At 62.2% G+C, this 113,815-nt stretch carries 106 protein-coding genes, 2 tRNA genes, 2 pseudogenes and 2 CRISPR repeat arrays (2 of these 112 only partly in view); of the genes and pseudogenes, 55 read left to right on the top strand and 55 right to left on the bottom strand.

Annotated features, from left to right (window positions below; translation table 11 throughout):
- The 4 genes from ilvC to B9N93_RS10165 all read right to left on the bottom strand — a co-directional run.
- Positions 1–807, bottom strand: the 5' portion of a protein-coding gene (gene ilvC / locus B9N93_RS10150) for a ketol-acid reductoisomerase (RefSeq protein ID WP_085213282.1). The gene continues 210 nt to the left of window position 1, outside the view; only the first 807 of its 1,017 coding nucleotides appear in the window; the start codon lies at positions 805–807; its stop codon lies off the left edge, out of view.
- Between the two features lie 70 nt (positions 808–877).
- Entirely contained in the window at positions 878–1,360 is a 483-nt protein-coding gene (locus tag B9N93_RS10155; protein ID WP_085213284.1) for a Uma2 family endonuclease, read from the bottom strand.
- A gap of 4 nt (positions 1,361–1,364) precedes the next feature.
- On the bottom strand, positions 1,365–1,862 hold the full coding sequence (gene ilvN / locus B9N93_RS10160; protein ID WP_085213286.1) for an acetolactate synthase small subunit: 498 nt from the start codon (positions 1,860–1,862) through the stop codon (positions 1,365–1,367).
- Positions 1,862–3,583 carry an acetolactate synthase 3 large subunit gene (locus tag B9N93_RS10165; RefSeq protein ID WP_085213288.1) on the bottom strand — a complete coding sequence of 574 codons (1,722 nt, stop codon included), beginning with the start codon at positions 3,581–3,583 and terminating at the stop codon, positions 1,862–1,864. The genes ilvN and B9N93_RS10165 overlap by 1 nt, the downstream gene beginning before the upstream one ends.
- 369 nt (positions 3,584–3,952) lie before the next feature.
- Between B9N93_RS10165 and B9N93_RS10170 the strand changes: the two genes are divergently transcribed.
- Complete coding sequence (locus B9N93_RS10170) at positions 3,953–4,741, top strand: glycoside hydrolase family 19 protein (RefSeq protein ID WP_085213290.1); 789 nt, start codon at positions 3,953–3,955, stop codon at positions 4,739–4,741.
- Positions 4,742–5,061: 320 nt separating this feature from the next.
- Positions 5,062–5,304, top strand: coding sequence for a hypothetical protein (locus B9N93_RS10175; RefSeq protein WP_085213292.1), 243 nt, complete (start codon positions 5,062–5,064; stop codon positions 5,302–5,304).
- A 38-nt stretch (positions 5,305–5,342) separates the two neighbouring features.
- On the opposite strand, the gene B9N93_RS10180 is transcribed toward B9N93_RS10175, so the two are convergent.
- The gene (locus B9N93_RS10180) at positions 5,343–6,269 is read right to left on the bottom strand and encodes a transposase (RefSeq protein WP_085213294.1); all 927 of its coding nucleotides are present in this window, start codon (positions 6,267–6,269) and stop codon (positions 5,343–5,345) included.
- Between the two features lie 531 nt (positions 6,270–6,800).
- On the opposite strand from B9N93_RS10180, the gene B9N93_RS10185 reads away from it, so the two are divergent.
- The 13 genes from B9N93_RS10185 (at position 6,801) to B9N93_RS26835 (ending at position 21,344) form a co-directional block, all read left to right on the top strand.
- Positions 6,801–7,433 carry a hypothetical protein gene (locus tag B9N93_RS10185; RefSeq protein WP_085213296.1) on the top strand — a complete coding sequence of 211 codons (633 nt, stop codon included), beginning with the start codon at positions 6,801–6,803 and terminating at the stop codon, positions 7,431–7,433.
- Between the two features lie 585 nt (positions 7,434–8,018).
- Positions 8,019–9,164 carry a CRISPR-associated ring nuclease Csm6 gene (gene csm6, locus B9N93_RS10190; RefSeq protein ID WP_085213298.1) on the top strand — a complete coding sequence of 382 codons (1,146 nt, stop codon included), beginning with the start codon at positions 8,019–8,021 and terminating at the stop codon, positions 9,162–9,164.
- A complete protein-coding gene (gene cmr1, locus B9N93_RS10195) occupies positions 9,165–10,373 on the top strand; it encodes a type III-B CRISPR module RAMP protein Cmr1 (protein WP_085213300.1) in 1,209 nt (402 codons plus the stop codon).
- A complete protein-coding gene (cas10, locus tag B9N93_RS10200) occupies positions 10,370–12,496 on the top strand; it encodes a type III-B CRISPR-associated protein Cas10/Cmr2 (RefSeq protein WP_176225213.1) in 2,127 nt (708 codons plus the stop codon). Before cmr1 ends, cas10 begins: the two co-directional genes overlap by 4 nt.
- Positions 12,493–13,812, top strand: a complete 1,320-nt coding sequence (locus tag B9N93_RS10205; protein WP_176225214.1) for a type III-B CRISPR module-associated Cmr3 family protein — start codon at positions 12,493–12,495, stop codon at positions 13,810–13,812. Before cas10 ends, B9N93_RS10205 begins: the two co-directional genes overlap by 4 nt.
- Before the next feature lie 2 nt (positions 13,813–13,814).
- Positions 13,815–14,747 (top strand): type III-B CRISPR module RAMP protein Cmr4, encoded by a 933-nt coding sequence (gene cmr4 / locus B9N93_RS10210; protein WP_085213305.1) that lies wholly within the window; start codon positions 13,815–13,817, stop codon positions 14,745–14,747.
- Between the two features lie 2 nt (positions 14,748–14,749).
- Positions 14,750–15,187, top strand: coding sequence for a type III-B CRISPR module-associated protein Cmr5 (gene cmr5 / locus B9N93_RS10215; RefSeq protein ID WP_085213307.1), 438 nt, complete (start codon positions 14,750–14,752; stop codon positions 15,185–15,187).
- Positions 15,169–16,077: a type III-B CRISPR module RAMP protein Cmr6 gene (cmr6, locus tag B9N93_RS10220; RefSeq protein ID WP_085213309.1), complete on the top strand. Its 909-nt coding sequence runs from the start codon at positions 15,169–15,171 to the stop codon at positions 16,075–16,077. Before cmr5 ends, cmr6 begins: the two co-directional genes overlap by 19 nt.
- A gap of 118 nt (positions 16,078–16,195) precedes the next feature.
- Positions 16,196–16,993: direct repeats of the CRISPR family, unit length 36 nt; unit sequence GTTGACGGATTCGCCCTTTGTCGAAGGGTTTGAAAC.
- 138 nt (positions 16,994–17,131) lie between these two features.
- A complete protein-coding gene (locus tag B9N93_RS10225; RefSeq protein WP_085213311.1) occupies positions 17,132–17,671 on the top strand; it encodes a hypothetical protein in 540 nt (179 codons plus the stop codon).
- Positions 17,672–17,726: 55 nt separating this feature from the next.
- Positions 17,727–18,455, top strand: a complete 729-nt coding sequence (locus tag B9N93_RS10230) for a DUF6602 domain-containing protein (protein ID WP_085213313.1) — start codon at positions 17,727–17,729, stop codon at positions 18,453–18,455.
- 178 nt (positions 18,456–18,633) lie between these two features.
- Positions 18,634–19,152: a CRISPR direct-repeat array (repeat unit 36 nt; unit sequence GTTTCCGAATTGACCCTTTGTCGAAGGGTTTGAAAC).
- Positions 19,153–19,326: 174 nt separating this feature from the next.
- A complete protein-coding gene (locus B9N93_RS10235; RefSeq protein ID WP_085213315.1) occupies positions 19,327–20,208 on the top strand; it encodes a hypothetical protein in 882 nt (293 codons plus the stop codon).
- A gap of 42 nt (positions 20,209–20,250) precedes the next feature.
- Positions 20,251–20,574 carry an STIV orfB116 family protein gene (locus B9N93_RS10240; protein WP_085213317.1) on the top strand — a complete coding sequence of 108 codons (324 nt, stop codon included), beginning with the start codon at positions 20,251–20,253 and terminating at the stop codon, positions 20,572–20,574.
- A 335-nt stretch (positions 20,575–20,909) separates the two neighbouring features.
- Positions 20,910–21,344, top strand: coding sequence for a transposase (locus tag B9N93_RS26835; RefSeq protein WP_368655812.1), 435 nt, complete (start codon positions 20,910–20,912; stop codon positions 21,342–21,344).
- Positions 21,345–21,469: 125 nt separating this feature from the next.
- Here the strand turns inward: B9N93_RS26835 and B9N93_RS10245 are convergent.
- Positions 21,470–21,556, bottom strand: a tRNA-Leu gene (locus B9N93_RS10245).
- Positions 21,557–21,685: 129 nt separating this feature from the next.
- Between B9N93_RS10245 and B9N93_RS10250 the strand changes: the two genes are divergently transcribed.
- Complete coding sequence (locus tag B9N93_RS10250) at positions 21,686–23,884, top strand: hypothetical protein (protein WP_085213319.1); 2,199 nt, start codon at positions 21,686–21,688, stop codon at positions 23,882–23,884.
- Positions 23,885–23,985: 101 nt separating this feature from the next.
- On the opposite strand, the gene B9N93_RS10255 is transcribed toward B9N93_RS10250, so the two are convergent.
- Complete coding sequence (locus tag B9N93_RS10255) at positions 23,986–24,354, bottom strand: YccF domain-containing protein (protein WP_085213321.1); 369 nt, start codon at positions 24,352–24,354, stop codon at positions 23,986–23,988.
- Positions 24,351–25,763: a diguanylate cyclase domain-containing protein gene (locus B9N93_RS10260; RefSeq protein WP_085213323.1), complete on the bottom strand. Its 1,413-nt coding sequence runs from the start codon at positions 25,761–25,763 to the stop codon at positions 24,351–24,353. The genes B9N93_RS10255 and B9N93_RS10260 overlap by 4 nt, the downstream gene beginning before the upstream one ends.
- A 106-nt stretch (positions 25,764–25,869) precedes the next feature.
- Between B9N93_RS10260 and glpK the strand changes: the two genes are divergently transcribed.
- Together glpK and B9N93_RS10270 are read left to right on the top strand one after the other, a co-directional pair.
- Positions 25,870–27,366 (top strand): glycerol kinase GlpK, encoded by a 1,497-nt coding sequence (glpK, locus tag B9N93_RS10265; RefSeq protein ID WP_085216232.1) that lies wholly within the window; start codon positions 25,870–25,872, stop codon positions 27,364–27,366.
- 89 nt (positions 27,367–27,455) lie between these two features.
- A complete protein-coding gene (locus B9N93_RS10270; protein WP_125468925.1) occupies positions 27,456–27,767 on the top strand; it encodes a glycine zipper domain-containing protein in 312 nt (103 codons plus the stop codon).
- 67 nt (positions 27,768–27,834) lie between these two features.
- Here B9N93_RS10270 and B9N93_RS10275 read toward each other — a convergent pair whose 3' ends face one another.
- On the bottom strand, positions 27,835–28,518 hold the full coding sequence (locus tag B9N93_RS10275) for a thermonuclease family protein (RefSeq protein WP_085213325.1): 684 nt from the start codon (positions 28,516–28,518) through the stop codon (positions 27,835–27,837).
- A 28-nt stretch (positions 28,519–28,546) separates the two neighbouring features.
- On the opposite strand from B9N93_RS10275, the gene B9N93_RS10280 reads away from it, so the two are divergent.
- Positions 28,547–30,673 (top strand): polysaccharide deacetylase family protein, encoded by a 2,127-nt coding sequence (locus B9N93_RS10280; protein WP_085213328.1) that lies wholly within the window; start codon positions 28,547–28,549, stop codon positions 30,671–30,673.
- Between the two features lie 153 nt (positions 30,674–30,826).
- Here B9N93_RS10280 and aspS read toward each other — a convergent pair whose 3' ends face one another.
- Positions 30,827–32,617, bottom strand: coding sequence for an aspartate--tRNA ligase (gene aspS, locus B9N93_RS10285; RefSeq protein ID WP_085213330.1), 1,791 nt, complete (start codon positions 32,615–32,617; stop codon positions 30,827–30,829).
- Positions 32,618–32,680: 63 nt separating this feature from the next.
- Complete coding sequence (locus B9N93_RS10290) at positions 32,681–32,941, bottom strand: FmdB family zinc ribbon protein (protein WP_085213332.1); 261 nt, start codon at positions 32,939–32,941, stop codon at positions 32,681–32,683.
- Between the two features lie 119 nt (positions 32,942–33,060).
- On the opposite strand from B9N93_RS10290, the gene B9N93_RS10295 reads away from it, so the two are divergent.
- Entirely contained in the window at positions 33,061–33,528 is a 468-nt protein-coding gene (locus B9N93_RS10295) for an NUDIX hydrolase (protein ID WP_085213333.1), read from the top strand.
- A gap of 106 nt (positions 33,529–33,634) precedes the next feature.
- Here B9N93_RS10295 and lptG read toward each other — a convergent pair whose 3' ends face one another.
- Positions 33,635–34,708 carry an LPS export ABC transporter permease LptG gene (gene lptG / locus B9N93_RS10300; protein WP_085213334.1) on the bottom strand — a complete coding sequence of 358 codons (1,074 nt, stop codon included), beginning with the start codon at positions 34,706–34,708 and terminating at the stop codon, positions 33,635–33,637.
- Positions 34,709–35,848 carry an LPS export ABC transporter permease LptF gene (gene lptF, locus B9N93_RS10305; RefSeq protein WP_085213335.1) on the bottom strand — a complete coding sequence of 380 codons (1,140 nt, stop codon included), beginning with the start codon at positions 35,846–35,848 and terminating at the stop codon, positions 34,709–34,711. It lies immediately after the preceding gene.
- A 236-nt stretch (positions 35,849–36,084) separates the two neighbouring features.
- On the opposite strand from lptF, the pseudogene B9N93_RS10310 reads away from it, so the two are divergent.
- Positions 36,085–36,396: pseudogene (locus tag B9N93_RS10310) on the top strand (ISAzo13-like element transposase-related protein); the annotation flags it as partial.
- Positions 36,397–36,412: 16 nt separating this feature from the next.
- Here B9N93_RS10310 and cysE read toward each other — a convergent pair.
- The 7 genes from cysE to tusD form a co-directional block, all read right to left on the bottom strand.
- Positions 36,413–37,192, bottom strand: coding sequence for a serine O-acetyltransferase (gene cysE, locus B9N93_RS10315; protein WP_085213336.1), 780 nt, complete (start codon positions 37,190–37,192; stop codon positions 36,413–36,415).
- A complete protein-coding gene (locus B9N93_RS25475; RefSeq protein ID WP_176225215.1) occupies positions 37,177–37,341 on the bottom strand; it encodes a hypothetical protein in 165 nt (54 codons plus the stop codon). Before B9N93_RS25475 ends, cysE begins: the two co-directional genes overlap by 16 nt.
- A 246-nt stretch (positions 37,342–37,587) precedes the next feature.
- Complete coding sequence (locus B9N93_RS10325) at positions 37,588–38,022, bottom strand: NUDIX domain-containing protein (RefSeq protein WP_085213338.1); 435 nt, start codon at positions 38,020–38,022, stop codon at positions 37,588–37,590.
- Positions 38,023–38,056: 34 nt separating this feature from the next.
- Entirely contained in the window at positions 38,057–38,392 is a 336-nt protein-coding gene (locus B9N93_RS10330) for a TusE/DsrC/DsvC family sulfur relay protein (RefSeq protein WP_125468926.1), read from the bottom strand.
- On the bottom strand, positions 38,392–38,697 hold the full coding sequence (gene tusB, locus B9N93_RS10335) for a sulfurtransferase complex subunit TusB (RefSeq protein WP_085213339.1): 306 nt from the start codon (positions 38,695–38,697) through the stop codon (positions 38,392–38,394). The genes B9N93_RS10330 and tusB overlap by 1 nt, the downstream gene beginning before the upstream one ends.
- Complete coding sequence (tusC, locus tag B9N93_RS10340; RefSeq protein ID WP_085213340.1) at positions 38,697–39,056, bottom strand: sulfurtransferase complex subunit TusC; 360 nt, start codon at positions 39,054–39,056, stop codon at positions 38,697–38,699. The genes tusB and tusC overlap by 1 nt, the downstream gene beginning before the upstream one ends.
- A gap of 1 nt (position 39,057) precedes the next feature.
- Entirely contained in the window at positions 39,058–39,438 is a 381-nt protein-coding gene (gene tusD, locus B9N93_RS10345; protein ID WP_085213341.1) for a sulfurtransferase complex subunit TusD, read from the bottom strand.
- 52 nt (positions 39,439–39,490) lie between these two features.
- Here tusD and B9N93_RS10350 point away from each other — a divergent pair, with 52 nt between their 5' ends.
- Positions 39,491–40,963: a beta-barrel assembly-enhancing protease gene (locus tag B9N93_RS10350; protein ID WP_085213342.1), complete on the top strand. Its 1,473-nt coding sequence runs from the start codon at positions 39,491–39,493 to the stop codon at positions 40,961–40,963.
- A 66-nt stretch (positions 40,964–41,029) separates the two neighbouring features.
- Here B9N93_RS10350 and B9N93_RS10355 read toward each other — a convergent pair.
- Positions 41,030–41,105 (bottom strand) — tRNA-Gly (locus B9N93_RS10355).
- Between the two features lie 268 nt (positions 41,106–41,373).
- Positions 41,374–41,475: a helix-turn-helix domain-containing protein gene (locus B9N93_RS26840; RefSeq protein ID WP_125468927.1), complete on the bottom strand. Its 102-nt coding sequence runs from the start codon at positions 41,473–41,475 to the stop codon at positions 41,374–41,376.
- Between the two features lie 868 nt (positions 41,476–42,343).
- Between B9N93_RS26840 and B9N93_RS10360 the strand changes: the two genes are divergently transcribed.
- The 7 genes and pseudogenes from B9N93_RS10360 (at position 42,344) to B9N93_RS10390 (ending at position 52,771) form a co-directional block, all read left to right on the top strand.
- Entirely contained in the window at positions 42,344–42,619 is a 276-nt protein-coding gene (locus B9N93_RS10360) for an acyl carrier protein (RefSeq protein WP_085213343.1), read from the top strand.
- Entirely contained in the window at positions 42,616–43,857 is a 1,242-nt protein-coding gene (gene fabF / locus B9N93_RS10365) for a beta-ketoacyl-ACP synthase II (protein WP_085213345.1), read from the top strand. The genes B9N93_RS10360 and fabF overlap by 4 nt, the downstream gene beginning before the upstream one ends.
- Before the next feature lie 83 nt (positions 43,858–43,940).
- Positions 43,941–45,005 (top strand): TauD/TfdA dioxygenase family protein, encoded by a 1,065-nt coding sequence (locus B9N93_RS10370; RefSeq protein WP_085213347.1) that lies wholly within the window; start codon positions 43,941–43,943, stop codon positions 45,003–45,005.
- A gap of 77 nt (positions 45,006–45,082) precedes the next feature.
- On the top strand, positions 45,083–46,150 hold the full coding sequence (locus B9N93_RS10375; protein WP_085213349.1) for a radical SAM protein: 1,068 nt from the start codon (positions 45,083–45,085) through the stop codon (positions 46,148–46,150).
- 116 nt (positions 46,151–46,266) lie between these two features.
- Positions 46,267–52,218, top strand: coding sequence for a non-ribosomal peptide synthetase (locus B9N93_RS10380; protein WP_176225216.1), 5,952 nt, complete (start codon positions 46,267–46,269; stop codon positions 52,216–52,218).
- Between the two features lie 36 nt (positions 52,219–52,254).
- Positions 52,255–52,497, top strand: a pseudogene (locus B9N93_RS26845) (IS66 family transposase); the annotation flags it as partial.
- Positions 52,498–52,519: 22 nt separating this feature from the next.
- On the top strand, positions 52,520–52,771 hold the full coding sequence (locus tag B9N93_RS10390; RefSeq protein ID WP_085213353.1) for a transposase domain-containing protein: 252 nt from the start codon (positions 52,520–52,522) through the stop codon (positions 52,769–52,771).
- Between the two features lie 83 nt (positions 52,772–52,854).
- Here B9N93_RS10390 and B9N93_RS10395 read toward each other — a convergent pair whose 3' ends face one another.
- Positions 52,855–53,496, bottom strand: coding sequence for a hypothetical protein (locus B9N93_RS10395; protein ID WP_125468929.1), 642 nt, complete (start codon positions 53,494–53,496; stop codon positions 52,855–52,857).
- Between the two features lie 248 nt (positions 53,497–53,744).
- On the bottom strand, positions 53,745–55,463 hold the full coding sequence (locus tag B9N93_RS10400) for a hypothetical protein (RefSeq protein ID WP_085213356.1): 1,719 nt from the start codon (positions 55,461–55,463) through the stop codon (positions 53,745–53,747).
- Between the two features lie 306 nt (positions 55,464–55,769).
- On the opposite strand from B9N93_RS10400, the gene carA reads away from it, so the two are divergent.
- The 12 genes from carA to B9N93_RS10460 all read left to right on the top strand — a co-directional run bounded on the left by carA (position 55,770) and on the right by B9N93_RS10460 (position 70,986).
- A complete protein-coding gene (gene carA, locus B9N93_RS10405; protein ID WP_085213358.1) occupies positions 55,770–56,888 on the top strand; it encodes a glutamine-hydrolyzing carbamoyl-phosphate synthase small subunit in 1,119 nt (372 codons plus the stop codon).
- Positions 56,889–56,932: 44 nt separating this feature from the next.
- The gene (locus tag B9N93_RS10410) at positions 56,933–57,256 is read left to right on the top strand and encodes a hypothetical protein (protein WP_085213360.1); all 324 of its coding nucleotides are present in this window, start codon (positions 56,933–56,935) and stop codon (positions 57,254–57,256) included.
- On the top strand, positions 57,249–57,677 hold the full coding sequence (locus B9N93_RS10415; protein ID WP_085213362.1) for a PIN domain-containing protein: 429 nt from the start codon (positions 57,249–57,251) through the stop codon (positions 57,675–57,677). Before B9N93_RS10410 ends, B9N93_RS10415 begins: the two co-directional genes overlap by 8 nt.
- Before the next feature lie 125 nt (positions 57,678–57,802).
- Entirely contained in the window at positions 57,803–58,246 is a 444-nt protein-coding gene (locus tag B9N93_RS10420) for a hypothetical protein (RefSeq protein WP_085213365.1), read from the top strand.
- 120 nt (positions 58,247–58,366) lie between these two features.
- Positions 58,367–58,600 carry a hypothetical protein gene (locus tag B9N93_RS10425; protein WP_085213367.1) on the top strand — a complete coding sequence of 78 codons (234 nt, stop codon included), beginning with the start codon at positions 58,367–58,369 and terminating at the stop codon, positions 58,598–58,600.
- A 96-nt stretch (positions 58,601–58,696) separates the two neighbouring features.
- Positions 58,697–61,918, top strand: coding sequence for a carbamoyl-phosphate synthase large subunit (gene carB, locus B9N93_RS10430; protein ID WP_085213369.1), 3,222 nt, complete (start codon positions 58,697–58,699; stop codon positions 61,916–61,918).
- Between the two features lie 7 nt (positions 61,919–61,925).
- Positions 61,926–62,585 (top strand): PIN domain-containing protein, encoded by a 660-nt coding sequence (locus tag B9N93_RS10435; protein WP_085213370.1) that lies wholly within the window; start codon positions 61,926–61,928, stop codon positions 62,583–62,585.
- Positions 62,586–62,614: 29 nt separating this feature from the next.
- Positions 62,615–63,091 (top strand): transcription elongation factor GreA, encoded by a 477-nt coding sequence (gene greA / locus B9N93_RS10440; protein ID WP_085213372.1) that lies wholly within the window; start codon positions 62,615–62,617, stop codon positions 63,089–63,091.
- 154 nt (positions 63,092–63,245) lie between these two features.
- On the top strand, positions 63,246–65,252 hold the full coding sequence (locus B9N93_RS10445) for a TonB-dependent receptor plug domain-containing protein (protein ID WP_176225217.1): 2,007 nt from the start codon (positions 63,246–63,248) through the stop codon (positions 65,250–65,252).
- On the top strand, positions 65,252–65,779 hold the full coding sequence (locus tag B9N93_RS10450; RefSeq protein ID WP_085213376.1) for a YfiR family protein: 528 nt from the start codon (positions 65,252–65,254) through the stop codon (positions 65,777–65,779). Before B9N93_RS10445 ends, B9N93_RS10450 begins: the two co-directional genes overlap by 1 nt.
- A 160-nt stretch (positions 65,780–65,939) precedes the next feature.
- Entirely contained in the window at positions 65,940–67,967 is a 2,028-nt protein-coding gene (locus B9N93_RS10455; RefSeq protein ID WP_176225218.1) for a TOL_0244 family TonB-dependent receptor, read from the top strand.
- Between the two features lie 160 nt (positions 67,968–68,127).
- Positions 68,128–70,986, top strand: coding sequence for a response regulator (locus B9N93_RS10460; protein ID WP_176225219.1), 2,859 nt, complete (start codon positions 68,128–68,130; stop codon positions 70,984–70,986).
- Positions 70,987–71,004: 18 nt separating this feature from the next.
- On the opposite strand, the gene yhbY is transcribed toward B9N93_RS10460, so the two are convergent.
- Complete coding sequence (gene yhbY, locus B9N93_RS10465; protein WP_125468931.1) at positions 71,005–71,277, bottom strand: ribosome assembly RNA-binding protein YhbY; 273 nt, start codon at positions 71,275–71,277, stop codon at positions 71,005–71,007.
- 44 nt (positions 71,278–71,321) lie between these two features.
- Between yhbY and rlmE the strand changes: the two genes are divergently transcribed.
- Positions 71,322–71,942, top strand: coding sequence for a 23S rRNA (uridine(2552)-2'-O)-methyltransferase RlmE (gene rlmE / locus B9N93_RS10470; protein ID WP_085216235.1), 621 nt, complete (start codon positions 71,322–71,324; stop codon positions 71,940–71,942).
- A 238-nt stretch (positions 71,943–72,180) separates the two neighbouring features.
- On the opposite strand, the gene B9N93_RS10475 is transcribed toward rlmE, so the two are convergent.
- Positions 72,181–73,320 carry an AI-2E family transporter gene (locus B9N93_RS10475; protein WP_085213384.1) on the bottom strand — a complete coding sequence of 380 codons (1,140 nt, stop codon included), beginning with the start codon at positions 73,318–73,320 and terminating at the stop codon, positions 72,181–72,183.
- A gap of 308 nt (positions 73,321–73,628) precedes the next feature.
- Here B9N93_RS10475 and B9N93_RS10480 point away from each other — a divergent pair, with 308 nt between their 5' ends.
- From B9N93_RS10480 to B9N93_RS24650, 3 genes are all read left to right on the top strand, one after another.
- Positions 73,629–74,153 carry an OmpA/MotB family protein gene (locus tag B9N93_RS10480; protein ID WP_085213386.1) on the top strand — a complete coding sequence of 175 codons (525 nt, stop codon included), beginning with the start codon at positions 73,629–73,631 and terminating at the stop codon, positions 74,151–74,153.
- Positions 74,154–74,339: 186 nt separating this feature from the next.
- Complete coding sequence (locus B9N93_RS10485; RefSeq protein WP_085213388.1) at positions 74,340–77,225, top strand: ribonucleoside-diphosphate reductase subunit alpha; 2,886 nt, start codon at positions 74,340–74,342, stop codon at positions 77,223–77,225.
- A 146-nt stretch (positions 77,226–77,371) separates the two neighbouring features.
- The gene (locus B9N93_RS24650; protein ID WP_254899374.1) at positions 77,372–78,091 is read left to right on the top strand and encodes a hypothetical protein; all 720 of its coding nucleotides are present in this window, start codon (positions 77,372–77,374) and stop codon (positions 78,089–78,091) included.
- Positions 78,092–78,229: 138 nt separating this feature from the next.
- Here the strand turns inward: B9N93_RS24650 and B9N93_RS10495 are convergent, their stop codons facing one another.
- The gene (locus tag B9N93_RS10495; protein ID WP_085213392.1) at positions 78,230–78,568 is read right to left on the bottom strand and encodes a small metal-binding protein SmbP; all 339 of its coding nucleotides are present in this window, start codon (positions 78,566–78,568) and stop codon (positions 78,230–78,232) included.
- Between the two features lie 287 nt (positions 78,569–78,855).
- On the opposite strand from B9N93_RS10495, the gene B9N93_RS10500 reads away from it, so the two are divergent.
- From B9N93_RS10500 to B9N93_RS10510, 3 genes are all read left to right on the top strand, one after another.
- Positions 78,856–80,184, top strand: coding sequence for a transposase (locus tag B9N93_RS10500; protein WP_085213393.1), 1,329 nt, complete (start codon positions 78,856–78,858; stop codon positions 80,182–80,184).
- A gap of 127 nt (positions 80,185–80,311) precedes the next feature.
- Positions 80,312–80,740: a hypothetical protein gene (locus tag B9N93_RS10505; protein WP_125468933.1), complete on the top strand. Its 429-nt coding sequence runs from the start codon at positions 80,312–80,314 to the stop codon at positions 80,738–80,740.
- A gap of 131 nt (positions 80,741–80,871) precedes the next feature.
- Entirely contained in the window at positions 80,872–81,600 is a 729-nt protein-coding gene (locus tag B9N93_RS10510) for a phosphoadenylyl-sulfate reductase (RefSeq protein WP_217807351.1), read from the top strand.
- 34 nt (positions 81,601–81,634) lie between these two features.
- On the opposite strand, the gene B9N93_RS10515 is transcribed toward B9N93_RS10510, so the two are convergent.
- From B9N93_RS10515 to B9N93_RS10590, 16 genes are all read right to left on the bottom strand, one after another.
- Positions 81,635–82,327 carry a hypothetical protein gene (locus B9N93_RS10515; protein WP_085213399.1) on the bottom strand — a complete coding sequence of 231 codons (693 nt, stop codon included), beginning with the start codon at positions 82,325–82,327 and terminating at the stop codon, positions 81,635–81,637.
- Positions 82,324–82,728, bottom strand: a complete 405-nt coding sequence (locus tag B9N93_RS10520) for a RusA family crossover junction endodeoxyribonuclease (protein ID WP_085213401.1) — start codon at positions 82,726–82,728, stop codon at positions 82,324–82,326. The genes B9N93_RS10515 and B9N93_RS10520 overlap by 4 nt, the downstream gene beginning before the upstream one ends.
- A gap of 12 nt (positions 82,729–82,740) precedes the next feature.
- Entirely contained in the window at positions 82,741–84,816 is a 2,076-nt protein-coding gene (gene glyS / locus B9N93_RS10525; protein ID WP_085213403.1) for a glycine--tRNA ligase subunit beta, read from the bottom strand.
- Positions 84,809–85,732: a glycine--tRNA ligase subunit alpha gene (gene glyQ / locus B9N93_RS10530; protein ID WP_085213404.1), complete on the bottom strand. Its 924-nt coding sequence runs from the start codon at positions 85,730–85,732 to the stop codon at positions 84,809–84,811. The genes glyS and glyQ overlap by 8 nt, the downstream gene beginning before the upstream one ends.
- A 91-nt stretch (positions 85,733–85,823) precedes the next feature.
- Positions 85,824–86,828: a type II secretion system F family protein gene (locus B9N93_RS10535; RefSeq protein WP_085213406.1), complete on the bottom strand. Its 1,005-nt coding sequence runs from the start codon at positions 86,826–86,828 to the stop codon at positions 85,824–85,826.
- A 15-nt stretch (positions 86,829–86,843) separates the two neighbouring features.
- A complete protein-coding gene (dgcA, locus tag B9N93_RS10540) occupies positions 86,844–87,824 on the bottom strand; it encodes an N-acetyl-D-Glu racemase DgcA (RefSeq protein ID WP_085213408.1) in 981 nt (326 codons plus the stop codon).
- Between the two features lie 3 nt (positions 87,825–87,827).
- On the bottom strand, positions 87,828–88,835 hold the full coding sequence (dgcN, locus tag B9N93_RS10545; protein ID WP_085213410.1) for an N-acetyltransferase DgcN: 1,008 nt from the start codon (positions 88,833–88,835) through the stop codon (positions 87,828–87,830).
- Between the two features lie 183 nt (positions 88,836–89,018).
- Positions 89,019–89,801 (bottom strand): FkbM family methyltransferase, encoded by a 783-nt coding sequence (locus B9N93_RS10550; protein WP_085213411.1) that lies wholly within the window; start codon positions 89,799–89,801, stop codon positions 89,019–89,021.
- 360 nt (positions 89,802–90,161) lie between these two features.
- Entirely contained in the window at positions 90,162–91,202 is a 1,041-nt protein-coding gene (locus B9N93_RS10555; protein ID WP_085213413.1) for a DUF2333 family protein, read from the bottom strand.
- Between the two features lie 63 nt (positions 91,203–91,265).
- On the bottom strand, positions 91,266–92,192 hold the full coding sequence (gene xerC / locus B9N93_RS10560; protein WP_085213415.1) for a tyrosine recombinase XerC: 927 nt from the start codon (positions 92,190–92,192) through the stop codon (positions 91,266–91,268).
- Between the two features lie 7 nt (positions 92,193–92,199).
- Entirely contained in the window at positions 92,200–92,889 is a 690-nt protein-coding gene (locus B9N93_RS10565; RefSeq protein WP_085213417.1) for a DUF484 family protein, read from the bottom strand.
- Positions 92,886–93,710, bottom strand: a complete 825-nt coding sequence (gene dapF, locus B9N93_RS10570) for a diaminopimelate epimerase (protein ID WP_085213418.1) — start codon at positions 93,708–93,710, stop codon at positions 92,886–92,888. The genes B9N93_RS10565 and dapF overlap by 4 nt, the downstream gene beginning before the upstream one ends.
- 10 nt (positions 93,711–93,720) lie before the next feature.
- Positions 93,721–94,968, bottom strand: coding sequence for a diaminopimelate decarboxylase (lysA, locus tag B9N93_RS10575; protein WP_085213419.1), 1,248 nt, complete (start codon positions 94,966–94,968; stop codon positions 93,721–93,723).
- Positions 94,968–95,198: an LPS translocon maturation chaperone LptM gene (lptM, locus tag B9N93_RS10580; RefSeq protein WP_085213421.1), complete on the bottom strand. Its 231-nt coding sequence runs from the start codon at positions 95,196–95,198 to the stop codon at positions 94,968–94,970. The genes lysA and lptM overlap by 1 nt, the downstream gene beginning before the upstream one ends.
- 121 nt (positions 95,199–95,319) lie before the next feature.
- Positions 95,320–96,165: a transglutaminase-like domain-containing protein gene (locus B9N93_RS10585; RefSeq protein ID WP_085213423.1), complete on the bottom strand. Its 846-nt coding sequence runs from the start codon at positions 96,163–96,165 to the stop codon at positions 95,320–95,322.
- Positions 96,166–96,410: 245 nt separating this feature from the next.
- On the bottom strand, positions 96,411–97,094 hold the full coding sequence (locus tag B9N93_RS10590) for a peptide deformylase (protein ID WP_176225220.1): 684 nt from the start codon (positions 97,092–97,094) through the stop codon (positions 96,411–96,413).
- A 138-nt stretch (positions 97,095–97,232) separates the two neighbouring features.
- On the opposite strand from B9N93_RS10590, the gene B9N93_RS10595 reads away from it, so the two are divergent.
- Entirely contained in the window at positions 97,233–97,982 is a 750-nt protein-coding gene (locus B9N93_RS10595) for a hypothetical protein (protein ID WP_085213427.1), read from the top strand.
- 7 nt (positions 97,983–97,989) lie between these two features.
- Here B9N93_RS10595 and B9N93_RS10600 read toward each other — a convergent pair whose 3' ends face one another.
- Positions 97,990–98,823: an SDR family oxidoreductase gene (locus tag B9N93_RS10600; protein ID WP_176225221.1), complete on the bottom strand. Its 834-nt coding sequence runs from the start codon at positions 98,821–98,823 to the stop codon at positions 97,990–97,992.
- A 95-nt stretch (positions 98,824–98,918) separates the two neighbouring features.
- Between B9N93_RS10600 and B9N93_RS10605 the strand changes: the two genes are divergently transcribed.
- Positions 98,919–99,323 carry a DUF3574 domain-containing protein gene (locus tag B9N93_RS10605; protein ID WP_176225222.1) on the top strand — a complete coding sequence of 135 codons (405 nt, stop codon included), beginning with the start codon at positions 98,919–98,921 and terminating at the stop codon, positions 99,321–99,323.
- 241 nt (positions 99,324–99,564) lie between these two features.
- Entirely contained in the window at positions 99,565–100,062 is a 498-nt protein-coding gene (locus B9N93_RS10610; protein WP_254899375.1) for a hypothetical protein, read from the top strand.
- A gap of 53 nt (positions 100,063–100,115) precedes the next feature.
- Here B9N93_RS10610 and B9N93_RS10615 read toward each other — a convergent pair whose 3' ends face one another.
- Positions 100,116–102,611 carry an ABC transporter permease gene (locus B9N93_RS10615; RefSeq protein WP_085213431.1) on the bottom strand — a complete coding sequence of 832 codons (2,496 nt, stop codon included), beginning with the start codon at positions 102,609–102,611 and terminating at the stop codon, positions 100,116–100,118.
- 15 nt (positions 102,612–102,626) lie between these two features.
- The gene (locus tag B9N93_RS10620; protein ID WP_085213434.1) at positions 102,627–103,337 is read right to left on the bottom strand and encodes an ABC transporter ATP-binding protein; all 711 of its coding nucleotides are present in this window, start codon (positions 103,335–103,337) and stop codon (positions 102,627–102,629) included.
- Here B9N93_RS10620 and B9N93_RS10625 point away from each other — a divergent pair.
- From B9N93_RS10625 to B9N93_RS10635, 3 genes are all read left to right on the top strand, one after another.
- Complete coding sequence (locus tag B9N93_RS10625) at positions 103,336–103,947, top strand: arylesterase (RefSeq protein WP_085213436.1); 612 nt, start codon at positions 103,336–103,338, stop codon at positions 103,945–103,947. The two genes, B9N93_RS10620 and B9N93_RS10625, sit on opposite strands and share 2 nt — an antisense overlap.
- 141 nt (positions 103,948–104,088) lie before the next feature.
- Entirely contained in the window at positions 104,089–104,949 is an 861-nt protein-coding gene (locus tag B9N93_RS10630) for a LabA-like NYN domain-containing protein (protein WP_085213438.1), read from the top strand.
- Positions 104,950–105,032: 83 nt separating this feature from the next.
- Positions 105,033–105,596: an isochorismatase family protein gene (locus tag B9N93_RS10635; RefSeq protein WP_085213440.1), complete on the top strand. Its 564-nt coding sequence runs from the start codon at positions 105,033–105,035 to the stop codon at positions 105,594–105,596.
- Between the two features lie 16 nt (positions 105,597–105,612).
- Here the strand turns inward: B9N93_RS10635 and cysB are convergent, their stop codons facing one another.
- From cysB to B9N93_RS10655, 4 genes are all read right to left on the bottom strand, one after another.
- Positions 105,613–106,587: an HTH-type transcriptional regulator CysB gene (gene cysB, locus B9N93_RS10640; protein ID WP_085213442.1), complete on the bottom strand. Its 975-nt coding sequence runs from the start codon at positions 106,585–106,587 to the stop codon at positions 105,613–105,615.
- A 239-nt stretch (positions 106,588–106,826) separates the two neighbouring features.
- The gene (fdxA, locus tag B9N93_RS10645) at positions 106,827–107,150 is read right to left on the bottom strand and encodes a ferredoxin FdxA (protein ID WP_085213444.1); all 324 of its coding nucleotides are present in this window, start codon (positions 107,148–107,150) and stop codon (positions 106,827–106,829) included.
- A 109-nt stretch (positions 107,151–107,259) separates the two neighbouring features.
- Complete coding sequence (locus tag B9N93_RS10650; RefSeq protein WP_176225223.1) at positions 107,260–108,171, bottom strand: HDOD domain-containing protein; 912 nt, start codon at positions 108,169–108,171, stop codon at positions 107,260–107,262.
- Between the two features lie 5 nt (positions 108,172–108,176).
- Complete coding sequence (locus tag B9N93_RS10655; RefSeq protein WP_085213449.1) at positions 108,177–108,677, bottom strand: cytochrome P460 family protein; 501 nt, start codon at positions 108,675–108,677, stop codon at positions 108,177–108,179.
- Between the two features lie 348 nt (positions 108,678–109,025).
- Here B9N93_RS10655 and B9N93_RS10660 point away from each other — a divergent pair, with 348 nt between their 5' ends.
- Complete coding sequence (locus tag B9N93_RS10660; protein WP_085213451.1) at positions 109,026–110,729, top strand: hypothetical protein; 1,704 nt, start codon at positions 109,026–109,028, stop codon at positions 110,727–110,729.
- 6 nt (positions 110,730–110,735) lie between these two features.
- Here the strand turns inward: B9N93_RS10660 and B9N93_RS26850 are convergent, their stop codons facing one another.
- The 5 genes from B9N93_RS26850 to B9N93_RS10685 all read right to left on the bottom strand — a co-directional run.
- Entirely contained in the window at positions 110,736–110,852 is a 117-nt protein-coding gene (locus B9N93_RS26850) for a DUF2905 domain-containing protein (protein WP_368655826.1), read from the bottom strand.
- A gap of 77 nt (positions 110,853–110,929) precedes the next feature.
- Positions 110,930–111,880 carry a vWA domain-containing protein gene (locus B9N93_RS10670; protein ID WP_085213453.1) on the bottom strand — a complete coding sequence of 317 codons (951 nt, stop codon included), beginning with the start codon at positions 111,878–111,880 and terminating at the stop codon, positions 110,930–110,932.
- The gene (locus B9N93_RS10675; RefSeq protein WP_085213455.1) at positions 111,877–112,419 is read right to left on the bottom strand and encodes an MxaK protein; all 543 of its coding nucleotides are present in this window, start codon (positions 112,417–112,419) and stop codon (positions 111,877–111,879) included. The genes B9N93_RS10670 and B9N93_RS10675 overlap by 4 nt, the downstream gene beginning before the upstream one ends.
- Complete coding sequence (locus B9N93_RS10680) at positions 112,407–113,387, bottom strand: vWA domain-containing protein (protein WP_085213457.1); 981 nt, start codon at positions 113,385–113,387, stop codon at positions 112,407–112,409. Before B9N93_RS10680 ends, B9N93_RS10675 begins: the two co-directional genes overlap by 13 nt.
- On the bottom strand, positions 113,384–113,815 hold the end of the coding sequence (locus B9N93_RS10685; RefSeq protein WP_085213459.1) for a hypothetical protein. Its footprint extends 474 nt past the window's final position; the window shows 432 of its 906 coding nt (coding positions 475–906); its start codon lies off the right edge, out of view — the gene reads right to left on this strand; its stop codon occupies positions 113,384–113,386. Before B9N93_RS10685 ends, B9N93_RS10680 begins: the two co-directional genes overlap by 4 nt.

A 113,815-nucleotide genomic window follows, 5' to 3' on the forward strand; every position in this document is an offset into this window, starting at 1 on the left:
GGCCTCGGTGACGACGCGGGGGCCGCGGGTCAGGTCGCCGTATTCCGCCGTGTTAGAGATGGAGTAGCGCATGTTGGCGATGCCGCCCTCGTACATCAGGTCCACGATCAGCTTGAGTTCGTGCAGGCACTCGAAGTAGGCCATTTCCGGGGCGTAGCCGGCTTCGACCAGGGTTTCGAAACCCGCCTGCACCAGGGCGGTCGCGCCGCCGCACAAGACGGCCTGCTCGCCGAACAAATCGGTTTCGGTTTCTTCGCGGAAGCTGGTCTCGATGATGCCGGCCCGGCCACCGCCATTGGCGGAGGCGTAGGACAGGGCGATTTCCTTGGCCATGCCGGAAGCGTCCTGGAACACTGCGATCAAGGAGGGCACGCCGCCGCCCTGGGTGTAGGTGGAGCGCACCAGATGGCCCGGACCCTTGGGGGCGACCATGATCACGTCGAGGTCGGCGCGGGGCTGGATTTGCTCAAAGTGGATGTTGAAGCCGTGGGCGAAGGCCAGGGCCGCGCCCTGCTTGATGTTCGGCTCGATCTTGTCGCTGTAGAGCCTGGCCTGATGTTCGTCCGGGGCCAGGATCATGACCACGTCGGCGGCCTTGACCGCGTCGGCGATGTCCATGACTTCCAGCCCGGCGTTCTGGGCCTTGAGGGCGGAGGCGGAACCCGGACGCAGCGCGACGACCACGGAGACGCCGGACTCCTTGAGATTGTTGGCATGGGCGTGGCCCTGGGAGCCGTAGCCGACGATGGCGACCTTCTTGCCTTGGATGATGGAAAGGTCGGCGTCTTTATCGTAATAGACCTGCATTTAGGTTCCTCTATTTTCTTGGCGCAATATCGATTCAAAAGTGGGACGGGGCTGGCCGTCCCGTACGTACTCAATCCGGCTCGACCCGGTGCGGAAACGCCGGTATCAAGCGCGAATATTCCAATACATCGAGATCATCGTAGAAGCTCAGCTTGCCGGTGTCGTCGCACAGCCAGAATTCGACCGCGCCGCCCCTGAGATATAAATCCTTCTTATGGAGCAGGCGTTCGACGTTTTCGCCCGGTGCCAGTACTTCCACACAGACTTCCGGCATGATGGGGCTGATTTCGCTGTGCATCATCTGTTCGTAGCGCTCGGGGGAGAACCAGACCACATCGGGCATCTTGACGTTCTCCGGGGTCATGACCGGCAGGCATTGCAAGGTCTTGCCGTAGCCCGCGATGACTTGCTTGAGTTGGTCGGAGATGATGTTGCGCATCAGCACATGGCGCACTTTCATCGGGTTCATGACGATTTGCCCCCATTGATCGAGTTCGACTTTGAAAGGCAGGTCGGAGAGTAGGGCGTCGGTCCAGACATGGTCCCAATCCATCGTGTTAAACCGCCAAACCCCGTTCGCCACGCAGGATGCCGGTGGTGCCGGAACGCACCACTTCGATGATGTGTTCCGCGCCCACCGTTTGCAGGAAGGCGTCCAGCTTGGACTTTTCTCCGGTGATTTCGATGACGTAGGTGGTGGCGGTCACGTCGAGGATGTTGCCGCGGAAGATATCGGTCAGGCGTTTGATTTCATCGCGCATTCCGTCCACGGCGCGGGTTTTGACCATCATCAACTCGCGCTCGATGTGGGTGGAGCCGGAGCCGGAGATATCGATTAGCTTCACCACGTCGATCAGCTTGTTAAGCTGCTTGGTGATCTGCTCGATGATCTCGTCGCTGCCGGAAGTGACCAAGGTCATGCGCGACAGCGAGGCGTCTTCGGTCGGGGCGACGGTGAGGGATTCGATGTTATAGCCACGGGCGGAAAACAAACCGGCCACGCGGGACAAAGCGCCTGATTCGTTCTCGATCAGGATGGAGATGATGTGACGCATCAGGCCAACTCCCGCTCGGTGGGAGTGCCGGGGGCGAGGCGCATGTCGTGATGGGCTTTGCCGGCCTCGATCATGGGGTAAACGTTCTCAGTGGGGTCGGTCAGGAAATCCATGAACACGGTACGATCTTTGAGTTTCAGGGCTTCTTCCAGGGCCGGGCGCACATCGGCGGGTTTGTCGATCCTCATGCCGACATGGCCGTAGGCTTCGGCCAGTTTGACGAAATCCGGGATGGTTTCGAGGTAGGAATGGGAATAGCGGCTTTCGTAGGTGAATTCCTGCCACTGCCGGACCATGCCCATATAGCCGTTGTTGAGGTTCACGATCTTGATGGGGGTGCGGTATTGCAGGGCGGTGGCCAGTTCCTGGATGCACATCTGGATGCTGGCTTCGCCGGTGATGCAGGCGACATCGGCATCGGGATGGGCCAGTTTCACGCCGATGGCGGCGGGCATCCCGAACCCCATGGTGCCGAGTCCGCCCGAGTTGATCCAGCGCCGGGGCTGGTCGAACTTATAGAACTGCGCCGCCCACATCTGGTGCTGGCCCACGTCGGAGGTGACGAAAGCCTCGCCACGGGTGGCTTCCCAAAGTTGTTCGATGACGTATTGCGGCTTGATGACCTGGGCGGCGCGGTCGTAGCGCATGGAATCCAGCGAGCGCCAGCCGGAGATTTTTTCCCACCACGCCGCAATATCGGGGCGCTGACCGCTCGCGGCCAGGATGTCGATCATATCGGTCAAAACCCCCGCGACTTCGCCGACGATGGGGATATCGACGCGGACGGTCTTGGAAATCGAGGCCGGGTCGATATCGATATGGACGATCTTGGCGTGCGGGCAGAATTCGGCCAGTTTGCCGGTGACGCGGTCGTCGAAGCGGGCACCCACGGCCAGCAGCACATCGCATTCGTGCATCGCCATGTTGGCTTCGTAAGTGCCGTGCATCCCCAACATGCCGACGAATTGCGGGTCGGTGGCGGGATAAGCCCCCAGGCCCATCAGGGTGTTGGTGATGGGGAAACCGAGCATCCGGGTCAATTCGGTCAATTGCGCCGAAGCTTCGCCCAGCACGACGCCGCCGCCCGAGTAGATCATGGGGCGCTTGGCGGTCAGCAGCAGATCGACCGCTTTCTTGATCTGCCAGCGGTGGCCTTTGATATGCGGGTTATAGGAGCGGATCGACACCGAATCCGGGTATTCGTAGGGCACTTTGACCCTGGGGTCGGTGACATCCTTGGGGATATCGACGACCACCGGGCCGGGCCTGCCGGTGGTGGCGATGTAGAAGGCTTTCTTGAGGGTTTCCGCCAGCTTGCGCGGGTCTTTGACCAGGAAATTATGCTTCACGCAGGGGCGGGTGATACCGATGGTGTCGCATTCCTGGAAAGCGTCGCTGCCGATCACGGGCAGGGGCACCTGTCCGGTGATGATGACCATGGGGATGGAATCCATGTAGGCGGTGGCGATGCCGGTGACGGCATTGGTGGCACCGGGGCCGGAAGTGACCAGGACCACGCCGGGTTTGCCGGTGGCGCGGGCGTAGCCGTCGGCGGCGTGGGTCGCCCCTTGCTCGTGACGTACCAGGATGTGCTTGACAGCGTCCTGCTTGAACAGGGCGTCGTAGATATGCAGGACCGACCCGCCGGGATAGCCGAAAATATACTCGACCCCTTCGTCCTTCAGGCACCGGACGATGATTTCAGCGCCGCTAAGCTCCACGGTTTACCCACCTCAGAAAAAGAATCAGGGCGTTGGACGCCCCGCGAAAAAACAAGATAAATGGTTGATAAATTTACTGGGAATCCCAAGATGAGTCAAGCGCGAACCGAACCCTACACCGGGTTTTGTCTGTTCGGGCGGGAGCGGGGGAGGAGTGTCCAGCCCGGTGGCGGGACGTGATGCGCGGTGGGCTGACTGCACAATGCTGCAACTGCCCGCCCGCCCGGTAGGCTAAAAAAACCAACGGCTTTGTCTGCCCATGATTGGACGCGCTGCCCTATGTAAAAGACAATGTGGCCGCCATTAGGACGATGCGGATACGCCTCAAGGAGGATTTTATCCAATTTCCTTGTTCCAGGAGTTCCGGCCATGTGTATTAAAAAATCCGTCGGCAACGGCGGCGCCAATGAATCCAGCGATGTCAAAACCATCCAGCTTTTGCTCAATATCAATATCGCCAAGCTCGCGCCCATAACGCGGCTGGTGGTGGACGGGGGGATCGGCCAGAAGACCATCGCGGCCATCGAGGCTTTCCAAAGCCAGGTCATGGGCCTGACCAGGCCGGATGGTCGCGTCGATCCCGATGGCGGCACCCTCGCCGGGTTGCGGGCGGGCCTTACCGGCGGGCTGTCGGCGGATGCGCTGCAAGGCATCATGATCCACGCGGCGGCGGCGCACATCGACAAATATGCCCAGCCCCTGGCCGATGAAATGGCCCGGAACCGGATCGATACCCCCTTGCGCCAAGCCCATTTCCTGGCCCAGGTCGGCCATGAGAGCGGGGAATTGCGCTATTCGGAGGAGATCGCCAGCGGCGAGGCCTACGAGGGCCGCAAAGACTTGGGCAACACCCAGCCCGGCGACGGCAAGCGCTTCAAGGGCCGTGGACTCATCCAATTGACCGGGCGGACCAACTACACCCACTATGGCGAGGCGCGGGGCAAGGATTACACCACCGACGCCACCGCCAAACTGTTGGCCACCGATCCCGTTGTGGCTGTGGATGTGTCCTGCTGGTTCTGGACCACCCGCGACCTCAACGGATTCGCCGATAAGGACGACATCCTCACCATCACCAAGCGGATCAATGGCGGCACCAACGGGCTCGACGACCGCAAGGAAAAGCTGGTCCGGGCCAAGTTTTTCCTGAAGGTTTGAGGCGCGAGCGGGTCGGCCTTCCGCCCCGCCCCGGTGCGCCCACCGGAAGCCGGCCCGTTCGTTCTGGGGCGGCGCTGTCGGTTTTCCGACCCGGCGGGTCCGGATTGGCCGGAGGGTGACAAGGGCGGCGGGATGGATAAACAGGGGCGGAGGCCGGAGCGGCTAATGCCGCCGCGGGTTGCCGCGTCGCGATGGCGCGCGGGGCGGTTGGCATGGTTCGCGCTTGGTGAAGGAAGTTATCCCACCGGAGCCAGCCTTATACCCATGCCTACGGCCCACAGGGCCGCTTCCCTCCCATCATAGTCCGCGAGGTTATTGCCATGCTCACACCATCGATAGACACCTGGATCAGGCGCAGCCTGAAAGCCCTCACTCTTTGGGGATATGGTTGGAAGCGCAGGAAGCAGCGCGATAGCGTTTCCTACCGTATCGAATGGCAAGACCCCTGCACCGGCCAGTGGCATGGCGAGAAGAACGCGGTGCGGCTGCTGAAATCCCACGTCCTGGCCGATTACAACCAAGCGGCCCGCCGCCGGTCCCGCGATTACCACAGCTATTTCTAGGAGTGTGTCGGACTTGAACGCTTGGTGTGATTTCAATTTCACCAACTGATCAATTTGACGAACGCCAAAGAAGGCCTTCCAAGTTTCCGGTTCAGCCAGATGCAGAAATTATGGAGCGCCATCTTGGCGGTAACCCTGGCGGCGAACCCGCCGAGTTCGTGGGGCCGTTCCCGGTCCAGGCGGAACATGTGATGCAAACTGCCATTCACGGTCTCGACCACCTGGCGAATCCCGGCCAACCAACGGCGCCAAGCGCGGGGCCAGGGTTTGCGGCTGTTCCGCTTGGGCGGGGTGATTACCTCCGCCCCATAGTCCTCCCGCCAGTGCGCGTGCCAATCCTCGCCCTCGAACCCCTTGTCGGTCACGTAGGGGATGTCGGCGGACAGGCCCACCGTCGGCAGGCGGGCGTCGGCCCGGTGGCGCGCCGCGAAGAAGGTTTCCGCCATGGGCTGGTCCTTGGCGCTGGCCGGGGCGAATCCGAAACCGGTGACGACGCCGGCCGGGCCGACCGCCAGCAGCAGGTGGAACCCCTCGAACCACCCCAGGCGGTTGCTCCAGCCGATGTCCGCCAGGCCGGGAAGCCATCCCAACCCCCGGCGCTTGGCGTCGCGGGTCGGTGCCGCCGTGCCGTCCAGGGCCTCGAACAGGTCGGCGGGTTCGCGCAAAACCTCCGCCAGGCAGCGGAAACTGGCGGCGATGTCGTCCTGGGCCAGGCGGATCAGCCGGTTGAACTGGCTGCGGTCGGGCAAGCCGGGAAAAGCCCCTCGCAGGTGCCGCTGCGCGTAGCGGTAGAAGCCGCGTTCGCTCCCAAAGCATTCCCACTGACCCGCGATGGCCAGGGTCACCACCTCGCTGCGCGTCAACCCCGCCGGTGCGCCCCGCGATCTTTCCGGTGCCCACCGGCTTTTGCAGAAGTCTTCGACGAAGACGTACAGGGCGGTCAGGAAGGTCTTGAAATCGATCATCGCCGTGCTCCGAATCCAGATGGGATTCAGAGTCTTCCGCGCCCCCGTACTCTCCGTCCGGGCGTTGGATTCGGCCAAATCAATTCACACCAAGCGTTTCATCCGCGTGAAAGCGGCTTATGACCGATTGGACGGGGGCGGGGCATGATCCGGCACCAACGGCCCGCGCTACGGAATCACCATCCGCGCCTACCCTGCGCTGCGGGCGGATAGGCTTGTGGATTCAAGCGGTTGCGCGAAAGTAAACGCGGCACTGAACGGCAAACTAAACGGGTTTACCGCCGAAAAACTGGCCTCCCGCCCCGATGGCCGACGTAATCTCCAGCCCGTCGCCGGGAACGTGGACCGATAAGACAGACGGAGTGGAACCTTCATGAACTACACGACAGCGAACCCCACATGAAAAACGGCGCGAAACCCAGTGAAACCAAGAGTTCCACGGAAAGGAACCCCACGACACCACAGCATCCTTGGGAGCGTCGGCCGGGCGAGTCGGAGAGAGCCTTTGCTGCATTCTGCCGGTATCGGGACATGCAGGTGGGGGAAAGGAGCATCGCCAAGTCGGCGGGGGAGGAGGCAAGTACCCAGAAAGTACGCCGCCACAAGGTTTGGAGCGCGGAATTCTCATGGGTGGAACGCGCCGCCACCTATGCTGACCACCTGGACCGGATCGCCCGCCAGGAAAGGGAACGGGCCATCCGGGCCATGGAACGCCGCCACGCCCACAGCGCCCAGGCCATGCACGCCGTCGTGAACGCCAAGCTGCAAGCCTGGACCAGTACCCCCGAAGCATTGCGGGAAGCCGCCGAGGCGTTGACGCCCTACCAACTCGCGAGGCTGCTGGACACGGCCACGCGGGTGGAGCGTGCCGCCCTGGGGCATGTGCCCGACCCGCCCCCGAAGAAGCCCGACCGGAGTGCCATGCTGGCCGAACTGGCCGAGGTCAAGGCGAAGGCGCGGGAAGGCGGGGATTGGAACCTGTACTTCCGGGCGATGCAGGAGGAACGCCTCCTCACGGGCGAGGGGACACCCATCGCGGTCAAGGTCGAGGGCGGCGGCGATTGGAAGGCCGACCTGCAAGCCGTGGGCATGGACCCCGACGCCGTGTTCGAGGAGGCCGTGCGGCTCGCCATGGCGAAGCTGGAAGCACCCACCCAACTATAAGCCGTGAATCCGGCTTGCCCAGCACTAACACTCCGCGTGGGCAAAGAGGCGCGGCAGGGAGTGGGAGGCGTAGGTTCTCAGGGCGGAACCCCGGAATATGGGTGGTTCGGCCTCCGTCGTCCGTGAAAATTCCGGTTCCCGATTTTTCATTTCGTTTCGCTTGAGGCCATGGGAGACAGACGGAAAACCTCTACCCGGTGGACGTGTTCGCCAAACTGTTCGACCTGACCCCCAGGCGCATCAGCAGTTGGCGAACGATGGGCACTTCCCCAAGGGCGCGAACGGCAAATACGCCCTGGTGCCCACCATCAAGGGCTACATCCGCTTCCTCAAAACACGGCACGGCGAAGGGAACGACTGGTGTTTCGCTACGCCGGGAGAAAGCCTTGCTCGTCCGCGAGCAACGACTGTCCGCCCAACGGGCAAACCAGACGAGGATGGGAATCAAAGACAAGGCGGGGGGAAACCGGTCCACCCGGTTCGGTCCAGTCCTTGTAACCCGTCGGGTCCACAAGCTTGTGGACCTGCATCCGCGTCTCGTTTGTGGTCATAATACGGCAACTTGAAAACGAAGGATGCCATGTTATGAACGCAACCGAGGCGACCCCCACGCAGCCGGAAACCTATCCCCGCCGCATCCTGTTGGCGGTCACCGGCCTGACGCCACAGGTGGTGACCGAAACCCTCTACTATCTGGCCCGTCTGCGTGCCGTGCCGTACATCCCGACCGAAGTGCATTTGTTGACGACAGGGGAAGGCGCGTCGCGGGCGGAACTGACCTTGCTGGACGCGGACAAGGGATATTTCCACCGGTTCTGCGATGACTATGGGTTGACCGGCCAAATCCATTTCGGGCGGGAACATATCCATGTCATCACGGACGGCGACAACCGGCCATTGCCGGATATTTCCACTGAGGAGGACAGCCACGGGGCCGGGGATTTCATCGCCAACCGGATACGGCAGATGGCGGAATTCGCGGACAGCTCGCTCCATGTGTCGATTGCCGGGGGGCGCAAGACCATGGGGTTCTATGCGGGCTACGCGCTGTCGCTGTTCGGGCGGCCACAGGATCGCCTGTCGCATGTCATCGTGTCCGATCCTTTCGAGTCCACCCAGGAATTCTATTACCCCCCGCCCAAACCACGGGTGATCTTCACCCGCGACCAGCGCCCGGTCCGCACCGACGAGGCCCGCATCATGCTGGCCGAAATCCCCTTCGTGCGCCTGCGGGACGGGGTTCCCAAGATGCTGCGCCAAGGCCGGGCCAGTTTCGGCGAGGTGGTGGAGGCCACCCAGCGCAACCTGCTACCCACCTTGGTGACGCTCCTGCCCGTCCGTTGTTCGGTCCGGGTCGGGGAGGTGGAAGTCCGCCTGGAACCCCGCCAATTCGCGTTCTATGGCTGGCTGGCCGAGCGGCAGGCGGCGGGCGAGCCTCCCCTGCGGGCCGTCGAGGCCGACGCCGGGGCGTTCCTCGACATCTATTCGCGGGTGTTGCGCGCGCTGGGCCGGGACGAGTTCGCCATCGACGATGTCCTGGACCGCTTCGAGGGCCGGACCCGGCTCGACCGGAAATTCATCCATGAAACCTGTAGCCGGATCAACGGCAAGCTTGAGGATGCCCTGGGACCGCTGGCCCGTCAGGTCCACGGCATCCTGGCGACCGGCGAGCGCGGCGAGTCCGAATACGCGCTGGCGGTGCCCATGGACCGTATCAATTGGGAGGAATAGATGTTCGAGGTCAAGAAGAAAACCATCGAAGCCGAATTCGAGCTGGTGACGCCCGCCTTTATCGGCGGTGCCGACCAGGACCGGGCCGAATTGCGCCCGCCTTCGATCAAAGGGGCGCTGCGGTTCTGGTGGCGGGCTTTGCGGTGGGGAGAGTTCTACCGGAACAGCGAGAGGAACGAAGCTCAAGCTTTGCGTGAATTGCACCAAACCGAAGCGGCGTTGTTTGGCGCAGCGATGGATTCCGAACAAAATCACGGCCAAGGATTGTTTTTAATAAAAGTCACCCAACGGCCAAAATCGTTGAAGTTTACAGAAAATGAAAATATATCACCGGGCTATCAATATCTGCTTGGGATGGGTCTATTCCAAAAAGAGGGGATACGGAGGGGCGTGGTACTTGGTAATTTTTATGTCCATTTGCTGTTCAAGAAAGGTTCAGATAAATATCAGATGGAAATCGCAGACTCCCTATGTGCGCTCGGAATGTTCGGAGGGTTGGGCAGTCGGTCCCGTCGTGGGATAGGTTCAGTCAATCTCCGCAAGCTGGCAATTAACGGTGAATTACAGCCACAAATGGTGCCTGCGGATGAGGATGGCTATATGAAACAAGTTGAACGCCTATTTGGAAAAGCATACGGTGAATCTCCACCATTTACGGCGTTTAGCCCGGAGAGCCGGGTTGATATATCGATACACGCTGGGAGCTATAAGGGATGTGCCAGGAGTTGGCAGGATGCTCTAAGCCGCATTGGCGATGATTTCCAATTATACAGAAGCTATAGGATAGAAAAAGCGAAGCGCAATTTTGAAGATGACCATAACCTGGTTTTAAAAGTCGCAAATCTCAACAAAGTATATCGAGCGCCTAGGCGTATGGTATTTGGGTTGCCGCACAATTATTTTTATAGCAGCGTAAACGCCAACGTTGAATTGAATCCAGTACACTCCAAAAAGAACCATATTATGGTCCTGACTAAGGAGGGCCGTTCGCGGAGGTCATCGCCGTTTTTTATCCATATTCATAAGTTCGGCGCTGGAAAATTCTGCGCGGTACAAATGGTTATACCTGCTTGTTTTTTGCCTGCGGGGGACCGCTTGGAATATTCCGTCAAGAAAAGGGCGGTTTGCAATGTGACACCTACGCCGGATTGGAAATGCATTACAGACTATCTCGATAGGTTCGGCACACCGTGGAGATTTCCCAAGTGATAGACGCTCAATATTTCCATTTCACCCTAGGCCCGGTGCAATCCTTCGTCGCCCAGGCGCGGCGGACGCGGGACTTCTGGGCCGGGTCGTTCCTCTTGTCCTGGCTGTCCGCCGTGGCGATGCGCGAGGTCGAGGCGCAGGGCGGGAAGATTGTCTTTCCGGGGTTGGACTTGGCGTTCCGGGATGCCTTGACGGGTGGAGCGAAGCAACGGGGGCCGCAGCAGGGCAGTGTGCCCAACCGCTTCAAGGCCCAGGTCGGCCCCGGATTCGCGCCGGAGCAGGTTGACGTGGCGGTGTGGATGGCTTGGAAAGCGCTCGCGGAACTCGTGTGGCGGGAAGACTTGGCGGAATTGGTGGGGAAAATCGACGACGGCTCGAAATCGAAAACCGGCCGGCCCAAGATCGAACGGCTCTGGCGCAACCAGATCGGGGGATTCTGGGAGATGACTTGGTGCCTGACCGGCGATCCCCTGGAAAGCGACCTCCTGGACCGGCGCAAGAATTGGCGGACCTACCTGCCGCCGCCGCAAAGCGGGGCCAAATGCGCCGTGATGGAGGGGTGGCAGGAGCTTTCCGGGGCCAAACCGCCGCCCAAATCCAAGGACGGTTTGGAACAGGCGGCAGCGGAGCGGGAAAGGCCGGATTTTTGGGCCAGGGTCCGCGCCCACCTCCGCACCAGCGACTTGCGGGACGACGAGCGGCTCTGTGCCATCGCCTTCGTCAAGCGGCGCTTCCACCGCCATTTCCATCGGCTGCAAGGTGTCACCATGCCCGGTGGCTGGACCCTGTACGGCTGGCGTATCGAAACCGGCGTGCCTTCGGTGGGCTTCATGGCCGCCGTCCCTTGGCTCGCCGACCTGATCGCCGATCACGACAAGGTGGCGGACGGGGTGTTGGAAGCGCTTTATGAAAATGGCTTGGCGCTGGCCGGCGACCACGACGAATGGCGCACCCGCATCCGTTGCGTCGAATCGGCCCTGGACTCCCGCCCTGGGTCCAAGGCGTGGGAACTGGCCCGCCTGGATGGCTCGGTGTTCTTCCCCGACCTGTACGGTTCCCAGTTCAAGGGCAAGGGGGACGCCGAGAAGAACGCGATGCGCGAAGCCCTGGCCCGCCTGGGCCGGGGTACGCCGCCGCCGTTCTACGCCCTGCTGCTGATGGACGGCGACAACCTGGGCAAGTCTCTTTCCAACGGCGTGCCCGAGACTGGCGATCCCAAAACGAGGAGGCAAGCCGCCGAGAAGCGCGAGCGCCTAATCGCCTTGGCGCTGGAGAAGTTCACTGCTAGGGTCTCTGGCTCCAACAAGCCCGTGGACACTGTGGCCCTGCCCGATAAAGGCACGGTGGATTTGCATGATGGCTTCCTCGTCTACGCCGGCGGCGACGATGTGCTGGCGCTCCTGCCGGTGCGCAGCGCCCTGGAATGCGCCCGCAAGCTTCGGCAGGACTACCTGGAATGTTTCGGCGAAGCCCATCGGGTGCTTGGGATCGATCCGGCAAAGCGCATTCCCTGTTCGATTTCGGCGGCGATCCAATTCGTCCACGTCCATTGTCCCCTGACCCGCGTCTTGCGCGATGCCCATCATTTGCTTGATGAAATCGCCAAGGACGGTTGCGGGCGCGATGCCCTGGCGGTGCGGGTGGTCAAGCCGGGCGGCGCGACCTTGGAATGGGCCATGCCCTGGGAAACGGCCCTGACACGGGACGAACAAGGGGAAGAAAGCTTGGTGGTCGGCCACATGGCGCGGCGCTTCGCCCAGGAACAGGCGCAGGCAACCGGCCTTAGCAGCAAGTTCCTGTTCGGGATGCGGGATATTTTCGACCTCCTGACCGAACCCCCGGACCCGGACGGTCCCGATTGCCCCAAGCGGGCCGACCTCGGCCTCGACGACAGGGCCATCGTCGATTTGCTCATGGCGGACTATCTGGCTTCGGGCGGCAATACCGCCCTGCGCGGGGACGGCGAAGCCCGGCCCGCGATCCGTGCCGCCATCGAAGCCCTGTTCCGGCAATGCCAGCCGCAAACCCGCGGCCCGGAGGGAGGTTTGATCGACATTGGAAGCCCCCGCGCCGACGCCGCGCTGCTGGTGCGCTTCCTCGCCAGCCAGGGAGCCGCCGCATGACCGCCACGACCTATCTCATCGAGCCGGTGGACACCTGGTTTTTCCGCGACGCCCTGCCGTTCGACGCGGTGGGCGGGACCGACCTGCGTAGCCTGTTCCCGCCCCCGGCCCGCACCGTGGCCGGTGCCTTGTGGCAGGCCCGGAACGGGGACGTGCCCAATCTGCAAACAGAAAAACGCCGGTTCCTGCCGCGGCATCCAGAAGCTGCCAAGGCGGGCAGCCCGGACAGGGAGAACGATCCCTTCATGGCGGCGCTGTGCCGGGGGCCATATCTCGCCTACCGGGCGGCGGCGCAAGACGGGGAACCGGAACAGGCTTATCAGAAGCTTTATCCGATGCCGCTGGACCTGTTGTGGCATAAGGAAGCAAGCCGCTTCGTGCGCCTTAGCCTACCTTTGCGGCCCGTGCATTGCGACCTGGGCCAAGTATTCCTGCCCAAACTCGCCCGCGAAGACCGGGAGGCGAAGGTGTTGGAACAGGCTTGGATGACCGGGGAACAACTGGCGGCCTACCTCGCCGGGACCGGGTTGCCGACGGGCGAACCCCTCCAGGCCGGGACGCTGTTCACCCCGGAACCCCGGATCGGATTGGCCCGCCACAACGCCCGGCGCACCGCCGCCGACGGTCTTCTGTACAACAGCACCCATGTCCGGTTGCACGCCGACCCGGACCCCCGGCACGCCGGGGCCGGTTTATTCATGGAGGTGGCTTGGCCGGACCCGGACCGCGACCCGCCTTGGCCGGGCGGATTGGTGCGCCTGGGCGGCGAGGGTCGGCTGGCCGAGGTCCGGGAATGGACGGCACCCACCCCGCTGGGTCCGGTCGCCATCGCGGCGGGCGAGGCCGTGTCGCCCGAGTTGGAAGCGGACGGACCCGCCGGGCAAATCCTGGGCCTGATCCTGCTGTTACTGACCCCCGGCCAATTCGGACCCACCCCGGTGCCGCCGGGTTTGAAGCTCGCGACCCGCGAGGGCCGCGACGTGGCCGCCGGGACGCTGCGTTATTGGAAGCACGGCAAGCCGGGCCGCATGGAGGTGATCGTCCATGCCGGGGTGGTCGGCAAGGTCCAGCGCGAAGGCGGCTGGAACCCGGCCAAGCACCGCCCGCGCCGGGTGCGCGGCCTGCTGCCCGCCGGGAGCCTGTGGTATTGCACCTTGCCCGGTTCCCAGAATATTGATTCGCTCAATGCCGCCATCTCCGCCCTGCACGGTGCCCAGCTTGGCGAAGACATCCATCTCGGACGCGGCGAACTGGCGGTCGGCCTCTGGCGTCGGTCCCCATTGCCTGTGTCCCATCCCACCGCCCAGGAGAACTAACCATGCCCCAGACCACGGCCCTGCTTGGGCTACTCGCCGAGACCCCGTTGCACGCCGGGACCGGCCAGACCTTCGGCCTCATCGACCTCCCCATCCAGCGCGAGGCCCATACCGATTGGCCCTGCGTGTATGGTTCGGCGATGAAGGGCGCGTTGCGTGCCCGCGCCGAGGATTTGTACCCGGATCAACGCCGGACCGGCTGGATCGTCGATGTGTTCGGTCCCGAAGCCACGCCCGAGAAGGGGGACGGGGCACCGCAACCGTCCGATCATGGCGGTGCCCTGGCCGTCACCGACGCCCGTTTGCTGCTGTTGCCGGTGCGCTCGCTCACCGGCTTCTACAAGTGGGTGACTTGCCCGGCCCTGTTGCGCCGTTTCGGGCAGGACCGGCGGCGGCTGTTGGGCGAAGAACCGTTCGCGCTGGCGGAGGCAGCGCTGCCCAAGGACGATGGGAAGCGGCTGGAAGCCGTGGTGTGCCAGGACGGCGGCGACTTGTTCCTGGAGGAATTCCGCTTCGTGGCCCGGACGGAATCCAAGACGTTGGAGCCGGTGGTCGGGGCCATCGCGCCCTTGCTGGGGGGCAACCCGGCCAAGCCGGATTTAAGGCAACGGCTGGCCGTGGTCGGCGACGACCTGTTCACCCATCTGGCGCGGTTCGCCACCGCCGTGGCCGCGCATATCAGGATCGAGGGCGAACGCAAGACCGTCCGCGACGGTGCCCTGTGGTACGAGGAAACCCTGCCGCCCGATACCGTGCTGTACACGGGTTTGCTGGCGGCGGCTTCGCGCCGGGAGGGGGCCACCTTGACGGCGGCGGATATCCTCGCCCACGCCACCCGTAGCCTGTTTCCCGCGGGCGACGAATACCTCCAGGTCGGCGGCAACGAGACCGTGGGCATGGGCTGGTGCCGGGTCGTCACCATCGGGCGGGGTTGACCATGCAAACCATGCAACAGCAACGCGCCCGCCACGCCCTGGCCCAGGTCCGGGCCGCGCAGGCAAAACTCGGCGCCAAGGAGCGCAAGGAGTTCCGCGCCCATACCCAGGGCTTGCCGTACATGATCCACGTCAACGGGTTGGGGCAGGCTTACGCCTTCTACCTGAGCAAGCGCGAGAAACCCAGCTACCGGGCCCTCTGCGGCACGCTGGCGGTTTGGCTGTTGGCGGAGGGCAATCCCTGCCACGACGGCCAGGGCGACGGGAACAACGCCCCGGAACGGCTGCTGGCGGCGCTGGTCGATGGCGACCAGCAGCGCTACCTGTCGGCCCAGGCCGAGGCCATCGCCTATATGGGCTGGGTCAAGCGCTTCGCCGACGCCTTCCTGGTCGAGGACAAACCACGGGAGGAGGAACCGCCATGCCCGCCCCAAGAATAAGCCTGATCGGTGGCCTGCCGCTGTACCGGGAGGCGGCGGAAGCGAGGCCGGGATTACGGCCCGACGGCCACGCCGGGTTGTGGTTCGACCGCTTTTTCAACGCCTATCACTGGGATGCCGGGGAAGGCGTCCTCGCCATCGACAAGAACGGCGGCAAAAAAGGGGAGAAATCACGGCAGGATCAATGGTTGGACGCCTTGGTCCGGGCTTCCGCCCGCGATCCGGCACCCTTGGCCCGGAGGTTGGCGGCGTATCGCGCCCGTGTGGAGCGCTTGGTCAAGGCTCGGGGCGGACGGACCCAGGCGTTCCGGTCCGACTGGAATTTCGTGACCGGGATGGGCCTGCCGCATCCCCTGGAAAATGGGTTGGCGTGGCATCCGACGCTGGGCGTGCCGTATCTGGCCGGGGCCGGGGTCAAGGGCTTGCTGCGGGGGTTTTTCACGCACTGGACGGACTTGGACGGCGGTTTGATCGAACGCTGGTTCGGACCGGAGTTGGACGGCCCGGAAGACGAGGCGGCGGCGGGCGAATTCGTGTTTTTCGACGCGGTGCCGGTGGTGCCGCCCGCGCTGATGGTGGATGTGATGACCCCGCACATGGGCAAGTGGTATGAGGAAGGCGGGGAGATCGAACTGGACGAAAAAGGCCGCTTGCCGCCGGAGCGGGTGCCCGCCGACTGGCACGACCCGGTGCCGGTGAAGTTCCTGGCGGTGCGGGATATCCGGTTGCTGTTCGCCATCGCGCCGCGCCGCCGGGGGGCGGGGGACGTCCCGGAGGCCGAGGCCTTGAAAGCGCTGTTCGATGGGTTGCGCGGGGCGTTGGAATGGGTCGGCGCGGGGGCGAAAACCGCCGTGGGCTATGGCCGATTTGAAGAGAGCGCAGAAGCTTGATTCCATTGGGAAAAATGGCTATTTTGACCCTCCGGCGCGGGTCCGGGGCTGGAAATGCCCGGCTCGCGCCGCAAACGGCCCCTGGAAGCCACGCCCGGCGCGGTTTCCAGGGGCGGCAGTTGACGGATTCGCCCTTTGTCGAAGGGTTTGAAACACGATTACCGCCACAGAAGCGGGATCGTTGATAAGTTGACGGATTCGCCCTTTGTCGAAGGGTTTGAAACTTTGAACCATCTTCGGTAGGAAAAAAATCATCTTGTTGACGGATTCGCCCTTTGTCGAAGGGTTTGAAACTTCCTTATTGATTTGCGCCGCCCGTCGCCTCCGCGTTGACGGATTCGCCCTTTGTCGAAGGGTTTGAAACACTTCCTGCGTGATTTGGTCAGCAAGCTTCTGACGAGTTGACGGATTCGCCCTTTGTCGAAGGGTTTGAAACCTCCGAGCACATCGCAACGCGATGCGCGAAACTGTTGACGGATTCGCCCTTTGTCGAAGGGTTTGAAACTACGCAACGCGGCTTGTTGATTGGCAACCTCCGTTGACGGATTCGCCCTTTGTCGAAGGGTTTGAAACTTGGTTAATCCATTGAATAATGACTCCAAGGGGTTGACGGATTCGCCCTTTGTCGAAGGGTTTGAAACTCCGCAGGGGACTTGTTCGGCAATAACCCCAGGTTGACGGATTCGCCCTTTGTCGAAGGGTTTGAAACACGGACCGATGATCTTGCCGTCCGTAGTCAAAAGTTGACGGATTCGCCCTTTGTCGAAGGGTTTGAAACACGGACCGATGATCTTGCCGTCCGTAGTCAAAAGTTGACGGATTCGCCCTTTGTCGAAGGGTTTGAAACCAGAGGCGAACACGAGGGATTCGGTCAGGATGAGTTGACGGATTCGCCCTTTGTTGAAGGGTTTGAAACCCTAACCTTTTCAAGCTCCCATCCCCTCCCGCCGCGTCCGGGAGGGGAAATTTCCCCACCACAAGCTTGTGAACCCGCAAACGCCACCGGCGTTGGGATAGGCTGGTTCCGTCCTTTCCCAACGACGGAGAACCCCCCATGGCCGTTCTGAGCGCCCTCGAAAAAATCGCGTCCTACTTCCGCCCGCCCACCCATACCCCCGAACCCGAAGCGACGACCGGGCCGGACTCCACCGCCAACCCGCCGACCGAACCCCGGACCACGCCCTTCGAGGCGCTGGCCGGGCGGCTCGGTGACTATGGGGTCGTGCTGGAAGCGCGGGGTTCCGACAGCGCCCGGCTGCTGGCCACCACCGGCTTCATGCTGGGCGAACACCACGATGCCATCGCGCCCTTGCTCGATGCGGTCCTGGCCAGCCCGCCCGGCGCGGCGATCCGGCTGGACCTCGGGCAACACCCGGCGGCGGACATCGGCATCCTCTGCCAGTTCGGCCAAACCCTGGACCGGCTGGGCCTGCTGGCCGGTTACGAATACCGGCGGGCACCCCACTACCTGCTCACGGCCACGGCGCGGGACTGCCCGGAGGGGCGGCGCTTCCTGGCCGAGGGCTGGTTTCCACACTATGGGCGGGTGGCGGTGTTGCGGCGGCTGGGCCAGCCCAGTACAGTGGGCCGGTAGGCATACCCGCCTAATCCAGCCATCCCATAAGGCTTTATAAAAACCGGAGTAAAAAATGAGCCATTGGTCCCTACCCGCACTGTTATCCAACCTACATCGAGATATACAAAACCGTCTTGCCATATCCCGAGATTCGCTAGCCCATCCAGTCGCCAAAGGGGATGCGAGCGAAAGTATCTGGCTGGAGCTATTCCAAACCTATTTGCCACAGCGCTATCAAGCCGCTAGCGCCCATGTCGTCGATAGTCAAGGGAAATTCAGCGAACAAATAGACGTGGTGGTTTTCGATAGGCAATATTCGCCGTTCATCTTCAATTATCAAGGACAGAAAATCATCCCGGCGGAAAGCGTTTATGGGGTATTTGAAGCCAAACAAATTCTCAAGGCCGAAACCGTCGAATATGCCCAAGCCAAAGTCGCTAGCGTCCGCCGCCTGCATCGGACCAGCCTGCCCATACCCCATGCGGGCGGCACTTATCCGCCCAAGCCGTTGGTGCCGATCCTGGGGGGTATCTTGGCGTTTGAAAGCGATTGGAAACCCGCCTTGGACCAACCGCTGCTCGCCGCGCTGGATAGGGCTGACACCGATTCGCGCCTGGATATGGGATGCGTTGCCGCGCATGGCATCTTCGATTACCGGCGGGAGGACTCTGCCTATCACCTGACCCCCCAGGAAAAACCCGCGACGGCGTTTCTGTTCGAGTTGATTTCCCGCCTACAATCCAGCGCCACCGTGCCCATGATCGATATCAAGGCTTATGCCGCGTGGCTGGCGATTTCTTGAGGGGCGGGCCTGTTGGAGACGGCGGAGTACCGGATTTTATGAAACCGCGCAGAAGATTGATTCCATTGGGAAAAATGGCTATTTTGCCCATTCGGCGCGGACTTGGGGCTGGAAATGCCCGGCCCGCGCCGCAAACGGCCCCTGGAAGCCACGCCCGGCGCGGCTTCCAGGGGCGGCAGTTTCCGAATTGACCCTTTGTCGAAGGGTTTGAAACGGAACAGTAAACGCGACCATAGATTCGCTTCGCGTTTCCGAATTGACCCTTTGTCTAAGGGTTTGAAACTTCCGCGCCATCTCCGGGTCGGTGATGCTTTTCGTTTCCGAATTGACCCTTTGTCGAAGGGTTTGAAACAAACTCATACCCAGTGCTGGAACAGCTTTGCTCGGTTTCCGAATTGACCCTTTGTCGAAGGGTTTGAAACGGGGTGTACCGCTGGGAAAATTGCTTGCTCAACTGTTTCCGAATTGACCCTTTGTCGAAGGGTTTGAAACGCTCAAATCCTTGAGTCGCTGCAAGTTCATGGGTTTCCGAATTGACCCTTTGTCGAAGGGTTTGAAACTTGCATATACCGGACATCCAAAATCATTTGCCTGTTTCCGAATTGACCCTTTGTCGAAGGGTTTGAAACAGACCATGGATTGCCAGACCAAAGAAAACCACGTTTCCGAATTGACCCTTTGCCTAAGGGTTTGAAACAACAGAATTCCTTGCCGGATTCCGTACAGAAACCTCTCTAGAAAAACTCCCGCACCACAAGCTTGGGGAAACCCACCCCCTCCGCGTGCCGTCCCTATACTGGCCGCGTCCCCGCCCACCGCCACCGACCGGCGCTGGGCGGTTTTGCTCCCTCCCTCATCCACGGAGTTTTCAATGACGCCCGCAACTCAAAAGCGCCCCAGCGCGGCCCCCGGCCTATGGGACGAACTGGCCCACAAAATCCTGTCCCAGCTGTTCGCCTCCGGGCGGCCCTGGCCGGTGGTGCTGGTCGCCCTGGTCATGACCGCCCTCAACCTGTTCGCCAGCAGCCTGTTCGAGCTGACGGCCTGGCTCGACGACCGGCACGCGCTGGGCTGGATACACCTCGGCTTGGGATTCCTGGCCTTCCCGGTCCTGCTTTGCTGGCTGATCCGGGCCGCCCGCAAGGCCCGGCAACGGCTGCGGCCCGTGGTCACGGAAGAACGCCCCCAACCCGTCCGGGGACTCATCCTCTACCTCAGCGTGCTGCACGCCGACCACGCCGCCAAACTGGCCGACCCCGCACGGGAAAAGCTGGACTTGGCGGGCTTCCGCCAACGCTACGAACGCGCCAGTTGGCGGATGCCGGTGGAAGCGATAGCCCACCATGCCGGGCGGCTGGACTATGTGGTGGTCATCCCCTCGCAGGGCGCGAAGGGCAGCGCGGAACAACTGCCGCGGTTCCGGGAACTGCTGGCCGAGCTATTCCCCGCCGCCGGGTTCCGGCGCGTGGACATCGGGCAAATCCCGCCCGGCCATTCGGCGGACGGCGACTACCGGGGCGGTCTGGATTTCGAGGGGGATTCGGAACGGCTGGCGGCGGCCACCGACGACGCCTACGACTACCTGCGCGGCCATGGCCTGCAAGCCAAGGACATCCTGATCGACATCACCGGAGGCCAGAAAACCACCAGCATCGTCGGTTCCGCCGTCGCCCTGGCCGAGGGGCGGCGCATCCAATACGTCAGCACCCACGATTACGGTGTCAGGGTCTACGATGTGAGTTATGGGATATAGGCGACGGAAACCGGGCGGACCCGCCCCAGGAGGACACACCCCATGGCCTTGATTTACGTCATCAATTCCCCGGTGCTGACCGGCTATGGCCTGTGGCGGTTCGAGGGACCGCTGGCGGAATCCGCCGCCCGCGAGCTGCTGGCCGGGGGTTTCGTGTCGGCGCTGGGCCACGCAGGCGCGGCGCGGTTCCTGTCGGCCCGGCTGGGCCTCGGAATCCCGGTGAACCGCGTCCGGGTGGAACTACAACCGGGCGACCGGGCGCTGGTGCTGCGGTTATTGGAGCGCCTGCCGGAAAACCGGGCGCTGAGCGCCGCCGAGATGGAGGAATTGCCGTTCGAGTTGGGGTTGCTGACCCGGTTGGAATAGGCGGCGGCGCGGGCTGGACCCACCGCCATGACCCAGGCCAAGCCCTGGCGGCTTGGCAACGCCGGGACCGTAGCGGTGGAATGATAGGGCGGGTTCTGGGCCGATTGTCCCTGGTCAAGGCTGTCGGCCTGGGGTGGGGTAGGTTCTTCCAGCGGGAAGGCTGGATACGGGTAGGACGCCCCCGATATTTGGCTAGCCGCGCACCGTAAAACTTGGTCCGCATTCCGCGGAAATCCGCGGAGCAAGTGCGGGAATAACGCCAGAAAAACAACCGCTTGGGCGAAACTTGGTCCGCACTTGGTCCGCAACTTGGTCCGCAACTTGGTCCGCACTCCATGCCGAAACAGGGAATATCGATCCGCGAAGCCGCCCGCCGCCTTGGGGTAGATGAAAAGACCCTGCGGAATTGGCGCGTCCAGGGCTTCCTGGCGCTCCTGGACGACGGCAGCATCGACCCGGCCCGGCTGGACGAAGGCACGACCAGGGCGGGCCGCGCCCAGTCCCCCATCCATGGCGGCAAGCGGGCGAAGGGCCGGGCGGGAAATAACCATCTATCCTACCGGAACCCTCGGTTTCGTCCGAACAGCTTCTTCACCAGGGCAGGCCGGGCCGGTTCCGGCTGTTGTACTTCCTGTACTTGCTGTACATGGTTAGAAGTTTCCGGGGCCGGAAAAGAAAGGTCGCCCCCGCCAATCCATGTGCAGGTGCGCCCAGGTTCCCGACTGAACCGCCGGGATGCCGCTCTTTTCGTGTGGTGCGCGGTGGAATAAAAAAACCCGCTCGAAGCGGGTCTTTGGGTGCGGGTTATCCCGCTCGGTCCGTCTACATTGCGTTTACACGATTTTGGCATCTTGCCGGTGCCGTCTGTTCGATCTACGCAAGTCTTTGAATTTATTGGTGCCGGAGGTCGGAATCGAACCGACACTTGGTTTCCCAAACCAGATTTTGAGTCTGGCGCGTCTACCAGTTTCGCCACTCCGGCGTTAAGAGCCGCGTATTATAGGGAAACCCTTCCAAAAAGCCAACCGTTTTCGCGATGCGACTTCGGACCCCTGCCCGGACTAAACTTGCAGGGGTCCATCCGCCCGTCATCTGCCGAAGGAAATCCCCAGTGAGCCCAACCATCCCAGCCCATGCCGAACCGGCCTCCTTGAAGGCGCTGTACCAAGAACTCCACGCCCTGGCCGCCCAGGGCCGCGATCAGCCCTACGACCTCGCCATCGCCGGGCGTATCGAAGCCCTGGTCGGCCACCATCTCGCCGAACTCAAGGCCAAACTGGTGCAACAGGAAAGCCAGAAACTCCTGGAGTTCGTCGCCACCATCGCCGACCTGGGTAAGCGCATCCCCATCGGCGATTTCGAGGACGAAGCCTTCCTGGGCGCGTTCGGCCACGCCTGGGGCAGCCATCTGGACCGCCACTTGCGGCATCCGGTGGAGCGCGGCTATTTCGCCAGGACGCTGGCCGACATGGCCGGGCGCTGCAAGGAAAGCGCGGGCGTGCTGGCCCGGCTGCGCCGCCAGCGCCAGGAATTGGCCTATCAGATCGCCGAGCAGGAAGCCGCGCTGGGCGGGGCCGGTTTCAAGCAGCGCCGGGAGTTGCTCAACGCGCTGGTCGCCCTCAAAAGCCAGCAGGGCGAGGCCGAGCGCGGCATCGCCCTGGAGGAAATGAGCGCCCTGGAAATCCTGTTGCCGCCCGGCGTGGATTACGCGGCGCTCACCGCCGATCCGCCGCCCTTGGCCTTCGTGCCGGAAAAATTCCATGCTTCCGCCGTCGCCGCGCTGTTCGCCTGGCCGGACGCGCCGCCCTACGAGGAAGTCCGCCCGCTCAACTCGATGGCCGAGCCATTCGCCCCGGAACCCGTCCCGGACCCGGTGCCGGTCGAGGAAATCGCTTTGGATGGGGTCGCCGAAGCGCCGCCGGAACCGCACGAGGAAGCGTGGTACCGGACCTTGTTCACGGAAGAGGAAACGCCGTCCGCCCCGGCTCCCGAAGCGGAACCCGTCCCGGCGGCGGTGTCCGCCGAGGCACAGGCCGTGGTCCCGCCGCCGCCCGCCGAACCCGTCCCGGAGCCGGAATCCGCCCCGCCCGCCTATGCCGAGGATTGCGAAACCGCCGTCCAGCGCTTCATCGCGGCCTATCGCGACAAATCGCCGGATTTGGGCGTGGCCATCGAGAACGTGGCTTTCCATTGGATCGACCGGGGCTATGTCAACGTGGCCTACACCACCTTGAAATCGGCCCAGTTCAGCCACTTGCCCATTCCCAGCCTGTTGGTCCCGGATTTGTTCAAGGCGGCGTATTTCGGGATGCATGTGTGGTCGCGGGAGGATGAAGCCCTCGCCACTTCCCAACGCTTGCTCAATTTCCTGTCCCCGCCCTTGATCGACGAACTCTGCGCCCGGCGGCCCGGCGGCCCGGCGGTGCCCTATTTGCTGTTCGTGGCCAGTTTCCAGCCGGCGCTGTTCGGCGGGAGCCATACCCAGGCGCCGGCCTTGGTGGAATACGCCGGCCATGGGTTCGGGGAAGGTTTCCGCCAGCGCTTGGAGCAATTGCTGCGCTTGTTCGGCAGCGACGGTTCTCTGGGTTTGGAGGTGTTGCGGAAACTCCCCGCCGGCGATGAGCGTAGCGCCCGTGCCCAGTTGTCGGCCCGCCTCGCCGATTGGCATGTGCGTATCCTCGACAAGCAGAACGGTTGGGGTCCGGTGCGGGCGGCCTTGGGTAATTGCCTGGCCCGCAACGAGTTCGACCGGGCCATCAAGGCCATCCAGGCTCCGGATTCCAACGATGTCGAGGGTGTGGCCGCTTTCGCCGCCAAGTACCGCGACCGCAAGGCCATCGGCGCTTTGATGGAAGCCCAGGTGGCTTCGGTGCTGTCCTCGCCCGAGCCCTTGCCCACCGAGGAGCGCAATGCCAAGTCCTGGTTCATCCTCAATATGCTCGACCTGTGCGGCATCGCCAATGATTGGCTGGCCGAGCAGCGTTTGCGGCGTGGGGCCGATCCCGCGGGCGGCGGTTTGATCGGCGGCGTGCTGAATCCTTTGGCGGCGCTGCGCGAGGAGATCGAGCGCTCGGTCACGCCCGCCGCCCCGTTCGAGCAGCGGGTGGCGGCGCGGCTCGCGGCCCAGGCCATCGGCAAGGTCCGGCTCGCCATCGAGGATGTCCAATCCAGCGTGGTGTGGAGCGCCAAGCAGACCAACGCCTGGCTCTCGCTGCCCTACGACATGATGGAGGCGGTGGGTTTCAGCGGGGACGCCGAGGGCGAGTTGGTGTGGCTGGTGGACCGGATCGGCTCGGTGCCGCCCGCTTAGGCGGGGCTGGTTAGGGCCGGGCGCGACGGCGCAAGCCCGTTCGCTGGTTCCCAAGCTCCCTGGCCACAGGCGGTAAGGCGGGGACTCCCAGGGCTTTGGAATCAGCGCAGGTCGCGCCCGAACGGCAGCAGCGACAGCGGGATCAGCTTGATATGCTGCACGGCGAAGGGAATGCCGATGATGGTCAGGGCCAGTATGCCCGCGCTGGTCAGGTGCGCCACCGCGATGGGCCAGCCGAACAGCAATATCCACAGCAGGTTGAAGACCACCCGCAGGACGCTGTTGGCGTCGGGCAGTTCCACCACGTCCTTGCCGAACGGCGCGAACACCGCCAAGCCCAGCTTGATCGATTGCAACCCGAAGGGAATCCCCACCACGGTCAGGCACAGGGCCAGCCCGCCCAGGAGATAGCCCAGCCCGGCGATGAAGCCGCCGAATAGCAGCCACAGCAAATTTCCCAATAAACTCATGATCTACCTCCCATCTGGGCTGGTGCCGACGCCGCCATGCGGTTGGTGTGCGCTTGGGTCCGGCCCGTCTCCGGGGTTGGCCATTCCAGGCGGACGGGGTCGGGTGCCTTGCTGTAATAGGCGAATTGGTTGCGCCCGGCGTCCTTGGCCCGGTAGAGGGCGTTGTCGGCCATGCGGATCAATTCCTCGATATCGATGTGGTCCTCGGGATAGAGGCTGATGCCGATGCTGGCCGAGACCGATAGCGCGTGGCCATCGATGGAATAGGGCGAATCGACCGCCACGCACAGCGCATGGCCGATTTCCGCCGCCATTCCGGGGTCGGCCAGATCGCCCAGGATGACGGCGAACTCGTCGCCGCCCAGCCGGGCCACGGTGTCGGTGCCGCGCAATTGCCGCTTGAGGCGCTGGCCCACCTCGATCAATAGCTTGTCGCCGACGATATGGCCCAGGCTGTCGTTGATGTGCTTGAAGCGGTCGAGGTCGATGTACAGCAGGGCGAACATCCGGTTGTCGCGGCGGGCGCGGAGCAGCGCCTGCTCCAGGCGCTCCTTGAACAGGGCGCGGTTGGGCAGTTCGGTGAGGGGATCGTAGAACGCCAACCGCCGGATGGTTTCCTCCGAGTTCTTGAGTTCACTGATATCGTGGGAGACCGCCACGTAATGGGTGATGGCCCCGTCGCCGTCCTTGACCGGGGCGATGTAGAGCATCGACCAGTACAAATCGCCGTTCTTCTTGCGGTCCAGGAGTTCGCCCTGCCAGGAGCGGCCCTCCGAGAGGGTGCGCCATAAATCCTGGTAGATGGCCGGATCGGTGAAGCCGGAACCCAGGATCGAGACCTTGTGGCCCAGGAGTTCGCGTTCCTCGTAGCCCGTGCCCTGGCAGAACGCCGGGTTGCAATATTCGATCACGCCTTGGATGTCGGTGATGATGACCATGCTGGAACTATGCGCCATCGCCAGCGACAGCGTGCGCAATTCGCATTCGGTGGCGCGGTGTTTTTCCAGGATTTCGGCCAGTTCCTGGTTGATCGCCAGCAATTGCCGGGCGCTGGGGATCGCCACCAGTTTGGGCAGCAAGGGCCAGATCAGGGCGGCGGTCGCCATCGATGCCAGGGCGGTGACGGCCTTCACCAGCCCGGACAGCCAGTAGTCCGGCACCCAGGTGGTCCAGATCGCCAGCAGGTGGGTGGTGCCGCACAGGAAGATGAACAGCCCGAACAGCCTGAGCATCCAGTCGAACTGGAGGTCGGTGCGCCGCCGCACCAAGGCCAGGATGGCGAAGGGGATCGAGTAATACGACAGGACGATCAAGCCGTCGGAGACCACATGCAACCATAGCACGCTGGGTAGCCAGAGGTAGCAATTGCCGTGCGGCATGAAATGGGAGAAAGACAGTAATTCGGCCATATCATTCAATATAAGTCACTTGCAAAACGGACCGAACTCCCTATGGGCCGGCGTGGTTTTGCGATAATCGTAGCCGCAAACTCCCCACCCTATGAGCCATCCAACGATGAACCCATACCTCGCCGCCATAGACCAGGGTACTACCAGTACCCGTTGCCTTATTTTCGACCGCCAAGGCCGTGAAATCGCACGCGCCCAACGCGAACACCGCCAATTCTATCCCCGGCCCGGCTGGGTTGAACACGATCCCTTGGAAATCCTCGCCCAGACCCAGGCCGTGGTGGCGGGGGCGCTGGAACGGGCGGGCCTGGGCCCGTCCCAACTCGCCGCCGTCGGCATCGCCAACCAGCGCGAGACGGTGGTGTTGTGGGAGCGGGAAACCGGGCGGCCAGTCCATAACGCCATCGTCTGGCAGGATACCCGCACCGCCGAGTTGTGCGGGCGGCTGGCCGGGGAATTCGGCCAGGATCGGTTCCGGGCGCGGACCGGCCTGCCTATCGCGACCTATTTTTCCGGCCCCAAACTGGGTTGGCTGCTGGACCATGTGGAGGGGGCGCGGGCCAGGGCGGAGCGCGGCGAACTGCTGTGCGGCACCATCGACACCTGGTTGATTTGGAATCTGAGCGGCGGTCCCAGGGGCGGCGTCCATATCACCGATCCCAGCAATGCCTCGCGTACCCTGTTGATGGATTTGGCCCGGCTGGAGTGGGATGCCGGGTTATTGGAGGCCATGGCGATCCCGCGCCCGCTGCTCCCGGAAATCCATGCTTCCTCTGAGGTTTACGGCGTATGCGCGGGAAGCTTGAGCGGCGTGCCCCTGGCCGGGGATTTGGGCGACCAGCAAGCGGCTTTGTTCGGGCAGGGCTGTTTTGCGCCGGGCGAGGCCAAGAACACCTATGGCACCGGCTGCTTCATGCTGCTGAATACCGGACGGGAGCCGGTGGTGTCGCGCCAAGGCTTATTGACCACGGTGGCCTACCGCCTGGGATCGGAACCGCCGGTCTATGCCCTGGAAGGTTCGGTGGCGGTGACGGGAGCGCTGGTGCAATGGCTCCGGGACAATCTGGGGCTGATCGACAGCGCCGCCGAGGTCGAGACCCTGGCCGCGACCGTCGCGGACAATGGCGGCATCTACATCGTGCCGGCCTTTTCCGGGCTGTTCGCGCCCTATTGGCGCGGCGACGCCCGCGGGGCCATCGTCGGCTTGACCCGCTATGTCAACAAGGGCCATTTCGCCCGCGCCGCCCTGGAAGCCGCCGCCTACCAGACCCGTGAAATCCTCGACGCCATGCGCGATGAAACCGGCCAGGCCCTGGCGGAACTCAAGGTCGATGGCGGCATGGTGGCGAACGATTTATTGATGGGCTTCCAGGCCGACCTGTTGGGTATGCCGGTGGTGCGTCCGGCCATCGCCGAAACCACGGCGCTGGGCGCGGCCTATGCCGCCGGTTTGGCGGTCGGATTCTGGCGCGATGTGGACGAATTGCGCGGACTGTGGCGGCGCGACCGGGTGTGGTCGCCCACGATGGCCCCCGCAACCCGCGAATGCTTGTACGCGGATTGGAAAAAGGCGGTGACGCGGACGTTCGATTGGGTGGAATGAAGGAGGCGGGTTCCGGGCCGTTCAGTCCCCATTCACCGGCCCAGGCCGATACTCTGTCCCGGCTCGTTCGATCACAGAGGAAAAACGCCATGAACATCCCGAACCGTATCTTGAGCGTCCTGGCTTGCGTCGCGATCCTATCCGCCTGCGCCGCGCCCGGCAACTATGGTTATAGCCAGCCCGGCTATCGCGGGGCGCTGACCGGGGCCGCCGTGGGGGCGGCGGGGGGTGCCCTGCTGGGCTACGCCGCCGACGGGGGGCGCGGCAACGGGGCTGTGACCGGAGGGGCGCTGGGCGCTGTGGCGGGCGGGGCGATTGGCTATGCCATGGACCGCAACCAGGAGCGTTCCGACCCGTATCCCTCGTACCCCCAAGACCGTTCGGGTTACCGTCCCCGCTAGCGCGTGGGGGTGCGGAAGATTCCGGGTGTTTGGAGTCCAAGACCGGCTTTGCGCCGACGCATCGGCCTCACGGCCAGGAGGGGGATGCGCCCTGGCATAAGGATTCGCAAGGCACGCCGTCCTTGTCGCTGTCCAGGCGCTTGACCCCGCAGCGCTGGAGATAGAACAGCGCCTCGCCGCAATCCACCATCTCGCCGCAAGTACGCTTGGCCCCGCAGAGGCCGCCGCGTTGGGCCTCGCGGTGTGTGCCGCCGTCCATGTGGCGGAATTCCCAAGGCGGCTGGGGGTTCCGCGCCGACCACAGGCCGATCCGCCGCCGCCGCGCTTCCGCCTCGTAGCCGCGCAACGCCGCGTCCTGGCTGTATTGGGCGTAGAACCAAGCATGGCCCGCCTTCACCTGCTCGGCGTTGGCATCGGTGCCGCCGCAGCTGACCCGGCCCAAGGTCCGGTCGTATTTGTCCACGCCCTGGTCGTGGATACTGGCATCGCGGTTGAGGCACAGGCCCACCAGCGCCCGCCGGGCCGCCTCGCCGTGGGGTTGGTCCAGTTCCGGGGCGTCGATCTCGTTCAGGCGTACCGTGACTTCGCGGCCCGCCCGTAGCAGCGTCAGCGTATCCCCGTCATGCACCCGCAGCACCCGGCCCGACCAATCCCCGGCCTCCGCCGCGCCCCAGGCCAAAAGCGCCGCGCCCGCCGCCGCCAATCTCAAGCATAATCCGCGCAACGCCGCACCGGGTTTGGTCCGGCGCATCCTTCCTGTGTGTTGAATGGGGCAAGCCATGACAGTGTTTTCCAGGTTCGTGAAGATCGAAATTCCCGAGCGGCTCGACGGGGCCACGACCGGCAAAAATCCCGAGTTCGAGGTCCGGTTCGCCGCCGATGGCGCGATTCCGTTCCCGCAGGTGATCCTGCACGGCCAAGGCCAGCAAAAGCTCGTCAACGGCGCGGCCATCCGCTTGTTAGGGGAGAGCGCGGACGGCGTGTGGACCTATGCCGCCACCGTGCCCGCCGGTTTATTGCTGGCGGGCGAAATCAGCCTGCAAATTGAAGGCTGCCGCACGGCCGATTTGGGACAGGCGGGCGGTGGCGATTGGATCAAGGTATACCGCACGCTCAAGATGAGCCTGCCGACCCGGCCCAAGCCGGAAGTCCGGGTGTCGGTGGCGGGCGGCGGGCCGGTCAAGGTGTATTTCGGCATCCATAAGCACATGCACCAGCCGTACTACAACACCACCGACCGCGATTATTGGGACGGTGAGAAGGACGGCATCTTCGGCTCGCGGGTCGGCAACTATACCGGCTTCGTGCCTGAGGCGGTGCGGCAATACATCGACGGCGGTTTGCCGCATGGGGGGCTTTCCACCAGTTGGAGCGGTTCCTTGATCGAGCAACTGGACCGCTGCGCCGAGCGGGGCTGGTGCGGCGGCGGTTTTTCCGGCTGGAACGGGGCGTTGCGCGACATGGCGGAGGCCAAGACCGCGCTGGGGAATCCCCGGCTGTCGTTCTCGGCCTTTGGGTTTTTCCATCCGCTGATGGCCTTGATTCCGCACCGCGACATCGTGCGCCAGATCGAATGGCACCGGGGCATCGTCCGCGCCGTCTTTGGGGCCGAGGCGTCGCGGGTGCTGTTCCCGCCGGAAACCGCCTTCCATGTGCGGATGATCCCGGCCTTGCTGGAGGCCGGGATCGAGGCGGTGATCTACGACTCCATCCACCGCTACCGCGCCTGCCGCGATTATCCCTATGCCGGGCCGGGGGGGGGTCTATTGCCGCCCAATCCGGCGGAACAGGCCAATCCGCCGGTGGACGATTGGCTGCAATTGCGCAACATTTGGGCCGGCTCGAAGATTTCGCCCAGCCTGCTGCGGCCCGAATATGTCGGCTACGAAGACCCGGACGGGCGGCTCCACACCATCATCGCCGTGCCCGCCGAGCGTTATATCGGCAACGAGGACGCCCGTGGCGGTTTCGGTGCCTTGCAATATCCCGATGTGTTGGGGCAGGTCTACGACCGGGTGGTGGAAACCGGAAGTTTCGATCCCGCGCATCCGCCGTTCTTCCTGCTGCATTCCGACGGCGATAACCACGGCGGCGGGGCCGACAGCTATTACCGCCACAACACCGGAGCCCTGGTGCGCTGGCTCCAAAACGATCCGCGCTTCGAACTGACCACGGTCGAGGATTATCTGCGGCGCTTCCCGCCCGATCCCAAGCATGTGGTGCATGTCGAGCCGGGTTCGTGGAGCGGGGCCGACAACGGCGATCCCCAGTTCATGAAGTGGTTCAGCCGCTACGACCAGCCTTATTCGCCCGATCTCAACTCCTGGGCGGTGCTGACCGCCTTGCAGAACAGGGTTTATACGCTGGAGGAGGCGGGGGCCGAATCGCCCGCCCTGGCCGAGGCGGTGCGCCTGCTGCTGACCGCCGAGACCAGTTGCTATTGGTACTGGACCGGGCAGCGGGTGTGGGATCAGCAGGTGACGAATGCCGCCAATCTGGCTTATGGACTCATCCAGGGCGCGGTGGAGGCGGTGGTGCGGGCGGGCCGCGACCGTACCGGGCCGACCCTTTTCGCGCCCTGGGTCACGCCGGAGAATCCGGGCGGGAAGCGCTGGGGCAATGGGGGCCTGCTGGACGCGCCGCGCGAGGGCGTGGTGCATAGCTTCGTGTCCGATGTGTCGGGGCTGGAGCGGGTGGATTTGGTGTTGCGGACGGCGGGTGGGGAAACCCGGCTGAAGATGCGGAGCCATGGGGCTTATCCTTCCGAAACCGGGGCCAGGGTGACGGCGGAGTATTTCACCGCCGCATTGCCGGTCGGGGCGGGGGAGGTGAGGTATTACATCGAGGCCGAGGATAAATGCGGGAATGTGGCGCGGGGGGCGTTGGAGCGGGTGTTTTTGGCTTGAGGGTTCATGGGAGGGGCGGCGCGATGATGCGCCGCCTTTGCCGTTCCCGCGTGGCCCGGATTCCGTGGCGCGCCATGAGCTTTCCGGCTTGGCTTTTCCGAACAACCGCGAAAAACCAAAAAAGGGCCGGTTTAACCGGCCCCGCGCCAAATTTTAATTGGCCTCGCCCTTCGCCTCCGGCGGCTTCCTGAGCTTGATCCCCAACTCCCGCAACTGCATATCCGTGACTGGCGCGGGCGCATCGATCATCGGACACCACGCCGATTGGGTCTTGGGGAAGGCCATCACTTCGCGGATTGAGTTGGCCCCGCTCATCAGCATCACCAAGCGGTCCAGGCCGAAGGCGATACCGCCATGCGGCGGAGCGCCGTATTTCAGCGCGGTCAGCAGGAAGCCGAACTTCTGCTGGGCCTCCTCGTCCTCGATACCGAGCAGCTTGAACACCACATCCTGCATGTCCTGGCGATGGATACGCACCGAACCGCCGCCGATCTCGGTGCCGTTCAGCACCATGTCGTAGCCCTTCGACAGCGCCTTGCCGGGATCGGCCTTGAGTTCCTCCACGCCGCACTTGGGCGCGGTGAAAGGATGGTGCATCGCGAACCAGCGCCCGTCCTTGTCGTCCCATTCGAACATCGGGAAATCCACCACCCATAGGGGCTTCCACTCGCCTTCCGCGAAGCCGCGCTCATGACCCAGTTTGATGCGCAACGCGCCCAAGGCCTCGCTGACGATCTTGGCCTTGTCGGCCCCGAAGAACACCACGTCGCCGGTTTCCGCGCCGACCCGGTCCAGGATCGCCAGCACGGCTTCGGGCGGCAGGAATTTCACGATGGGCGATTGCAAACCCTCGATCCCGGTGGCGCGGTCGGTGACTTTGATATAGGCCAAGCCCTTGGCGCCGTAGATGGCGACGAAGGCGGCCAGATCATCCAGTTCCTTGCGCGACAGTTCCGCGCCCTTGGGTAGGCGCAGGGCAGCGACCCGGCCTTCCGGGTCTTTGGCCGCGCCCGCGAATACCTTGAATTCGCAGGTGGTCAGCAAATCGGCCACGTCCACCAGCTTGAAGGGCACGCGCAAATCCGGCTTGTCCGAACCGTAGTCGCGCATGGCTTCTGCATAGGTCATGCGCGGGAACGGGTTGGGCAGTTCCGCGTCCAGCACCTCTTTGAACAGGGCGCGGATCATCTCCTCCATCAGGTCGGTGATGGCGTCCTGGTCCATGAACGAGGTTTCGATATCGAGTTGGGTGAATTCCGGCTGGCGGTCGGCGCGGAGGTCTTCGTCGCGGAAGCAGCGCACCACTTGATAATAGCGGTCCAGGCCGGACACCATCAGCAATTGCTTGTAGAGCTGGGGCGATTGCGGCAGGGCGAAGAAATGGTTCGGGTGGGTGCGGCTCGGCACCAGATAATCGCGGGCGCCTTCCGGGGTGGCCTTGGTCAGGAACGGCGTCTCGATTTCCCAAAAGCCGTTGGCATCCATGAAGCCGCGCAGGGAGCGGGTGATGTCGCGGCGCATCCTGAGCTTTTGCTGCATGGCCGGGCGGCGCAGGTCGATGTAGCGGTAGCGCAAGCGGGTTTCCTCGCTGACCTCGACCTCGCTTTCCAACGGGAAGGGCGGGGTTTCGGCCTTGTTGAGGATTTCCAACTGGGTCGCCAACACCTCGACCTTGCCGGTGCCCAGGTTGGGGTTTTCGGTGCCGGCGGGGCGGGAGCGCACCTTGCCGTGGACCTTCAGCACATACTCGCTGCGGACGCTTTCCGCCAGCTTGAAGGCGTCGGCGTAATCGGGATCGAACACGACCTGGACCAAGCCTTCCCGGTCGCGCAGGTCGATGAAAATGACGCCGCCGTGGTCGCGGCGGCGGTGGGTCCAGCCACAGAGATCAACTTCTTGATCCAACTGGCTTTCGGTCAATTCTCCACATCGGTGGCTACGCATGGCCTGGGTCTCCCGTGAGTAAAAAGGCGGGAATCTTACGGGGCGGTCGTCCGTGGCACAAGCTCATGAGGCATCGGCGGCGGCGGGTTTGGCTTCCGTTTTGGCGGCGCCTTCCCCGGCCAGATTCTTTTTCTTGTCCTTGCCGCCCTTGAAGTCGGTTTCGTACCAGCCGCCGCCCTTGAGCCGGAAGCCCGCCGCCGAAATCAGCTTGGTCAATTCCAGGTCGCCGCAGGCCGGGCATTCCTTCAGCGGGTCGTCGGAGATTTTCTGGATGGCTTCCAGTTCGTGACCGCAGGCTTTGCATTGGTATTCGTAGATAGGCATGGGGATAACCTCTTAAAGTGGAAGGGGAAAACAAGTTTCCACTATAGGGCTGTCCACCGCGTTTTCAATAGCCGGGCGCTACAATGGGCCTTTCACCGCCAGCGACAGCCGCCCCGACCATGACCCAAAATCTTCCTCCCCAACCCGCCATCGGCGTCGGTGCCGTGGTGTTCGACGGCCTGGGCCGGGTGTTGCTGGTGCGGCGGGGCCAGCCGCCTGCCCTGGGCTGTTGGTCCCTGCCCGGCGGCAAGCAGGAAGCGGGCGAAACCCTGCGCGAATGCTGCCGCCGCGAACTCCGGGAGGAAACCGGCCTTGCGGTCGAACCCGGCCCTATCGTGGCCTTGGCCGAGCGGCGGCTGGAGGGGTTCCATTATGTGATTGTGGATTTCCTGGCGGAGTTGGCGGTTGCCGAACCTGTGCCAGAGCCGGTTCCGGCCAGCGATGTGACCGATGCGCGGTGGGTGGATTTGGCGGAATTGGAGACTTACGACTTGGTGGCAGGCTTGGGCGCGGTGATCCGGGCCGCGCTCGGAAGGACGGGATTGGTGGATGTCGATGGGGCGGGGTGGTTGTTTTTGCCGGGGTGATGATGCAATGGGACAGCGTCGGCAAGGCACTTACGGGGCCGTTGGGCGCATATTGGCGCTACCGTGTGGGCGATTATCGAGTGGGCTTTTTCAGGGATGGTAAAAATCACCCCGCCCGCATCCGCATCAATCCAATCATCGCCCCCACCAAGGCCAGCCCGGTCGGGAACGAGGCCGCGAAGATCGGGTTCATCTCGTAGATCAGGCCGAAATGGCTGAACATCCGGTCGAACAGATAGAAGCCCAGCCCGATCACCACCCCCACCACGATGCGTTGGCCCATCCCGACTTCGCGCTTGATGGTCAGCACGAAGGGCACCGCCACCAGCAACATCACCAAAGTGACCGCCGGTTGCACGATCCGGCCCCAGAACGCCTGTTCCACCGGCAGCGGGTTCTGGCCGTTCTCCCGGAGGTAGTCGATATAGCGGTCCAGTTCCCAGGCCGAGAGGTTCTCGGGCCGGATCACGAAGGCGTTGAGGAGGTCCGGGGCCAGCACCGAGGACCAATCCATGGCCGGTTTCAAGTCGGCGGTGACTTCCCCAGGCCGGAAATAACTGGCCCGTATCTTGACCAAGCCCCACTTGGCACCGTCGTAGATGGCTTTGTTGGCATGGCTCGCCAGCAACAGCCGCTTGTCCGGCGAGACCTCGTAGATATTGATATCGCCCAGGTTTTCCGGCTGATCGACCCGGCGGATGTTGATGAAGATGTTGCCGTCGCGCACCCAGAACCCGTACTTGGTGCGCGAGGCGACTTGTTTTTTGAGCGCCGTGGATTTCAGCGCGTTGGCCTCGCGCTCGGCCCCCGGCGCGACCAGTTCGCCCACGGCCACCGAAATCGCCAGCAACACCAAGCCGCCACTCAATACCGCCCGGATGATCCGCGCCCTGGACGCCCCCGCCGCCTGCATCGCCATCAGTTCGCGGTTATTGGCGAGGCCACCCAGCGTCACCAAGCCCCCGACCAGGGCGGCGGAGGGCATGAGTTCATAGAACGCCCTGGGCGAAGTCAGCGCCAGATAGCCGAAAATCTGCTTCATCCCGTAATCCCCTTCGCCCAAATCGCCCAGTTCGTCGGCGAAGGTGAAGAAGTTCAGCAGCGCCAACAGCACGGTGACGGCGATCAAGGCACCCTTGATGACTTCCTTGGCGACATAACGGTCCAGTGTCCTCAACATTCAGGCGCTCCTCTTGAATAAATGGATGAACCAGCGGAATCCCAGGTTCTTCAGGAACAAGCCCAGGGTGATCGCCGTCAGCACGGTATAGATGCCGGAATAGCTCAGCCACAGCGGAATCTTCCCGGTCATCAACATGCCCTGGGAAATCTTCTGAAGGTTCTCGTAGACCACATAGATCAGGAAGGCGGTGAACACATTGCCATAAGGCCCGCGGCGGGGCGCGACCCGTGCCAGCGGCACCGCCAGCAAGGTCAGGAACACCACGCCCAAGGGCACCGCCAGCCGTTTCTGGAGTTCCGCCAATTCCTTGGGGGTCCATTCGCGGATCAGTTCCAGGGTGCTTTTGGCCTCGCGCTTGAGTTCCGCCGCTTCTTCCTCCGGTCCCGGAATCCTCACGGCATATTCCCCGAACTCGCTGACGATGTAATCGGCCTGGCCGGGTTTGCCTTGGTAGCGCCGCCCGTCGTTCAGCACCACGAAATATTCGTCCAACCCGGTGTGCTGCAAATGGCCATGGTCGGCGATGGTGACTTCGGTGCCATTGTCCAGGCGGCGCTGGACGAACATGTTGGTCATGAGGTTGTCGTCGTCCATGGACTCGGCATACAGCACCGTGTCGCCGGAGCTGAATTCGTTGAAGCGCCCCGGCTTGATGCCGCGGATATCGGCGCTTTCCTCGTCCTTTTTCATCAGGGCTTGGGCTTTTTGCTCGCTCCAGGGCATCACGTCCAGCGCCAAATAACCCGACAACAGGAACACCGGCACCGCCATCCAGGCCAAGGCCCGGTATAGGCGCGACGCCCCGACGCCGGCCGAAGCCAGGATCGCCATTTCATGGTCGCGGTACATGCGGCCGATCACGGTCAGGATCGCCATGAAGGTGGCGGGCGGCAGCAGCACGGCGGTAGCGCTGAGGGTCTTGAGCCCCAGCAGTTGGAACAAGGTATCGCCCGAAACCTCGCCCTCAATGGCCTTGGCGAGGATGTTGAGGAATTTGCGGCTGACGATGATGACCACCAGCACCAGCAGGATGGCGAACAGGGTTTTGGCGAGTTCGGAGGCGACCATGCGGTCGATGACCGCGAACAAGGGGCGGCGGCCTTGGGGGCCGGTCGCGGCGGAAGCTTGTGGGTTCATGCGGTTGGGGATGCGGCGGAGGCGGGATGGGGATGGAGACGTGATTTTACCGGGTTTCCGCGAAAAGCCCCGCTTCTTTAGCTCGACTTTGTCCAAATCAAGCCGCCTGAGTACATGACAAAAAACTTAACCATCTAATTTAGTATCTGGCCGGAAATAACTTCCCGTTTTCCCCCCGGAACAAGCGAGCCGGTGGATAATGGAGGCCTTGGCGGATTGAGGGATGAGCGGGGATGATGGGTTACGGCGAAGCCATCGAGACGGCGGGCGACCCGGTGCTGAGCATCGACACCAAGAAGAAGGAATTGATCGGCAACTTCGCCCGCGGGGGCCACACCCATACCCAGGTGCCGGTGGCAGTGCTGGACCACGACTTCCCCAGCGCCGGGGAGGGCAAGTTGATCCCGCCCGGCCTTTACGACCTGGGGCGGAACGAGGGGTACATCCACCTCAACACCAGCCACGACACCAGTGAACTTTGCTGCGATAGCGTCGCCCGGTGGTGGGAGCGGTATGGCCGCCAGCGCTACCCCAGTTCCCGGCGGTTGCTCTTGCTGAGGGAAATCAGGCCGCGTCGGCCAACTCGGGTCGATCCTGTGACGCGGGAAGATGGCAAACGGTTTCGGCGTGGCAGGAGGCGCATTCCTCGATTTTCTCGTGGACCGCCAGCTTGGCTTCCAACACCTCGATGCGCTCCATCAAACAGGCCATAGCCTTGCCCACCGGGTCGGGAATCAAATGATGGTCCAGGTCGATCCCGAACGAATTCTCGGTGGATGTGTCTTTCCGTTGCACGATTTTGCCCGGAATGCCGATCACCGTGCAGCAGGCCGGCACATCCTTGATGACGATGGAATTCGCGCCCACCCGCACTTTATCGCCCAGCACGATGGGACCGAGAATCTTGGCCCCGGCCCCGACCAACACCCCGTTGCCCAAGGTCGGATGGCGCTTGGTCTTGTGCCAGGAGGTGCCGCCCAGCGTGGTGCCATGGTACAGGGTCACGTCGTCGCCGACCTCGGCGGTTTCGCCGATCACCACGCCCGCGCCATGGTCGATGAACAAGCGGCGACCGATGGTCGCGCCGGGATGGATGTCCACATTGGTCAGCCAGCGGGTCAGGAAGGCCAGCAAACGGGCGGGGAATTTCCAGCCGCGCCGCCATAGCCGGTGGCTGATCCGGTGCAGCATGATCGCGTGGACGCCGGGATACAGGAAGATCACCTCCAGGAAGCTACGCGCCGCCGGATCGCGGGCGAACACGCAGGACACGTCTTCCCGCCATTGCGCCCACAGCGAGGTGGGGGCCGGGGTGGGGGGTACGAGGCTTATTCCGGCAGCCATGGGTTCAGGCTCCAAGCGATTTTGCCGGGCACGGGCGGGGCCGGGATGCGGTAGAAGCATTCGTCTTCGGGGAGTCCGCTGTCGCGGGGCGTGGCGGCGAGGCCGGCGGCGGGGCTGGACTCTTGGGGTTCGCGGTAATCGGGGTTCATGGCGGCGGTCTCCAAATCGTTGTGGGGGCTAGGCTGCGCGGTATGGAGGTCCGCGCCCGGCAAGCACTCCGCAAACGCCATGCCAGCCCATGGCGGAGGCTAAGTGTATGATCTTGGAAGGGGTGGCGGGAGATTCCCCAGTGTCCGCAATGTTGGTTAAGGCACCGGGGAGGGCGGGTTTGTCGGGTTCGCGACAAGGCTGCCGCTTCCCAAGTGCCGCTTGGGAACCCGTGCCGATGCCGGAGGTCAGCGCAAGGGCGCGACCGCGCCCGCCTCTCTAAAACGCCGGTAATCCGCCAACACCAGGGCATGGTCGAAAGCCAAGGGCTGGGGCAAATCGTCCAAGCTGGAAACGCGGACGGTCTTGGCGTCGTCGTCGGCGACCGGGCTGCCGTGGGCCTCGGCCACATAGACCGCCGTGACGGTGTGGCCGCGGGGATCGCGCTCCGGGTTGGAATACAGCCCAAGCAGGGCGAGGAGTTTCACGTCCAGCCCGGTTTCCTCGCGGGCTTCCCGCACGGCGGCGTGTTCCAGGCTTTCCCCCACATCGACGAAGCCGCCGGGGATGGCCCAGCCCGCCGGGGGATATAGCCGCTCGATCAGGACGATGGGGCGGCCCGGCAGGTCGATGAGTTCGATGATGGCGTCGGCGGCGATCAGGGGCGTGACGGGTCTGGCCATGGGGAACGGTCCTCGGTATGGGTGAAGGAAGCTTTCAAACGCAGCCGGGCGGCTTGGGTAAACCGGCCACCAGGCAGGCGTATTTCAAAGGGCTGTCCGGGAACAGCCGGTGCAGGTAACGCGAATTCCCCTTGTCCCCGCCCAGTTCCTTTTGCACGGCTTTCACGAACATGCGGGTATTCGGCAGGTGTTGGAAGCGCTGGTGGTAGCCGCGGATGAATAGCACGATTTCCCAATGGGCCGCGGTCAATTCGATGGGAAGGGTCGCGGCCAGGGCCAGGGCGACCCGTTCGTTCCAGGCGGAGCTATCCACCAGGAAACCGCCGTCGGTGGTGGCGAGCTGCTGGCTGTCGATCTCGAGTATGGGCATCAGAACCAGGATTGGATGGGGTTGTGGGTGGTGGTCAGGGCGACGAAGCCGGTGTAATCGACCGGGACGATGCCCGCGGCGAGGTCGGAGGTCGCGAGTCCACGCGCCGCAAGGTCCGGGGCCAGGGCATACAGGGCCACCCGCCCGGCGGCGAGCCGCGTGGTTTCCGTACCCACGTTCCCGACCGCCGCGTAGACGCCTGCCTCGATCAACAAGACCGCATCGCCCGCGCCCGCCCGGAGCAGGCAATCCGCCCAGGCCCGGTTTTCATGGGGAGAGTGGCCCACCAGATGTAAAACCGCCATCAGCAGGCCACCACGATATCCTGCGCCGCCGTCAGCCCGGCCACGGCGGCGCGGTCCAACAGGCGGACCGGGATGATCAAATCGGCGGGTTCCAAGCCCCGCTCGGCCAGGGATTCGCGTTCCACCCACACCTCGTCCACATCGTACAATTCCAGCGCCTCGAACAGCTGCGCCACCGGCGGCAAACCGGCGGTTTCAGGATGCTGGCCGCGCTTGAGCGGGTAGACGCCATCATCCAGGCATAACAGGGCGACGGCTTGGTCGAAGGCGGCGGCGGTGAGGATCATATCCAGGCTTTCGCGCAGGCGGAATCCGGCGTGGGGCGGGCGGCGCAGGACGAACAACAGTTTCTTCCCCATTTCAGCCCCCGAACACCAAAACCCGGTCGGCCTTGAGGCAGGCTTCCATCCATTGCCCCAAACCCCCGGCCCGGAAACCGGGGGCGATGGCTGGGGATTCCGGCCAATCGTTTTCTTCCGGCGGCAACAAACCCCGCCGGGCCGCCGCCGAGGCGCATAGCACCAGGTCGAGCCCATGCGCCCCGGCCAGGCCCGGCCAGTCCGGGAAGAGCCTGGGTGTGTCGGTGCCGCCCGGTCCGAAACCCTGCTGCACGCCATCGTGGTAGAAAAAAATCCTCACGATTTCGTGGCCTTCCGCCAACGCCGCTTTGATAAACTGGTAGGCGGTATGGGCCGCAGGGGTTTGCCCCGGCCCGCCGTGTACCTGGATCGCGTATTTCATCCATCGCCTCCGCCGCCCGTCGTATCCATGCCCTTCGAGGGCGCTGCCACCTATGAAACTCCAGAAAACCCTGCTCGCCCTGCTCATCCCCGCCCAACTCGCCCTGTCGTTCCCGTCCCCGGTCCTGGCCGAGGCGGAGGAAAAGAAAATCGAACTGCCCGATATCGGCGACTCCACCGGCACCTTGATGACGCCGCAGCAGGAGGCGGAATTGGGCGAGGCGTTCTACCGCAACCTGCACAGCCAGTTGCAGATCAGCCAAGACCCGGAAGTGCTGGATTATATTCAATCCATCGGCCAAAAACTGGCGGGCGAGAGCGACAATCCGGCCCAGCCCTTCCATTTCTTCGTGGTCGATGAAGTCGCCATCAACGCCTTCGCCGGTCCGGGCGGCTATATCGGCGTCAATTCCGGGTTGATCCTTTTGACCGAGGCCGAGAGCGAACTGGCCTCGGTGCTGGCCCACGAAATTTCCCACGTCACCCAGCGCCATCTTTACCAGGCGTTCCAGGCCGCGAGCCGCATGGCGATCCCCACCGCCGTGGCGATGTTGGCGGGAGCCTTGCTCGGGGCCAGGGGCGGCGGACAGGCGGGCATGGGCGCGATGATGGCGGCCCAGGCCGCCAATTTGCAATACCAGATCAATTTCACCCGCGACAACGAGGCCGAGGCCGACCGGGTGGGGATGCAAATCCTGTCCAAATCGGAATTCGATCCCAGGGCTATGCCGGACTTCTTCGAAAGGATGCAGCAATCCACCCGTTTCGCGGGCAGCAAGATGCCGGAATTCCTGCTGACCCATCCCGTGACCGTCTCGCGTATCTCCGATACCCGTGGCCGGGCCGAGCAGTTCCCGTACAAGCAATACCCGGATTCCCTGGCCTACCGCATCGTCCGCGCCAAACTCCGGGTCGAGACCGCCGTCAACCCCAAAGTGGCCTTGGATTATTTCAAGGCGATGAGCGGGCAGGGCACCAAGGTCCAGCAGGATATCAACAGCTATGGCCTGGCCTTGGCCCTGATCAAGGCTTCCCGTGGCGAGGAGGCCAAGCCCGCGCTGCAAAAACTGATGCAGGCCTATCCCGACCAATCGCAATTCGTCAACGCGCTGGCGGAGGCGCACCTGGACACCAAGGATTATGCCAAGGCGGGGCAGTTGTTCGATTCGGCCTTGCAGCGTTTCCCCGGCAACCGGGCCTTGACCCTGAATTATGTCCGCGTGTTGTTGATGACCGGCAAGGCGATGCAGGCGGGAAAGCTATTGCACGATTACACCCGCTTCCACGCGATCACGCCGGAAGTCTACGAACTGATGGCGGAGACCTATAGCAAGCTGGGCAACGAGGCCGAATCGCACCGCTATCTGGGCGAGGCCTATTACGCCGATGGCCAGACCCGCACCGCTATCCTGCAATTGCGCTTGGCGAAGAAATTCGCCGGGGATAACTTCTATTTGAATTCGGTGCTGGACGAGCGTTTGAGGGAATTGCAGGCCGAGGAGATGGACCGGCGCAAGGAGAGATAATGGCGTGCTACGGACATGGCCCCAGGAAGGGGAAACCGTCTGGGACATATTAGGGAGGGGAGGATTTGGAGCGGGAAACGAGACTCGAACTCGCGACCCCAACCTTGGCAAGGTTGTGCTCTACCAACTGAGCTATTCCCGCTTATAGATAGATGGAGGCTGAGGTCGGAATCGAACCGGCGTACACGGCTTTGCAGGCCATTTGATCCGTTGATTTCTTTGGGTTAGAGCGCGTTAGCCATGCGCTTAACCACTTTCCTAGGCCTCCCACACCCTTTGGGCGCTGGATCGGGCGGAGTTTGCGACTTGGCCGCTTTGGCTTGTTCGTGCCGGTAGCGTTGTTCGTGTTCCGCGCCCTTTCATCCGCGTATTGTATCCTGTGTGGCTTTTAAAAAACAACCATTGCCCCGCTAAAAAAATGCGGGCACTTCTCCCCTGTTTGCCATTTCGCGGATGAGCGGCACGGAGACCCGGAGCAAGTCGGCAGCTTCTTGGGTGTCGAGGGTGTCCATCAACTTGATGATCCGGCCCGCCACCCAGGTATGACCTTTTTTAGATATCGCCTAAGCTTTATCATTGATTCGACTTTGGTCATTTTCGATTCCGCAACTGAAAGCGGTGGCTGGAGACTGCGGCGTTCACGGTGGTGGGCGACCGTGCCTATATGCCCGCGTGGTCCTGGCCCATGCCTGTTCGGCTTCCCGGAAACGTAGTAGCTGGGTCGGCGGAGGCGCAAGCCCAAGACGGACCAACCGGGCGAACCCTGGCGGGAAACCGGGGTGGCTTGGTACGGAGGCGAACCCAAGGTGGTCCGGTTGCCCGGCGGGGTGGCCCTCTGGCACACGCCCGGCGAAGACCCAATCCGCCTGCGCTGAGTCCTGGTCGTGGACCCCACCACCGGCGAAACCCGGCCCCAGGCCTGCCTTCGCCACCGACACCGGGCTGACGCCCGAGTGGATCGTGGAGGTCACTTTCGAAGAGAGCCGTCGTCACCTTGGCGTGGAAGCCCAGCGGCAGTGGCTCGCCATTGCCCGGACTACGTCCGCCTTGATGGGCTTGTTTCCCCTGGTCTGCCTGATGGCCTGGTGGAAAATGGAACCCTGCCGGTCCGGCAGGCCGCTTGGCACCCAAAGACCGACGCGGCTTTTTCTGACATGCGGGCCTTCGTCCGCCGCGCCATATGGGCACTCAAGCATATCATCAACTCCGAATCCGGCGGCGAGCGGTTGGAATTATCGCCACGCGATTGCATGGTTCTGTTAAGTCAACCCGCTGCCACGGCGTAAAAGGCCAAAGTCGAGTCATTGATATTTTTTGCAATGATGTTTATTTGCTATATCAACAAAACCTGGCACATTCCTACCCCACTCAGAGAGCATCATGACGAAATCTGAATTAACTTCTTTTATTAAGCAAGAAATCGCTGATCGCTTTGAAAAACCACTCGATGCGATTAGTGATGACACCGATCTCATTGAAGATATGGGTGCCGATTCCCTGGAAATGACGGAGATTCTGGTCAGTATTGAAGATAAACTGGGCGTCCGGTTTGAGGACGACACGATCGCACTCCTAAGTACGCCCGCCAAGCTCGCCGAATTCATGGAGAGCTATCTGGCATCCATCGATTATCACGGCATTCCAACCAACGTATGAAACGCAGGGTGGTCATTACCGGTGTGGGAGCGATTGGCCCCAACGGGCACTCGGTCCCGATGATCTGGGACAATGTGGCCCAAGGGGTCAGTGGTATCGGCTCGCTGACCTTGATTGATCCCGCCCCGTTCTCTTCGAAGATTGCCGGAGAGGTTCGTGACTTCGATTTCTCGCGGCACTTTTCAAAAAGAGATCGATTAAGACTCGATCGCTACACTCAGCTTGTGCTTGTCGCCTATCAGGAGGCGGCCAGACAGGCTGGCTGGCACACTGCACCGCCGACGCCCCAACGCACCGGGGTCTATGTGGGCTCGGCAGCGGGTGGCATAGGATCCCTTGACCAAAATCATCAAAAGTTCTTGCAAGGCGACCACCGCCACATCAGCAGCACCCTGATTCCCATGATGATCGCCAATATGGCCGCAGGTGAGATCGCGGTCAGGCATGGGCATACTGGCCCTAACTTCGCCCCCCTCTCCGCCTGCGCAACCGGCAATCACAGCATCGGCCTGGGGTTTCGTAGTATCCAGTATGGCGAGGCGGACGCCGTCGTGGTCGGTGCAGGGGATGCTCCCATCACGGAGACGATGATGGCCGGCTTTGACCGCATGAATGCACTCTCGGTAAGAAACCATGCGCCTGCTACAGCGAGCTGCCCTTTTGATCGAAACCGAGACGGTTTTGTGTTATCAGAAGGAGCGGGGATCTTGCTTTTGGAGGAGCTTGAATACGCCAAACGCCTTGGCCGCCCCATCTTGGCTGAAGTCGTCGGCTTTGGTATGACCGCTGATGGCTATCACATCACCTCGCCCGCCCCGGGTGGTGAGATGGCCGCCAAGGCGATAACGGATGCCCTCGCGGACGCTGGTATCGTCCCCAGCGCGATCAACTACATCAATGCCCACGGCACATCTACGCCCGCCAACGACAAGACAGAAACCCGGGTCATCCGCCGCGCCTTGGGTAAAGCCGCTGAACAGGTTGCCATCAGTTCGACCAAATCGACAACCGGGCATTGGTTAGGCGCCGCCAGTGCCCTGGAAGCCATTTTATGTACCCAAACCCTGCTGACAGGTTTTATCCCGCCCACAATCAATCTGCATGATCCCGACCCTGAGTGTGATCTTGATTACACGCCACTTCGTGGTCATCATTCCTCTGTGGAATATGCCCTCTCTAACGCCTTTGGATTTGGCGGACATAATGCGGTAGTCGTATTGAGAAAATATGCAGCCTGAAGGAGGATTTTCAACGCAATTCTGGTTTCGCATAACATGCAGCACCTTGCAACTGGTCGTCAACACAATCTAAGGATATTCCGATGAAGGTTACTAGCATTGATGGAATGGGTAGCTATGGCGTCTATATAGATGGCGTGGATTTTGAACATCTCACCGACGAGCAGTGGAGAGAGATCGGCCATATCCACATGAAGAGCCTGGTCACCATTATTCGTGACTGCAATCTAACCTGCGAGAACCAGCTTGGATGGATAAGGAAGCTTGGCGAACCCAGACATGGCTTGTACTACAGGCTAATGAAGAAATACGGTATTACATCGATGGGGTTACTTGTTCGACTGGGTTTGAGCGATACCAGCGGTATTGACGCAGAAGACAAGGGTGTGATACGGGAACACATTAGATATCAGCAATCGACTTCCGAAGGCGCAGGTATCGCGCGGGTTAGTGGGATCAAAAATGACAAAGGACTGTCGACCGGACTATTTAATGATGGTGAATTGCTTTGGCATTCTAATGAAGCGGCCACCCTGACCTTTGTCCCCGGCGTGGCGTTGCTGGGTGGAAAGTGCATGGTGGGTTCGTCAACGGGTTTTTTGCAAACCGCAGATTATTATGAATCAGTCAGTGAGTCGTTCCGTTCGGAGCTGGATGAGATGGTTTTGACTCACCGCTATACAGAGGGAAAGATAAACCCGATCCTCAATGACAATCTCGGTCGTTCCAACATGTGTCCAGTGGATGGTGCCGAGATTCCGATGGTCATCATGAGTCCTGGAGGCATTAAGGGGTTGCACTACCCATTAAATACGGTTTATGGGGTTCGTGGAATGAGTAAGGCCGAAAGCGATAGCCTCTTCGCAGAAATCAACGAACATTTGTTCGTCGATTACTATATTTACGATCATTGGTACAAAAATGACGGCGACCTTCTGTTGTTTGACAACTCGATCACGCTGCATCGGCGTCTTGGAAATGTATCGGGTCGCCTCGCTTATCGCATCCAGCACGACTACAGCGAGTTACAGGATGACTTCTGGCAGCCTTACTTCCAGAAAGAGTTTGCGGATAAATATAAGGAAGATATCACAGACTTTGTCGAGACACTGGGTATCCAGAGTTTTAAGTTGCCTCAAGCTGGCTAGTTAAGCGGCTCCAGATAAATATATTGCTCGGGCGTTCATTGTGATGTCGCAAAACAACGTGTTAGGTACAATTGAAAATGCAAAGAAGCCGTCTCGATCATTACCTTTTGGACAATCCATCCCTGCAAAGGCGCTATAAGAAAATCAAGAAGCATGTCAATCGTCTGATTATTTCAGGCTATGACATTACCAATCGATGCAATCTCCGCTGCAAAGGGTGCTACTTCTTTGAAGGCGAACGCTCCTCCAACTTCAATGATGACCGGACCCTGGATGAGTTCGACGCTTTTTTTGCCAGTGAAGTCAAGCGTGGTGTGACCATGCCCCATTTTGCCGGTGCAGAACCGGCAAAAGTTCCGGAGCGGCTCGCATTGGCTGCCAAGTACTGGAATCGAGGCGTTATCTATACGAATGGCACCTTGCCCATCGCGCCGGATCTGCCCTTTATGCTGCATATCTCGCTTTGGGGGGCGGAGGAAACGGATGCGCGCCTGAGAGGGAAACATGCCTTCAGAAGTGCGCTCGATAACTTCTCTCGGGATGCGCGGGCGGTTTTTATCTTTACCATAAACCGTCAAAATATCGGTGAAATGGCGGAGGTGACAGATATCTGCGCCCAGCATGGGACTAAACTCTCGTTCAATCATTATAGTCCTACGCGCTGGTACGGATCGTCAGGCACTGAGATGCCCAACGAAATACGTTTCAGAGGTAAGGGACGTTTCAGTGGCCCTGACGACCAGCTTGCTTTACGCCTCGAAGACCTGAACATCATAAGAGGTCACATACGGGAGCTGCTTATCCGTTATCCGGATACCCTGATTTATTCATCTTATTACAACGAGCGCATCAATAGCCCTGATGTCCTTTTCAATATTGATTCCCAAACGGGTGTTGCGACGAATTGCGCCATACTCAATTCCGCTCATCATCGTGAATATAGAACCGATCTAACCTGGGATGACGCCGATTGCTGTATTCCTAATACCGATTGCGCCACCTGCCGCCACTATGTTGCTAATTACAGTAAGATCATGGGCGAATTTCATAACCATCTTGACAGCATTGACCAATTCGATAGATGGCTGGAGGTCTATGAGACCTGGTGCAAATTGAATATTAGAAACTGGGATACCCTGGACTGAGCCAGCAGAAGCTTTCGGATATTCTGTTCTATCCTAATGAACATCTGACTAAATTTATGGGCAGTAATTCTGTACCCGAAACTGTAGTTCATCCTAGCCCCGCGCCGCTTTATCCCTTGACGCAGACCCAGCAAGAAATCTGGTTCAATCAGATATTGCATGAGGGGCTGCCACTGTACAACATCGGCGCAAAGATACATCTGCCCGGGGCAGTGGATATTGCGCGATTTCGGGAGGCTGTCCGCTTACTGGTATTGAAACACGACTGCCTGCGTATTCAATTAACCCAAAGTCGGGATGAAAACGGAGTCCCCCAACAGACCATTGTTCAGCCCTTCGAACCCGAGGTGATCCTGCACGATTTTCGGGAAGAGGCAGATCCCCTGATTGCCGCAACGCAGTGGATGCAGCGACGTTTTATGGAACCATTCGTGCTCGATGGTTTTCCATTGTTCCGCTACGACCTGGTCCGGGTAGCCGAGGCCGACTACTACTGGCTGATGCAATATCACCACCTGATCACGGACGGTTGGGGTAGTTCCCTGTTGGTCCGCTCACTTGGGGGACTCTATACGGCCTTGGTTCGCGGAGAGACACCTGACCTATGGAGTCCATCCTACCTCGATTTTATCGCCAACGAACAAGAGTACAGACGTTCCGAGAGATACCGGAAGCATGGAGAATTCTGGAAAGGGCAATTCACCTACCCACCCGAACCCCTGTTGATACCCAAGTCGGGAAGCCATTTACCAGCACCCAGCGATTGTCGCAGCCCGCAGGTGCCGAGAGCGCTGATCCAACGACTCGAGACCTTGGCCAAGGCTTATCAGGGGAGTTTTTTTCATGTTTTGATCGCTGTCCTGGCACTCTATTTCTCGCGTACCAGAGGCGTGGATACACTGGTGATCGGTCTTCCGATGCAGAATCGGTCCAGTGTCCAATTCAAGCAAACCGCAGGGCTTTTTACCTGGGTCTTCCCCTTCAGCTTGCGGGTCGATCTTAGGGAATCTTTTGATGTTTTTTTACAGCGGATTGCCAAGCAGCTCTTGCAATGCTACCGCTATCAGCGCTATCCCATCAGCGCCATCTACCATGATATCCGGCCAGTCACGGCCCACCGGCAACTGTTCGACATCGTTCTGTCCTATGAACGGCAGGACTACGACACATCTTTTGGGGAGATCGTTAGCTACACAGAAGGCATGCTGAATGATGCGGAGCAAATTCCATTGGTGCTTGCTTTTCGCGATTACTACGTCCACTCGGATGCGCGTTGGGATTTTGTCACGAATCGGGCCTACTTCGACGATCAACAGCGGGCGGCTATACAAAGCCATCTGTTACATCTGCTGGAGGCCGTTGCTAAGCAACCGAGGCGCACGCTCGACCGGATTTCCCTGGTGCCCGAATCTGAAGTGACGCAATTACATGCCTGGGGCCAGGGTCCTTGCACCGTTCCCCTGCAACAGACCGTGGTAGGGCTGTTCGAGGCACAAGCGGCAGGTCGTCCCGAGGCCCCGGCTGTGGAGTTTGGCGAACGGCGGCTCAGCTACCGCGAACTGAACGAGGCGGCCAACCGCGTAGCCCATGGACTGATGGCCCGGGGCGTAGGTTCCGATGTCCTGGTAGGCCTAGTCTGCGCACGCTCGATTGAGCTGATTGTGGGCCTGCTGGGCATCCTCAAGGCCGGAGGGGCCTATGTGCCCATCGATTCGGACTATCCGCAGGCGCGGATCGAATATCTGCTGGAAGACAGCGGGGCGCGGATATTGCTGACCCAGCGGGGCCTGCGGGACCGAATCCCGCAGGGTGAGGGCGTAGAAGCCTTGTGCCTGGATGGAACGGAGGAATGGCCGGCCTCGGTGGAAAATCCCGTCAGTCGGGCCGGACTGGATGATCTGGCCTACGTGATCTATACCTCCGGCTCCACTGGACGGCCCAAGGGTGTCATGCTGCCTCATGGCGCATTAGCCAATCTCATAGCCTATAGTCGTCAACAGCCTGGACTTGGGGAAGCCTATAGAACGCTACAGCAGACATCGTTGAGCTTCGATGTTTCCTTACAGGAAATCTTCTCCACGTTCGATACCGGAGGCTGTTTGGTATTGATCGATGAAGCTACACGGCGGGATAGCCAATTACTGTGCGGTTACCTGGAAGCACATCGAATCGAGCGGCTTTTTTTGCCCTACGCGGGCTTGATGCAGCTAACGGAAACTGCCGCAAAAACTCCTCCCAGCAGTCTTGTCGCCGTAATCACGGCCGGTGAGCAATTACGCATCACTCCATCAATACAGCAATTCTTTTCCGCGCTACCATATTGTCATTTCTGGAATCACTATGGCCCATCAGAAACCCATGTTGTCACCGCATATGCATTGGAGGGCATTCCAGATGGTTGGGCAAACTTTCCGCCCATAGGTCGACCTATCGCCAACACCCAGATTTACGTCCTCGACCCACAGGGTCAGCCCGTGCCCATCGGAGTTCCCGGCGAGTTGTACATTGGTGGAATGGGCTTGGCGCGGGGATACCTGAACCGTCCTGAGCTGACGGCGGAGCGCTTCGTCGAACTGGAAGTGTTTGGCCAGCGGCAGCGGCTGTACCGCACGGGCGACCGGGTACACTGGCGGGAGGACGGACAATTGCTGTTCCTAGGACGGCTGGACCACCAGATCAAGCTGCGCGGCTACCGCATCGAACTGGGCGAGATCGAAGCGACACTGGTCTCTTTGTCGGGAATCAAGGAATGCGTGGTGATGGTTCGAGAGGATCATCCAGATGAGCGACGACTGGTCGCTTACGTCGTTCTCGACCAGGAAAGCGATCCAATCGGGCCAGATCTGCGCGGTGCCTTGGCGGAACAGTTGCCGGACTACATGATTCCAGTCGCCATTGTGCCTTTGGACAGCCTGCCATTGACACCGAATGGCAAGCTAGACCGTGCGGCCCTGCCGGCACCGGAGATTGATCGAGCGGCGCTCGGCACTGCCTATGTCGCGCCGCGTAACCCGATAGAAGAGACCCTGGCAGAACTGTGGCAGGAAATCCTGATGCTCAATGAGTTGCCGGGGATACACGACAACTTCTTTGACCTAGGGGGCCACTCGTTGTTATCCGCGAGACTGGTCAGCCGCATCAAGACTGGCTTTGGTCTGGCCTTGTCCCTGCGGGATTTCTTTCAGTCGCCGACAATTGCCAATCTGGCTGAGCTGCTAAAACAGCCCGCCAACGGGGATGGGATCGGGGAAGCAGAACAACATCTGCGCCCTGGAGTACGCAGGTTGCTCGATCCAGTTATTTGGCATCAATTACAAAGCTATGCGATGAGTTGGCAGGGCGAACGGGCCAGTCCGGAAAGCCTGATTGTTGGGCGTAATCTGGAAGGCACCCGCCCGCCGCTGTTTTGGGTCTTTCAAGGCCAAGAGGAATTTGCCCAACTTGGCCATTACCTGGGCGTGGATCAACCCCTCTATGGTATGCGCTCCGGGCACCTGGTCATGGATTATACCGAGGACAATATTCAAGCCCTGGCGCTCGATTATGTGCGGGAGATCCAGGCGCTGCGCCCTTGCGGGGCACTGGTCCTGGGGGGTAACTGCCAGGGAACCCTGATTACCATGGCTATTGCCCAGCACCTGATGCGCCGGGAACGCTATGTGCTGTTGCTTATCCTCATGGAATGGACCTTTTCGGCGCAACCCTATGCCGGCCCAGTGGGGCTGATCTTCGGGCGCGAAAGCGATGTCACCAATCCATATCGCCATTTCCGGCAACCAGAATTGATGTGGCAGCGGGCTTGGCCCCGGCATCGGGTCGAATTTATCCCTGGCGCATACGGTGAACTCTTCCGTGAGCCCAATGTGCAGAGCTTGGCGGGGGTGGTCTCACGCTTGATCGATGATGCGCAGAATATCCCTTTGAATCTACTGCCAGCCGAAGGCAGGAAGGCTACGATAGCCGTTGATGAACCGCCACTGCGGATGTGGCCGGGAGAACGACGCCTGATTGTGGTACGGGTTACCAATACCAGCCCGCTTTCCTGGCCGGGCGGCAGGGAATTGGGGTTGTTCCTGGTCAACCAATGGTGTAAAGGCGATGGCAAGCCTTTGATGCTCAAGGACGGGGGCATCCCCCTGCCAGCCTTGGCCAGTGGCGAGGAGACGGTGCAATGGCTACCCATTTGCGCTCCGAAGACATCGGAGGCCCTTCAGCTACGGTTGAAAGTGGTGGAAGAGGGCGTGTTTACTTGGTTAAGGCACGATTATGAGCCACTGCAACTATCGGTTCAAATCGCTCCAAACACTGAAGCAACCGTGGCGTCGGTGGCGCAGTTGGGAAACCAATATAGCCCCCCGATCCTCATTGGAGGAACCGGCGGATCAGGCACCCGTGTCATATCCCGAATTCTGCAACAACTCGGCGTGCATCTGGGGACGCAGTTAAATCCCTCCGACGACAGCATCGAGTTGCTGGGCGAGTGGTGGGCGCGGTTGTTGCCCTATTGGAAGGCAGAACCCCCCATCGAGATCGAATCCGCCATTGTCCATGCCCTGGGCGCGAAGCTCGCGGTATTTCTGGATGGCGTGGCGAAGCACAGCCAGTGGGGGTGGAAATTGCCGCCGACGGTCTTTTTCGCACCCTTCTGGCATCGGCTCTGGCCGGGCATGCGTTGCATCCATGTGGTGCGGGACGGGCGTGACATGGCGCTGTCTCATAACCAGAAGCAGTTGAACTACCTGGGCCCCGTGGTCCTGCAGAGCGATGAACTGTTGCTGGACAAGGCGCAACGCAGTATTCGCCTGTGGGATCGCCTTAATCTGCGGTTGGCTGAGTACGCCGAGGCCAAGATGCCGGGACAATACTTGCGTATACGCTACGAGGACCTGTGCGCTCAGCCCAGGGTGGAGATCGAACGCCTGATGAAATTTCTCGGTCTGGAGGGAGATGCCGAGGCGTTGGCCAAACAGGTACAACCGAGTCCCGGTATCGGTCGCTGGCGACAGCAGGCAAAGGACTGGCTAATACAGGTCGAACACGCCGGGCGGGAAGGATTGGCGCGCTTTGACTATCTGGATGGCGGAAAGCCAGTTGACGGAATCCCATCGTTACCCGCTCAGTCAGACCTCTACGATGCAGGACTGATTGCATTCCAACGGGGAGAATATGATCGCGCCATCGAACAGCTGAATCCGGCTCTGGACCGGGTCAACCGCTTGCTACCGGCCCTGGCGGAGTCTTTCCACCGTCAACATCGCTATGATGAGGCCGAGCGAGCTTGGCGTCAGGCCCTGGCGCTCAACCAGAATGACGGTCGTTTATGGCTGGGACTGGCGCTGAGTTGCCAAGCGATTGGCAACTCGAATGAGGCCGTGAACGCCTATAAAACGGCATGCGAGAGAGGCCTGATGCGTCCGGTGGAGGCGTTGACACCACTGTTCGAGTTGGCGCAATCCGCGCATGAGGGGATCGCCGAGGTGGCTGCTTTAGTTAACCGCGCACTGAAACAAACCCCTCAGGATACGGAATTGCTTGCCCTGGTGGCCCAGGTGCAATTGCAATCGAACGAGCCAGATGCCGTAGTCGCAACGGTTCATAAGCTGATCGCGCTACGTCCTGACCAATTCGCCCCGGTAGTGCAGATCATTTGGAAAATGGTTGGACGGGGCATGTTGGCGGAAGCTAAATTGCTGATCACCGATCTGGTGGAACGGCTGCCCAATGAGCCTGCGGTGCTACGTTTGCTAGTCCATTACACCCTTCATATAGACCATGACGTTAAAAAAACATTGAGCCTTTGTGACGCCGTACTCAAGCGGGCACCCCATCGGTTCGTGTTTTACGGGTACAAGGGGGAATGCCTCGCTGAGTTAGGTGAGCTGGATCATGCCTTAGCGGCTTTCGACCGGGCGATCGAAGGATTAGGCGACCGGGTACCGGCGCGTTTCTTGGCGAAACGTGGACAGCTACAGCAAAGACTCGGGGTATTTGATAAGGCCAGAGAAGACCTGCTGAGGGCCATAGAGATAAATCCTGATGCGAAATGGATCAGAGATGCTCTGAGGTAAGCGCGTGGCGAACCCCTTGGCCTATGGCGCGGCACCCTGCACCAAAGCCCGGTCGCCACCGAGGCGCTCGGGTGCTTCCAGAAGCTCTACTGCGTCGAGCGCGAGGCCGCCGGTCTCGATCCCGAAGCCCGGTCACGGCTCCGGCAGGAGCAGGCCCGCCCCCTGGCCGAGGCCATGCATGCCTGGCTGGCCGGGAAATGCAGCCAAGTGCCCGACGGCTCCGCCATAGCCAAGACTATCGACTATTCCTTGAGGCGCTGGGGTCCGCTCACCCGGTTCTTCGACGATCCGGGCGTGCCCTGTGGACAACCACCACCTCGAGAACCGCATCCGCCCGGTCGCCCTGGGCTGCCGCAACTGGCTGTTCGCCGGGAGTTTGTGCGCGGGCCAGCACGCCGCCGTGCTTATGAGCCTGATCCAGTCGGCCAAGCTCAACGGCCACGATCCCTACGCCTACTCCAAGGACGTCATGGACCGCCTGCCCACCCAGCCCGCCCAGCGCATCGGGGAACTGCTCCCGCATCGCTGGCAGCCCCAGTCGATCTCCGCCTGAATCCTCGGCCATCGGGCCGCCTTCGCTTAGGCCAAGGGGTTCGCCACACGCTTACGTTATTTGCGGCCAAACCCTTATTGCTGCTATTGCTGCGGCGAAGTGACCGTGATCGACATGGCTTCGGTGTAGCGGGCGACCACGGCATCGCCGGGTTTCACCTCGTTGAGGCGCTTGATCTCGGGACCGGCCTTCACCTTCAGCAGTTTGCCGTCCGATCTTTCCAGGGTGACCAGGCGGCTGTCGTAATCGATGGCCTTGACCGTGGCCGCGACCTCGACCGTTTCCATGGCGGCCATGCCCGGCTTGGCCCCCTTGGGCGCGCGTTCCACCACGGTGGCCCCGCCCGGTTCCGGCTTGTCCTCGGGGGCGGTGACGAACAACTCGATGGTTTCCAGGAATTCCGCCGTCACATCGTCGCCGACCCGGATTTGCGCGAAGTTGCGGACTTCGGGGCCGCATTTGACCTTGGCTTGCTTGCCGTCGGGGTATTTCAGAGTGACGACCCGGTGCTTCTTGTCGATGGCTTTGACCTTAGCGGTTACGACGACCAATTCGCCCTCGATGCCGCCCGGTTTGTCTTCCGCGGCCGGGGCGGCGGCGGGGGCGAGTTGCGCCGCCGGGGTCGGATCGACCGCGGGGGCCGGGGCGGGGGCTTGGTGGGCGCAGCCGATCAGGAGCGAACCGGCCACGAGGGCCGTGGGGCCGCCGAGCAGCCAGGGTTTCATACGATGGTTCATTGAAAAGCCTTTTTTGGTTTTGGGGGATCGATGGCGGGGCGGGCGGAACCGCCGCTACCCGTGGGGGCCGTTATCCGGGGCTGGGGCGTTTTCGGTTGGAGATGCGGGTCGGAGCATTCATCTGTCCCTACAACCTATGCGAAATACCTCAGGGAAAACGCTGGGGTGCCGGGGGCTGAGTGTAGCGGTAGGTCGGCGGTTTGCCAATCCGGGAGGCAGGGGCCGCGCCGCCCGTTTCACAAGGCCAGTTCCAAGGGGGCGGGAATCAGCTTGAAACGGCTGAACGAGGCGGTGGCTTCCTGGAGGCGGCCCAGGTGGAAACCGGCATGGGTGGTTTTGCCCGACAGGCGCAACAGGACGCCGGCATGGAACCCGGTGGGCGGCAGCAGGATTTCCGGTTCGGCGCGGACCGCCGCTATGGGCGGGAGCAACAAACCCTTGCCTTGGGGATGGCCGAGTTCGTCCCAAAGGGCCACGGATTCGGCGCTGGGAGACAGCAGTTCCACCCCGAAGCGCAGCCCGGTTTCCCGCTGCGCCAGCCAGCGGATCACGCTGATATGCGGCGGGTGCGGCGCTTCGGCGATGCCGACCAGGGAACCGGCCTGGAGCTTGGGGTCGCCGCCGTCGCACAGTAGCACGCAATAGCCGTGCGGGTCGGTATTGAGCAATTCCCCCGCAGTGCCCGGATCGGCCCCGGTCCGGTCCGCCGCCGCCGCGCCCCAGATTTCATCCCTGGGGCAACCCGAGCTATCCAGCAGCAGGCGCTCGATCACGGCGTCGGCCCGCAAAGCCCGCTCGTCCTGGCGCGGATGCTCGGCGACCTCGTGTTCCATCGGCAGCAATTCCAGGCGGGAGGCGGCTTTGAGCCAATCGGCCCGGCCCGCGTTGACGGGTTTGAGCCGGGGCTTGGTGTGGGTGGGCCGGGGATCGAGGGCGGCGACCAGTTCCTGGAAGCCGATGAACAATTGGCAGGGCTGGTGCAGTGGCAGGCGTTCCGAGCGCCGTTGCGCCGGGCCGAACAGGCTTTTCGCCAACAGGGTCGGCAACCGGTGTCCGTTCAGGCCCAGGGTGGCGAGTTTGGCGCGTTGTTCCGGCGATTTGTCCAGCAGGCGTTCGATCAGCCGCCCGATGAACAGGAACCGGCAGGAAGGGGCGGGCATCCAGTCATCGCGGATGCGGTAGGGGCCGTGTTCGCTGTCGAGGTCGAGGCGGAACCGGGCCAGTTGTTCCCCGATCACGGGCCGGGCTTCCCAGGCCGCGTGGTCGGCCCATTCCCCCAGCATCCGGTAGATCAGGCGCATGTCGCGCTGGCGGTAGCGGCCATAATCGGCCATGGCGAACAATAGGATGCGCTTGAATTGCCCCAGTGGCGTGCGGCAGGCCGGGGGTTCGCCGGGGTCGCCGAATCGCGCCGACGCTGCGCCCTGGGCCTCGGCCAAACGGTAGGCGCGGTAGAGGTCGGGCCAGAACGCCGGGTCGGGTTCGCGATAAAGCCGCGCCGTGTCCAACAAGGCCAACCCCCAGTGCTGGAAGGCCCGGTACAGCGCGACCAAGCTGGGGTCGGCGTCGCCCAGCCATAGGCTATTCGCCGAGCGGCTGGCCGGGCAGGCATAGGCGTAGAGATTGCCGAGTTCGCGGCGCAGTTGGCTGGTGGTCTCGATGCGCTGGGCGAGTTCCGGCGGGTAGGGCAGGGCGGCGTCGAGGCTGTGGGTGTCGATTTGCCCCGCCAACTGGGCGGCGCGGGGGCGGATCGTATCGGCCAGGACCAGCCGGGCCGGGCCGGACAGGTCCGGCTTGGCGTTGAGCGCCCGCAGCAAGGCCAGGAGGGCGTCCAGGCAGCGCTCCGGGTGGGCGAGCGGCAGTTCCGCGAGCCAATCCGCGACGGTTTGGGGCGTGGGGAGCGGCAGGACGATTTCGGTCGCCGTTCCCGTGGGAGATGTGCCGGAGGGCTGCATGGGTGACTTCCTCGGTCCAGGGGGGGGCGCGGTGGCCCGCTGCCCTGGCATCGCGCTGGTTGGGTGTGTGATATTGTATCGGCCCGCCTGGAAAAATGCCGATTCCCGCCGCCCAGACCTTCCGTTGGCCCTGGGATTTCGGTAAAACCGCCCGCCATCCTGGGCGGCGACCTTTGCCCGCATAGACAGAATTCCGGGGTTTCCTTTAAAATTTCGCGACCTACGGAACTTTACAAGAACAACATCGACGGGAGGAACCTCAAGGGGTCCTCCCGTTTTGTATGTTTAAGGCGACCCCACAGCATCATGAATACTCAAGCACTCTTGGCCCTGGAAGACGGTACTTTGTTCCGGGGCACCGCCATCGGCGCGGTTGGTCGGTCGGTCGGCGAGGTGGTTTTCAACACCGCCATCACCGGCTATCAGGAAATCCTCACCGATCCTTCCTATGCCCGCCAGATCGTCACCCTGACCTATCCCCATATCGGCAATGTCGGCGTCAACGCCGAGGATGTGGAATCGACCGGCGTGTTCGCCAGCGGGCTGGTGGTGCGCGATGTGCCCCTCCGGCTCAGCAATTTCCGCGCGGGGCAGAGCCTCGCGGATTACCTCAAGGCCCACAACGTGGTCGGCATCGCGGGCTTGGATACCCGCAAGCTGACCCGTATCCTGCGTGACAAAGGGGCGCAGCGCGGCTGCATCGTGGCCGGACCCGATATCGACGCCGAGGCCGCGCTGGCCGAGGCGCGGGCGTTTCCGGGGCTACAAGGCATGGACCTCGCCAAGGAAGTCAGCGCCAGGGAAAGCTATCCCTGGACCGAGGGTTCCTGGCGCTTGGGCGAGGGCTATACCCGGCCCGCCGAAGCGCGCTTCCATGTGGTGGCCTACGATTTCGGGGTCAAGCGCAACATCCTGCGGCTTTTGACCGACCGGGGCTGCCGCTTGACCGTGGTGCCCGCCCAAACTTCCGCCGAGGCCGTGTTGGCGCTCGAACCGGACGGCGTGTTCCTCTCCAACGGTCCCGGCGATCCCGAGCCCTGCGATTACGCCATCCGCGCCATCCGCACTTTCCTGGAACTCAAAATCCCGGTGTTCGGCATCTGCCTGGGACATCAGTTGTTGGGACTGGCAGCGGGCGCTCGCACCGCCAAGATGAAATTCGGCCATCACGGGGCCAACCATCCGGTGCAGGAACTCGACACGGGCCGCGTGCTGATCACCAGCCAAAACCATGGTTTCGCGGTGGACGAGGGGACTTTGCCCGCCAACGTCCGCCCGACCTACCGCTCGTTGTTCGACGGCAGTTTGCAAGGCATCGAATTGACCGACCGGCCCGCGTTCAGTTTCCAGGGCCACCCGGAGGCGAGCCCCGGCCCGCATGATTTGAAGCCCTTGTTTGATCGGTTCATTCGGATGATGGGTTAGTTGATATATTCCTGATGTTTTTGGCGGGATGGAGGTAAGTAGATATGAACGTGGAAGAGCTTGAACGCGAAATATCCCAATTGCCTGCACCCGAACTTAAGCAGTTCTCCCAGTGGTTCGATGAGTTTAAAGCGGAGCAATGGGATAAGCAGGTCGAGGAAGATATTCTCTCTGGACGGCTGGATACGGTAGCGAAACAAAGGGTGCAAGAGGCAATTCCGTTTCCCAAAAAAACCACGCTGGCGCAACGCGAGTCATTGCATCAAGCAGGGGAACGGCTTGATGCAAAGCTTAGGGGGTTGGGACTTGGGGAGGATGAGTTGCTGGAGGATTTCAAGCAATGGCGGCGGCAACGGGGAAATGCCTGACAAGTTCCTGGTCATTGATGCCAATATCCTGATCCGCGCCGTTTTGGGCAACCGGGTTAGGTGGCTCATCAACCATTACGGCGATTCCGTGGCGTTTTATATCGCCGAGGCGAATTTAAAGGAAGCCGGGTTTTATCTTTCCCACTCACTCGCGCAAAAGCGGAATTTGGACGAGGCGGATTGGCGCTCAGTCTTCGACGGGGTGCTAAATACCGTCCAAATCGTTCCCGATAGCTCATTGGCCGGGTTTGAGGATAGGGCCAGGGCGCGGATCGGTGGACGCGATCCGAACGATTGGCCCGCCGTGGCGGTGGCCCTGATTCTGGATTGCCCCGTATGGACCGAGGATAGGGATTTCTTCGGGGCCGCTGTCGCGACTTGGACCACGGCTACGGTGGAACTGTATTTGCGGGACGAATAAGGCGTTGCGGGCGATTTTGGCAGCGATTCCTGGGCGAACCTTGTGAAGTGGGTTCATGCTTTTCGCGACGACTAAATGCGTTTCGCATTTTATTGTTCTGATTTTCATAGCTATTTCTCAATCATATGAAATTCGAGCGAATTTCTTATTCGGACTTGAATTCGCGCCAGAAGGAAAATTTTAATTTCCAGAAGGTATCGGCGGTGCTTGCGGATTATGGCTTTGTAACCATCCGCTTAAACGATGACTGGCAAGGCGCGGATTTTATTGCCCATCACGTCAATGGGGAAGTCTTCCTGAAGGTTCAGCTCAAAGGGCGGCTTACTGTAGATACTAAATACAAGGGTAAAGATATTTGGATATGTTTTTGCTATCAAGCTATATGGTATTTATTTCCTCACGATGATTTTTTGCGGTGGGCGCTTGAAAACTTAACTATCGGCGGAACCGAGGGTTGGGAGTATCCAGAAGATTGGGGGAAAGTTAAGGGTTGCTATAGTTGGCCAACGCCCGGCAAGAGCATTGTTTGGTTGAAAGACTATGCGCTAATTCCTTCAGTATCCGAATAAATAGTCATAAATCCCTGCCCTGATTTTGAAAAACTGTTATGCCAAAGCGTACCGACCTCCAAAGCATCCTCCTCCTAGGCGCCGGCCCCAACGCTCTTTTGTAGACAACGGGAAACCCTCATGCAAGCCATCGAACTAGAAACCACCATAGGCGAAGACGGAACCTTGCATTTGCCGGAGCGGTATAGGTTCAGCTTCGGTGCCAAGGCGCGGGTTATCGTTCTGCTGGACGATGCGGCGGATACCCAACTAGCCACCAAAGGCCAAGCCGATAAACTCATGGAATTCGCCGGTAAGGTGGATTGGCCGATAGCCGACCCGGTGGCATTCCAGCGCGAATGCCGCGACGCTTGATAGTTTGAACAGCACCAAGTTACTTATCCAGAAATAAACCCTGGATTTCCCGAGTCCGCTTCCACTATCCCTGTGGAAAACAGCACACAGACCACTATGCCAAAACGTACCGACATTAAAAGCATCCTCCTCCTCGGCGCCGGCCCCATCGTCATCGGCCAAGCCTGCGAATTCGACTACTCCGGTGCCCAAGCCTGCAAAGCCCTGAAAGAAGAGGGCTACCGGGTGATCCTGGTCAATTCCAACCCGGCCACGATCATGACCGACCCGGACATGGCCGACGCCACCTATATCGAGCCCATCGATTGGCAGACCGTCGCCAAGATCATCGAGAAGGAACGCCCCGACGCCCTGTTGCCCACCATGGGCGGACAGACCGCGCTCAACTGCGCCCTCGACCTCGACCATCACGGCGTCCTGGAGAAATTCGGCGTGCAGATGATCGGCGCCTCGAAAGATGCCATCGACAAGGCCGAGGACCGCCAGAAGTTCAAGGAGGCCATGACCCAAATCGGCCTGGGTTCGGCCCGTTCCGGTATCGCCCATACCCTGGAACAAGCCTTGGCCTGTCTCGAACACACCGGCTATCCCGCCATCATCCGGCCTTCGTTCACCCTGGGCGGTTCCGGCGGTGGCATCGCCTACAACCGCGAGGAATTCGTCGCCATCTGCGAGCGCGGCCTCGACCTGTCGCCGACCCACGAACTCTTGATCGAGGAATCGGTGCTGGGTTGGAAGGAATACGAAATGGAGGTGGTGCGCGACCGCCAGGACAATTGCATCATTGTTTGCTCCATCGAGAATTTCGACCCGATGGGCGTGCATACCGGCGATTCCATCACCGTGGCCCCGGCCCAGACCTTGACCGACAAGGAATACCAGATCATGCGCGATGCCTCCATCGCGGTGCTGCGCGAGATCGGGGTCGATACCGGCGGTTCCAATGTGCAATTCGCCATCAATCCCACGGACGGGCGGATGATCGTGATTGAGATGAATCCCCGCGTGTCGCGCTCGTCGGCGCTGGCCTCGAAAGCCACCGGCTTCCCCATCGCCAAGGTGGCCGCGAAACTGGCCGTGGGCTACACCCTGGACGAACTCCGCAACGAGATCACCGGCGGCGCGACCCCGGCCTCGTTCGAGCCGACCATTGATTACGTCGTCACCAAGGTGCCGCGCTTCACCTTCGAGAAATTCCCCCAGGCCGACGACCGCCTCACCACCCAGATGAAATCGGTGGGCGAAGCTATGGCGATAGGCCGTACTTTCCAGGAATCCCTGCAAAAAGCCCTGCGTAGCCTGGAGATCGGTATCGACGGTTTGGCCGAGAAACTCGACGCCAGCGAGGAGGACGCCACCGGCAGCCTGATCCGCGAACTGCGCCATCCCGGCCCCAGCCGCATCCTCTACGTGGCCGATGCCTTCCGGGCGGGTTGGCCTTTGGAGCAAGTGTTCGAGCATAGCGCCATCGATCCCTGGTTCCTGGCCCAGATCGAGGATTTGATCGCCGAGGAAAAGCGCCTGTCCGGGCGGGTCTTGGGCACGCTGACGGCAGACGAGTTGTTCGCCTTGAAGCGCAAGGGTTTTTCCGATTCGCGGCTGGCCCGCATCCTCGACACCCGCGAGGCCGAAGTCCGCGCCGCCCGCCACCGGCTGGGCGTGAGGCCGGTCTACAAGCGCATCGATTCCTGCGCGGCGGAATTCGCCACCGCCACGGCCTACCTTTATTCCACCTACGAGGAGGAATGCGAGGCCGCGCCCACCGACCGCCAGAAGATCATCGTGCTGGGTGGCGGGCCGAACCGCATCGGCCAGGGCATCGAGTTCGATTATTGCTGCGTCCATGCCGCCATGGCGCTGCGGGAAGATGGCTACGAAACCATCATGATCAACTGCAACCCGGAGACGGTTTCGACCGACTTCGATACCTCCGACCGGCTGTTCTTCGAGCCGCTGACCCTGGAGGACGTGCTGGAAATCATCCACCTGGAAAAGCCCATGGGCGTGATCGTGCAGTACGGCGGCCAAACCCCGCTCAAGCTGGCCCGCGCTCTGGAAGCGGCGGGTGCGCCGATCATCGGCACCTCGCCGGATTCCATCGATTTGGCCGAGGACCGCGAGCGTTTCCAAAAGCTGGTGGACCGTCTCGGTATCAAGCAGCCCCCCAACCGCACCGCCCGTTCCCTCGACGAAGCCCTGCGCTCGGCCAAGGAAATCGGTTATCCCTTGGTGGTGCGTCCGTCCTACGTGCTGGGGGGGCGGGCCATGGAAATCGTGTTCAACGACGAAGACCTCAAGCGCTATATGCGGGAAGCGGTCAGCGTGTCCAACGAATCGCCGGTCTTGCTCGACCGCTTCCTCGACGATGCCATCGAAATGGACGTGGACGCTGTCTGCGATGGCCAGCGGGTGGTGATCGGCGGTTTGATGCAGCATATCGAGCAGGCCGGGGTGCATTCTGGCGACTCGGCCTGTTCCATCCCGCCCTACGATCTCGCCGACACCCTCCAGCAGCAATTGCGCCAACAAGTCACCAAACTGGCCGAAGCCCTGGGCGTGGTCGGCCTGATGAACACCCAGTTCGCCATTCAGGGCGAGGAAATCTTCATCCTGGAAGTGAACCCCCGCGCTTCCCGCACCGTGCCTTTCGTGTCCAAGGCCACCGGCTATCCCTTGGCCAAGATCGCCGCCCGCTGCATGGTCGGTAAAACCCTGGAGGCCCAGGGCGTGACCGTGGAGCGGATTCCGGACTACTACTCGGTCAAGGAAGCGGTGTTCCCGTTCATCAAATTCCCCGGCGTGGACCCGCTGCTCGGGCCGGAAATGAAATCCACCGGCGAAGTGATGGGTGTCGGCGCGACCTTCGGCGAGGCTTACGCCAAGGCCCAACGCGCCGCCAGCAACAAGCTGCCCCGTGGCGGCAACGTCCTCATCAGCATCCGCGAAAGCGATCGGCCCAAGGTGACTTCCATCGCCTTGGACCTCCTGGCCCAAGGCTTCCAACTGGTCGCCACCCGTGGCACGGCCAAGGCTTTGGAAGAGGCCGGGATTCCCTGCGCCGTCGCCAACAAGGTCTATGAAGGCCGTCCCCATATCGTGGACATGATCAAGAACGGCGAATTGCAGTTCATCATCAACACCACGGAAGGCAAGAAGGCCATCGCCGATTCCTTCACCATCCGCCGTCAAGCCTTGCAACAACAGGTGACTTACACCACCACCATTTCCGGGGCGCGGGCGACTTGCTACGCTTTGAGCGAACTCGACGCCGGGGATGTGAACGCCTTGCAGGATTTGCACCGGCAATTGTTAGGGTAGACGGAACGTGTCCGAGGCGGTGCTTCCGGTCCAGAAAGTGTTGTTGGTCGATCTGGAAAACTGCCCCGGCCAGATCAAGCAGCTTCAAGGTGACATGGAAGCCTTCTCGCGGGTTGTCATTTGCTATGCCAATGGTGTTCCGCGGATTCCCTTGGACTGGTTGGTGCCTCTGGCCAAGGCGGTGAATGCCGATAGGCTGCGCGTCGTTAAAATGCAGAATGGTGGTAAGAACGCGGCGGATTTCGGCATTAGTTTCTTCGCGGGAATGCTGATGCAAGAGTTGCCTGCGGATACCCATTTCGTGATTGTGTCCAATGATACCGACTTGGACCATGCCGTGAACCTGTTGATAAGCCAAGGACGTACCGCCGAGCGTGTCGGTAAGGCGGTCGAGCCGACGGAAGAAAAAGAGCAGGGTATCGCTGCCCACGAAACCTCGAATCCTATTGGCGTCTATTGCGCGCACCTGTTGGCGCACCCCAAAACCCGGCCCGCTAAGGAAACCACGCTCCGCAGCAGCATCAAAGCCAAATTTGGCGGCGATGAAAAAATGGCCGACGAGGTTTTAAAATCGTTGTTGAGTTTCGCCGCTGTCAAAATCGAGCAGGGTGGATTGACTTATAACGATATGACGCTACAAGCCTTATCTTGGCCCTCCAAAGGCTGAGTCCTCTGTAATTCACTTAGGAATAGACTATGCAAAAAGTACCCCTGACCCTGCGCGGGGCCGAGAAGCTGCGCGAAGAATTGACCCATCTCAAATCCGTGCTGCGCCCCAGGATCACCCAGGCCATCGCCGAGGCCCGCGCCCATGGCGATCTCAAGGAAAACGCCGAATACCACGCCGCCCGCGAGCAGCAGAGCTTCACCGAGGGCCGCATCAAGGAGATCGAGGCCAAGCTGTCGAATTGCCAGATCATCGACGTGACCTCTCTCAACGCGCATGGCAAGGTGGTGTTCGGGGCCACGGTCGATCTGGCCGACGCCGACACCGGCGACGAAGTGACCTACCAGATCGTTGGCGAGGACGAGGCCGATATCAAGGCCGGGATGATCTCGGTGACCTCGCCCATCGCCCGCGCCCTGATCGGCAAGAAAGAGGGCGATCTGGCCGTGGTGCAGGCACCGGGCGGGACGCGGGAATTCGATATCGTCGCCGTGCGCTATATTTGAGGCTGGTTTGGCGTGTGTTTTATAGGCGGTATTGCGGGGCGTCCGGCATGGCGGGGTTTGCCCCGTGGCCACCGGCGAGGCGCTGAGTGGATGATGGCGCGAGCGGGTATGGGAGAGTCCTGTGCGGATGCCGATTGGGGGGGCGCTTGCGGCAATGGCCGCTCCGTGTTTACGCTGGGGAGGGCGCTGGCTGTTCGGGCTGGCGCTGTGCCTGGGCGGGACGGCCCAGGCCCAGGCTCCATCCGGGGACGCGCTGGACCGCAGCCTGGAGGAACTGAGCGGTACGGGGCTTTCGACCGCCCCTAAGGGTGTGCGGGTATCGACGGCCTCGAAATATTCCCAAAAGGCCGCGACCGCGCCGGGTTCGGTCCACATCGTCACCGCCGAGGATATCAAGACCTACGGCTTCAGGACCTTGGGCGAAGCCCTGCGGATGCTGCCCGGCACCTACCTCACCAACGACCGCAACTACAGCTACCTGGGCGTGCGGGGCTTCAACCGGCCCGGCGACTACAACTCCCGCATCCTCCTTTTGGTCGATGGCGAGCGCATCAACGACAGCATCTACGATAGCGCGTTGTTCGCCAACGACTTCGTCCTCGATATCGACTTGGTCGAGCGTATCGAATTCGCGTCCGGGCCCGGCTCCGTGGTCTACGGCAGCAACGCCTTCCTCGGCGTGATCAACGTCATCACCAAGCGCGGCAACGCGCTGGACGGTGCCGAACTGTCCGGCAGCTATGGCAGCTTCGATGCCTACAAGGCCAGGGGCAGTTTCGGCAAGCGTTTCGACAACGGTGCCGAGGTCTTGCTATCCGCCACCGGCTTCGATTGGGAAGGGCCGGACCACCTTTATTATCCCGAGTTCGATACCCCCGACCGGAACCACGGCAAGGCCGCCGGCCAGGATTACGACCGCGGCCAGAACGCCTTCGCCAAAGCGTCCTATAAGGCGCTGTCCCTGGAGGCGGGTTATGTCAGCCGCACCAAGGGTATTCCCACCGGGTCGTTCGGCCAGCGTTTCAACGATCCGGCCAGTTTCACCGACGATCAACGTATTTTCGCCTCGCTACAGTTCGACGACGAGATCGCGGAGGATTGGGGGGTCCATGCCCGGCTGGGCTATAACCGCTATGGCTATGTCGGGCATTATCCCTATGCCGACCCGTATGTCCTGAACGTGGACCGCGGCGAGGGCGATTGGTGGGATGGCGAACTCCGCCTGACCCATACCGGCTTCCAGGGGCACCGGATCATGGGCGGCCTGGAACTCCAGGACAACTTCCTGCAATCGCAGCGCAATTTCGATGCCGGTGGCCCGGTTTACCTGGATAAGGACTATTCCAGCGTCCGCTATGGATTTTTCTTGCTGGACGAGTTCGCTCTGTGGGATGCGCTGACCTTGCAGGTCGGCGCCCGCTACGACCATACCCCCTTCGGCCACAGCGCCAATCCCAGGGTTGCGCTGGCCTGGCAAGCCTTGGATACCACCACGCTGAAGCTGCTGTACGGCACGGCTTTCCGCGCCCCCAATGTGTACGAGCGCTTCTATAACGATGGCGATCTCACCCAGAAGGGCAATCCCAACCTGGGGCCGGAGCGCACCGGCACCTTGGAACTCGATCTGGAGCATTATCTGACGCCTTCCACCCGCTTGGGCGCGGCGTTCTACCGATACCGTATCGATGGCTTGATCGGCCAGGTGACCGATCCGGCCGATGGCTTGCTGGTGTATCGGAATGTTCAGGGCATCGAGGGGCTGGGGATGGAACTGGAGGCCGAGCAGCGCTTCGCCAACGGTATCCGGGGCACCCTCGGCTATTCCTTGCAGCATGTGGAAAGCCAGGGCCGGACCCTGATGAATTCCCCCGAACACATGGCGAAGCTGCATATCTCCGCGCCGCTGTGGGACGACGGCTACCGGATGGGCTTGGAAACCCTTTATTTCGGCCAGCGCTATACCAAGTCCGGCAAGGTCGATGGCTATGTGCTGACCAACCTCACGGCGCTAGCGGAACCCTTCAAGGACGTGGCGCTTTCCTTCAGTCTCTACAACCTGTGGAACACCCACTACGCCGACCCGGTCGGCGAGGATTTCATACAGGACAGCATCCCCCAGGATGGCCGCGGTTTCCGCCTCAAACTGACGGTGCGGTTCTGATGAAGCCGTTCGCCAAGCGCTTATGCGCGTCGGTGTTGAGTCTGCTGTTCGTGGTGACGGACCTTTCCAAGGGGGTCGCGGCCTTGACCGAGAGCCAGTTGAAGGTCGCGCTGCTCTATAAGTTCGCCCAATTCACGGTTTGGCCCGCCCTGGCCGACGAGGCGTTCGATTTCTGCATCTTGGGCGAAAACCGGTTCGGGGAGGATTTGGATGCCTTGGTGGGGAAAAAACTCCACGACAAGCCTTTGAAGATCACCTATCCGGCCACCCCGGAAGCGGCCCGTGGCTGCCAACTCGCCTATCTCAATTTCCCGGATGCCAAACAGTTTGCCCATTGGATCGACATCTTGGCGTCCGCGCCCGTCCTCACGGTGAGCGAAAGCCCGGATGCTTGGCGGAAGGGCGTGATGGTCGTGTTCGAGGTGGAACCCAATGGCGTCAGTTTCAGTATCAACCTCACCGCCGCCCGCGGTGCCAACCTTTCACTGAGCGCCCAGATGCTCAAGTTGGCGAAAGATGTCCGCTAAGCAAAAGCCGCCAGCCGGGCTATTATGGAAGACGGATTGCCTTGGCTTCGCCGCCCTGGTGCGGAAAAAGCCGTGCCTGGGTTCATATCCCAGGCAATCGCTTCCGCGGGCGGGAGGCGCACCGCCTATCCGCCGGGGGATGGGGGAGTTCTGGGGCGATATGAAATTGACCTGCAAGAGGATGCTGGTTTCTGCGCTGCCCTTCGCGCTGATGTTGTCGGGTGGAACCTCGTCCGCGGTGGAGACCAGCGAGCTTTTGGACATGAGCTTGGAACAGTTGATAAAGCTCGAAGTCACCAGCGTCGGCAAAAAACCCCAGCGCCAATCCCAGTCCCCCGCCGCCATTTTCGTGGTGCGCCAGGACGATATCCGCCGCAGTGGCGCGACCAGCCTGCCGGACATCCTGCGGATGGTGCCTGGTTTGGAGGTGGCCCGCATCGATTCCAACAAATGGGCGGTCTCCGCCCGTGGTTTCAACGGGCATTTCGCCAACAAGCTGCTGGTGCTGGTCGATGGCCGGACGGTCTATTCCCCTTCATTTTCAGGGGTTTATTGGGATATGCAGGATGTGATGCTGGAGGATGTCGAGCGCATCGAGGTGATTCGGGGACCGGGGGCGACTTTGTGGGGCGCGAACGCCGTGAACGGCGTCATCAACATCATGACCAAGGAGGCCGGGGACACCCAGGGCGGCTTGCTCAGCCTGGGCGGGGGTTCCATCGAGCAGGGCTTCGGCGCGGTCCGCTACGGGGGCAAATTGGGCGAGGGAACCTATGGCCGGGTCTATGGCAAGGGTTTCAACCGCGCCAGCTTCACCACCATCGAGGGGACCGATAGCGGCGACCAATGGAACCGCGGGCAGGCCGGGTTCCGCGTGGACCGCAAATCCGAGGACGGCGGCGGTGCCACCCTGCAAGGGGACGCCTACGCCGGGAATGTCGATCAGCGCATCTCCCAGCCCGGCCTGGCCCCCCCCAGGATGGTCTATGGGCAGGACTATGGGAGGATATCCGGGTTCAACCTCTTGGGGCGCTGGCGTAAGCCGTTGGGACCGGACTCCGAACTCACCGTCCAGGCTTATTACGACCACGCCTACCGCAACGAAAGCTATGTGGTGCAGCAGCGGGATATGTACGATCTCGAATTGCAACATCGCTTCGTTCCGGCGGCGGGGCACGATGTGGTGTGGGGATTGGGTTACCGCCTGAACCATGACCATTTCTCGGACCGGTTCCCGGTGGTCTTCGGCTCCCCCAGCCAGGACCGCCAACTCTTCAGCGCTTTCGTCCAGGACGAGATCGCCCTGGCCGGGCGCGAACTCAAGCTGACCTTCGGCTCCAAGTTCGAGCATAACGAATTCACCGGCTTCGAGGGCCAGCCGAATATCCGCTTGGCCTGGACCCCCAACGACCAGCATACCCTGTGGGGGGCGGTTTCGCGCGCGGTCAGGATTCCCACGCGGGCCGAGAACGACGGGAGGATCACGATCCTGGTGGAACCGGGCGTGCCGGAAACCTTCGGTTTGCCCATCGTGGTGCGGACGCTGGGCAATCAGCATATGCAGGCCGAGGTGTTGATGGCCTATGAACTGGGTTATCGTTTCCTGCCCAGTCCGGCGTTCACCGCCGACTTGGCGCTGTTCTACAACAACTATGACCGGCTCCGCTCCACCACCACCCGCATCACGCCGGATTTCGCCAGGGGTGTCATCGACAATGAAGAAATCTTCGCCAACCAATACGGGGGCGAATCCTACGGCGCGGAATTGGCGTTGGACTGGAAGCCCCTGGATTTTTGGCAAGTGCAACTCGGATATACCCTCCTCAAGTTGAACCTGCACGGTGCCGATCCCTATGGCCCGCCCGCGATAGCCCGGAGCAGCCCGCAACAGCAGCTGACGCTGCGCTCCGGCGTGGCTTTGCCGCGCGGGGTTTCGCTCGATTTCTGGTTCCGCTATGTCGACCGGATCACCGCGGGCTTCCCCGACCTCCGCATGGCCCAGCCGGTCGATGCCTATGCCACCTTGGACGCCCGCTTGGCGTGGAAACCCTGGAAGGCGGTGGAGCTGGCCTTGGTGGGGCAGAATCTGCTCGAAAACCGCCATGTCGAATTCATCCAGGAAGGATTCGGGCCGGAGCCGACCCAGGTTCCCAGGAGCGTTTATTTGCAAATGGAGTGGCGGTTCTAAACCGGGGGACATCCTCCGTGCGGACGCGAACTATCCGGCTGAATCCGGGCCGGTCCCCGCCTCCGCTGCCGGTCCCGATGGGGCCGGACGATATTCGGCCGCCGTGCTAATCGGCCCGGTGGCCCAAGCGCATACGTTATGTCATGGGAGAGTGTTGAGCATGACCCGATCCGTCTCCATCGCCGCGAAAATCCGGAGCATCGTGGTCTTGTCCACGGCCATCGCTTTGACCTTGGTGTTCTTCACCTTCGCGGTCATCGTGGTGCAGCGCGAGCGGCAGGCCACCCGCCAGGAAGTCACGACCCTGGCCGAGGTGATCGCCGCCAATAGCCAGGCGGTGCTGTCGTTCCAGGATTCCCATGGCGCGGCCGAGACCTTGCGCGCCCTGAGCGCCAAGCCCAATATCGTGAGTGCGTGGATACTGGACCGCGAGGGCCGGGAATTCGCCCGCTACGACCACGCCCCGGCGGCGGCGGGGCAGGCCGTCGTCACGGTCGCCGCCGTCCTGGACGCACTGGAGCCGCTCAGTGGCGGCTGGCTGTCGCCGGAGTTGGACCTGGAGCGGCAGATCACCCTGGGGGGCGAGGTGATCGGCTCGATCCGGGTCCGCGCCAGCTTGGTGGACATGTGGCTCAGCCTGGTCCAGCAATTGGGGGTGTTGGCCCTGGCCACGGCGGGTTCCTTCGGCACGGCCTTGGCCTTGATTTTCCGGCTGCGGCGGCAGATCACCGAACCCATCGACCGTTTGGTGGAAACCACCCGCAACATCACCTTGACTTGCGAGTATTCGCTACGGGTGCCGAAGCAGGGCGAAGACGAACTGGGGATATTGGTCGAGGACTTCAACCGGATGCTGGATCAAATCCAGGAGCGCGACCAGTTGTTGGCCGCCCACCGTGCCAACCTGGAGCGGGAAGTGGATAACCGCACCGCCGACCTGCGGATCGCCAAGGAGGCGGCGGAAGCCGCCAATATCGCCAAATCCCAGTTCCTGGCCAATATGAGCCATGAAATCCGCACGCCGATGAATGGCATCCTGGGTATGACCGAACTCCTGCTCGATACCGAGTTGACCGAGACCCAGCGGCGCAACGCGGAGATCATCCATAAATCCGGCGAAAGCTTGTTGTCCATCATCAACGACATCCTCGACTTCTCCAAGATCGAGGCGGGCCGCTTGGAACTGGAACGGGTGGTCTTCGACCTGCCCGGCCTGGTCGAAGAGGTGGCCGAGCTGTTCGCCGAACGCGCCGAGAACAAGTCGCTGGAACTGATCTGCCGGATTTCCCCGGACCTGCCCGAGCGGATGGTGGGCGATCCCACCCGGTTGCGGCAGGTGCTCAGCAACCTGATCGGCAACGCCTTGAAATTCACCGAGCGTGGCGAAGTGGTCATCGAGGCGGCTTGCGCGGACGGGCCGGGCGTTGTGGCGGGAGGCGGGGTGGCCGCATCCGGTGGGAAGGCCGAGGGACGGGCCGGTGCCGATTTGTTGCCGGTCCGTTTCGTGGTGAGCGACACGGGGGTCGGGATCGCCGAGGACGTGCTGCCGCGCTTGTTCCAGGCGTTCACCCAGGCGGATGGTTCCACCACGCGGCGGTATGGTGGCACGGGGCTGGGGCTCACCATATGCAAGCAATTGGTGGAACTCATGGGCGGGGGGCTTGAGGTCGAGAGCCGCCTGGGGCGGGGTGCCGCCTTTGGGTTCAGCGTGCCCTTGGTCCGCGCCGAGCCCGCCGGGGCGGGCGTCCCGGCCCAGCCCATGGAATTGCAGGGGCGGCGGGTGTTGATCGCCGAGGACAACGCGACCCACCGGGATATCCTCAAGCGCTATGTCGAATCCTGGGGCATGGAGGCGGGTTTGGCCGCCGACGGTTTCCAGGCCATCGATCTTTTGCAGGAGGCCGCCGCAACCGGGCATCCCTTCGACCTGGCCGTGGTCGATATGGTCATGCCGAAGATGAACGGCCTCGAACTGGGGCGCTATATCAAGGCCTATCCGGCCCTGGCCGCGCTGCCGCTGGTGATGCTGAGTTCGGCCACGCGCCAAGGGGAGGCGGCGGAAGCGCGCCGGATCGGCTTTGCCGCCTATCTTTGCAAGCCCATCCGCAAGGGCGGCCTGCGCCTTAGCCTGGTCCAGGCGCTCGCGACCGAACCGGCCACCTCGCCCCGGTCGGTCCGCAAGGTGCCGGAATACCGGACGGTGCCGCTGCCGCGGCTCGATGCCCGTGTCCTGTTGGCCGAGGACAACCAGATCAACAAGGAGGTCGCCTTGACCATGCTGGAAAAGTTCGGCTGCGCGGTCGATGTGGCCGGCAACGGCCTGGAGGCTCTCGCCGCGCTCGAACGGGGCGTTTACGACGTGGTCTTGATGGATTGCATGATGCCCGAAATGGACGGCTACGCCGCGACCATGGAAATCCGCCGCCGCCAGGCCGAGGGCCGTCTACCGGGCTTTCCGGTCGTCGCGATCACGGCGAACGCGGTCGAGGGCGACCGTGAACATTGCCTCGCCATGGGTATGGACGACTATCTGGCCAAGCCGTTCACGACGGAAGGCTTGTACCGGATGCTCGAAAAGTGGATTCCACCATCCCCGTCGTCGGAAAGGCATCTTCCGGTGGAAAGCCCGGCGGTCGCTGAGGCGCGGAGTGACGGCTTGGGTTTGGTGGATGCGGCGGCTTTGCTCAGGTTGCGGGGGATGCGGTCTAGCGGGGGGGAGCGTTTCGTCCGTCGGATCGTCGCGCTTTATCTGGAGAATTCGCAGACCCTCCTGCGCGACTTGGAACGGGGCTGGGCGGCGGGCGATACCGAAGCGGTCCGGTTTGCGGCGCATAACCTCAAATCCACCAGTGCCCAGGTGGGGGCGGTACAATTGGCCGAAATCTGCCTGGCGGTGGAAAACGACGCCCGCGCGGGCCGGTGGGAAGCTTCCGACGCGGTGTTGTCGCGGTTCCAGGAACTGTACGCCGCGACCCGCTTGGCGTTGCAGGAGGAACTGGGCCGGTTCCACGGCCCATGACGGCTCGGGGGCGGTGCCTCAGGGCTTGGCGGGATTCTTCCGGTACAGCACGATCACATGGCCGACGGCCTGGATCAAGGTCGCGCCGGTTTGTTCCAATATCCCCGACACCATGATTTGCCGCTCTTCCCGGTCGGCGGCATTGACCCGCACCTTGATGAGTTCGTGGTGGTCCAGGGCCAGGTTGATTTCATTCAGCACCGGCGGGGTGATGCCGTTGTGGCCGGTGATGACCACGGGTTTCAGGGCGTGGGCCTTGGCTTTCAGGAATTTTTTCAAATCCGATTTCAAGTTGTGATCCTCGATGTACGATTCAAACGATGGCAGGTGCCGCCATGGCGCGTAGCCGTAGCAGCGGACGCTGGTTGTCCGAGCATTTTTCCGACGAATATGTGAAGCTGGCCCAGGCCCAGGGTTATCGGTCGCGGGCGGTGTTCAAGCTGAAGGAATTGGACGAGCGGGAGCGCTTGTTCAAGCCCGGCATGGCGGTGATCGACCTGGGCGCGGCCCCCGGCGGCTGGTCGCAGTACGCGGCGGAGCGGATCGGCAAAAGCGGCAAAATTATAGCCCTCGACCTCCTGCCCGTGGAAGCGATGCCGGGGGTGGTGTTCATCCAGGGCGATTTCCGCGAGGAGGCGGTGTTGGAACAACTGCGGGCTGAACTCTCGGGGCAGTTGGCCGACCTGGTGTTGTCCGACATGGCTCCGAACACCACCGGCGTCAACGCGGTCGATCAAGCCCGCTCCATGGTCCTGGCAGAATTGGCGCTCGACACCGCCCGCGAAACCCTGAAACCCGGCGGCGGTTTCGTGGTGAAGCTGTTCCAGGGGCCGGATTTCGACGCCTATGTCAAGGCGGCGCGGGAGGTGTTCGCCAAGGTCACGGTCAGGAAGCCCAAGGCTTCGCGGGACCGGAGCCCGGAGGTTTATCTGGTGGGTAAAGCGGCCCGCAAATGAAATACGGTTTGGATTTCCATGGTTTGGGGATCGGGCGAGTGGAAACCGCGGTCGGTTTGGCGGTTTGACGGCCCCCGGAGCTTCGCGCCCCGGAGGTCCGTGGACGGGGATCACTTGGGCGGTTTCAGGGGTTTGATGTTCGCCAGGGTCGAGCTATCGCGTAGCCGTCGGATTTGGCGGGGAGGACTGGGAGCGCCCCGGCGCAAAGTCTCCGCCGCCGAGTTCGATAATCCCCGCCTCAATACTGCTGCCGCCCCATCCAGGCATCCGGCCCCTTCAACATCGCCGCTGGAATCTCAGGGGCCTCCCCGTTCTCCTCTTCCCCCAACCGTGGCCAGGCGTTCAGCACGGCCTTGACCAGGGTCGCCAGGGGAATCGCGAAGAACACCCCCCAGAATCCCCAAATCCCCCCGAAAAACAGGATGGCGACGATGATCGCCACCGGATGCAGGTTCACCACTTCCGAGAACAGCAAAGGGATCAACACCACCGCGTCCAAGGCCTGGATGATGGAATAGGCCAGGATCAAATACCAGAATTCGTCGCCCATGCCCCATTGGAAGAAGGCCACGATCACCACCGGGAAAGTCACCAGGGTCGCGCCCACATAGGGGATGATGGCCGACAGTCCGATCAACACCGCCAGCAACAGCGGATAGTTCAGCCCCATCAGGGCGAAGGTGGCGAGGCTCGCGATCAACAGCGCCAACACCTCGATGAACTTGCCGCGCACATAGTTCCCGATCTGCATGTCCACCTCGTCCCAGACCTTGCCCGATAGGTGGCGGTCCCTGGGCAGGTATTGGATGAACCAGGCCAGGATGCGCTCCTTGTCCTTGAGGAAGAAGAACACCAGGAACGGCATCAGGATCAGGTAGACGATCAAGGTGATGATGCTGACCAGGGAGGAATAGGAGTAGGTCAGCATCGATTGGCCCCAACTCAGTAAATCCTTGCGCATGGTGGCGGTAATCTCGACCAGTTGCGTCTCGGTGATGAAGCCGGGATAGCGTTGCGGCAATTCCATGATCAAGGTTTGGGCGCTGTTGGCCCAGGCCGGTAGCTGGGTGATGAATTGCATGCTTTGCTGGTAGAGCAGGGGCAGCAGCGCCACCAGCAGGAACAGCACGAAGGCCAGGAACAGCAGGTAGACCACCAGCACGGCGGCCAGCCGCGGCAGCTTGCGGCGCTCGCCCGCCTTGACGATGCCTTCCAGGAGATAGGCGATCACGCCGGCGGCGAACACCGGCATCAGCATCTTGCCCAGCCCGATCACCAGCCCGAAGCCCAGGGCCAGCAGTAGCGCGAGTGAAATCGCCTGGGTATTGGGCAGCACTTTCTTAATCCAATCGTGGGTCCATTCGCTCAGGGTTTGCATAGCGGTATTTCTTATTGTTGTCGTGGCTTCCATTCCGGGGGGTGGTGACGGGGGGCGGTGTGGAAAACCCGCGTGGAAGCCTTGTTTATATTTTTCGATGGGGCGGGGTGGTCGGCGATGGATTCCGCCGGTCCCGTCGCGGGCGGTTCGCGGACCCCCATTTCCGCCCACTGGCCGACTTTTATCCGTCGCAACGATAACATAACGCGGCCTCTGCCGCTCCGAAGGCGCATGCCCGCGTCCGGCGGGGAATGGCGGAGGCTCCAATGGCCTTCCGGCCCAATCACTACTGACACAGGAGCCACCCTATGCGTTTGCCAGCCGTATTGCTTGCGTCCCTATTCCTCGGCGCTTGCGTGATGCAACAAACCTACGACCGCGAACACCAGTTGAACCAACAGCTCGAATCGGAGCTACAGTCGGAGCAGGTGCAAATACAGCAACTCAAGGACCGGCTGCGGATCACCATCGAGGACAGCATCCTCTATCCTTCCGGCCGGGCCGATCTCAGCCGGGAAGGGCGGGCCTTGCTCGACAAGTTGGCCCCCACCCTCCAGCAGGCCACCGACCATCGCATCGAAGTCGAAGGCTATACCGACGATGTGCCCGTCGGCCATCACCTCAAGGGCAAGTACAAAACCAATTGGGAACTCTCCTCCGCCCGTGCCGCCGGCGTGGTCGAATACCTGCAACGCAAGGGCATCGATCCCAGCCGGATGACGGCGGCCGGCCATGGCCAGTACCAGCCCGAAGGCGATAACAGCACCGCGTCGGGGCGGGCCGAGAACCGGCGCATCGATATCGATTTGGTGCCCATCTACACCCAGAACTAAGCCCCGCTGCCGCTGCCTGGGTATCGATCCGGGGGATCAGCTCGATGATCCCCCGGACGCCGCCGACTGCCGGGGGATGGGTCGGATATGGATTTTTTCGCGCAATAGACCACAGGATATGGTGCTTGACTCTAGGTTTTACCACACTCTATAGTGGCGACCCTCAATAAGACCCAGGAGTCGTCCATGCAGCCCGAAACCCGCCTGAATCCCCCGTCCGCCCATGCCCTCCCGCCCGAAGCCCCAGCCATCCACCCTGAACTCCAAGCCACCGACCCCGGTGCGCTGCGCGTCATCCGCCGCAACGGCAAAGTGACCCAATTCGACGCCGGCAAGATCGGCGTCGCCATCACCAAGGCTTTCCTCGCGGTCGAGGGCGGTAGCGCTGCCGCCAGCCGCCGCATCCACGAAGTGGTGGAGGACCTCACCGCCCAGGTGGCCGCCGCCTTGTCGCGGCGCCATCCGTCCGGTGGCACCCTCCATATCGAGGACATCCAGGACCAGGTCGAACTGGCCCTGATGCGTGGCGAGCATCACAAGGTGGCCCGCGCCTATGTGCTGTACCGCGAGGAACACGCCCGGCTCCGCGCCGAGCAGTCCAACGCGCAGCCGCCCGCCGAGGATGCGCTGCGCGTCACCCTGGCCGATGGCAGCCAGAAACCGCTGGATGGCGTGCGCTTGGGCCGTATCGTCGATGAAGCCTGCCGTGGATTGGCCGATGTCGATGGCGCGTGGATCCTGGAGGAGACCCGCCGCAACCTGTTCGACGGCGTGCCGGAAAAAGACGTGGCCGCGGCTTTGTTGATGGCGGCGCGGACCCGCATCGAGCAGGAGCCGAATTATTCCCAGGTCACGGCGCGGCTGTTGCTCGACACCTTGCGCCGCGAGGCTTTGGGCTTCCTGGACCAGGGCGCGTCCGAAGCCACCCAGGATGAGATGGCGGAACGCTACCCGGAATATTTCGCCGACTTCATCAAGCGCGGCGCGGAACTGGAACTGCTGTCGCCGGAATTGACCCGCTACGACCTCAAGCGCCTGGGCGCGGCGCTCCAGCCGGAACGCGACCTGCTGTTCAACTACCTCGGGCTGCAAACCCTGTACGACCGTTATTTCATCCATCACGGGAATATCCGGTTCGAGTTGCCGCAAGCCTTTTTCATGCGTGTCGCCATGGGCTTGGCCCTGAATGAGATCGACCGCGAGGCCAAGGCCATCGAATTCTACGGCCTGTTGTCGAGCTTCGATTTCATGAGTTCGACGCCGACCCTGTTCAACTCGGGCACGCTGCGCCCGCAGTTGTCGTCCTGCTACCTGACCACGGTGCCGGACGATCTGGAAGGCATCTATGGGGCCATCAAGGACAATGCCTTGCTGTCCAAATACGCCGGCGGTTTGGGCAACGACTGGACCCGCGTGCGGGGCTTGGGGGCGCATATCAAGGGCACGAATGGGAAATCGCAGGGCGTGGTGCCGTTCTTGAAAGTGGCGAACGATACCGCCGTGGCGGTCAACCAAGGCGGGAAGCGGTTGGGCGCGGTCTGTGCCTATCTCGAAACCTGGCACCTCGATATCGAAGAATTCCTCGACCTCCGCAAGAACACCGGCGACGACCGCCGCCGTACCCACGACATGAACACCGCCAACTGGGTGCCGGACTTGTTCATGAAGCGGGTGGCCGAGGAAGGCCAATGGACCTTGTTCAGCCCCAGCGATACCCCGGACCTCCACGACCTGACCGGCGCGGAATTCGAGCGGCGCTATACCGAATACGAGGCCAAGGTGGACCGGGGCGAAATTTCCCTCTTCAAGCGCCTACCCGCCGCGCAGTTGTGGCGCAAGATGCTGTCGATGCTGTTCGAGACGGGGCATCCTTGGGTCACGTTCAAAGACCCGTGCAATTTGCGGTATACCAACCGCCATACCGGGGCGGTGCATAGCTCCAATCTTTGCACCGAAATCACCCTGCACACCAATGACAGCGAAATCGCCGTCTGCAACCTGGGTTCGGTGAATCTGGCCGCGCATATCACCGCCGACGGTGCCCTCGACGCCGCCAAGCTGGAACGAACCATTTCCACCGCCATGCGGATGCTCGATAACGTCATCGACGTCAACTATTACAGCGTGCCGCAAGCCCGCCGCTCCAACCTGCGCCACCGCCCGGTGGGCTTGGGGATCATGGGTTTCCAGGATGCGCTGTATAAGCTCGGCATCGCCTACGCCTCGCCGGAAGCCGTGGAATTCGCCGACCGCAGTATGGAACGGGTGAGTTACCATGCCATCAAAGCCTCCACCGATCTGGCCGAGGAGCGGGGCCGTTATTGCAGCTTCGAAGGTTCCTTGTGGAGCAAAGGCATCCTGCCCATCGATTCCATCGCGTTGGTGGAAGAGGCGCGGGGTGGCTATCTGCAAATGGATCGCTCGTCCACGCTGGATTGGGCGGCGCTGCGCGAGCGGGTCAAGACGGTGGGTATGCGGAACAGTAATACCATGGCCATCGCGCCGACGGCCACGATTTCCAATATCTGCGGAGTATCGCAGTCCATCGAGCCGACCTATCAAAACCTATTCGTGAAATCGAATTTGTCGGGGGAATTTACCGTGGTCAATCCGTATTTGGTGGCCGAGTTGAAAAAGCACGGCCTGTGGGATGCGGTGATGATTAACGACTTGAAGTATTACGACGGCAGCGTGCAGAAGATCGAGCGGGTGCCGGAGGCGGTGAAGCGGATGTACGCGACCGCGTTCGAGTTGGACGCCCGTTGGTTGATCGAGGCCGGTTCGCGGCGGCAGAAGTGGATCGACCAGGCGCAATCCTTGAACCTGTACATGGCCGAGCCTTCCGGCAAGAAGCTGGATAACCTGTATAAACTGGCCTGGATTCGCGGCCTCAAGACCACGTATTACCTCAGGACACTGGGCGCGACCCATGTCGAGAAAAGCACGGCGTTCGACGGCAAGCTGAACGCGGTGAAGGGGCTGGTGCTGGACGCGGCGGCGGAGGATATCAAGCCGGTGGAAGGGGGCAAGGTGTGTTCGTTGGATGATCCTACTTGTGAGGCTTGTCAGTAAGCTATAATCTCGTTGGGTGGAATAGGCGGTATCCCGGCCTATTCCATCTGTGGTTGTGGTTCCATATCCAGTGGATTCACATGTTATGCTATTCCTTCCTGTACGCAGGCGATCTCCTATAATATGAAACCCATCACTGTTATTCATTGGGGGCGGCTTGCCGCCCGGCTTATCAGATGCGGCGTCTATTTCCCGAGCATTTCCAAAGCGGTCCCTTTGATTGGACGGTCACCCCATTTCATTCTCTTAAAACAGTATTCTCTGGGGGGTTCGCTCCGGAGCGGGTGCTGCTTCCGCAATATATAAAATTCCTGCCGGCTCATAAGGTGGTATGCGACTATTCCGGCCTGCAATTTGCCCATGCCTTGGCCAAAGAAAAACTGCGACCCTTCCGTAAGGGGCTACTGGCTCATAATCCAAACCCAAGTGCTGAATTGTTGAATAGCGAGATATACCTGAACGCCATCGGCAGGTTCCGGCACACCTATACCAAGTTCGACGGTCTATGCCAGGAAAACCGTAGGATGGTATTTATCAGGTGGATAGGCTCTGGGTTATATACAAAACCAGATCAAAAAGGCCCGGGAAAAAGTATGGTGGAATCTATTATTGAGGATGATAATATATTTATGCTGGAAAGTCTGTTATCGGATAAATATCCAGAGCTGGATTTCAGGATTTACTATATACAATCCATTTATAAGGAACAGGTCGAGAGTGGTAAGAAGCTGGTGCTGAGTATTAGTCATTCTTCGGAAAGGCTCAGCACTTTGGTCATTCTGGAGGAGAATCCTGAAAATTATAATGGCGACGATAAGGCTTGGCAGGCGGCAGCGCTGGAGATCAGGAAACAGATGGATTTTTAGCCCGTGGTGGATACACCCGCTACCCAATTTCCACGTATTAGACACAAAAAAGCGCGTATGGTCCAAAGCCACACGCGCTTTTTTATATCCACTGGCTAACGCCGGATTCCCGCCCAGCGGAGGTTCTGAGATAACCGGTTAGCCGCCGATCTTCTTCATATCGGTCATGGCTTCCTCGACCGCCTTCATACCCTCGTCGACCTTGCCTTCCTTGCCCAAAGTGACGGCGGATTTCAACTGTCTCACCATCCTTTGGGTGGCGGCGGAAAAAGGCTTGGATTGGGCCTGGATCAAGGCGTCTTGGCTGGCTTTGACGAACGCGGCGGAATCGCCTTGCTTGCCCGCGTCCAGTGCTTTCTGGGCGTAGGGGGCGATGGCCGACAGGTCTTCGTTCATTGGGCCGCCCGCCGCGTGGACGGCGCTGGCAGAGGCCAGCAGGGAGACCAATAACAACCTGATCGCGGTTTTGAATTTCATGTGGGGTTCCTTGAAAAATAAGGAGACATGGAAAACCCATATCCCCTTCGCAGAATAGGCTTTTTTAGAAAAATAAGCAAAGCCAAAAACAGCGGGCAACCAATTTGGCCCGTAGCCCGTAGGGCGAAATGGCCGGTACTTCGGCGGAATACGTCACTCTTCCCTACGCGGGCCAAGGCATGGAACCAGCTTGGCAAGCCTGGTGGGTATTAAGACCAGCCCTTTCAAACTGGAATGATCAATAACCTTATCCAATTCATAAATACCCCTACTGCGAGTCGAGAGCCATGCTAGAGCTATTCCGCCAGAAAATGCCCCTGTCGTGCCTGTTGTACGGCCTGCTCGAACGCTGTTTTTCGGCGGAGAGGCTGGACCGGATTTTCCTGGAGAACGCGAAAGAACAATACACCCGCGAAATCCTGTTCTCGACGGTATGCGACCTCATGCTGAGCGTGGTCCTCAAGGTCCATCCCTCGATCAACGCGGCTTATCAAAAACACCCGGAACCCCTGGGGGTGACGGTATCCGCGCTGTACGAGAAACTCAAGGGCGTGGAATTGCCCGTATCCCAGGCCTTGTTGCGCGATACCTCGGAAGACTTGTCGGATATTCTCGATGCCTTGGGTTTCATCCCCGACCCCTGGTTGCCGGGATACCCGGTCCGCGTCCTCGATGGCAACTGCCTGGCGGCGAGCGAGAAGCGCCTCGCGGTCCACCGGGAGGTCGGCGGCGGCGCATTGCCGGGCAAGTCGCTGGTGGTGTTCGACCCGGAGCGCCGCCTGATGCGGGACGTGTTCCCCTGCGAGGACGGCCACGCCCAGGAACGCCGCCTGCTCGGCGCCGTGGCCCGCGCCATCCGGGCCGGGGAACTGTGGATCGCCGACCGCAACTTCTGCACGGAGGGCTTTCTCAACCAGCTCCGCCACCACGGGGCCTATGCCTTGATACGCCTGCACCGGAACCTGCCCCTCACCGAAGAGACCCTGTTTTCCCCCGTCGAGGAAAGCCAAGGGCGGCGGATACTGGAAAAGCCGGTGACGGTGGCCGGGAGGGGGTATCGCCTGGTGCGCGTCGAACTTGAAAAACCCACCCGCGATGGCGACCTATTCATCGATATGATCACCGATCTGCCCGCCGACATTCCCGCCACCACCATCGCCGACCTTTACCGCCGAAGGTGGACCCTGGAAACCGCGTTCCAACACGTCGAAAGACATTTCAATTCCGAGATCGAAACCCTGGCCTATCCCAAGGCCGCCCTGTTCGGATTCGCCCTGGCCCTGGTGGCCTATAACATTTCCTCGGTGATGATCTCGGCGCTGGACTGCGCCCATCAAAAACCCGTGTCCAAGGATATCTCCGGGTATTATATCGCCCACGAGATCGCCGCCACCTTCCTCGCGCTCATCCAACTGGGCGAAGGCTTGGATTGGCGGTTCGTCGCCGCCTGCGCCCCGCCCGAATTCGCCGCCTGGCTGCGCGAAACCGCCCGCAACGTCAATCTCCGCGCCCTGAGGAAGCATTCGAGGGGCCCCAAACAGCCAAAATCCAAGCCGCCTTACGATCCAAAACAGCCCCATGTCTCGACTTATCAATTGCTTACGGGTAAGAAGTAGTCACTTTGAAAGGGCTGGTATTAAGACTTGTGCTAAGCTCGATGGTGTTGCGCGCTGTGATAACGCCTGGTCACAAGTTGGGCAATATAAATAAGTTACGATTATATGATCGATGAGGGAAATCATTATGCGAAAAAAATTGGCAAATATAACAATGCTGTTGGGCTTGATGCTGGCGCTTCCGGTACGGGCTGAAATATGGGTTTGCGATTATGATGGCAGTTGGTCAACATTCGGCAGTAATAATAAAGGCAAGTTTACTTGGAATGTATTTTGGAAAAGCAAAGCCGGAGCCGGATGGGAAATCAATGGTGAATATACGGATCGCTATGGCAGATCGTTGCTGGATGGCAATTGCAATGACCATACATGCAAATTAACCCAGGTTTACCACAGCGGCGAGTTGAATGGGAAGCAATACTTTTGGAAAGGCAATTATACCGACGAAACCATCGGCAATGCCAAGACGGTCAATCGATTTGAAGGCACCTGGGGCGCTACGCCCAGCGCTGGCGACGGCTTGTGGCGGGCGGTTGCCACTTGCGTACGCAAATAACCTTAGATATTCCGCACCTTGAACTGCCCGATATGGATGAGCGTCGAATATCCATAGCGCATAAACGAATTTCTCCGCTTCCTGGCTTATGGTAAGGTAAGCCTCCTTTGCAATCCCGCCCATTGATGCCCATGAGCTTCGAGACTTCCGACATCGCCAGCCTCCACGCCGACCTGGTCGGCAAAAATCCCCGCACCATCCTCAAGACCGCGCTCGCCTTGTTCGACAACATCGCCGTGTCCTTCAGTGGTGCCGAGGATGTGGTGCTGGTCGATATGGCCCATAAGATCAGGCCCGACATCGCCGTGTTCACCCTGGACACGGGCCGTCTCCACCCCGAAACCTACCGCCTCATCGAAGCCGTCCGCGAGCGCTATCCCAGCCTCCGCTTGGAGGTGCTGTTCCCCGATTGCCAAGCCCTCTGGCAGATGGTCAAGGACAAGGGGCTGTTCAGTTTCTATAAGGACGGCCACCACGAATGCTGTGGCATCCGCAAGGTCGCCCCGTTGCGCCGCAAACTGGAAACCCTGGATGCCTGGGTCACCGGCCAGCGCCGCGACCAGAACCAAACCCGCCAGGAATTGGCCGAGGTGGAGATCGACGCCGCCTTCTCGGGGCCGGAACGGCGGCTGGTCAAGTTCAACCCGCTGGCGAATTGGTCCTCGTCCCAGGTCTGGGATTACATCGAGGCCCACGACGTCCCGCTCAACGAACTGCACCGCCGGGGCTATGTCAGCATCGGCTGCGAACCCTGCACCCGCCCGATCTTGCCGAATCAGCACGAACGCGAGGGGCGTTGGTGGTGGGAGGACGCCGGCAAGAAGGAATGTGGGCTTCATGCCGGGAATGTGAAGGGATAGGTTGGCGCTGGGGTGGGGATAGTCGAGGGCGGTTTCAATGCGCCGGTTGCCGCCAGGTTTCCAATAACCTGGAAACCAGAAGGCCGAAATCCTCCGCAAGCCGTGCGTGGACTATTTGGTTATCCGATCCGGCGATAGCGCCATGGCTCAGCCGGTTCCGGGCCGCAAGCGCGGCCAAAACCAAGTCATAATCCTTCACCGAGATTTCCCCCAGCGAATACATATGGTCAACCGCCCGCCGCACCGGAAACCTTTCCACGGGGATGGCCGCCTCCATGGCGCGTTTACGCAAACCCCCCTCGAAAATACCCCACAGATATAACAAAGCGGGTTCGTACTCCCCGGCATCGATCAAATGCCGGGATCGGCCAACACCTTCGATAAGTTTCTGCCAAGCGGGTAAATCCGCCGCCAATCCCGGCACGGAATCCGATTCCACATCGTCGGGCGTGACCAATACAAAGCGCCAGCCAGGATGCCTAGCCACTTCTTCGGCCAAGGCGTGGAATCTTTCCACGGAAATCCGGGCCGAACTCGGCTTGACTTCGACGATAATCCCGGTCCCGCCTTTGACAGCGATAAAATCCGGTCGATAATCGCCAAGATCGAAGGGAATCGCGCCGGTATCGGGTTCAATCGATACTTGGAAGCCCGCCTCAGTATACTGTTCCGCTAGGGACCGGATTTGTTCATACTCATGATGGAAGGCTTGCGCAGTGGTATTCATAGATAAATCTCCAACGGTTGGGCAAGGCTGACTTTGATATAAACGCACTCCATGCCGCTCGCGACACCCCGCTGCAATAACGGTGGCAAGACGCTAATGTCGATTCCTTCGCTGATAAAGCGGCGATGGCTGTCCACATCGGAAATCAAATTATCATCTTTGAATACCAAGCCCACCAAAGCGTCTTGGATGGGCTTGATGATGTTATCGGTATCGGCGGGCGAGTCATCGCATAGATAAACCAGCGTGAACCTTAAAGCCATCGCTGCGAGCGGGGGCTTGTCCCTCCAAGCCTTGGCGACTTCGCAGCGCACGAAAGTTTTCCAAGCTTGGAGGTTTTCCCTATTCCTGGTCTGTAAAGAAACAGGACGCTTTTCGATGAGGTATTCGAAAGGCAGCATGGTTTTCGCAGCTTATCCCTGTAATTTAGAGATATCCGCGATATTCAAGAATAAACCCTCGACGATACCCAGCAACCCCAAACGGTTCCGCCGCAACTCGGTGTCTTCCGCCATCACCATCACGCCATCGAAGAAAGCATCCACCGTTTCCCGCAATTGGGCCAGCCGCCGTAGCGCCCCGGTGTAGTCGCGTCCGCGCAGCAGTGGCAGCACATCTTCCTTGGCGAGGCGGGCGGCTTCCAACAGGCGCTTCTCGGCGGGTTCGGCCAAGGCGTGGTCGTCCACGCTGGCGGCGGTTTCTTCCTCGGCCTTCCTGAGGATGTTGCGGATACGCTTGTTGGCGGCGGCGAGGCTCTCGGCTTCCGGCAGGCGGCGGAATTCGCGCACGGCCTGCAAGCGTCGCTCGAAATCCAACAAGCTCGACGGCCATACCGCCAGCACCGCCTCGAATTCGTCGTGCTTGATGCCCCGGTCCAGGAAATAGCCGCGCAAACGCTCGATCATGAAGCCGTGGACGTTCTCCCGTGCTTTTTCGGTCTCGAAGTCGTGGGTGAATTGATCCAGCGCGAAATCCAGCAAATCCGGCACATCCAAATCCAGCTTGGCCTCGATCAGGATGCGGATCGCGCCCAGGGCGGCGCGGCGCAGGGCGTAGGGGTCTTTGTCGCCGGTCGGAATCAGCCCGGCGCTGAAAATGCCGGTCAAGGTGTCGATCTTCTCGGCCAGGGCCAGCATCAGGCCGGTGCGGCTCTCGGGCAGGGGACCACCCGACACCTTGGGCAAATATTGCTCCTCGATGGCATTGGCGATGTCCTCGGGTTCGCCTTCGGCCAGGGCGTAGTAGCGGCCCATGGTGCCTTGCAGTTCCGGGAATTCGCCGACCATGCTGGTCAGCAAATCGGCCTTGGCGAGCAGGGCGGCGCGTTCCACCCAGGCGGTTTCGCTGTCGAGCTTACCGGCGATATAGGCGGCCAGGGATCGCACCCTTTGGGTTTTGGCCAGCATCGAGCCCAGGGTTTTCTGGAAGGTGATCTGGGCCAGTTCTTCGGCGCGGCTTTCCAGGGAGCGTTTGCGGTCCTGGTTCCAGAAGAATTCGGCGTCCGATAAACGTGGGCGCACCACGCGCTCGTTACCGGCCCTGACCGTATCCAGCGCGGTGCTGGCCACATTGGCGAAGGTGATGAAATAGGGCAGCAAACCGCCGTGCTTGTCCTTGACCGGGAAATATTTCTGGTTGGCCTGCATGGTGGTGATGAGGACTTCCGGCGGCAGGGCCAGATAGCGGGCGTCGAAACCGCCCAGCACCGGCACCGGCCATTCCACCAGGGCGGCGACCTCGTCCAGCAAATCCGGCTCGATATGGGCCTTGCCACCGACCCTGGCGGCGGCTTCCTCCGCCAACGCCTGGATTTTCTGCTTGCGGGCGGCGAATTCGGCGACCACATGGCCGGGGTCCAGCAGGGTGTCGGCGTAGTCGGCGGGTTTTTCCAGGATCAGGCGCGAAGGATGATGGAAACGGTGGCCCCGGCTTTCGCGTCCGGTGCGGACGCCCAGGATTTCGGTGTCGATGATTTCCCGCCCGAACAGCAGCACGGCCCAATGCGCCGGCCTCACGAATTCGGCGCTGCCGTTGCCCCAGCGCATCCGCTTGGCGATGGGCAAACCGGCCAGGGCTTGCCGCAGGATATCGGGAATCAAATCGGCGGTGTAGCCGCCTTGCACGGTTTGGCGGAAGGCCACCCATTCGCCCTTGTCGGTGCGGAGGGTGATGAGTTGCTCGGGAGTCGCGCCGCAGCTTTTCAGGAAGCCTTGCAAGGCTTTGCTGGGTGAGCCGTCGGCTTGATAGGCGGCGTTCAGGGCGGGGCCGCGGCGTTCTTCCTCGCGGTCGGGCTGGGCCACGCTCAAACCGTGGATGACGAGGGCCAAGCGGCGCGGCGTGGCGTAGGGTAGCACTTCGCCATAGCCCAGGCCCGCCTTGTTCAAACCGGCCTCGACATTGGCTTTCAGGGCCAGGCTCAGGGTCGACAGGGATTTGGGCGGCAATTCCTCGGTGCCCAATTCAAACAGCAAATCGCGGGTCTCAGTCATCTTTGGCGCTCCTAGCGTTCAGCAGCGGGAAGCCGAGTTTCTCCCGGCGTTGGTAATAGGCTTCGGCCACGGCCTTGGCCAGATCGCGCACCCGGAGGATGAAGCGCTGGCGCTCGGTCACGGAAATGGCGCGGCGGGCGTCCAGCAGGTTGAAGGCGTGGGAGGCTTTCAGCACCATTTCATAGGCGGGCAGGGGCAGGTCGAGCGCGATCAGTTTCTTGCATTCGCGCTCGTAGGTGTCGAAGGCGTCGAAATGGAAGCCGGTGTCGGCGTGTTCGAAATTGAAGGCCGACATCTCCACCTCGTTCTGGTGGTAGACATCGCCATAGGTCACCTCGCCCTGCGGTCCCCGCGCCCAAATCAGATCGAACACGCTGGACACGCCTTGCAGGTACATGGCGATGCGTTCGAGCCCATAGGTGATTTCGCCGCTGACGGGGCGGCAATCGATGCCGCCGACCTGCTGGAAATAGGTGAACTGGGTCACTTCCATGCCGTTCAACCAGACTTCCCAGCCCAAGCCCCACGCGCCCAGGGTCGGCGATTCCCAGTTGTCCTCGACGAAGCGCACATCGTGTTCCAACAGGTCGAAACCCAGAAAGGCCAGCGAACCCAGGTAGAGTTCCTGGAAATGGGCCGGGGACGGCTTCATGATGACCTGGAACTGGTAATAATGCTGGAGCCGGTTGGGGTTCTCGCCGTAGCGCCCGTCGGTGGGGCGGCGCGAAGGCTGGACATAGGCGGTGTTCCAAGGCTCGGGACCGATGGAGCGCAGGAAGGTCGCGGGATGGAAGGTGCCCGCGCCGACTTCGAGGTCGAGCGGCTGGAGGATCACGCAACCCTGCGCGGCCCAGTAATCCTGGAGCGCCAGGATCAAGCCCTGGAAAGTGGATACATCGTATTTTTGGGTGTTCACGCTGGCCCCTTGAAGCTTGCGGGTGGTTGAACGAAGCCGGGCATTATAGCCGGAATCGCCGATACCCAGCGGGGACCGGAACGGCTGGAAATCAAAGGGCGGAAAGGGCGGCGCTGGGCATGAACGCGCCGCTCCCCAGGATGGACGCGGCCATCAGGGCGAGGACCGCGCCATAGACCAGACGCGGCAGCCATTCGGCCAGGGCATCGTCGAAGCGGGCGATGCGCTCGGCTTCCTGTCCGGCGTAGCGGCGCAACAAGGCGGGGAGTTCGCCGCTGGCCTCGCCGGTGGCGACGAAGGACAGGGCTTCCGGCGGTCCCGGCCAGGGCAGGGCGCGGAGGGCCGAGGCGAGGTCGCCGCCGCGTTTCAATGCGCGTTCGGCGGGGGCCAGTTGGGCGCGGAGGACGAGGTTATCGACCGTGCCCAGCGCCTTGGGGAAGGCGTCCAGCATCGGCACGCCCGCTTCCAGCAGCAAGGCCAGGCTGGACCAGAAATCCCGCAGATTGCGCCGCATCTGGTAGCGGCCCAGCGTGGGCAGGCGTAGTAGCAGTGCGTCGAATCCGGCCCGGAACGGCGACAAAGCCCCGCCCCGGAACCAAGCCGGGAGTCTGAACAGGGCATAAGCGCCCAGGCCCATCGGCAACAAGGGCAGCAAGGCCAGTTTGAGATAGCCCAGGCCATCGACCCGCCCCAACACCAGTTCCGGCACGGGTTGGATCAAACCTGCCAACACCAGCACCGCGACCGGCAAAGCCAGCCGTGCCCGGATTTGGCCGCGTCGCCGCGCCTGGGCGTCGTAATGCTCGGACAACTGCTGATAGGTGCGGGCTAGGCTGCCGGTCGTCGCCGCTGCGCCCAGCAAGGCGGCGTCGAATTCGGTGAACAGCCCGTAGCGCCGCCCGGTTTCTACCCAATCGGCCCCGCGTTCCAGCCGGGACCGCAGGAGTTGGAGCAATTGATCCGAGTCTTCCGTCTTGGGTGGATCGAGCATCGCCAAGGCCTGGATCGGAGCGATGCCGGCCCGTTCCAGGGCGGCGAGCTGGATGTAGAGGTCGGCGCGTTGCTTGGGGTGGTCGAGGCGGAAGGTTTTAGCCATGGCTTGGTTTATCCGTTATCCCCATACCGCTGCTTCTGCCGGAAATACCCGGCTGCCTTCGTAGCGCAATCCCGGTTCCCGGTCTTTTGCCAACAGCAACGGCCCATCCAAATCCACATAATCCGCGCCCTGCGCCAATAACAGGGCCGGGGCCATCGCCAAGGAAGTCGCCACCATGCAGCCGACCATGATCTTGAAACCCTCCGCCCGCGCCAGGGCTTGCATCCCTAGGGCTTCGGTCAGCCCGCCGGTCTTGTCCAGCTTGATATTCAGCACATCGTAGCGTCCGCGTAGCTGGGCGAGGCTGGCGCTGTCGTGGCAGGATTCGTCGGCGCAGACCGGCACCGGCCTCGGCAAGTCCGCCAGCGCCGCGTCGGCTCCGGCGGGGAAGGGCTGTTCCACCAGTTCCACGCCCAGCCGTGCTAGTTCCGGCATGAAGCGGTGATAATCGGCCAGGGTCCAGGCTTCGTTGGCATCGACGATCAAGCGGGCGGCAGGAGCGTGGGTCCGTACCGCCGCCACCCGTTCCAGGTCGTCCCCGCCCGCCAGCTTTAGCTTGAGCAAGGGCCGCGCGGCCTGGGCGCGGGCCGTCGCCGCCACCTGTTCCGGCGTGTCCACGCTCAGGGTGTAGGCCGTGGTCAAGGGTGCGGGTGGGGGTAAACCGGCCAGGCGCCACACGGGTTGGCCCGCCCGTTGCGCGGCCAAATCCCACAGGGCGCAATCGATGGCGTTGCGGGCCGCGCCGGGCGGTATCCGTGTCAAGAGTTCTTCCCGTTCCAAGCCCGCCGCCAAGGCCGGCACCAGGGCCGTGATGGCTCCGATCACGGCTGCGGGCGTCTCGCCATAGCGGGGATAGGGGCGGCATTCGCCCCGGCCCCGGACCGCGCCTTCGCGGATTTCGACCACCACCACGGTGATTTCGCTATTGCCTCCGCGCGCGATGCGGAACACGCCGCGCAAGGGCCAGGTTTCGCGCTGGATCGTGATTTGGCGCATGGCTCAGCCCAGCCCGGCGATGCGGTCCACCAGGGCGGCGACCCCGGTGCGCAGGGGATCGACGCAGGGCAGGCCCAGCCGATTCTGGGTGTCTTCCAGCCATCGCCCGGCCTCGGTGGCGGAGAGTTGGGCGGTGTTGATGGAAACCCCGATGCAGCGGGCCTTGGGGTTGGTGAGGCGGGCGGCGGCTTCGTTGGCGGCGATGCATTCGGCCAAATCCGGCAGTGGATAACCCGGCACGCCGCGCAGATGCGGGCGGGTGGGTTCGTGGCATAGCACCAGCGCGTCCGGCTGCGCCCCGTGCAGCAGTCCCAGGCTGACTCCGGCGAACGAAGGATGGAACAGCGAGCCCTGGCCCTCGATCAAGTCCCAGTGGTCCGGCGCATTGGCGGGACACAGCGCCTCGACCGCGCCGGAGATGAAATCCGCCACCACCGCGTCCACGCAGACCCCGGCCCCCGCGATCAGGATGCCGGTCTGCCCGGTGGCGCGGAAATCGGCGTCGAAGCCGCGCCCGCGCATTTCCCGTTCCAGGGCCAGGGTGGTGTACATCTTGCCGGTGGAGCAATCGGTGCCCACGGTCAGTAGGCGTTGGCCGGGACGTTTCTGGCCGGTGCCGACCTCGAAGCTTCCGGCGGGGTGGCGCACATCGATCAAGCGGCGGCCCAGGCTGTCCGCCGTCGCCGCCAGTTCCGGGAGATCGGCGAGCCGCTGGTGCAGGCCGTTGGCGAGGTCCAGACCGGCTTGCAGGGCCGCCAGCAACTCGGGTATCCACGCCGCCGCCAGCTTGCCGCCCCGGTTGGCGACCCCGACGATCAGGGTTCGCGCTCCGAGCGCGGCCGCCGTGTCTATCGAAACTTCCGGCAATCCGGTGTCGGCTTGGCAGCCCGGCAGCCTGAACTGTCCCACGCAATCCTCGGGACGCCAACGCGCCACGCCATAGGCGGTTTTGGCGGCCAAGGGGTCGGGGGCGTCGCCCAGGAAGAGGAGATAGGGTTTGGCGATGAGCATAAAGCGTCCTCATGTTGGGAACCTGAGAACGGGGATTATGGCCTGCCCTGGGATTTCCGGGGGGATCGCCAGGGCAATGCAACATTTCGCGTGGCTCCGGGTCCGGCCTTGACGGGGGGCCGGGCCGATGGCGGCCCGGCTGCCGTCTTGGGGGGAAGGCGGGGCTTCGCGATCTGGCCGGGTTTATTCCGGCAGGAAAATATGGTCGTTCGGGCTCAAGGATTGATCGAAACGATAGCCCAGCGCGTTCATGGCGGCCTCGCCGGAGGGGAATTCGTTCAGGGGTTTCCTGAGTTCGACCCAGATGATGGGGCGGCACCGCGCCAAGGTTTCCTTGGCCCCCATGAGCGCCGCCACATGCCCCCCTTCCACGTCCATTTTCAGGAAATCCAGGCGTTCCAGGTTCATGGTGTCGAGGGAGGTCATCGCGTATTCCCCGTCGTCGCCGACCTGGAACGAGGAGGCGCCGGTATTGACCGCGTTGTATCGGCCGAGGTTGGTACGGCAGGGCCGTTCCCCGACGGCCGCGTTGGTGGCTATGACGTTGGTAATCTCGTTGAGGGCGATATTGCGTTGGAGTATGCGGAAGGTCTCGTGCAAGGGTTCGAAGGAATAGACCCGTTCGGCCCGGCAAACCTTGGAAAAATAGACCGTGTGGTTGCCGATATTGGTGCCGACATCGGCGATGATGGCCCCAGGCGGGATCATGGCCTGGGCTTTACGCAGCAGGTGGAATTCGTAGAACGTATTCCGCATCAGGATGAAGTTCTGGATGAAATCGATATTCGCGAACGGGAGATACATTTTGAATATCTGGTCGGAATAGAGGAATTCATGGACCTTTTCCGGTCCCATGGCCAGATATTTCTGCTGTACGTTGAGAGTGGTGATTTGCTGCAATATCTGCTTCAGCAATTCTTCTTGGGATGGCAGGGCTTGCTTGGGTTCTCGGGTATCTTCGGACATGCTGGGAGCCTTTTGGTTTGGAGCGTGGTCGAGGGTTTTGACAGGCCGCGATAGTGGATTATCGCGGGCTGGATGGGTACCGACCCAACCCGGCGGGTTGCGATGGTGGGCTATGACGCGCTTTCATGGCAGGGCGTGCCCGCGGGGTAGGGGGATAATATTTTCATGAAGACCCGGGCCTATGCCCGGAATCCTCTGGATTGAGTATATCAGAAAGATCGGAAAGCACGGCCCGGAAGCCACCACGGCCTTTTTACGCGGGGCCGCATACCGGGATTGTCGTGGAATGCCGGAATCCGGGGCCGGGCATGAAAAAAGGCACCCCTTCCGGGGTGCCTTCGCCGTGTGGGCCGGGTGCTATCAACCTTGTTGCAGCAGGCTACGCAGGTCGATGGTGGCGGCGTTGGCGCGGGCGATGTAATTCGCCAGGGTCAGCGAATAATTGGCGAACAGGCCGAAACCGCTGCCGTTCAGGATGACGGGGCTGAGATAGCTGGCTTGGCTGTTTTCCAGTTCGCGGATGATCTGCTGCAAGGAGACCAGGGCGGTCTTGTTGCTCAGGATATCGCGGAAGTCGAATTCGATGGCCTTCAGCACATGCATGGCGACCCAGGAATAGCCGCGGGCCTCGAAGAACACGTCGTCGATCTTGAGCCAGGGGGTCTTGGTGAGTCCGGGGCGGCGTTCCTCGGTGGTGCCGGGGGCGTCGGCGGTGCTGGCGCTGAGGCGGTTGGAGTAGTCGCCCATACGTTTTTCCAGGATTTCCAGATATTGGCGCAGGTTGTCGGCGCGGGCGTAGAAATTGGCGTCGCGTTTCATCAGCCGTTCCCGGTAGCCTTCCAAGGCTTCCACGCCTTTTTCGTATTCCGACTCCGAGGACGGCAATTGCCAGGATTTGTGGTCGAAATAGAAGAATGGTTCGCCCTTGGCGAGGTCGGGGTCTTCGCGCGATTGGGTTTGGGAACGGGAGATATTGTTACGCAGGGCGGTGGTGGCGTCGCGCAGGGCGATCAGGGCGCCCAGTTCCCAATTGGGGATATTGTCCAGCATCACGCTGGGAGGAAACACGTCGTTGGTCAGGAAGCCGCCCGGCTTGTGCAATAGGGTGTCGGCGCTCTCGATCAAGGCGGTGGCATAGGTATAGCCCAGGGGCAGTTCCTTGGGATTCTTGATATTGGCCGATTCGGCCGCGACCTCGACCACGTCGAACCGGGCCGGTTCGCGGCTCCAATACCAGGAGATGGCCAGCATGGCGAGACCCACCACGCCGAAAAAGATGCCAACCTTCCAGGCCGTGCCCCGCTCGCGGAAGCTCTTGGTGCCGAAGATACCCTTGGTGCCGGGGGTGGCGGAAGGGGTGGGGGAAGGCTGGTGATCGACATGCTCTGCTGGCGCTGACATGGTGGCGTCCTGGTTGCGGTTTCCCGAAGGCGGCGATTATAGCTTAAAAGCAGGCGGGGTCCGTTAGCCCTGGCCGTCCTTGGCACGGTTTTTCTTGCGGGCGCGGGGGTGGGCGTTGTCGTAGACCTTGGCCAAATGCTGGAAATCGAGGTGGGTATAGACCTGGGTGGTGGCGAGATTGGCGTGGCCGAGCAATTCCTGCACCGCCCGCAAATCGCCGCTGGCTTCCAATAGATGGCTGGCGAAGGAATGGCGCAGGCGGTGCGGATGCAGGTGTTCGGGAAACCCTTGCCGGAGCTGCCATCGGTCCAGGCGGACCTGGATCGTGCGCACCGAGATGCGCCGCCCCAACCGGCTGACGAACAAGGCGGTCGCTTTGGCATCGGCATAGGCGGGGCGGAGGTCCAGCCAGCGTTCCAGGGCGGCGAGGGCCGGACCGCCCACCGGCACCATCCGCGATTTGTCGCCCTTGCCATGCCGGATCAGCACTTGGCCCGCGTGCCGGTCTACATCGTACAAGTCCAGCCCGGTCAATTCGGACAGGCGCAGGCCGGAGGAATAGAACAATTCCCAGATCGCCAGATCGCGGATATCCAGCGCGTCCTCGGCGGGCGCGTCTAGGAGTCCGGCGAGTTGGTCCACGTCCAAGGGCTTGGGGAGCGTCTTGGGGGTTTTGGGGGCGCGGACGCCCTGGGCCGGGTTGCGTTGGGCTTCGCCGCGTTTGACCAGAAAGGCGAAGAAGCCCCGGATCGCCGACAGTTCCCGTTGCAGGCTGCGGCTGGCGATCTTATCGCGGTGGCGCAGTGCGATATGCTCGCGGAGCTGGGCGGGTTCCAACCGGGTCCAGTCGGCGATGTCCTTGCCCGCGCAGAATTCCCGGAGGCGCGCGAGGTCGTGGGCATAGCCCTCGACCGTGTGCGGCGAGGCGCGGCGCTGGCACCTCAGGTTATCGAGGAAGGCCGCGACTTGCCGATCCGCCAGGGCGTCCATGGGGAGGTCAGTCCGGGATCAAAGCGGCCAGCCGGGCCGAGACGATCTCGCCCATCTGGGCCAGGAAGAACGAACCCAGGCCGGGTTGGTAGCGCTTGGGATTGCGGCTGCCGATGGCCAGCACGCCCTTGAAACCGGCGTGGCGCAAGGGTACGAAGGCGCAGGAGGCCGCTTCCCCGCCATGGGCGCCGAACAACGATCCACCCTCGTGCGGCGCGAGGCTGAGGCAATGGGGGTCGCCATCCGCTAGCGCGAGGCCCCATAGGGGCGTGTCGCCGGAGAGCGCGAGATTGGCGATGGGGCTGTCGAACATCGGCTCGGCGATGCGCACCGCCACGAAATCGGCCTGGAAATATTCGTGCAAACCCCATTTCAGCCCGGCCAGGGCGTCTTCCAGGCTGCGGGCGTCGATCAGGGTCAGGGTCAAATGGTGGAGGCGTTCGCGCAAAGCCTCGTTGTCGCGGGCGACCTGGAGGATTTCGGCCATTTGCTGCTGCAAGCGCTGGTCGCGTTCCCGCAGGATTTGGATATGCCGGGTGATTAAGGACACGGCGTCCCCGCAAGGATGGGGGATGGTCAGGGTTTCCAACAAGGCCAGATGGTGCTTGAAGAACTCGGGATGCTTTTGGAGATAGGCTTCCACCTCGCGGGCGGTGGTCCGGGTTCTTTCCTTGCGCTTGGCGGTTTCGGCGCTCATGCGGGGATTTCCCCCTCGAACACGCTGACCGCCGGGCCGCTCATCAGCACCGGAGAACCCCGGCCCGCCCAGGCGATATCCAACCTCCCGCCGGGAAGATCGACCCGCACCGGGCTGTCCAGCCAACCGCGTTCCACGCCGACCACCACGGCGCCGCAGGCACCGCTGCCGCAGGCCAGGGTTTCGCCGGAGCCGCGCTCGAACACCCGCAGGCGGATATGGTTCCGGTCCACGATTTCCATGAAGCCGATATTGGCCCGTTCCGGGAACAGGGGATGGCTTTCCAGGCGCGGACCCAAGGCCGCGACCGGGGCGCTGTCCACATTTTCCACCCGCAATACGGCATGGGGATTGCCCATCGACACCGCGCCGAACTCCCAGGCCGCGCCGTCGATCTCGACCGGGTAAGCCAAAGCTTCGGCTTCCGCTAGCAACGGGATTTGGGCCGGGGCGTGGCGCGGCACGCCCATGTCCACCGTGACCGAGCCATCCGGGCGCGGGCGCAGGATCAAGCGGCCCGCCTGGGTATCGACCCGGATTTCGTCCTGGTCGCACAGGCCATGATCCCGCACGAAGCGGGCGAAGCACCGCGCCCCGTTGCCGCATTGGGCAACTTCGCCGCCATCGGCGTTGAAGATGCGGTAGCGGAAATCGGCGTCGGAATCCTGGGCCGGTTCGACGATGAGGATTTGGTCGCAGCCGATACCGAAATGGCGGTCGGCTAGGAAGCGTATCCGTGCGGGCGAGAGGTCCACGGCTTGGCGCACGGCGTCGATCACCACGAAGTCGTTGCCCAAACCCTGCATTTTGGTGAATTTCATAGGGTTCGCTTCAGCCGGGCAGGATTTCATCGCGGAACAAATCGGCCAAGGTTTCCCGCTGGCGGACCAGGAGGATTTGTTCGCCATCGACCAGCACTTCGGGCGGGCGGGGCCGCGAGTTGTAATTGGAACCCATGCTGGAGCCATACGCCCCCGCCGAGCGCACCGCCAGCAAATCGCCTTCCCGGATCGCCAGTTCGCGCTCCTTGCCCAGGAAATCGCCGGTTTCGCAGACCGGGCCCACGATGTCGTAGACCTGGGCCGGGACCGTATCCGATGGTTTTACCGGCAGGATGGTTTGATAGGCGTCGTAGAGGGCCGGGCGGATCAAATCGTTCATGGCCGCATCGACGATGGCGAAGTTTTTCAGGCGGTTGGACTTGAGATATTCCACCTTGGTCAGCAACACGCCGGCATTGCCGACGATGGCGCGGCCCGGTTCCATCAGGATTTCATAATCGGTCCCGGCCAGCAGTTCGGACAGGGCGGAAGCGTAGTCGGAAGGTTCCGGGGGGAACTCGTCGCTATAACGGATGCCCAGGCCACCGCCCATATCCAGGTGATGGATGGCGATGCCATCCTCGCGCAAGTGTTCGGCCAGCTTGAGTACCCGCGCCAAGGCGTCGATGAAGGGTTCGACCTCGGTCAATTGCGAGCCGATATGGCAATCAATGCCGACCACCGCGAGATTCGGCAGGCCGGCGGCGTGGCGGTAGCAGTCGCGGGCCGCGTCGATATCGATGCCGAATTTGTTTTCCTTGAGTCCGGTGGAGATATAGGGATGGGTTTTGGCGTCCACGTCCGGGTTGACGCGCAGGGAAACCGGGGCTTTCACGCCCAGTTCCCCGGCGATGCGGTCGAGGCGGTCGAGTTCGCCCGGTACTTCGACATTGAAGCAGCGGATGCCCACTTGCAGCGCCCGGCGCAATTCGTCCTCGCGCTTACCCACGCCGGAAAACACCACCTTGGCCGGGTCGCCGCCCGCCGCCAACACCCGTTCCAATTCGCCGACCGAGACGATATCGAAGCCGGAACCCAGCTTCGCCAGCACGTTCAGCACGGCGAGGTTGGAATTGGCCTTGACCGCGTAGCACACCAGGTGCGGACGTTCGCCGAAAGCCCGGTCGAAGGCCCACCAGTGGCGTTCCAAGGTGGCGCGGGAGTAGATGTAACAGGGGGTGCCGAAACGCTCGGCGATGGCGCGGAGCGGCACGGATTCGGCGTGGAGTTCGCCGTCGCGGTATTCGAAATGGTCCATCAGAATGGTTCTTGTTGCGGGAAGGATTGTTCTACTTGATCCGATTGATCCGGTTTGGGGGTCGTGGCCGGAGCGGGGTTGGGTGTGGTTTTCTTTTTGGTGGCGGCCACGGGCTGGCGCGGCGGCGGACGCTCCAGATAGAGCGGCCCTTTTTGTCCGCAGCCTTGGGCCAGCAGGGCCGAGAGGCCGAGGGCGGCGGTGAAGGCGGCGCGGCTTTGGGGTGTGGTCATGGAGGTTCGGGCGTAACGGTCCGGTACAAGGAAGGCGGGCATTTTAAAGCAAAAGCGGGCGGGTTGGGGGAGGTGGGATTGGGGCGATAGTGGGCGTGGATGCCTGCCCGCCGGGCTATGGCTACAGCGTGGAGCGCTGCTTGAGGGTTTGCGCGACTTCCGGGCGGGAGAGTTCATAAGTCCAGATGTCGAACTTTTCCAGAACGTGTTTACCAAAGCTCGTGGTCAGGGCGACATCGGCGGCATCCCGACCGCGGGCCATCAAAACGCGCCCTACGCGGGGGATATTGTTGCGGGAATCGAAAGTATGCCATTCCCCTTCCAGAAACACCTCGAACCAGGCGCTGAAATCCATGGGAGGTATCACCGGCACCTGAATATCGCCCAGATATCCCGTGGCATAACGCGCGGGAATGCCCATGCACCGGCAAAGCGTGATGGCGAGATGGGTATAATCCCGACATACCCCCCTCTGGTCTCGGAAGGTATCGTAGGCGGTACGGTCGCAGCGGGCGGCTTCATGGGCGAAAGTGACGTGGTGATGTACCCAGTCGCAAATGGCCTGCACCCGCCCCCATCCCGTCGGCCCGTGCCCGAAAAGTTCCCAGGCGACATCCGACAATTTCTCGATCTCGCAATAACGGCTGCCCAACAGATAAAGCAGGGTATCGCTCGGGAGTTCGTGGATGGTATGTTGGCGGGCGTCCGGTTTCAGGATATCCGGTAAACCGCCATCCACCACGATGGTATCGTTCTTGAGGTGCAAGCGCCCGCCGGGACAGAAGGCCCGTGCGCACCGATTGCCATAGATGTCTGTGAATTCCTCGATGGTGATGGCGGGATCACTGCTCAAGCGCTCGGGCATCATTAACAATGACGCCCGCTCGGGATGCGTGTAGAGCATCAGGATCATTTCCGTGGGCTGGGGGAACGAATAGGCGATATCGAAACCGATTCTAATAAACATGGAATGCTCGGGGGGTCGAAGGATTGGCCCGATGATCGGGCCGGGCTTTGAAAAGGTGGTTTGACTCTGGTATGGCCCATCGCGGCGCTATGGCCGCTACGCTTGCCGCGTTGCCATAAACAGCAGGAAATCGGGGTTTTTTCCTCCCTAGGGCATGGGGACATGCCCATTCTACTGGGCTGGAGCGGAAGTGGTTTGTTTTTTATGGGGGTGGCCATGGGTTGGCGCGGCGGGGGACGCAGCCCTCAAGGCCGGGCCGCTTTGGCCCGCGCTTGCCAATGCGCTCGGGCCCGCGCCTGGCAATCGGCGTTTTCCAGGTCGGCACAGCCCACCTCGGCCAGGAAACCGGCCATCCCGTCCTTCGGGATGAACCAACGTGGATCGTGACCGCTGCTCAACAGCGTGCCGTCGAGATGGTCGAGTTCTTGTTGGAACACCACGGCCTCGGTGCCGGAGAGGGTTTCGCGGCGTTCCGCGCCGTCCGGGGTTTGATAGCGGATCGTGAGATGGGCCGGTCTTTCGGTATAGCGATAACCCCAGGGCACCGACAGGCAACGCTCCCAAGAGCCAAGACGCTGCGTCGAGGCGGCGACGCGCTGGGGATTGAGGAAGGCTTGGAATTCCCCGCCGGCCTCGCGCCGCAATAATGCGACCCGCACCGGAACGCCGATCTGGACCGCCGCCAAGCCCAGGCCGTGCATGGCTCGGACCGTGCCGCGCATATCGGCGAGCAAGGCGGACAATGCCGGATTGTCCGGCGCGATGGGTCGGCTGGGTTGTTCCAGGCGGATGCGCTGCTCCGGGATATCCACGCTGAGGGTCGTGGCTATGGCGGATCGGGCACGCTGCCGCAGATGTTCGATTTCGGCGGGTGTCAGGCCGCCGTCGGCATGGCAGGCCGCCGCCACGAGCGGAAGGACGAGCGCCAAGCAAAGGGATGGTGTGCAGGACCTTGGGCTTGTTGTCATGGGCAGCCTTCAGCTGGGGTTCAGCCAGGAAAAGTATAAATAGATACGCGGGGTTGCCGCCCCCACATGTTTCCACTACGCATAGCGAGAGCGGTCCTCATGAAATCCTCGGTCGTGTATTGCCTGGTCCTGCCCGTGTTGGCCTGGATGGCTTCCGGTTGCGCCGAGTATGCCGGGGGTGGCTATGGGATGCGGCGGGCTTATCCGGGGGGCTATTATGAAACCCAAACCTATCCGGCTTATTCCGGATATCCGGGTTATTCAGCCCCGGCGGGATATGCCTATCCTAACGCCGGATATTATGAGGAAAGGCGGTACTACGGCGACCACGACCACCACCACCACGACGGACATGGATGGCATCGGACACCACCGCCGCCCCCGGCGCCCCAGCCACCGACACCCTGGCAAAGGCTCAAGGCCGTGGAACGCGAGATGCGCCACGACCAGGGGCAATACCAGCAGCAAAGCCAGCATCTCGACCAGCGCCGACAGCAGCGGGAACAGCACTTGGATCACCGGCTGGACCGGACCGAACAGCGGAGATTGGGCTATCTGGAGCATCACCACGCCAACCCGGCGGCGTTCGAGGCCGAGCGCCAGCAATTCCAGCAGCATCGGGATTCCGCGACCCAAAGACTCGAACAGCGGTTCGAGGCCAAGCAGGACCATCTACGCCAGCGCGAGGCCGAAGAACAGGCCCGTTTGGCGCGGCAGCAGGCGCATTGGCAGGCGCGGGTACAGGAGCATCAAGCCCAGCATCCGCCCCAGCCGCAACCACAATGGAACGGCGGCGGCGAACATCATCGCGGCTGCGGCGAAAAGCGCCGACAGCGCGGCGAATGCTGATCCCGGCCTATCCTACCCGGCCCAGGAGCCAATCCAAGGCCCGCGTCGGCAGTAGCCTTTTCAAATAGGCGAACAGATAGGTCGGGAACGTCACGTAATAGCGGGCGCGGGGCCGCTGGGATTCCAAGGCCAGGATCACCTTTCCCAACACCGCTTCCGGTCCCAGGGTGAACGGCGCCGCCGGGCCTTCCTTTTGCAGGCGGGTTTCCATCGCCGCATAGGTCTGGCGGTGCGGGCTGTGTTCGGGCTGTATGTGCTTCCGGTACATGGCGAAGGCGTTGTCGCGGAACCGGCTGAGGATGGGGCCGGGCTCGATCAAACACACCTCGATGCCGCTGCCTTTCAATTCCAGCCGCAAGGTGTCCGACAAACCTTCCAGCGCGTATTTGCTGGCATTGTAGGCACCGCGATATCGCATGGCGGCGAAGCCCAGCACCGAACTGTTCTGGACGATCCGGCCATAACCCTGCCGCCGCATGACCGGGATGATCAGGTTGGTCAGTTCGTGGGTGCCGAACAGGTTGGTTTCGAACTGCTCGCGCAGCACTTCCCGCCGCACATCTTCCACCGCGCCCGGTTGTCCATAGGCACCGTTGTTGAACAGCGCATCGAGCCCGCCGCCGCTGGCCACCAATACCGCCGCCACGGCGGCGCGAATCGAGTCCGAATCGGCGAGGTCCAGTTGGAAAGCCTCGAAACCTTCGGCGTGAAGTGTTTCCACATCGGCTCGGGCACGGGCGGTGGCGAATACCCGGTAGCCGCGTTGCTTGAGGCCACGCGCCACGCATAGGCCGATGCCGGACGAACAGCCGGTGATGAGGATGGATCGGGGGGAGGTCATGATCGGGCGGTCTCGCAGGGAAAGGGGCGCATAGTTTCGCATGGCCCTTCGGCTTTGCGGTTATGATCCGCATCCCCGCATCCCGGAGGCATCGCTTGAAACTTGGATTCGCCGCCCTGTGTCTGGCCGGGGCTTTGGCCGCTTGCGTTCCGCACCCGCCCAGTCCATGCCCCGCGGGCGAACGTTCCATGCAGGTCGATACCCTTTATTTCGGTACGCGGCAGCCGGAGGGCGTGGTCGCCGCCGCCGCTTGGCGCGGCTTCGTCGATGCCGAGGTGACGCCTCGCTTTCCCGGCGGGTTCACCTGGTGGTTGGGCGAAGGGCAATGGCGGACGGTCCGGGGCGATATCCAGCGCGAATCCACCTATATCCTCCGCGTCGTCCATGGCGATACGCTTGCCGAAAGCGGGGCCGTGGCCGCTCTGGCCGAGCGCTATAAGGTGGAATTCCGGCAGGAGGCGGTGTTGCGGGTGCGGTCCATAGCCTGCGTGGCTTTTTGAGGGCTAACCGCCGGGCCTGTGATGGTTTCCGCCGTTCGCGGCGCATTCAGCCCGTACCGCTGAACTCGGACCGGATTCCTGGGTCGTAAACCTGCCCGGTGGCGACTCCCTTCGACGGTGGCCACCGGTCAAATTATCTGTTTGCATCGGATGGACGACATGATAATTTGCGCGTGCCCCAAGCAGCCCCGGCCCGGTCGCCGGGGCTAGAGCAAAAAAATCCACTAGAGGAGGTATCAGAATGTCCGAAGAGAATAAAGACAGCGCCGCCCCGGAAACCCCGGCTCCCGCCGCCGAACAACCCGCCGCCGCCGAGAAGCCCGCTGCTGCCGCCGCTCCCGCTCCCGCCGCCCAAGGTCTCCTGGAAACCTTGAAGACCAACCGCAATGCCCAATACGCGCTGGGCGGCGCGGTCGTGGTGGTGTTCCTCGCCAGCTTCATGGGCGGTGGCGACGAAGTGACCAAGGTCAATACGGCGGCGGTGGCCATCGGCCAGACGGTGACGGTGGAGAATCCCAACGGCGGCAATTCCCAACTGACCCTCGCGCCGGGCATGATGGGCGCGGCCGATCCCGAGGATACCGAGCAGAACGTGTGCTTGGTCAAGGGGGCCGCCAAGGGTACCATCGAAGAAGAGCAGATCGCGGGCCTGTTGGCCTATGTGAAGGTCAAGATGCTGGAAGGCGATTGCCAGGGCAAGTCCGGCTGGACTTCCAAAATCAATATCAAGGCCGGTTAATCGCGCGGGGCGGCGATGAGCGTCCCCTTGGCCCATCGCCGCGTCCAGTGCCGTTAGAGTTCCCGCAACACCCGCATCGGGCTGTTTCTCACCACGGGCCGGGTATTCCAATAACCCGCCAGGCCCACCGCCACGGCGCCCACCAGCGGCGTCGCCAGCCAAGCTTCCCAGTGCATCCGGTGCGCCAAATCGAACACCCGGCTGAACAAGACCCAGGCCACGCTCTCGGCGATGCCCGCCGCCAACAACCCCGCCAGGAAGCCCAGGGCGCAGAATTCCACCCATTGCGCCCGCCGCAGCAAACCCCGTTCCGCGCCCAGGGCGCGTAATAGCGCGTCCTCGCGCAAGCGTTCGTCCAGGGTGGCCCGCACCGAGGCGAACAGCACGGTGAAGCCCGCCGCCAAGGCCAGCACCAGCACGAACTCGATGGCGCGGGTGATCTGGGCCAGGATGCTCTGGAATTGCTTGAGCAGGGCGTCCACTTCCAGGATCGTCACGCCGGGGAACGCCTTGACCAGCCGCGCCAAGGCCGGTTTCGCCGCCGGGGGCAGATAGAAACTGGTCAGCCAGGTGTGGGGCTGCGAATCCAGCACGCCCGGCGGGAAGATCATGAAGAAGTTGGGGGCCATGGTGTCCCAGCGCACGCCACGGGTGTTGGCGACCGTGGCGGTGAGTTCCTGCCCGGCGATGTTGAAGCCGAGCTGATCGCCCGGCTTGATGCCCAGGTTCTTGGCCAATTCCTTTTCCACCGAGACCAGGGGTTCGGTGGGGGCTTGGCCTTCGCGCCACCATTCGCCCTCGACGATGGGATTGTCGGGCGGCGGTTCGGCCCCCCAGGTCAGGCTGAGGTCGCGGTTGATGGCTCCTTCCGCCCGCGAATTCTTGCCGATGACCTGGAATACGTCCTGGCCGTTCACCAGGGTCAAACGGCCCCGGACGATGGGATAGAACCGGCTGCTGGCGATTTGCTCCCGCGCCAGGAAATCGCGGAAGCGGTCGAGGTCGGCGTCGAACAGGTTCAGGGCGAAATGGTTGGGGGTGTTGTCCGGCAATTGCCGCTGCCATTCCTGCAATAGCTCGGTGCGGACCAGGAGGCTCAACAGCATCGCCGCCAGGGTGATGCCGAAGGCCAGGATTTGGCCGACGCCCAGTTGGGGCCGCCGGGTCAGGTGTTGCAGGCCGAAGCGCCAGGCCAGGCCCACATGCGGGATCGGCAGTTTGCCCAGGTTGAGCAGGAACAAGCCCAACAGGCCGAATCCCGCCACCGCCGCGCCGCTCGCGGCCAGCACGGTGACGGTCATCAGCCAATCCTGGGTATAGCGCCACATCAACGCGCCCAGGACCAGGGCGGCGCAGCCATAGACCAGCCAAGCGCTGGACGGCAGGGGTTCCAGGTCGCGGCGCAAGACCCGCAGCGGCGGCAGGCGCTTGAGCCGGAGGATCGGCGGCAGGGCGAAGCCGAACAGGATCGGCAAGCCCGCGCCGGTGCCGAACAACAGGGCGAACAGGCTGGGACTGGCCAGTTGGCGCGGTAGCAACGCCCCCAGGAAATGCGCCACCCCGGCTTGCAAGCCATAGCCCAGGGCGCAACCCGCCGAGCTACCGGCCAATCCGATCAAGCTGAATTGCCAGAGGTGCAGCCGCAATACATCGCGTTCCCGCGCCCCCAGGGTTTTCAGCAGGGCGGCCAGATCGAAATGGCGTTCGGTATAGCGGCGGGCGCTCATGGCGATGGCGACGCCCGCTATCAACACTACGGCGATGCTGGTCAAGCCCAGATAGCGCTCGGCCCGGTTCAGGGCATTGCCGAGTTCCGGGCGGTCCTCGTGGATATCGGAGATGCGCTCGCCTGGATGCAAACGCGGCTGGAGCCAGCGTTTGAAGCCGCGCAGGGCGGTTTCGTCGCCTGCGTACAGAGCAAAATAATGGACGTGGCTACCGGGCTGCACGATGCGGGTGGCGTCGAGGTCGGCGGCATTGATGATGATGCGGGGCGACAGACTGTAGAGATCGCCGCGGCGGTCGGGTTCGTGGGTGATGATGCGGGTGGTCCGCAAGGGCTGTTCGCCCACCGTCAGCGTGTCGCCCAGCTTCAAATGCAGGGTGGACAATACCCGTGGTTCGATCCAGACCTCGCCCGGCGCGGGAATGGCGTGGGTGGCCTCGGCGGCGGTGGGATCGTCCAGGGTGGTTTTCACCGCGCCGCGTAGGGGATAGCCCACCGCCACCGATTTTACGCCCGCCAGCAGGATTTCGCCGTTCTCCATCAGCACACTGGGGAATTCCGCCGTGGCCGAATGTTCGAGTCCCAGGCGCTCGGCTTCCACGGTCCAGGCCGGATCGGGCGGGCCGTGGCTCGCCACCGATAAATCCGCTCCCAGGAATTCCGCCGCTTGCAAAGCCATGGTGCGGTTCAGCCGGTCGCCCAGCAGGCTGACGGCGGTGGACGCGGCCACGGCGACCACCAGCGCCGCCAGCAGCAATGTCAGTTCGCCGCTGCGGAAATCGCGGCCCACCAATTTGAACGCCAATTTGAAGCTGTTACCCATGTCGGTCTCCCGCTTTTAGCCGTCCACCACGCGTCCGGCTTCCAGCCGGACCGTGCGTCCGCACCGTGCCGCCAGCGCCTCGTCGTGGGTCACCAATACCAGGGTGGTGTTGCGTTCGCGGTTGAGGGCGAACAACAGGTCGATCACCGTCTGGCCGGTCTTGCTGTCCAGGTTGCCGGTGGGTTCGTCAGCGAACAGGATGCGCGGCTCGGTCACGAAGGCCCGTGCCAGGGCCACGCGCTGCTGTTCGCCGCCGGAAAGCTGTTTGGGGTAATGCTTCACCCGGTGTTCCAAGCCCACCCGCGCCAGCATGTCGAGCGCCCGGCCACGGGCCTCGGCGCTGCCGACGAGTTCCAGCGGCAGCATCGTGTTTTCCAGCGCGGTCAGGTGCGGCAGCAATTGGAAGGACTGGAACACGAAGCCGACATGCAGCGCCCGCAACCGCGCCCGGCCATCCTCGTCCAGTGCGGTGAGGCAGGTATCGGCCAGCCAAACCTTGCCCTCGGTCGAGCGGTCCAGGCCGGCCAGCAATCCCAGCAGGGTGGATTTCCCCGAACCCGAAGCCCCGACCACGGCCAAGGTTTCCCCCGGTTTGATCGAAACATCGACTGATGACAAGATATCCAGCCAGCCATCCGCCGTGGGCACCCGTTTGCCGAGATTTTCCGTCCGGATGATATCCCCGGAGATCGCGGGGCTGTTTTTCTCCAATGTGTTGGAATCCATGCGTAATTTACTGCTGTCGTTCATTTTGTGGGCAATGTCCGGTGAGGTTGGCGCGGCAACCCTCGTGGTGTTGGGAGATAGTATCAGCGCCGGTTATGGCTTGGAAAAAATCGACCAGGGCTGGGTTTCCCTGCTGGCGGAAAAACTCCGGCCACGCGGTATGATAGTCGTCAATGCCAGCATTTCCGGGGATACCAGCGCGGGAGGGCTTTCCCGCATCGATGCTTTGCTCGCCCAACACCATCCCGCCGTGCTGATCCTGGAACTCGGGGGCAACGATGGCCTGAGGGGTTTGCCGCCCGGCCAGATGGCGGCCAACCTGGGCGGCATCATCGACCGGGCCGGGGCGGCGGGGGTCCAGGTCTTGCTCTTGGGCATGAAGATTCCGCCCAACTATGGCAAGCGTTATACCGAAATGTTCCAGAAGGTCTATACCGATCTGGCCGGGCGCGATGGGGTGGCGCTGGTGCCGTTCCTGTTGGATGGCGTGGGCGGGGTGGAGGTCTATATGCAGGCCGACGGCATCCATCCGAACCGGGAGGCCCAGCCGTTATTGCTGGAACAGGTGTGGAATAAATTGGAGCTGTTATTGGCGGGCAAGCCGCGTTGAAATTGAATAACTGTGGGTCTTGGGGAAAGTAATATTGGGTCCGTTGTTCTTGGAGGTCGCGAGAGGAGGGTACGGTTGTTGTGAGATAGTTTCGGAAGTTACTCAAGGATATAACTGCTAGATTTTTTTAGAAAAGAACACATGAATTCTGCGATAAAAAACCATACATCGAGTTCCAAGGTCGGGATTTTCGTGGACTCCGCCAATATGTACCGGAATGGCGGGGCCAGGATGCAATACGACGTGCTGCGCGAATACGCCTGCCGGGATCATAGCGACCCGGTCAGACTCAATGCCTATGTTTCATACGACGCCCGCCGCGCCAAGGTGGATTATGATTACCGGAAAAAAGCGGAAGGTTTCCACTCGGTGCTGCGTGATATAGGGTTCAAGGTCATCATCAAGGAAGTCAAATGGTATGAGGATATCGACGAGGAAGGCAAGATGACCCTGGTGCCCAAGGCCAATGCCGATTTGGATTTGGCGGTGGATGCCTTGTTGCAGTCGGAGAACCTGGACCGGGTATTGCTCGCCAGCGGCGACGGCGATTTCGTGCAGGTGGTGAGGGCTTTGCAGAACAAGGGCTGCCGGGTCGAGGTGGTGGCGCTGGACAATGTGTCCTCGGCCCTCAGGCAGGAGGCCGATTCCTTCATGTCGGGGTATCTCATCCCCAATCTGATTCCCACGCCGACCCCCGCGCCGGAATGGGGGCAGGTGGGTTCCTGGGTGCGGGGCTGGTGCTATTATTACGACGACACCAAGGGTATCGGGTTCATGCGGTACCTTTCCCGTATCGATAAAAACCTCTGGTTGACCGATAAGCGCAAATACCCGGATTCCCCGTTCGAGACTTCGTTTTTCCATTTCTCCAAGCTCCAGGACGAATCCCTCACCAACCGGCTGCCCAGCCGCGATTTCATCTTCGAGTTCAGGCTGGCGGCGTCCGAGCGCGGACCGGACAAGCTGAACGCCACCGATATCCGTCTGGTCAGCGAGTTATGACGCCGACGCCGGGCGCTTTCCCAAGGGGGCGTCCGGCGGTTTCTTCCACCCAACAACCCGGCATTCCCGAGAGGCGCGGTCCCATGAATATCCCTTCGCTTTGTTCCGCCGACGACAGCGTGTTGGTGGTGGTGGACCTGCAAATCCGCCTGTTGGCCGCCATGGCCGAAGCCGATCGCGCCCATTTGGTCAAGCATACCGAAACCCTGCTGCAAGCGGCCGGGGCGCTGGAAATCCCGGTGCTTTATACCGAGCAATATCCCAAGGGCCTGGGTCCGACCGTGCCCGCCCTGGTCGAACGCTTGCCGGCCATGGCGCTCTGTTTCGAGAAGACCGCGTTTTCCTGCTGCGCTGCCGAGGGGTTCCTGTCCGCCTTGAAGGCGTCGGGCCGGGGGCAGGTGGTCCTGGTCGGCCAGGAGGTCCATGTCTGCGTGTTGCAGACCGCGCTGGAATTGCTGGCCCTGGGTTTCCGGGTGTTCGTGGTCGAGGACGGGGTGTGTTCCCGCGCCCAGGGCCATAAGCACAACGCCCTGGCCCGGTTGCGGGAGGCCGGGGCCGTCGTCACCAATGTGGAGTCGGTGCTGTTCGAATGGTTGCGCGACGCTGCCCATCCCGAGTTCAAAACCATCTCCCAGTGGGTGCGCTGAACCCCGCGCCCCTCGATCAATGCACGGGTAGCTCGACGTTCTTGAACAGGGCGTCGAGTTCCCGCTTCTCGCGGGTCTCCATGGCTTGGTCGATCAGGTCGCGGGTCAGGTGCGGGGCGAAGGTCTCGATGAACTGATAGATGAAGCCGCGGATGAACATATCCCGCCGCAGACCGATCTTGGTGGTGCTGGCCCCGAACAAATGGCTGGCGTCCAGCGGCACCAGATCGACATCCACCACCGGGTCGTAGGCCATCTTGGCTAGGATGCCCACGCCCAGTTCCAGCCGCACATAGGTCTTGATGACATCGGCGTCCACGGCGGTCAGGGCCAGTTGCGGATGCAGCCCGGCCTTGTCGAAGGCTTGATCCAGTTGCGAGCGCCCGGTGAAGCCGAAGGTGTAGGTGACGATGGGGTATTCGGCCAAATCCTGGAGTTCGATGCGTTCCAGCCGGGTCAGCGGATGGCCCCTCGGGACCAGGATGCAGCGGTTCCAGCGGTAGCAGGGCAGCATCACCAAATTCTCGAACAACTCCAGGGCTTCGGTGGCGATGGCCATATCGACCAGCCCCCGCGAGGCCAACTCCGAAATCTGCATCGGCGTTCCCTGGTTGATGTGGAGCTTGATGCCCGGATAGCGCTGCATGAAGTTCTTGACCACCGGGGGCAGGGCGTAGCGGGCCTGGGTGTGGGTGGTGGCGATGGCCAGCGAACCCACCTTGTTGTCGCGGTGTTCCTGGGCGATGTGCTTGATGTCCTGGACCCGGCCCAGGATTTCCCCGGCGATGGCGACGATTTCCTGGCCGGCGGCGGTGACTTCGGTCAGGTGCTTGCCGTTGCGGGCGAAGATGGGCACGCCCAATTCGTCCTCCAGCAGCCGGACCTGCTTGCTGATGCCGGGCTGGGAAGTGTAGAGGCTGTCGGCGGTGGCCGAGACATTGAGTTCGTGCTGCGCGATTTCCCAGATGTAGCGTAATTGCTGGAGCTTCATGGCACCCCGGTTTTATTCCAAAATCATTGATAAAGCCGGAGCCATTATAGCATTCTGGTCTGAATGGCGCTGTCCCGCCGGGACGGGGCGGAGGGAATGCCCGCGGCCAGCCGCCGTGCCTGGGCGGGCGGCGGTTGGCTTCCAATGGGTGGGGCGGGGGCCGGTGCGGAGATGGGGTGGCCGCGCCGGGGCGATGCGCGAACCCTGGGTGACGGGGAACGGGGCCGGGTTCCCGGCGCTTATTTTTCCAGCAAATCGCGCTTGCCGGGCTTGCCCTTCCAGGCGTCGGCATCGGCGGTGGCGGGCTTGACCTCGGTGATGCTGGGCCAAACCTTGGCCAGGTCGGCGTTCAGCTTGATGAAGTCTTTCTGGTCGGCGGGTACTTCGTCTTCGGAGTAGATCGCGTTGGCCGGGCATTCGGGTTCGCACAGGGTGCAATCGATGCATTCGTCCGGGTCGATCACCAGGAAATTCGGTCCTTCGTGGAAGCAATCGACCGGGCACACGTCGACGCAATCGGTATATTTGCACTTGATGCAGTTTTCGGTAACTACGAAACTCATTTCAGGGTCCTATCTGCTGTTTTAATCGCGGGCATAAGGCGCGAACCGCGCGCCATTTTACATGTAGCCCGGTCATTTCCCAAACCCGGCAAGCAAGGGAGAATCCCGTTCAGCGGGGGGCCCGGCCCGGTAGCAACAGGTCCAGGGTTTCCAGGAAACGGCTGTTGGCTTCCGCCAGGACCGGCTCGATCACACCCTCGCCCAGCCCCGTGATTTCCCAGGCCAGGGGGGAGATGCGGGATTCGCAACGGGGGAGGTTGCGGCCCGGTTCCAGCCGGTTGGCGATGGCGTTGGCGAGATGGACGATGGCGATGTCCAGGGCGTGCGGGGATTCCGCCAGGGGTTCGTGATGGTGGAGGGCGACCGCCTGTAGGCTTTCCGGCAGCCCCCAAGCCTTGAGCAATTCCGCGCCCACCTCGGCATGGGTGTAGCCGAACACCCGCCGTTCGGCCCGGTATGCGCCATCGTCGGCGGGTTCGGCCAGGACTAGGGCCTGGGCGGAGGCGGCGGGCTGGAACCGGTATAGCACCAGCTGGCCGATATCGTGGAGGATGCCCGCCACCGCCATGCGCTCGCTGTGCAGGACGTGGCAGCGCCGGGCCAGTTGTTGGGCGGCCAGGGCGCAATAGATGCTATGGTGCCAGAAAGTGGATAAATCCACCGCTTGCGGCGGCAGTTTGCCGAAGGTCCGCACGATGGTCGTGGCCAGCACGATATCCCGCAGGATGTGCCCGCCCAACAGGCCCACCGCCTGGGAAACCCGGTCCACCCGCCGTCCCAGGCCGTACAAGGGGCTATTCACCGCCTTGAGCAGGCGCGCGGTGAGGCCGCTGTCGCTTTCGATCAGCCGCGCCAGCGTCGCCGAATTGTGCCGGGGGTCGTCGATCAATTCCTGCACGCGGTAATAGACTTCCGGCAGCGAGACCACCCGGTGGGCGCCCTGGACCAGTTCGGCCAGTTCGGGAGCCTGGGAAGGAGCCGGGGGATCGGCCTGGATGCGCGAGGACGGGGAGTGGTTCATGGGGTTCAGGGCAGTTTGGCCGGCGTGGTGAAGACCCAATCGGCGTCCTTGGCCGCGCCATGGCAGCCCAGGCATTCTTGGGCGAATTGGGCGTCCTGCCCATAGGGGGTGAATTTGTCCCCGAGCCAGCGGGCGAAGCCCCAGCCCCCGGTCGCCGCGTATTTGGCGGCGTCCTTCACCATCAGATCGGTATGCACATATTCGCCGGGCACCACGGCGGTGGCGAATTTATCGTGGCTTTTCTGTTTCCAGGCGACCTTGGCGAGCATGGCCCCGTCCGGCCAGGGATGGGTTTGCCCGGAACGGGCGGCCTCGATGGCCTTGTCGTTGCCCAAGATGGCCCGCAGGGTGCCGTTCTCGGTGCGCTGGGACACGCCCAGCAAGCGCCAGTTCTGGTAATCCTTGGGCAGGGTGATGCCGTTCGGGGCCGGGGGCGCGGCGGCGGGGTCGGCGTGGCACGGGAAGGTATTGAGCGCTAGGGCCAGGACAAAAAAGGATCGCTTCATGATGGGGTTCCTCTGGGGCTGGGGCATATCAAGTTTAGAGTGGTTTTGCGGGAATCGGCGGCGCCGCGTGTTGTTTTGGCCGCTCCCACGGCGGGGGATTATTGCGTAATCCCGCCGCCTGGGGGAGGCTGTGGGGGATTTCGCGGCTGTCAAGGGAACTAATTCCGCCGGGGCCGTGAAATGGTGGGGTCGGTGGGGTTGGCGGAATGCCTTTAAAGTCGGGCGATTGTCGGCTAGGGCGGTGGGCGGCGGCTTTCGCGGCCCTGACATAAACTGTAATATCGGTCCGGCGATAGCCGTGGTCTCGGGTGGGTGCCCGGCGGCGGCCATTCCAAGGGGGAACCCTCGATGACAGAATCAGTATCCAATTTCGGAAGTCCCCGGCGGGTTCGATATCAAATCGAACTTCCCGAGGCCAAGACCAAGGCGCTCGCCGCTTGGCTGGATGAATTGCCGTTGGCGAACCTGTTCCATTGCTTCGATGCCGTGGAGGCGGTGCTGGAATATTTCAACGGCGAAACCGCCATTCCCGGCGCGGCCCGCCTGGAAATGGCCGAACTGTTGAATCCCAAGGTGGCCCTGTTGGTCGGGCAATGCGAGGGGCATTTCATGGACGCCGCCCTGCCTTATCATCCCAAGGCCGAATTCTATGCCGGGGTGGCTTTCCGCCTGCAATATGGTTTGGGGATGGCCTACGCCCTGGCCGCGGCCGATCTCAAGCCGGCCCAAGGTTGGTTCGGCCACGGTGGCCAGCAAACCTTGAAAGCGGTACACCGGGCTTTGCAGCACCTGGGCTTGGCGCAATTGCGGGTGGCCCAGCAATACCTGAGCCTGCCGATGGATTATTGGGGGACTTGGTTCCGCCTCTACCGCCACGCCGAAGCCCACAAGCTTTTGCTAAGCCGTTTCGATTCCCCTGGCGAGCCCGACGCCTGCAAAACCCCGCTCGGACTTTTCAAGCGCGGCCTGTTGTTCTATCTGGCCGGCACCCGCCACCTGCGCCAACGCGACATGGCCCGCATCTACGACTTGCTGGGCCAATGGGCCGACCATGCCGAATGGAGGCCGGAAGCTTCCCAGGGTTGGCATTCCGCCGAATTCATGGTCTATCTCGACGGCGATTGCCCGCCCTCGCGCAGCCTGCCGGGCGGTGCCCCGCAACTGCGCGGTATCTATTTCCTCTATACCCTGGGCTTGGCCCGGGTGATGGCGGAACTGGCCGAGGAGGCCGGAACCGGCCTGTCCGGGGACCGGCATCCCATCGACGAGTCTGTGCTATCGAGCGTGGCCCGCAACCTGGAAGGCATTCAGAAGCGCAGGGCGGACCGCAAGGTGCGTGATCGCGCCTGCCATTGCGTCGTGGGTCTGAACAAACTGATCGCCGCGCTTGCCCCGTCCGGCTCCGACGCCGCGGAAGCCGCCATCCCAGTCGAATCGGACCCATCCGCCAAGCTGGCCCGGCGGCTCGGTTTGATCCTGGGGCGGGATTTGGATAACGAGGATGCCGACCTGCGTAGCGAAATCACCCTGCCCAGGCTGATGCGCAAGGGAGGGCTGAGCCGGGACGAGATTTGGACGGCACGGCGGGAGGAAGAACCCGAAACCGCCGGGGACCGGGCCAGGGTCGAGGGCCGGATCGCCAATGTCGGGGTGAACGATTACTGCATCGTATGGCCCCTGGACCAGGTGGCTGAGATCAAGGTCGGCGAGGTGATCGGCGTGAGCGAACCCGGCCAGCCTTTGTTCATCGGTGTGATCCGCTGGTTGCATTGTGGCGAGGGCCGGGTGCGCTTCGGCGTGGAACGGCTGACCCTGTGCGCCGAGGTGGTCGAATTGCTGGACCAGGATATGCAACCGATGGCCAGGGGCTTGTTGTTGCCGCCCGAACCGGGATTCCGGGGCGAACCGGAATTGTTGGCCCTCCCTGGGAAAACCCACCCCGGCGGCATGGTGCGCCAAAGGACCGGGGAGGGGAGCCGCTTGTTCCGTGCCTATACCTTGCTCAAGAACGCGGCCTCGTTCAGCCGGTTCGCCATGATCGCCCTGCAATGAATGGCCTCAGCGCCGGAACCACAGGTTGGCGAGCAGCGTCAACGCCGCGCTGACCACGATCATGCTGGTGATGGGGACGAAGATGACGCGCTTGCCGTCCTGGATGTGGATATCGCCCGGCAGTTTCCCGAACTAGCCCAGCAAGCCCGGCGCATAGGACAGCGCCAACCCGGCCAAGACCAGGGCCAGACCCAGCCCGATCAAGCCTTTTCCCCAATCCATTCTTCGGTCCTCCGTTTTCCGCGGCGGGCCGCCGGCCAGTGCGCCGCCAATAACAAAACCCAAGCCGCGAGTCCCAGGACGGGCCGCATATCGGTATCGACCGTGCGGCGGGCGGCGAATTCCGGTGCCCGCAGCAAGCGGCCCAGGTCCGCCGGGTCTTGCAGCCGGTGGTAGCGCAGCCCGGTGATGGCGGCCAGTTCCTGTAGGTGGGTCTCGTCCAGCCAGGACAGGAACAGTCCGGTCCTAGGCAAGGCCGGGACTTGTGCCTGGGCTTGGGTATAGGTGGCGGTCAGGACCGGCGGGGCTTCGATATCGGCGTTTTCCCAATAGCCGAGGAAGCGGTTGTCGCGGTCGTAGCGCGGCACCGCGGTGGGCTGGGTGCCGCCGGTGCCGACGATCACGCCCCGGACCGCGCCGGGCTGGCCCTGGAACAAGGCGCGGACGCTGGGCGGCGGGGTTTCCTGGCCGTCGGTGAAGAAGGCCAGCCGGATCGACGGATCGCGCTTGCCGATCTCGCGCAGCGCCGCGTACAGCCCTTGCTCGACGAAGGTGTTGGCCGACCAGGCCATGCGCCAATCGATATGGGCCAGCGCGTCGTCGATCACCGGGAAATGCCCGCACACCTCCAAAGGCTCGAACAGGAATTGCACATTCTGGGTGGTGAAGAGGCCCAGCCCCGCCTCCGAGCCGCAAGGCAGTTCGGCCAGTACCCGGCGGATCGCGGCCTTGGCGTATTCCAGGCGTTCCGGGGGCAGCCCCTCGGCGTGGTAGTCGCGGGTGTTCATGCTCTGGGTGATGTCCAGCACGAACCAATAGCGGTAGACCGGCCTAGGCAGGGCGAGCCGCGGCTGGAACAAAGTCCAGGCCAGCAAGCCCGCCGCCAGCCACAGGGCGAATTTGCGGCCATCGGCCCGGAACCGGCTGCTCATGGCCCGCCTCCCGGCAGGCTGGGCAGGGTGGCGTAGACGCTGCCCTTGGAGGCTTTGAAATCCGATTTGGGCTTTTCCTTGGGCGGCGGGGTGATGCGGTAGGCGTATTCCAGGTTGTAGCGGGCGTCCCAGTTTTCGGGGGAGAGCCGCAGGGCCGCCCTGAGGTTTTCTTTGGCGGCGGACACCAGGGTATTCACCCGCACATATTCCAGCACGCCGCGGGCGTTCCAGAGCCGGGCCGCGTCGCCCAGGTAGAGCGTCCCCAGGTTGTAATACACCCGCGCCTGGAAAGCCGCATCCCCGGTCTGGGTGAGCGTGCCATAGAGCCGGAGGGCTTCCTGGGTATCGCCGTGGCGGGCCAGGTCGTGGGCCTTGGCGAAGACCAAGGCCGGTGGCGTGGCGGGATCGACCTGGATGCGTCCGGGCGCGGCGATCAGCGCGTTATCGCGGTTTGCCCGCCATAGGTGCCAGCCTTCGTGGGCGGCTCCCGCCAGCGCCAAGGCCAGCGCGGCCCGGAGCGCGAGGTTCAGGCGTGCCATGTTTCGATCTCCAGGGTTTTGGCGGCGATGAGCAAGAGCAGCCAGGGCAGGGCCGCGCCATAGCACCAGCCGGATAAATCCTGCCGTGGTAGTTTTTCGCGGTAGCGCAGGGGCAGGTTTTCCAAGCGTTCCACCTCGGCGATGGCGGCCCGCATCGCCGCCGGGTTGTCGGCCTCGAAAGCCCGGTAGGGAATCCCCAGGCTTTGGAAATATTGGTCGAGGAAATATTCCGGGGTGGTGCTTTCGTTGGGGTTGGCGGGTTTGTCGGCCAGCCGTCCGCTGTTGGGATTGCGTAGGTAAATCCAATACAGGCCGGTCCGGGTCTCCTGGAAGCTTTGGCGCAGGCGGTCGCGGGTTTCCTCGTCGATGCGGGCCGCGCCGTCGGAAACCAGTAACACGATGCGCGAGCCGGTCGGGGGGCGTCCTGCGAAAAAATCCAGCGCCATCGCCAGCCCCGGCGCGATGTGGGTGATGCCGTGGCCGCGCCCGCCCGCCGCCGCGATGGCGGCTTCGACCGCCGCCCGGTCCTCGGTCAGTGGCAGCACATAGACCGGGGCCGCCGCGAAATCCACCATGGCGAACAAATCATGCTCGCGCCGGGCCACGAACTCGCCCAGGAGTTGGCGGGCCACGGCGCTTTTGGATTCGCTGGTCTTGGCCCCCAGATATTTGCCGGTGAAGTTCTCGTTCATGCTGCTGCTGCGGTCGAGCAACAGCACGATGTGGGCGCCGGTGCCGGTTTTTTCCACCCATTGCTCGCGCAGATAAGGACCGGCCAGGGCCAGGGCCAGGCACAGCGCCGCCGCCGAACCCGCGCATTTGAGCAGCCGGTCCAGCCCGGTGGAGACGGGATCGTCTGGCACCAGGGCCAGGGCGGAATAGAGCAGGGCCGGGGGACGCGCCAGCCAAGGCAGGATCGCCCCGAGTCCTAGCAGCAAGGCCCAGGGTTCGGCGAGTTCCAGGTTCAAGCCTGCCTCCGTTCGGCCTGGGCGCAGCGGCGGCAGAGTGCTTGCAGCCGGGTGGCGGGATAATCGGGCGGGAGGGGAGCGTCGGGCGCGGCGAAGAACACGCGCCGCGACAGCCTGAAGAATCCGGCCAATTCTTCCCGCAATTCGGCGAAGGCGGGATGCGCCGCGCAGAAGCCGCCGAGTTGCTCGGCGAACAGGCTGTGGCCCGCGGTTTCGTTCAAAGCTTGGTGTAGGCGCTGGACCGCCGCGCGGTAGCTTTCCGGCGTGGCACCGCGCCAGGTTTGCCGCCGTAATTCACGGTAGGCGCGGGCGAACGGGTGGGGTCTGGAACCATGCCGCCGCCAAGCCATGAGGCCGAACAGGGCCGCGCCGAGGCCGAGATAGCCCACGAGGCGCGTGGCGTGGGGTCGGGTCGGCAGCGCCACGGG

Origin of the sequence: Methylomagnum ishizawai (assembly GCF_900155475.1) — a bacterium.
GTDB classification, from domain to species: Bacteria; Pseudomonadota; Gammaproteobacteria; order Methylococcales; family Methylococcaceae; genus Methylomagnum; species Methylomagnum ishizawai_A.

Coding starts and splice junctions, on each gene's coding strand:
- lptM (WP_085213421.1), bottom strand. CDS start 95,198: ATGACCACACCCCAAAGCCGCGCCGCCTTCACCGCCGCCCTCGGCCTC.
- B9N93_RS10205 (WP_176225214.1), top strand. CDS start 12,493: ATGACCGCCACGACCTATCTCATCGAGCCGGTGGACACCTGGTTTTTC.
- lysA (WP_085213419.1), bottom strand. CDS start 94,968: ATGGACCATTTCGAATACCGCGACGGCGAACTCCACGCCGAATCCGTG.
- B9N93_RS10425 (WP_085213367.1), top strand. CDS start 58,367: ATGCAAGCCATCGAACTAGAAACCACCATAGGCGAAGACGGAACCTTG.
- B9N93_RS10610 (WP_254899375.1), top strand. CDS start 99,565: ATGTCCGAAGAGAATAAAGACAGCGCCGCCCCGGAAACCCCGGCTCCC.
- B9N93_RS10325 (WP_085213338.1), bottom strand. CDS start 38,022: ATGGCCAGACCCGTCACGCCCCTGATCGCCGCCGACGCCATCATCGAA.
- B9N93_RS10600 (WP_176225221.1), bottom strand. CDS start 98,823: ATGACCTCCCCCCGATCCATCCTCATCACCGGCTGTTCGTCCGGCATC.
- B9N93_RS10520 (WP_085213401.1), bottom strand. CDS start 82,728: ATGCTGCCTTTCGAATACCTCATCGAAAAGCGTCCTGTTTCTTTACAG.
- xerC (WP_085213415.1), bottom strand. CDS start 92,192: ATGGACGCCCTGGCGGATCGGCAAGTCGCGGCCTTCCTCGATAACCTG.
- B9N93_RS10555 (WP_085213413.1), bottom strand. CDS start 91,202: ATGTCAGCGCCAGCAGAGCATGTCGATCACCAGCCTTCCCCCACCCCT.
- B9N93_RS10225 (WP_085213311.1), top strand. CDS start 17,132: ATGGCCGTTCTGAGCGCCCTCGAAAAAATCGCGTCCTACTTCCGCCCG.
- B9N93_RS10455 (WP_176225218.1), top strand. CDS start 65,940: ATGAAATTGACCTGCAAGAGGATGCTGGTTTCTGCGCTGCCCTTCGCG.
- csm6 (WP_085213298.1), top strand. CDS start 8,019: ATGAACGCAACCGAGGCGACCCCCACGCAGCCGGAAACCTATCCCCGC.
- dgcN (WP_085213410.1), bottom strand. CDS start 88,835: ATGCTCATCGCCAAACCCTATCTCCTCTTCCTGGGCGACGCCCCCGAC.
- cysE (WP_085213336.1), bottom strand. CDS start 37,192: ATGGCTGCCGGAATAAGCCTCGTACCCCCCACCCCGGCCCCCACCTCG.
- B9N93_RS10655 (WP_085213449.1), bottom strand. CDS start 108,677: ATGAAGCGATCCTTTTTTGTCCTGGCCCTAGCGCTCAATACCTTCCCG.
- B9N93_RS10635 (WP_085213440.1), top strand. CDS start 105,033: ATGAATATCCCTTCGCTTTGTTCCGCCGACGACAGCGTGTTGGTGGTG.
- fdxA (WP_085213444.1), bottom strand. CDS start 107,150: ATGAGTTTCGTAGTTACCGAAAACTGCATCAAGTGCAAATATACCGAT.
- B9N93_RS10670 (WP_085213453.1), bottom strand. CDS start 111,880: ATGAGCAGCCGGTTCCGGGCCGATGGCCGCAAATTCGCCCTGTGGCTG.
- glpK (WP_085216232.1), top strand. CDS start 25,870: ATGAACCCATACCTCGCCGCCATAGACCAGGGTACTACCAGTACCCGT.
- B9N93_RS10460 (WP_176225219.1), top strand. CDS start 68,128: ATGACCCGATCCGTCTCCATCGCCGCGAAAATCCGGAGCATCGTGGTC.
- B9N93_RS10180 (WP_085213294.1), bottom strand. CDS start 6,269: ATGATCGATTTCAAGACCTTCCTGACCGCCCTGTACGTCTTCGTCGAA.
- B9N93_RS25475 (WP_176225215.1), bottom strand. CDS start 37,341: ATGAACCCCGATTACCGCGAACCCCAAGAGTCCAGCCCCGCCGCCGGC.
- B9N93_RS10350 (WP_085213342.1), top strand. CDS start 39,491: ATGAAACTCCAGAAAACCCTGCTCGCCCTGCTCATCCCCGCCCAACTC.
- B9N93_RS10660 (WP_085213451.1), top strand. CDS start 109,026: ATGACAGAATCAGTATCCAATTTCGGAAGTCCCCGGCGGGTTCGATAT.
- carB (WP_085213369.1), top strand. CDS start 58,697: ATGCCAAAACGTACCGACATTAAAAGCATCCTCCTCCTCGGCGCCGGC.
- B9N93_RS10240 (WP_085213317.1), top strand. CDS start 20,251: ATGGCCTTGATTTACGTCATCAATTCCCCGGTGCTGACCGGCTATGGC.
- B9N93_RS10395 (WP_125468929.1), bottom strand. CDS start 53,496: ATGAAACCCTGGCTGCTCGGCGGCCCCACGGCCCTCGTGGCCGGTTCG.
- B9N93_RS10235 (WP_085213315.1), top strand. CDS start 19,327: ATGACGCCCGCAACTCAAAAGCGCCCCAGCGCGGCCCCCGGCCTATGG.
- B9N93_RS10360 (WP_085213343.1), top strand. CDS start 42,344: ATGACGAAATCTGAATTAACTTCTTTTATTAAGCAAGAAATCGCTGAT.
- B9N93_RS26840 (WP_125468927.1), bottom strand. CDS start 41,475: ATGGACACCCTCGACACCCAAGAAGCTGCCGACTTGCTCCGGGTCTCC.
- B9N93_RS10375 (WP_085213349.1), top strand. CDS start 45,083: ATGCAAAGAAGCCGTCTCGATCATTACCTTTTGGACAATCCATCCCTG.
- B9N93_RS10170 (WP_085213290.1), top strand. CDS start 3,953: ATGTGTATTAAAAAATCCGTCGGCAACGGCGGCGCCAATGAATCCAGC.
- B9N93_RS10255 (WP_085213321.1), bottom strand. CDS start 24,354: ATGAGTTTATTGGGAAATTTGCTGTGGCTGCTATTCGGCGGCTTCATC.
- B9N93_RS10595 (WP_085213427.1), top strand. CDS start 97,233: ATGAAATCCTCGGTCGTGTATTGCCTGGTCCTGCCCGTGTTGGCCTGG.
- lptG (WP_085213334.1), bottom strand. CDS start 34,708: ATGTTGAGGACACTGGACCGTTATGTCGCCAAGGAAGTCATCAAGGGT.
- B9N93_RS10280 (WP_085213328.1), top strand. CDS start 28,547: ATGACAGTGTTTTCCAGGTTCGTGAAGATCGAAATTCCCGAGCGGCTC.
- aspS (WP_085213330.1), bottom strand. CDS start 32,617: ATGCGTAGCCACCGATGTGGAGAATTGACCGAAAGCCAGTTGGATCAA.
- B9N93_RS10415 (WP_085213362.1), top strand. CDS start 57,249: ATGCCTGACAAGTTCCTGGTCATTGATGCCAATATCCTGATCCGCGCC.
- B9N93_RS10480 (WP_085213386.1), top strand. CDS start 73,629: ATGCGTTTGCCAGCCGTATTGCTTGCGTCCCTATTCCTCGGCGCTTGC.
- B9N93_RS10565 (WP_085213417.1), bottom strand. CDS start 92,889: ATGAGCGCCGAAACCGCCAAGCGCAAGGAAAGAACCCGGACCACCGCC.
- cysB (WP_085213442.1), bottom strand. CDS start 106,587: ATGAAGCTCCAGCAATTACGCTACATCTGGGAAATCGCGCAGCACGAA.
- B9N93_RS10420 (WP_085213365.1), top strand. CDS start 57,803: ATGAAATTCGAGCGAATTTCTTATTCGGACTTGAATTCGCGCCAGAAG.
- B9N93_RS10295 (WP_085213333.1), top strand. CDS start 33,061: ATGACCCAAAATCTTCCTCCCCAACCCGCCATCGGCGTCGGTGCCGTG.
- B9N93_RS10330 (WP_125468926.1), bottom strand. CDS start 38,392: ATGCCCATACTCGAGATCGACAGCCAGCAGCTCGCCACCACCGACGGC.
- carA (WP_085213358.1), top strand. CDS start 55,770: ATGAATACTCAAGCACTCTTGGCCCTGGAAGACGGTACTTTGTTCCGG.
- B9N93_RS10450 (WP_085213376.1), top strand. CDS start 65,252: ATGAAGCCGTTCGCCAAGCGCTTATGCGCGTCGGTGTTGAGTCTGCTG.
- B9N93_RS10400 (WP_085213356.1), bottom strand. CDS start 55,463: ATGCAGCCCTCCGGCACATCTCCCACGGGAACGGCGACCGAAATCGTC.
- B9N93_RS10445 (WP_176225217.1), top strand. CDS start 63,246: ATGGCCGCTCCGTGTTTACGCTGGGGAGGGCGCTGGCTGTTCGGGCTG.
- B9N93_RS10370 (WP_085213347.1), top strand. CDS start 43,941: ATGAAGGTTACTAGCATTGATGGAATGGGTAGCTATGGCGTCTATATA.
- B9N93_RS10275 (WP_085213325.1), bottom strand. CDS start 28,518: ATGCGCCGGACCAAACCCGGTGCGGCGTTGCGCGGATTATGCTTGAGA.
- B9N93_RS10155 (WP_085213284.1), bottom strand. CDS start 1,360: ATGGATTGGGACCATGTCTGGACCGACGCCCTACTCTCCGACCTGCCT.
- ilvN (WP_085213286.1), bottom strand. CDS start 1,862: ATGCGTCACATCATCTCCATCCTGATCGAGAACGAATCAGGCGCTTTG.
- B9N93_RS10615 (WP_085213431.1), bottom strand. CDS start 102,611: ATGGGTAACAGCTTCAAATTGGCGTTCAAATTGGTGGGCCGCGATTTC.
- tusB (WP_085213339.1), bottom strand. CDS start 38,697: ATGGCGGTTTTACATCTGGTGGGCCACTCTCCCCATGAAAACCGGGCC.
- B9N93_RS10535 (WP_085213406.1), bottom strand. CDS start 86,828: ATGGCTAAAACCTTCCGCCTCGACCACCCCAAGCAACGCGCCGACCTC.
- B9N93_RS10185 (WP_085213296.1), top strand. CDS start 6,801: ATGCAGGTGGGGGAAAGGAGCATCGCCAAGTCGGCGGGGGAGGAGGCA.
- greA (WP_085213372.1), top strand. CDS start 62,615: ATGCAAAAAGTACCCCTGACCCTGCGCGGGGCCGAGAAGCTGCGCGAA.
- tusD (WP_085213341.1), bottom strand. CDS start 39,438: ATGAAATACGCGATCCAGGTACACGGCGGGCCGGGGCAAACCCCTGCG.
- B9N93_RS10515 (WP_085213399.1), bottom strand. CDS start 82,327: ATGAATACCACTGCGCAAGCCTTCCATCATGAGTATGAACAAATCCGG.
- cmr6 (WP_085213309.1), top strand. CDS start 15,169: ATGCCCGCCCCAAGAATAAGCCTGATCGGTGGCCTGCCGCTGTACCGG.
- B9N93_RS10510 (WP_217807351.1), top strand. CDS start 80,872: ATGAGCTTCGAGACTTCCGACATCGCCAGCCTCCACGCCGACCTGGTC.
- cmr1 (WP_085213300.1), top strand. CDS start 9,165: ATGTTCGAGGTCAAGAAGAAAACCATCGAAGCCGAATTCGAGCTGGTG.
- B9N93_RS10230 (WP_085213313.1), top strand. CDS start 17,727: ATGAGCCATTGGTCCCTACCCGCACTGTTATCCAACCTACATCGAGAT.
- B9N93_RS10505 (WP_125468933.1), top strand. CDS start 80,312: ATGCGAAAAAAATTGGCAAATATAACAATGCTGTTGGGCTTGATGCTG.
- dapF (WP_085213418.1), bottom strand. CDS start 93,710: ATGAAATTCACCAAAATGCAGGGTTTGGGCAACGACTTCGTGGTGATC.
- B9N93_RS10485 (WP_085213388.1), top strand. CDS start 74,340: ATGCAGCCCGAAACCCGCCTGAATCCCCCGTCCGCCCATGCCCTCCCG.
- B9N93_RS10500 (WP_085213393.1), top strand. CDS start 78,856: ATGCTAGAGCTATTCCGCCAGAAAATGCCCCTGTCGTGCCTGTTGTAC.
- B9N93_RS10260 (WP_085213323.1), bottom strand. CDS start 25,763: ATGGCCGAATTACTGTCTTTCTCCCATTTCATGCCGCACGGCAATTGC.
- rlmE (WP_085216235.1), top strand. CDS start 71,322: ATGGCGCGTAGCCGTAGCAGCGGACGCTGGTTGTCCGAGCATTTTTCC.
- B9N93_RS10495 (WP_085213392.1), bottom strand. CDS start 78,568: ATGAAATTCAAAACCGCGATCAGGTTGTTATTGGTCTCCCTGCTGGCC.
- B9N93_RS10620 (WP_085213434.1), bottom strand. CDS start 103,337: ATGGATTCCAACACATTGGAGAAAAACAGCCCCGCGATCTCCGGGGAT.
- B9N93_RS10585 (WP_085213423.1), bottom strand. CDS start 96,165: ATGTTTATTAGAATCGGTTTCGATATCGCCTATTCGTTCCCCCAGCCC.
- B9N93_RS10270 (WP_125468925.1), top strand. CDS start 27,456: ATGAACATCCCGAACCGTATCTTGAGCGTCCTGGCTTGCGTCGCGATC.
- B9N93_RS10650 (WP_176225223.1), bottom strand. CDS start 108,171: ATGAACCACTCCCCGTCCTCGCGCATCCAGGCCGATCCCCCGGCTCCT.
- glyS (WP_085213403.1), bottom strand. CDS start 84,816: ATGACTGAGACCCGCGATTTGCTGTTTGAATTGGGCACCGAGGAATTG.
- B9N93_RS10625 (WP_085213436.1), top strand. CDS start 103,336: ATGCGTAATTTACTGCTGTCGTTCATTTTGTGGGCAATGTCCGGTGAG.
- cmr4 (WP_085213305.1), top strand. CDS start 13,815: ATGCCCCAGACCACGGCCCTGCTTGGGCTACTCGCCGAGACCCCGTTG.
- B9N93_RS10175 (WP_085213292.1), top strand. CDS start 5,062: ATGCTCACACCATCGATAGACACCTGGATCAGGCGCAGCCTGAAAGCC.
- cmr5 (WP_085213307.1), top strand. CDS start 14,750: ATGCAAACCATGCAACAGCAACGCGCCCGCCACGCCCTGGCCCAGGTC.
- tusC (WP_085213340.1), bottom strand. CDS start 39,056: ATGGGGAAGAAACTGTTGTTCGTCCTGCGCCGCCCGCCCCACGCCGGA.
- fabF (WP_085213345.1), top strand. CDS start 42,616: ATGAAACGCAGGGTGGTCATTACCGGTGTGGGAGCGATTGGCCCCAAC.
- B9N93_RS10550 (WP_085213411.1), bottom strand. CDS start 89,801: ATGTCCGAAGATACCCGAGAACCCAAGCAAGCCCTGCCATCCCAAGAA.
- B9N93_RS10630 (WP_085213438.1), top strand. CDS start 104,089: ATGAATTCTGCGATAAAAAACCATACATCGAGTTCCAAGGTCGGGATT.
- B9N93_RS10290 (WP_085213332.1), bottom strand. CDS start 32,941: ATGCCTATCTACGAATACCAATGCAAAGCCTGCGGTCACGAACTGGAA.
- lptF (WP_085213335.1), bottom strand. CDS start 35,848: ATGAACCCACAAGCTTCCGCCGCGACCGGCCCCCAAGGCCGCCGCCCC.
- B9N93_RS26835 (WP_368655812.1), top strand. CDS start 20,910: ATGCCGAAACAGGGAATATCGATCCGCGAAGCCGCCCGCCGCCTTGGG.
- B9N93_RS10410 (WP_085213360.1), top strand. CDS start 56,933: ATGAACGTGGAAGAGCTTGAACGCGAAATATCCCAATTGCCTGCACCC.
- B9N93_RS10675 (WP_085213455.1), bottom strand. CDS start 112,419: ATGGCACGCCTGAACCTCGCGCTCCGGGCCGCGCTGGCCTTGGCGCTG.
- dgcA (WP_085213408.1), bottom strand. CDS start 87,824: ATGCGCCAAATCACGATCCAGCGCGAAACCTGGCCCTTGCGCGGCGTG.
- B9N93_RS10475 (WP_085213384.1), bottom strand. CDS start 73,320: ATGCAAACCCTGAGCGAATGGACCCACGATTGGATTAAGAAAGTGCTG.